Origin of the sequence: Salinicola salarius (assembly GCF_003206135.1) — a bacterium.
Taxonomy (GTDB): domain Bacteria; phylum Pseudomonadota; class Gammaproteobacteria; order Pseudomonadales; family Halomonadaceae; genus Salinicola; species Salinicola salarius.
Window position 1 is genome coordinate 1 of the sequence record NZ_PZJT01000001.1, and the last position, 115343, is coordinate 115343.

The 115343-nt window shown below is 63.4% G+C and carries 102 protein-coding genes (1 of these 102 running past the window's edge); 48 read left to right on the forward strand and 54 right to left on the reverse strand.

Features of this window, described 5'->3' with window-relative positions; genetic code table 11:
- The first annotated feature begins 292 nt into the window (after positions 1-292).
- Positions 293-1288 (forward strand): LLM class flavin-dependent oxidoreductase, encoded by a 996-nt coding sequence (locus tag DOM32_RS00005; protein WP_110630131.1) that lies wholly within the window; start codon positions 293-295, stop codon positions 1286-1288.
- Positions 1289-1699: 411 nt separating this feature from the next.
- Here the strand turns inward: DOM32_RS00005 and tal are convergent, their stop codons facing one another.
- The 7 genes from tal to DOM32_RS00040 all read right to left on the reverse strand — a co-directional run bounded on the left by tal (position 1700) and on the right by DOM32_RS00040 (position 10443).
- Complete coding sequence (gene tal / locus DOM32_RS00010; RefSeq protein ID WP_071229786.1) at positions 1700-2656, reverse strand: transaldolase; 957 nt, start codon at positions 2654-2656, stop codon at positions 1700-1702.
- 293 nt (positions 2657-2949) lie between these two features.
- Positions 2950-4437 carry a xylulokinase gene (xylB, locus tag DOM32_RS00015; RefSeq protein WP_110630133.1) on the reverse strand — a complete coding sequence of 496 codons (1488 nt, stop codon included), beginning with the start codon at positions 4435-4437 and terminating at the stop codon, positions 2950-2952.
- 84 nt (positions 4438-4521) lie between these two features.
- On the reverse strand, positions 4522-5997 hold the full coding sequence (locus tag DOM32_RS00020) for a mannitol dehydrogenase family protein (RefSeq protein ID WP_110630135.1): 1476 nt from the start codon (positions 5995-5997) through the stop codon (positions 4522-4524).
- A 61-nt stretch (positions 5998-6058) separates the two neighbouring features.
- Complete coding sequence (locus DOM32_RS00025; protein ID WP_110630137.1) at positions 6059-7180, reverse strand: ABC transporter ATP-binding protein; 1122 nt, start codon at positions 7178-7180, stop codon at positions 6059-6061.
- 45 nt (positions 7181-7225) lie between these two features.
- Positions 7226-8050: a carbohydrate ABC transporter permease gene (locus DOM32_RS00030; protein ID WP_087718443.1), complete on the reverse strand. Its 825-nt coding sequence runs from the start codon at positions 8048-8050 to the stop codon at positions 7226-7228.
- Positions 8047-8892 (reverse strand): carbohydrate ABC transporter permease, encoded by an 846-nt coding sequence (locus tag DOM32_RS00035; protein ID WP_071229887.1) that lies wholly within the window; start codon positions 8890-8892, stop codon positions 8047-8049. Before DOM32_RS00035 ends, DOM32_RS00030 begins: the two co-directional genes overlap by 4 nt.
- Before the next feature lie 231 nt (positions 8893-9123).
- The gene (locus tag DOM32_RS00040) at positions 9124-10443 is read right to left on the reverse strand and encodes an ABC transporter substrate-binding protein (RefSeq protein ID WP_071229791.1); all 1320 of its coding nucleotides are present in this window, start codon (positions 10441-10443) and stop codon (positions 9124-9126) included.
- Between the two features lie 475 nt (positions 10444-10918).
- Here DOM32_RS00040 and DOM32_RS00045 point away from each other — a divergent pair, with 475 nt between their 5' ends.
- On the forward strand, positions 10919-11908 hold the full coding sequence (locus tag DOM32_RS00045) for a LacI family DNA-binding transcriptional regulator (RefSeq protein ID WP_167400630.1): 990 nt from the start codon (positions 10919-10921) through the stop codon (positions 11906-11908).
- A gap of 61 nt (positions 11909-11969) precedes the next feature.
- Here the strand turns inward: DOM32_RS00045 and DOM32_RS00050 are convergent, their stop codons facing one another.
- From DOM32_RS00050 to DOM32_RS00060, 3 genes are all read right to left on the reverse strand, one after another.
- The gene (locus DOM32_RS00050; protein ID WP_083387114.1) at positions 11970-13451 is read right to left on the reverse strand and encodes an ATP-binding protein; all 1482 of its coding nucleotides are present in this window, start codon (positions 13449-13451) and stop codon (positions 11970-11972) included.
- Positions 13448-14119 (reverse strand): winged helix-turn-helix domain-containing protein, encoded by a 672-nt coding sequence (locus DOM32_RS00055; protein WP_071229792.1) that lies wholly within the window; start codon positions 14117-14119, stop codon positions 13448-13450. Before DOM32_RS00055 ends, DOM32_RS00050 begins: the two co-directional genes overlap by 4 nt.
- A gap of 103 nt (positions 14120-14222) precedes the next feature.
- A complete protein-coding gene (locus tag DOM32_RS00060; RefSeq protein ID WP_071229793.1) occupies positions 14223-14561 on the reverse strand; it encodes a PepSY domain-containing protein in 339 nt (112 codons plus the stop codon).
- Between the two features lie 218 nt (positions 14562-14779).
- On the opposite strand from DOM32_RS00060, the gene DOM32_RS00065 reads away from it, so the two are divergent.
- The 4 genes from DOM32_RS00065 to DOM32_RS00080 all read left to right on the forward strand — a co-directional run bounded on the left by DOM32_RS00065 (position 14780) and on the right by DOM32_RS00080 (position 19153).
- Positions 14780-15238, forward strand: a complete 459-nt coding sequence (locus tag DOM32_RS00065) for a PepSY domain-containing protein (RefSeq protein ID WP_071229794.1) — start codon at positions 14780-14782, stop codon at positions 15236-15238.
- Positions 15239-15420: 182 nt separating this feature from the next.
- The gene (locus tag DOM32_RS00070) at positions 15421-15780 is read left to right on the forward strand and encodes a hypothetical protein (protein ID WP_110630141.1); all 360 of its coding nucleotides are present in this window, start codon (positions 15421-15423) and stop codon (positions 15778-15780) included.
- Positions 15781-16108: 328 nt separating this feature from the next.
- Positions 16109-17404: a nitrate regulatory protein gene (locus DOM32_RS00075; protein WP_110630143.1), complete on the forward strand. Its 1296-nt coding sequence runs from the start codon at positions 16109-16111 to the stop codon at positions 17402-17404.
- 384 nt (positions 17405-17788) lie between these two features.
- On the forward strand, positions 17789-19153 hold the full coding sequence (locus DOM32_RS00080) for an MFS transporter (protein WP_110630145.1): 1365 nt from the start codon (positions 17789-17791) through the stop codon (positions 19151-19153).
- Between the two features lie 93 nt (positions 19154-19246).
- Here DOM32_RS00080 and DOM32_RS00085 read toward each other — a convergent pair whose 3' ends face one another.
- From DOM32_RS00085 to DOM32_RS00100, 4 genes are all read right to left on the reverse strand, one after another.
- Complete coding sequence (locus tag DOM32_RS00085; protein ID WP_110630147.1) at positions 19247-19714, reverse strand: GNAT family N-acetyltransferase; 468 nt, start codon at positions 19712-19714, stop codon at positions 19247-19249.
- Between the two features lie 86 nt (positions 19715-19800).
- On the reverse strand, positions 19801-20142 hold the full coding sequence (locus DOM32_RS00090; RefSeq protein ID WP_071229799.1) for a zinc ribbon domain-containing protein YjdM: 342 nt from the start codon (positions 20140-20142) through the stop codon (positions 19801-19803).
- Positions 20143-20203: 61 nt separating this feature from the next.
- Entirely contained in the window at positions 20204-21004 is an 801-nt protein-coding gene (gene cobA / locus DOM32_RS00095) for a uroporphyrinogen-III C-methyltransferase (protein ID WP_244179742.1), read from the reverse strand.
- A gap of 85 nt (positions 21005-21089) precedes the next feature.
- Positions 21090-23975, reverse strand: a complete 2886-nt coding sequence (locus DOM32_RS00100; protein WP_110630149.1) for a nitrate reductase — start codon at positions 23973-23975, stop codon at positions 21090-21092.
- Positions 23976-24777: 802 nt separating this feature from the next.
- Here DOM32_RS00100 and DOM32_RS00105 point away from each other — a divergent pair.
- From DOM32_RS00105 to DOM32_RS00115, 3 genes are read left to right on the forward strand one after another with little or no spacing between them, the layout of a single operon-like run.
- Positions 24778-26013 carry an NAD(P)/FAD-dependent oxidoreductase gene (locus DOM32_RS00105; RefSeq protein ID WP_244179743.1) on the forward strand — a complete coding sequence of 412 codons (1236 nt, stop codon included), beginning with the start codon at positions 24778-24780 and terminating at the stop codon, positions 26011-26013.
- Complete coding sequence (nirB, locus tag DOM32_RS00110) at positions 26010-28574, forward strand: nitrite reductase large subunit NirB (protein WP_110630153.1); 2565 nt, start codon at positions 26010-26012, stop codon at positions 28572-28574. The genes DOM32_RS00105 and nirB overlap by 4 nt, the downstream gene beginning before the upstream one ends.
- Complete coding sequence (locus tag DOM32_RS00115) at positions 28571-29062, forward strand: nitrite reductase small subunit NirD (protein WP_110630155.1); 492 nt, start codon at positions 28571-28573, stop codon at positions 29060-29062. Before nirB ends, DOM32_RS00115 begins: the two co-directional genes overlap by 4 nt.
- 188 nt (positions 29063-29250) lie before the next feature.
- Here DOM32_RS00115 and DOM32_RS00120 read toward each other — a convergent pair whose 3' ends face one another.
- Both DOM32_RS00120 and DOM32_RS00125 read right to left on the reverse strand, forming a co-directional pair.
- A complete protein-coding gene (locus DOM32_RS00120; RefSeq protein ID WP_071229803.1) occupies positions 29251-30072 on the reverse strand; it encodes an ion transporter in 822 nt (273 codons plus the stop codon).
- 180 nt (positions 30073-30252) lie between these two features.
- Positions 30253-30969 (reverse strand): DUF3581 family protein, encoded by a 717-nt coding sequence (locus DOM32_RS00125; RefSeq protein ID WP_110630157.1) that lies wholly within the window; start codon positions 30967-30969, stop codon positions 30253-30255.
- A 127-nt stretch (positions 30970-31096) separates the two neighbouring features.
- On the opposite strand from DOM32_RS00125, the gene DOM32_RS00130 reads away from it, so the two are divergent.
- Positions 31097-31609 carry a YchJ family protein gene (locus DOM32_RS00130; protein ID WP_110630159.1) on the forward strand — a complete coding sequence of 171 codons (513 nt, stop codon included), beginning with the start codon at positions 31097-31099 and terminating at the stop codon, positions 31607-31609.
- Between the two features lie 162 nt (positions 31610-31771).
- Positions 31772-33061 carry a mechanosensitive ion channel family protein gene (locus DOM32_RS00135; RefSeq protein ID WP_110630161.1) on the forward strand — a complete coding sequence of 430 codons (1290 nt, stop codon included), beginning with the start codon at positions 31772-31774 and terminating at the stop codon, positions 33059-33061.
- Between the two features lie 15 nt (positions 33062-33076).
- Here DOM32_RS00135 and pdxR read toward each other — a convergent pair whose 3' ends face one another.
- Positions 33077-34522 (reverse strand): MocR-like pyridoxine biosynthesis transcription factor PdxR, encoded by a 1446-nt coding sequence (gene pdxR / locus DOM32_RS00140; protein WP_110630455.1) that lies wholly within the window; start codon positions 34520-34522, stop codon positions 33077-33079.
- A gap of 155 nt (positions 34523-34677) precedes the next feature.
- Between pdxR and DOM32_RS00145 the strand changes: the two genes are divergently transcribed.
- The 6 genes from DOM32_RS00145 to trhO all read left to right on the forward strand — a co-directional run bounded on the left by DOM32_RS00145 (position 34678) and on the right by trhO (position 39084).
- Positions 34678-35124, forward strand: a complete 447-nt coding sequence (locus DOM32_RS00145; RefSeq protein ID WP_110630164.1) for a GNAT family N-acetyltransferase — start codon at positions 34678-34680, stop codon at positions 35122-35124.
- 4 nt (positions 35125-35128) lie between these two features.
- Positions 35129-35878 (forward strand): GNAT family N-acetyltransferase, encoded by a 750-nt coding sequence (locus DOM32_RS00150; protein WP_110630166.1) that lies wholly within the window; start codon positions 35129-35131, stop codon positions 35876-35878.
- Positions 35879-35880: 2 nt separating this feature from the next.
- Positions 35881-36516: an FMN-binding negative transcriptional regulator gene (locus DOM32_RS00155; RefSeq protein ID WP_110630168.1), complete on the forward strand. Its 636-nt coding sequence runs from the start codon at positions 35881-35883 to the stop codon at positions 36514-36516.
- Positions 36517-36529: 13 nt separating this feature from the next.
- The gene (locus DOM32_RS00160; RefSeq protein ID WP_087718411.1) at positions 36530-37000 is read left to right on the forward strand and encodes an OsmC family protein; all 471 of its coding nucleotides are present in this window, start codon (positions 36530-36532) and stop codon (positions 36998-37000) included.
- An 8-nt stretch (positions 37001-37008) separates the two neighbouring features.
- Positions 37009-37980 carry an ornithine cyclodeaminase family protein gene (locus DOM32_RS00165; protein ID WP_110630170.1) on the forward strand — a complete coding sequence of 324 codons (972 nt, stop codon included), beginning with the start codon at positions 37009-37011 and terminating at the stop codon, positions 37978-37980.
- Between the two features lie 153 nt (positions 37981-38133).
- Positions 38134-39084, forward strand: coding sequence for an oxygen-dependent tRNA uridine(34) hydroxylase TrhO (trhO, locus tag DOM32_RS00170; RefSeq protein WP_208625263.1), 951 nt, complete (start codon positions 38134-38136; stop codon positions 39082-39084).
- Positions 39085-39282: 198 nt separating this feature from the next.
- Here trhO and DOM32_RS00175 read toward each other — a convergent pair whose 3' ends face one another.
- Complete coding sequence (locus tag DOM32_RS00175) at positions 39283-39900, reverse strand: YrbL family protein (protein WP_071229814.1); 618 nt, start codon at positions 39898-39900, stop codon at positions 39283-39285.
- A gap of 68 nt (positions 39901-39968) precedes the next feature.
- On the reverse strand, positions 39969-42929 hold the full coding sequence (gene glnE / locus DOM32_RS00180) for a bifunctional [glutamate--ammonia ligase]-adenylyl-L-tyrosine phosphorylase/[glutamate--ammonia-ligase] adenylyltransferase (protein WP_110630172.1): 2961 nt from the start codon (positions 42927-42929) through the stop codon (positions 39969-39971).
- Between the two features lie 277 nt (positions 42930-43206).
- On the opposite strand from glnE, the gene DOM32_RS00185 reads away from it, so the two are divergent.
- From DOM32_RS00185 to DOM32_RS00200, 4 genes are all read left to right on the forward strand, one after another.
- Positions 43207-44187, forward strand: coding sequence for a Bug family tripartite tricarboxylate transporter substrate binding protein (locus DOM32_RS00185; protein WP_110630174.1), 981 nt, complete (start codon positions 43207-43209; stop codon positions 44185-44187).
- Between the two features lie 72 nt (positions 44188-44259).
- On the forward strand, positions 44260-44808 hold the full coding sequence (locus tag DOM32_RS00190) for a tripartite tricarboxylate transporter TctB family protein (RefSeq protein WP_157956986.1): 549 nt from the start codon (positions 44260-44262) through the stop codon (positions 44806-44808).
- Between the two features lie 2 nt (positions 44809-44810).
- Positions 44811-46337, forward strand: coding sequence for a tripartite tricarboxylate transporter permease (locus DOM32_RS00195; protein WP_110630176.1), 1527 nt, complete (start codon positions 44811-44813; stop codon positions 46335-46337).
- Between the two features lie 400 nt (positions 46338-46737).
- Positions 46738-49269 carry a glucose/quinate/shikimate family membrane-bound PQQ-dependent dehydrogenase gene (locus tag DOM32_RS00200; RefSeq protein ID WP_110630178.1) on the forward strand — a complete coding sequence of 844 codons (2532 nt, stop codon included), beginning with the start codon at positions 46738-46740 and terminating at the stop codon, positions 49267-49269.
- A gap of 121 nt (positions 49270-49390) precedes the next feature.
- On the opposite strand, the gene DOM32_RS00205 is transcribed toward DOM32_RS00200, so the two are convergent.
- The gene (locus DOM32_RS00205) at positions 49391-50701 is read right to left on the reverse strand and encodes a carbohydrate porin (protein WP_110630180.1); all 1311 of its coding nucleotides are present in this window, start codon (positions 50699-50701) and stop codon (positions 49391-49393) included.
- 340 nt (positions 50702-51041) lie between these two features.
- On the opposite strand from DOM32_RS00205, the gene katG reads away from it, so the two are divergent.
- The 3 genes from katG (at position 51042) to DOM32_RS00220 (ending at position 55701) form a co-directional block, all read left to right on the forward strand.
- Positions 51042-53222 carry a catalase/peroxidase HPI gene (katG, locus tag DOM32_RS00210; RefSeq protein WP_110630182.1) on the forward strand — a complete coding sequence of 727 codons (2181 nt, stop codon included), beginning with the start codon at positions 51042-51044 and terminating at the stop codon, positions 53220-53222.
- A gap of 266 nt (positions 53223-53488) precedes the next feature.
- Entirely contained in the window at positions 53489-54481 is a 993-nt protein-coding gene (locus tag DOM32_RS00215) for a GlxA family transcriptional regulator (protein WP_110630184.1), read from the forward strand.
- Positions 54478-55701 (forward strand): MFS transporter, encoded by a 1224-nt coding sequence (locus tag DOM32_RS00220; protein ID WP_110630186.1) that lies wholly within the window; start codon positions 54478-54480, stop codon positions 55699-55701. The genes DOM32_RS00215 and DOM32_RS00220 overlap by 4 nt, the downstream gene beginning before the upstream one ends.
- A gap of 15 nt (positions 55702-55716) precedes the next feature.
- On the opposite strand, the gene DOM32_RS00225 is transcribed toward DOM32_RS00220, so the two are convergent.
- Together DOM32_RS00225 and DOM32_RS00230 are read right to left on the reverse strand one after the other, a co-directional pair.
- Complete coding sequence (locus DOM32_RS00225) at positions 55717-57231, reverse strand: sodium:solute symporter family protein (RefSeq protein WP_110630188.1); 1515 nt, start codon at positions 57229-57231, stop codon at positions 55717-55719.
- Entirely contained in the window at positions 57228-57467 is a 240-nt protein-coding gene (locus DOM32_RS00230; protein WP_110630459.1) for a hypothetical protein, read from the reverse strand. Before DOM32_RS00230 ends, DOM32_RS00225 begins: the two co-directional genes overlap by 4 nt.
- A 280-nt stretch (positions 57468-57747) precedes the next feature.
- Between DOM32_RS00230 and nadC the strand changes: the two genes are divergently transcribed.
- From nadC to DOM32_RS00250, 4 genes are all read left to right on the forward strand, one after another.
- Positions 57748-58593, forward strand: a complete 846-nt coding sequence (gene nadC / locus DOM32_RS00235; RefSeq protein ID WP_110630190.1) for a carboxylating nicotinate-nucleotide diphosphorylase — start codon at positions 57748-57750, stop codon at positions 58591-58593.
- A 4-nt stretch (positions 58594-58597) separates the two neighbouring features.
- The gene (locus DOM32_RS00240; RefSeq protein WP_157956987.1) at positions 58598-59752 is read left to right on the forward strand and encodes an SIR2 family protein; all 1155 of its coding nucleotides are present in this window, start codon (positions 58598-58600) and stop codon (positions 59750-59752) included.
- A gap of 372 nt (positions 59753-60124) precedes the next feature.
- Positions 60125-61096: an XdhC family protein gene (locus DOM32_RS00245; protein ID WP_110630462.1), complete on the forward strand. Its 972-nt coding sequence runs from the start codon at positions 60125-60127 to the stop codon at positions 61094-61096.
- On the forward strand, positions 61086-61700 hold the full coding sequence (locus DOM32_RS00250) for a nucleotidyltransferase family protein (RefSeq protein WP_110630194.1): 615 nt from the start codon (positions 61086-61088) through the stop codon (positions 61698-61700). The genes DOM32_RS00245 and DOM32_RS00250 overlap by 11 nt, the downstream gene beginning before the upstream one ends.
- Positions 61701-61760: 60 nt before the next feature.
- Here DOM32_RS00250 and DOM32_RS00255 read toward each other — a convergent pair whose 3' ends face one another.
- Positions 61761-62138, reverse strand: coding sequence for a diacylglycerol kinase (locus DOM32_RS00255; protein WP_071229829.1), 378 nt, complete (start codon positions 62136-62138; stop codon positions 61761-61763).
- On the reverse strand, positions 62135-62290 hold the full coding sequence (locus DOM32_RS17650) for a hypothetical protein (protein ID WP_157956988.1): 156 nt from the start codon (positions 62288-62290) through the stop codon (positions 62135-62137). Before DOM32_RS17650 ends, DOM32_RS00255 begins: the two co-directional genes overlap by 4 nt.
- 116 nt (positions 62291-62406) lie before the next feature.
- On the opposite strand from DOM32_RS17650, the gene pip reads away from it, so the two are divergent.
- Positions 62407-63363 (forward strand): prolyl aminopeptidase, encoded by a 957-nt coding sequence (gene pip / locus DOM32_RS00260; protein ID WP_110630196.1) that lies wholly within the window; start codon positions 62407-62409, stop codon positions 63361-63363.
- A 40-nt stretch (positions 63364-63403) separates the two neighbouring features.
- Here pip and DOM32_RS00265 read toward each other — a convergent pair whose 3' ends face one another.
- The 7 genes from DOM32_RS00265 to DOM32_RS00295 form a co-directional block, all read right to left on the reverse strand.
- Entirely contained in the window at positions 63404-64594 is a 1191-nt protein-coding gene (locus DOM32_RS00265; RefSeq protein ID WP_208625264.1) for a M20 family metallopeptidase, read from the reverse strand.
- Positions 64582-66000 carry a M20 family metallopeptidase gene (locus DOM32_RS00270; RefSeq protein WP_110630198.1) on the reverse strand — a complete coding sequence of 473 codons (1419 nt, stop codon included), beginning with the start codon at positions 65998-66000 and terminating at the stop codon, positions 64582-64584. Before DOM32_RS00270 ends, DOM32_RS00265 begins: the two co-directional genes overlap by 13 nt.
- A 58-nt stretch (positions 66001-66058) precedes the next feature.
- Complete coding sequence (locus DOM32_RS00275; RefSeq protein WP_110630200.1) at positions 66059-67093, reverse strand: ABC transporter ATP-binding protein; 1035 nt, start codon at positions 67091-67093, stop codon at positions 66059-66061.
- Positions 67090-68094 (reverse strand): ABC transporter ATP-binding protein, encoded by a 1005-nt coding sequence (locus tag DOM32_RS00280; protein ID WP_110630466.1) that lies wholly within the window; start codon positions 68092-68094, stop codon positions 67090-67092. The genes DOM32_RS00275 and DOM32_RS00280 overlap by 4 nt, the downstream gene beginning before the upstream one ends.
- Positions 68095-68108: 14 nt before the next feature.
- Entirely contained in the window at positions 68109-69044 is a 936-nt protein-coding gene (locus tag DOM32_RS00285) for an ABC transporter permease (RefSeq protein WP_110630202.1), read from the reverse strand.
- Between the two features lie 10 nt (positions 69045-69054).
- Positions 69055-69972 (reverse strand): ABC transporter permease, encoded by a 918-nt coding sequence (locus DOM32_RS00290; protein WP_110630204.1) that lies wholly within the window; start codon positions 69970-69972, stop codon positions 69055-69057.
- Positions 69973-70049: 77 nt separating this feature from the next.
- Positions 70050-71570 (reverse strand): ABC transporter substrate-binding protein, encoded by a 1521-nt coding sequence (locus DOM32_RS00295; RefSeq protein WP_110630205.1) that lies wholly within the window; start codon positions 71568-71570, stop codon positions 70050-70052.
- A 248-nt stretch (positions 71571-71818) separates the two neighbouring features.
- Here DOM32_RS00295 and DOM32_RS00300 point away from each other — a divergent pair, with 248 nt between their 5' ends.
- Entirely contained in the window at positions 71819-72733 is a 915-nt protein-coding gene (locus DOM32_RS00300; RefSeq protein WP_110630207.1) for a LysR family transcriptional regulator, read from the forward strand.
- A gap of 6 nt (positions 72734-72739) precedes the next feature.
- On the opposite strand, the gene DOM32_RS00305 is transcribed toward DOM32_RS00300, so the two are convergent.
- The 3 genes from DOM32_RS00305 to DOM32_RS00315 all read right to left on the reverse strand — a co-directional run bounded on the left by DOM32_RS00305 (position 72740) and on the right by DOM32_RS00315 (position 74573).
- Positions 72740-72958 (reverse strand): SEC-C metal-binding domain-containing protein, encoded by a 219-nt coding sequence (locus DOM32_RS00305; RefSeq protein WP_110630468.1) that lies wholly within the window; start codon positions 72956-72958, stop codon positions 72740-72742.
- Positions 72959-73047: 89 nt separating this feature from the next.
- The gene (locus tag DOM32_RS00310) at positions 73048-73338 is read right to left on the reverse strand and encodes a cupin domain-containing protein (RefSeq protein WP_110630209.1); all 291 of its coding nucleotides are present in this window, start codon (positions 73336-73338) and stop codon (positions 73048-73050) included.
- 74 nt (positions 73339-73412) lie between these two features.
- Complete coding sequence (locus DOM32_RS00315) at positions 73413-74573, reverse strand: glycerophosphodiester phosphodiesterase (protein ID WP_208625265.1); 1161 nt, start codon at positions 74571-74573, stop codon at positions 73413-73415.
- A gap of 424 nt (positions 74574-74997) precedes the next feature.
- On the opposite strand from DOM32_RS00315, the gene DOM32_RS00320 reads away from it, so the two are divergent.
- Entirely contained in the window at positions 74998-76419 is a 1422-nt protein-coding gene (locus tag DOM32_RS00320) for a DEAD/DEAH box helicase (RefSeq protein WP_110630212.1), read from the forward strand.
- 95 nt (positions 76420-76514) lie between these two features.
- On the opposite strand, the gene DOM32_RS00325 is transcribed toward DOM32_RS00320, so the two are convergent.
- The 4 genes from DOM32_RS00325 to DOM32_RS00340 form a co-directional block, all read right to left on the reverse strand.
- On the reverse strand, positions 76515-77150 hold the full coding sequence (locus DOM32_RS00325) for a TPM domain-containing protein (protein ID WP_071229836.1): 636 nt from the start codon (positions 77148-77150) through the stop codon (positions 76515-76517).
- Positions 77151-77169: 19 nt separating this feature from the next.
- A complete protein-coding gene (locus tag DOM32_RS00330; RefSeq protein ID WP_110630214.1) occupies positions 77170-77982 on the reverse strand; it encodes a TPM domain-containing protein in 813 nt (270 codons plus the stop codon).
- On the reverse strand, positions 77982-78605 hold the full coding sequence (locus tag DOM32_RS00335) for a LemA family protein (protein ID WP_110630216.1): 624 nt from the start codon (positions 78603-78605) through the stop codon (positions 77982-77984). The genes DOM32_RS00330 and DOM32_RS00335 overlap by 1 nt, the downstream gene beginning before the upstream one ends.
- Positions 78606-78733: 128 nt before the next feature.
- Positions 78734-79201 carry an HIT family protein gene (locus DOM32_RS00340; protein ID WP_110630218.1) on the reverse strand — a complete coding sequence of 156 codons (468 nt, stop codon included), beginning with the start codon at positions 79199-79201 and terminating at the stop codon, positions 78734-78736.
- Positions 79202-79396: 195 nt separating this feature from the next.
- Here DOM32_RS00340 and DOM32_RS00345 point away from each other — a divergent pair, with 195 nt between their 5' ends.
- Positions 79397-79843 carry an Lrp/AsnC family transcriptional regulator gene (locus DOM32_RS00345; RefSeq protein ID WP_110630220.1) on the forward strand — a complete coding sequence of 149 codons (447 nt, stop codon included), beginning with the start codon at positions 79397-79399 and terminating at the stop codon, positions 79841-79843.
- A gap of 19 nt (positions 79844-79862) precedes the next feature.
- Here the strand turns inward: DOM32_RS00345 and DOM32_RS00350 are convergent, their stop codons facing one another.
- The 5 genes from DOM32_RS00350 to DOM32_RS17655 form a co-directional block, all read right to left on the reverse strand.
- On the reverse strand, positions 79863-81446 hold the full coding sequence (locus DOM32_RS00350; RefSeq protein WP_208625266.1) for a gamma-glutamyltransferase family protein: 1584 nt from the start codon (positions 81444-81446) through the stop codon (positions 79863-79865).
- Between the two features lie 69 nt (positions 81447-81515).
- Positions 81516-82838: a TRAP transporter large permease gene (locus tag DOM32_RS00355; protein ID WP_110630222.1), complete on the reverse strand. Its 1323-nt coding sequence runs from the start codon at positions 82836-82838 to the stop codon at positions 81516-81518.
- Complete coding sequence (locus tag DOM32_RS00360) at positions 82828-83400, reverse strand: TRAP transporter small permease subunit (RefSeq protein WP_110630224.1); 573 nt, start codon at positions 83398-83400, stop codon at positions 82828-82830. The genes DOM32_RS00355 and DOM32_RS00360 overlap by 11 nt, the downstream gene beginning before the upstream one ends.
- An 81-nt stretch (positions 83401-83481) precedes the next feature.
- Positions 83482-84573 (reverse strand): TRAP transporter substrate-binding protein, encoded by a 1092-nt coding sequence (locus DOM32_RS00365; RefSeq protein ID WP_110630226.1) that lies wholly within the window; start codon positions 84571-84573, stop codon positions 83482-83484.
- A 124-nt stretch (positions 84574-84697) separates the two neighbouring features.
- Positions 84698-84931 carry a hypothetical protein gene (locus tag DOM32_RS17655; protein ID WP_157956989.1) on the reverse strand — a complete coding sequence of 78 codons (234 nt, stop codon included), beginning with the start codon at positions 84929-84931 and terminating at the stop codon, positions 84698-84700.
- Between the two features lie 180 nt (positions 84932-85111).
- Here DOM32_RS17655 and DOM32_RS00370 point away from each other — a divergent pair, with 180 nt between their 5' ends.
- Positions 85112-85933 (forward strand): transporter substrate-binding domain-containing protein, encoded by an 822-nt coding sequence (locus DOM32_RS00370; protein WP_338095089.1) that lies wholly within the window; start codon positions 85112-85114, stop codon positions 85931-85933.
- A gap of 102 nt (positions 85934-86035) precedes the next feature.
- On the opposite strand, the gene DOM32_RS00375 is transcribed toward DOM32_RS00370, so the two are convergent.
- The 3 genes from DOM32_RS00375 to dbpA all read right to left on the reverse strand — a co-directional run bounded on the left by DOM32_RS00375 (position 86036) and on the right by dbpA (position 89547).
- A complete protein-coding gene (locus DOM32_RS00375; protein ID WP_110630228.1) occupies positions 86036-87043 on the reverse strand; it encodes a zinc-dependent alcohol dehydrogenase family protein in 1008 nt (335 codons plus the stop codon).
- Between the two features lie 165 nt (positions 87044-87208).
- The gene (locus DOM32_RS00380; RefSeq protein ID WP_071229840.1) at positions 87209-88069 is read right to left on the reverse strand and encodes a PA4780 family RIO1-like protein kinase; all 861 of its coding nucleotides are present in this window, start codon (positions 88067-88069) and stop codon (positions 87209-87211) included.
- 32 nt (positions 88070-88101) lie between these two features.
- On the reverse strand, positions 88102-89547 hold the full coding sequence (dbpA, locus tag DOM32_RS00385; RefSeq protein ID WP_110630476.1) for an ATP-dependent RNA helicase DbpA: 1446 nt from the start codon (positions 89545-89547) through the stop codon (positions 88102-88104).
- Positions 89548-89785: 238 nt separating this feature from the next.
- Here dbpA and DOM32_RS00390 point away from each other — a divergent pair, with 238 nt between their 5' ends.
- A complete protein-coding gene (locus tag DOM32_RS00390; RefSeq protein ID WP_110630230.1) occupies positions 89786-90514 on the forward strand; it encodes a YebC/PmpR family DNA-binding transcriptional regulator in 729 nt (242 codons plus the stop codon).
- 102 nt (positions 90515-90616) lie between these two features.
- On the opposite strand, the gene DOM32_RS00395 is transcribed toward DOM32_RS00390, so the two are convergent.
- Positions 90617-91204, reverse strand: coding sequence for a BPSL1445 family SYLF domain-containing lipoprotein (locus DOM32_RS00395; RefSeq protein WP_110630232.1), 588 nt, complete (start codon positions 91202-91204; stop codon positions 90617-90619).
- 281 nt (positions 91205-91485) lie between these two features.
- Between DOM32_RS00395 and DOM32_RS00400 the strand changes: the two genes are divergently transcribed.
- The 6 genes from DOM32_RS00400 (at position 91486) to DOM32_RS00425 (ending at position 97604) form a co-directional block, all read left to right on the forward strand.
- Positions 91486-91674: a DUF3008 family protein gene (locus DOM32_RS00400; RefSeq protein ID WP_071229844.1), complete on the forward strand. Its 189-nt coding sequence runs from the start codon at positions 91486-91488 to the stop codon at positions 91672-91674.
- A gap of 120 nt (positions 91675-91794) precedes the next feature.
- Positions 91795-92466: a phosphoribosyltransferase gene (locus DOM32_RS00405; protein WP_071229845.1), complete on the forward strand. Its 672-nt coding sequence runs from the start codon at positions 91795-91797 to the stop codon at positions 92464-92466.
- Between the two features lie 271 nt (positions 92467-92737).
- On the forward strand, positions 92738-93739 hold the full coding sequence (locus DOM32_RS00410; RefSeq protein ID WP_083387120.1) for an ABC transporter ATP-binding protein: 1002 nt from the start codon (positions 92738-92740) through the stop codon (positions 93737-93739).
- On the forward strand, positions 93736-94497 hold the full coding sequence (locus tag DOM32_RS00415; protein ID WP_071229846.1) for an ABC transporter permease: 762 nt from the start codon (positions 93736-93738) through the stop codon (positions 94495-94497). The genes DOM32_RS00410 and DOM32_RS00415 overlap by 4 nt, the downstream gene beginning before the upstream one ends.
- Positions 94498-94586: 89 nt before the next feature.
- Positions 94587-95621: a nucleoid-associated protein gene (locus DOM32_RS00420; RefSeq protein WP_110630234.1), complete on the forward strand. Its 1035-nt coding sequence runs from the start codon at positions 94587-94589 to the stop codon at positions 95619-95621.
- Positions 95622-95969: 348 nt separating this feature from the next.
- Positions 95970-97604, forward strand: a complete 1635-nt coding sequence (locus DOM32_RS00425) for a methyl-accepting chemotaxis protein (RefSeq protein ID WP_110630236.1) — start codon at positions 95970-95972, stop codon at positions 97602-97604.
- 84 nt (positions 97605-97688) lie between these two features.
- Here DOM32_RS00425 and DOM32_RS00430 read toward each other — a convergent pair whose 3' ends face one another.
- Positions 97689-99152: a catalase gene (locus tag DOM32_RS00430; protein WP_071229849.1), complete on the reverse strand. Its 1464-nt coding sequence runs from the start codon at positions 99150-99152 to the stop codon at positions 97689-97691.
- 626 nt (positions 99153-99778) lie between these two features.
- Here DOM32_RS00430 and DOM32_RS00435 point away from each other — a divergent pair.
- The 4 genes from DOM32_RS00435 to cyoD are packed head-to-tail and all read left to right on the forward strand — an operon-like array spanning position 99779 to position 103870.
- The gene (locus DOM32_RS00435) at positions 99779-100765 is read left to right on the forward strand and encodes a cytochrome ubiquinol oxidase subunit II family protein (RefSeq protein WP_110630238.1); all 987 of its coding nucleotides are present in this window, start codon (positions 99779-99781) and stop codon (positions 100763-100765) included.
- Positions 100762-102867: a cbb3-type cytochrome c oxidase subunit I gene (locus DOM32_RS00440; protein WP_244179745.1), complete on the forward strand. Its 2106-nt coding sequence runs from the start codon at positions 100762-100764 to the stop codon at positions 102865-102867. The genes DOM32_RS00435 and DOM32_RS00440 overlap by 4 nt, the downstream gene beginning before the upstream one ends.
- Entirely contained in the window at positions 102864-103526 is a 663-nt protein-coding gene (locus DOM32_RS00445; protein ID WP_110630240.1) for a cytochrome c oxidase subunit 3, read from the forward strand. Before DOM32_RS00440 ends, DOM32_RS00445 begins: the two co-directional genes overlap by 4 nt.
- Positions 103523-103870 carry a cytochrome o ubiquinol oxidase subunit IV gene (gene cyoD / locus DOM32_RS00450; RefSeq protein WP_071229853.1) on the forward strand — a complete coding sequence of 116 codons (348 nt, stop codon included), beginning with the start codon at positions 103523-103525 and terminating at the stop codon, positions 103868-103870. The genes DOM32_RS00445 and cyoD overlap by 4 nt, the downstream gene beginning before the upstream one ends.
- Positions 103871-103959: 89 nt before the next feature.
- On the opposite strand, the gene DOM32_RS00455 is transcribed toward cyoD, so the two are convergent.
- Positions 103960-104364 (reverse strand): transcriptional regulator, encoded by a 405-nt coding sequence (locus DOM32_RS00455; RefSeq protein WP_277354855.1) that lies wholly within the window; start codon positions 104362-104364, stop codon positions 103960-103962.
- 242 nt (positions 104365-104606) lie between these two features.
- Here DOM32_RS00455 and DOM32_RS00460 point away from each other — a divergent pair, with 242 nt between their 5' ends.
- Complete coding sequence (locus DOM32_RS00460; protein WP_167400632.1) at positions 104607-106358, forward strand: sensor domain-containing phosphodiesterase; 1752 nt, start codon at positions 104607-104609, stop codon at positions 106356-106358.
- A 20-nt stretch (positions 106359-106378) separates the two neighbouring features.
- Here DOM32_RS00460 and DOM32_RS00465 read toward each other — a convergent pair whose 3' ends face one another.
- From DOM32_RS00465 to yghU, 4 genes are all read right to left on the reverse strand, one after another.
- Positions 106379-107356: a putative RNA methyltransferase gene (locus tag DOM32_RS00465; protein WP_110630246.1), complete on the reverse strand. Its 978-nt coding sequence runs from the start codon at positions 107354-107356 to the stop codon at positions 106379-106381.
- Positions 107357-107438: 82 nt separating this feature from the next.
- Entirely contained in the window at positions 107439-108623 is a 1185-nt protein-coding gene (gene solA / locus DOM32_RS00470) for an N-methyl-L-tryptophan oxidase (RefSeq protein WP_110630248.1), read from the reverse strand.
- A gap of 99 nt (positions 108624-108722) precedes the next feature.
- The gene (locus DOM32_RS00475; RefSeq protein WP_110630250.1) at positions 108723-109979 is read right to left on the reverse strand and encodes a dicarboxylate/amino acid:cation symporter; all 1257 of its coding nucleotides are present in this window, start codon (positions 109977-109979) and stop codon (positions 108723-108725) included.
- Between the two features lie 143 nt (positions 109980-110122).
- Entirely contained in the window at positions 110123-110989 is an 867-nt protein-coding gene (yghU, locus tag DOM32_RS00480) for a glutathione-dependent disulfide-bond oxidoreductase (RefSeq protein WP_110630251.1), read from the reverse strand.
- A gap of 254 nt (positions 110990-111243) precedes the next feature.
- Here yghU and DOM32_RS00485 point away from each other — a divergent pair, with 254 nt between their 5' ends.
- Together DOM32_RS00485 and DOM32_RS00490 are read left to right on the forward strand one after the other, a co-directional pair.
- Positions 111244-111834 carry an NADPH-dependent FMN reductase gene (locus DOM32_RS00485; protein ID WP_110630253.1) on the forward strand — a complete coding sequence of 197 codons (591 nt, stop codon included), beginning with the start codon at positions 111244-111246 and terminating at the stop codon, positions 111832-111834.
- Positions 111835-112128: 294 nt separating this feature from the next.
- Complete coding sequence (locus DOM32_RS00490; RefSeq protein WP_110630480.1) at positions 112129-113355, forward strand: MFS transporter; 1227 nt, start codon at positions 112129-112131, stop codon at positions 113353-113355.
- A gap of 7 nt (positions 113356-113362) precedes the next feature.
- Here the strand turns inward: DOM32_RS00490 and DOM32_RS00495 are convergent, their stop codons facing one another.
- Positions 113363-114316 (reverse strand): LysR family transcriptional regulator, encoded by a 954-nt coding sequence (locus tag DOM32_RS00495; protein ID WP_071229861.1) that lies wholly within the window; start codon positions 114314-114316, stop codon positions 113363-113365.
- Between the two features lie 109 nt (positions 114317-114425).
- Here DOM32_RS00495 and DOM32_RS00500 point away from each other — a divergent pair, with 109 nt between their 5' ends.
- Positions 114426-115343: the 5' portion of an MFS transporter gene (locus DOM32_RS00500; protein ID WP_110630255.1), read on the forward strand. The gene runs 297 nt beyond the window's last position; the window shows 918 of its 1215 coding nt (coding positions 1-918); its start codon is at positions 114426-114428; its stop codon lies beyond the right edge, outside the window.

Below are 115343 nucleotides of genomic sequence, written 5' to 3' on the forward strand. Positions count from 1 at the left end.
TACCGAGAGATCACAGCTAGCTTCCTGGTCTACCTTTCAGCGTATTCGCCGGAAGATTATTCGATGATGGGTTATCGGCTCCAGCCCCGGCAGCGAGACGGCGCACGCCAGGCGCCGTCAGCCAATCCTGTCCCCTGCTGACATCGCCCGAAAGCGCTCTCTCGGGAAGATCGCGTCCGAGTGCCAAACAAAATCGATATCACATATCGGTTGCATTCACCTCGGACGCCCTCATGATGAGGATCATGAGGGCGCTAACGAGCGCCCGCCCATTTCTCCGACGAGAACGCTCATGTCACGACTTGCCGATATTCCTCTCTCGGTGCTGGATCTGGCACCGATCACGCGCGACGGCACACCGGCGGAGACTTTCCGCCACAGCGTCGACCTGGCCCAGCAGACCGAACGGCTGGGTTACAACCGCTACTGGCTGGCCGAGCACCACAACATCGACGGGATCGCCAGTGCGGCGACCAGCGTGCTGATCGGCCATATCGCGGGGGCCACCTCGACCATGCGCATCGGCAGCGGCGGGATCATGCTGCCCAACCACCCGCCGCTGGCGATCGCCGAGCAGTTCGGCACGCTGGCCACGCTCTACCCGGATCGCATCGACCTCGGCCTCGGCCGTGCGCCGGGCTCCGACGGCATCACCATGCAGGCGATGCGTCGCGACCCCCGCGCCGGCGTCAACGATTTCCCCGACCGTCTCGACGAACTCCGCCGCTACCTGGGCGACAGCGTGCCCGGCCAGCGGGTGCGGGCGATTCCGGGTGAAGGCACGCACGTGCCCATCTGGCTGCTCGGTTCCAGCGGCTACAGCGCCCAGCTCGCCGCCAGGCTCGGGCTCCCCTTCGCCTTTGCCGGCCAGTTCGCGCCGGGTTACATGATCGAAGCGCTGCATCTCTATCGCGAAGGCTTCCAGCCCGGCGTGCTCGACAAGCCCCACGCGATGATCGGCATTCCGCTGGTCGCGGCCGAGAGCGACGAGCGCGCGCGCTTCCTGGCTACCACGCAGCAGCAGAAGTTCCTCAACCTGATTCGCGGCAAGAGCACCCGCACCCAGCCGCCGGCGGAAAGACTCGACTGGTCGCCGCAGGAGCAGGCCATGGTCGCGCAGAATCTCGGCGCCGCCGTCATCGGTGGCCCGGAGCGCGTTCGCCAGCAACTGGACGAATTGCTCGAACGCACCGGCGCCGATGAGATCATGGTCAATACCGACTGCTACGATCACGCCGATCGGGTGAAGTCCTACGAGATTCTGGCGGATGTCTGGAAGAAGGCGTAATCGCATTACGCCGTGACTCGCTGCTTGAAAAATGCTCGACCAATTCCTCGTTGCAGAGGACGTCACTGGTCAGGGGGGGGGCGCGACGGCGTCTTCAAGACAGCGCTGGGCGGAGGGCGCCAAGCCGGGGCGCGCGACATGGATGTCGCGCGAGGCGCGTTAGGACATGGATGTCCGTACGCGCCGACCCGAAGCGCAGGCGCTTTCCGCTCAGGAATTCGCGGTCTTGCGACGCCAAAAGAGGGGGAGCGGCGAGGGGGCGAGCGTTAAGCCCCCTCGTCAATCAACGGTGAGAATCGCTGATTCGCGACCCAGTGCTGTCTTGAAGACGCCGTCGCGCCCCCTGCCTACCAACGAGAAACACCCAGCACATTGGCCGGGTGTTTCTGCATCAAGCTTGAAAGAAAAGACTTAGCCGAGACGCTTGGCCAGCAGACCTTCCAGCTTCTTCTGGTCGGCGGCGAAGGTGCGAATGCCTTCGGCCAGCTTTTCGGTCGCCATGGCGTCCTCATTGTGCTCCCAACGGAACTGCGCTTCACCGATCGGGTCGAGACGCTCGCTGCCGCTACCGGTATCGGTCACCTTGCGGGTCACTTCGCCTTCCGCCGAGGCGAGCTCCTCGAGCAGCGCCGGCGAGATGGTCAGGCGGTTGCAGCCTGCCAGTGCCAGGATCTGGTCGGTGTTGCGGAAGCTGGCGCCCATGACCACGGTGTCATAGCCGTAACGGCTGGCGTAGTCGCAAACGCCGCGAACGAACTTGACGCCCGGGTCCTCGTCCGGCGCGTAGGATTCGGTACCGGTCGCCTTCTTGTACCAGTCAGTGACGCGGCCGACGAACGGCGAGATCAGATAGACGCCGGCTTCGAAGCAGGCACGGGCCTGGGCATCGGAAAACAGCAGCGTCAGGTTGCAGTTGATGCCTTCCTTCTCCAGCTTCTCGGCGGCGCGGATGCCTTCCCAGGTCGAGGCCAGCTTGATCAGCACGCGATCCTTGGAGACGCCGCGCTTCTCGTAGAGATCGATCAGGTGATGAGCCTTGTCGATGCTCGCCTGCTCGTCGAACGAGAGCTTGGCGGCCACTTCGGTGGATACCCGGCCGGGCACCAGCTTGGTGATCTCGGTGCCGATGGCGACCGACAGGCGATCGACCGCCTCTTCGATGCGGGCATCGGGGTCGGAAATTTCCGACTTGACCGCGCTCAAGGTCTCTTCGATCAGATCCTGATAACCCTCGAGATCAAACGCCTTGAGAATCAGAGACGGGTTGGTAGTCGCATCGTGGGGCTGATAACGGCGAATGGCATCCAGATCGCCCGTATCGGCAACCACCATGGAAAGTTGCTTGAGAGAGTCGAGTTGCTGTGTCATGAGTCGCTCCATCGTCGTGGCGTGTGATTGCATCCCGTCGCAATCCTGATCCTGAAAGCATAACACCGATGCCCGGCTCTCGCCGTGACCCTTGCCGAGTTTCGGGCCATTCCTCATCGGCGGCATCCGATCCACCGTCACCAGGATCGGGAATCGCGATCTGCAAAGAGTCATGTCATCGAGGCATCATGGATTCTTTCGGAAAAGAACCTCGTGCCATGACTCATCGATGAGGAGGCGATGCCTTGATTTCAAGGCCCGACAGCCGCCACCGACTGCCGGAAGCCGAAGACTCAGGCGATACCGTGCTCGCGGCTCAGCGCATCGCGGTAACGCCGATAAATACCGTGATAGCTGGCCACGGTTTCCGGTTGGGGTCGGGTCAACGTGGACTCGTCCAGCTTGACCCAGTCCCGGCAGAGCGCGTCCAGTGCCACCTCGGACTCGCGATCGTCGCACCAGCGCGCCTGAATCGCGCCGCCGAAGGCCGCCGCCTCGGTCACTTCCGGGCAGACCACTTCGACATCGAGCACGTCGGCCACGATCTGGCGCCAGATCGGGCTTTTCGCGCCGCCGCCGACCAGACGTACCTGGGTGGCCTGGCTCGCCAGCGGGCCGAGCAGTTCGAGGCCATAGCGCAGCCCGAACGTCGCGCTCTCGACGGCGGCACGGCAGAGGTTTTCCGGCGTGGTGTTGAAGCTGGTCATGCCGCTCATGCTCGCCTGGGCCTGCGGCAGCGCCGGCACCCGCTCGCCGCTGAAGAACGGCAGCAGGGTGATGCCGCCCGCCCCCGGCTCGGCCTTGGCGACGGCACGATTGAAACCCTCGATATCGAGCCCGACCAGTTCCCGCAGCGTCGTCGTGGCCGAGGTCACGTTCATGGTGCAGATCAGCGGCAGCCAGCCATCGTGGCTGGCGCAGAAGTTCGCCACCATGGCGTTGTCCGGCACCACCGGATCCGGCGAATGGACGGCGATGGTGCCGGAGGTGCCCAGGCTGATCGTGACGCGGCCCGGCTCGATATTGCCGGTGCCGATGGCGCCCATCATGTTGTCGCCACCGCCACTGGAGACGAGCACGTCGTCGCCGAGGCCCAGCTCCCGCGCCAGCGCCGGGCGAACCGTGCCGACCGCCTGGCGGGAATCGATCAGCCTGGGCAGCACACTGTCAGCATCCAGCTCCGGGGCAATGAGTTCGAACACGTCGCGACGCCAGGTCCGCGTGCGCGTATCGAAGTAGCCGGTGCCGGAGGCATCACCCGGCTCGGCGACACGTTCCCCGGTCAGCCAGAAATTGAGGTAGTCGTGCGGCAGCAGCAGCGTGGCGATCCGCCGGTACGCCTGCGGATGCGTCTCGCGCAGCCAGGCGATCTTGGAAGCGGTATAGCCGGTCTGCAGCACCAGGCCCAGCTTGTCGATACAACCCTGCTCCCCGCCGAGCCGATCGATCAGCCGCTCGTTCCACTCCGCGGTTTCGGTATCGTTCCAGAGCTTGGCCGGATGCACCGGCACGCCATCGCCATCCAGCGCCACCATGCCGTGCTGCTGCCCCGAGATACCGATGGCACGGACCGCAGCCCCCTCCACGCCGGCGTTGCTCAACGCCTCGCCGAGCGCACCACGAAATGCCTCGGTCCACTCTTCGACACGCTGCTCCCGCCGGCCGTGGTCGCCCTGCTCCAGCCTGTGGGGACGAGAGGCTTCGCCAACGATGCGGCCGTCGCTTCCATCGACCACCACGACCTTGGTGCTCTGCGTGCCACAATCCACACCGATATACATCGCATCCATCCCTCGATCAGTTCAGATTCCAGCCCGGCGCCATGGCCGGCGTAAACGCCGACCTTACCCCGTCAGTCGCTGAGGTCAATTGGCGACGAGATGCTCGACGCAGGCACGCGCACCATCCCGGTACAGCCGTTCTAGCGCATCGAGGTAGGCCGTGCGGAAACGTTCGTCGTCGGCCAGATCGCCGAACAGCTGGCGATTCTCGATGAACGCGGTCGGCTCGTCGCGGTTGCGCTTGGCGATCGCCATCAACTCGTCCTTGAGCCGATCGACCACCACGATCGGCTCGCCCTGCTCGTCGACGCCTTCGGCATAACGAGCCCAGCTCGCCACGACCGCGGCGCTGCGATGGATTTCGCCGTCCTGCGCCAGCTGTTCCCGAATTACCGGCAGCAGCCACTTGGGGATGCGATCCGAACTCTCGGCGCATAGTCGCGCCAGGGTGTCCTTGATCTCCGGGTTGGCGAAGCGCGCGATCAGGGTGCGCTTGTAGTCGTCGAGGTCGACGCCCGGCACCGGCCGCAGGGTCGGCGTGCCCTCTCGATTCATGTAGTCGAGCAGGAAATCGACGAACAGCGGGTCCTGGCACACCTCGTGGGCGTAACGGTAGCCGGCCAGATAGCCGAAATAGGTCAGCGCCTGGTGGCTGGCGTTGAGCAGACGCAGCTTCATCAGCTCGTAGGGCATGACATCGTCGACCAGTTGCACGCCGACCTGATCGTAGGCGGGCCGGCCGCTGTTGAAGTGGTCTTCCAGCACCCACTGGGTGAAGGGTTCGCACACCACCGGCCAGCGGTCCTCGATACCGAAGCGTTGGTGGATCTCCTCGATGTCGGCATCGGTGGTCACCGGCGTGATGCGGTCGACCATCGAATTGGGGAAACGGACGTTGGCATCGATCCAGTCGCCCAGTTCCGCGTCCCGCGCCCTGGCGTAGGCCACGAACATCTTGTGGGCGACCTCGCCGTTGCCCTGGATGTTGTCGCAGGACATCACCGTGAACGGATCGATGCCCCGCTCACGCCGACGCGCCAGCGCCTCGGCGACGATGCCGAAGGTCGTCCTGGGCGCCTGTGGCGAGGCCAGGTCATGCTTGACGTCCTCGTTGCCGAGATCGAACTCGCCGGTGACGTGATGGAAGTTGTAGCCCCCTTCCGTCACCGTCAGCGAGACGATGCGAATCTTCGGGTCCGCCAGCAGCTCCAGCGTGCCCTCGATGTCGTCCGGCGCGTATCGGTAATCGATGATCGAGCCGATGACTCGCGCCTGATACTCCCCTTCGGGATGCTTGATCACCAGCGTGTAGAGGTGATCCTGCGCCGACAGCGCCGCCTGCATGCGCCGGTCGCCCGGCATGACGCCGACGCCGACGATGCCCCAGTCCAGCGCTTCGCCTCGATTCATCAGATCGTCGAGATACATCGCCTGGTGGGCGCGATGAAAGCCGCCGACGCCGAAGTGGACGATGCCCGGTGTGACCTGGCTACGATCGTAGGATGGCTTGGCGACGGCGCCATCGAGTTGATCGAGAACCGCCGAATTCAACGATGCCATAGGGTTTCTCCTGAAAAAGTCACTGCTCCGGGAAAGATACTGAGCACCACGTAATCGCTGGCTAGGCTTCGGCGGCTGCCGAAGGCTGTGATGTCGGCTCGCGGCCGATGGCCAGCTCGCTCTCGCTGTCGAACAGGTGCAGTTTGTCGCTGTCGCAAGTCAGTGTCAGCGTGTCGCCGATCTGGACTTTCTGATGGCCCGGCAACTGCGCGGTGACGGCATGTTCCCCCACGCTCAGTTGCACCATGGTCACTGCGCCCAGCGTCTCGACCACATCCACCATGCCCTCGACACGATTGGCACCGGACGCGTCGCCGATCCGCAGGTGTTCCGGACGAACGCCGACCCAGACGTCCTGCCTCTTTGCCGATGCCATGGCAGCACGATGGGCTTCGTCCAGCGTGAGCCGGTACCCCTCGCCGCTGACCACGCCGTCGGCATGCCCGGCACGCAGGAAGTTCATCGATGGATTGCCGATGAAACCGGCCACGAACCGGTTGGCCGGAAAATCATAGAGGTTGATCGGCGTATCGATCTGCTGGATTTTACCGTCCTTCATCACCACGATGCGCTCGCCCATGGTCATCGCCTCGACCTGGTCGTGGGTGACGTAGAACGTGGTCACGTTGAGTCGCTTGTGCAGCTTGACGATCTCGGCTCGCATGTCGACGCGCAGCTTCGCATCCAGGTTGGAGAGCGGCTCGTCCATCAGGAACACCTGCGGATTGCGCACGATCGCCCGCCCCAGCGCGACGCGCTGACGCTGGCCACCGGACAGCTCCCTCGGCTTGCGGTCGAGCAGATGTTCGATACCCAGCGTCTGCGCCGCTTCGTCGACCTTCTGCTTGATCTCCTCGGCCGGGCGCTTCTTCAGTTTCAGGCTGAAGGCCATGTTCTCGGCCACGCTCATGTGCGGATAGAGCGCGTAGCTCTGGAACACCATGGCGATATCGCGCTCTTTCGGCGGCACCTGACTGACATCCTTGCCGCCGATCAGGATCTCCCCTTCGGTATTGCGCTCGAGACCGGCGATCATGCGCATGGTGGTGGACTTGCCGCAGCCCGAAGGCCCCACCAGCACCACGAATTCACCGTCGCGCGTCACGAGGTTGAAATTGTCGACGGCGTTGTTGCCACTTGATCCGTACTGTTTGGCGACGTTCTTGAGTTCGACGATGGCCATGTCGTTAACCCTCTCGATGAAATTCGGTACCAGCACGATCGCCGGTCATTTGACGGCGCCGAAGGTCAGCCCTCTGACCATCTGGCGTTGCGTGAACCAGCCGAGCACGATGATCGGCGCGATCGCCAGCACCGAAGCGGCGGACATCTTGGCCCAGAACAGCCCTTCGGCGCTCTTGAACGAGGCGATGTAGACCGCCAGCGTTGCCGCGCTGTGGTCGGTCATGGTGATACTCCAGAACGACTCGTTCCACGCCAGAATCAGCGCCAGCAGCCCGGTCGAAGCCAGCCCCGGCAGCGCCAGCGGCAATACCACCTTGAACAGCGTCTGCATGATGCTGGCGCCGTCGATGTCGGCGGCTTCGACGATGTCCTTGGGAATGTCGCGGAAGTAGGAGTAGACCATCCACACGATGATCGGCAGGTTCATCGCGGTGAACAGAAGCGTCAGCCCCAGGGCGTTGTCCAGCAGTCCGACCGCGCTGTAGACCAGATAGATCGGAATCAGGACGCCGACCGCCGGAATGAACTTGGTCGAGACCATCCACACCAGCAGGAAGTCGGTGCGTTTGTTGGGATAGAAAGCCATGGCGTAGGCGGCCGGTACGGCCAGCGCCAGGCCAATGACGGTCGAGGCGACGGCGGTCAATGCGGAGTTCCAGGCGTAATGCCAGTAGCCGCTGCCCTGTGCCAGGGCCGTCTTGAAGCTCTCCAGCGTCGGCGAGAAGAAGAAGTTCGGCACCACCGTGAAGGCCTGCTGCTCGGTCTTGAACGCGGTCAGCAGCAGCCACAGGATCGGGAAGAAGATCAGCAGCGCCACGACCCACGCGAGCACGCCCATGGCAGTGTTGGCAAACCGTTGCGATTTCATCGTGCGGCTCCCGCGTTGAGGTTCCCGGCAATGAAGCGAATCAGCATGATGGCGAAGATGTTCGCCAGGACCACGGCGCCGATGGCGGCAGCCGACGCGATGCCGATGTCGTTCTGCTGGAACACGGTCTGGAAGATGTAGTACGGCAAGTTGGTGGTCGCGGTCCCGGGGCCACCGCTGGTGGTGGTGTAGATCTCGGCAAACGAGGTCAGGAAGAAGATGCTCTCCAGCATCACCACGACATAGAGCACCTGCCCCAGATGCGGGACCACGATATGGCGGAACTCCTGCCAGGCATTGGCGCCATCGAGCCTGGCCGCCTCGATCTGATCCTCGGGCAGCGACTGCAGGCCGGTCAGCAGCACCAGCAGTGCGAACGGCGTCCATTCCCAGGTGATCATGATGATCACCGACAGCATCGGATAGTGGGCGAGCCAGTCGACCGGCTCCAGCCCCAGTTGCCGCGCCACCCAGGCGAACAGCCCGTAGACCGGGTGGAACAGCATGTTCTTCCAGATCAGGCCGGTCACCACCGGCATCACGAAAAACGGCGCCACCGCCAGCGTGCGAGCCACGCCACGTCCGACGAAGGTGCGGTTGAACAGCAGCGCCAGCGCCAGACCCAGGCACACCGTGATGACCAGACTGGCCGCGACGATGATCAGGGTATTGGCCAACGACTTCCAGAACGTGGGGTCGCCCAGCAGAATCGCGAAATTGTTCAACCCGGCGAAGCCGTTGTACATCGGCATGATCAGGTTGTACTGCTGGAACGAGTAATAGATGGTCATCGCCAGCGGGACGAGCATCCAGATCAGCAGGAAGATGACCGCCGGCGCCATCAACAGTCGCGTGGTACGGGCGAAAGAGCGCGCCCCGGTAACCTCGGCAGAAGGCGTGGCGGTCGAGACGGTTCGAGAAATGGCTTTCATGCGTGATTCCCGTGGCTTTTGGATTGCGTGACGCAACCACTGGTCCGGCTAAACGATTTAGCTAAACAGTCCAGCTAAACGGTCCGACTTACGCAGCGACACCGCCGATCGGCCGACCGGCGGTGTCCACAGGCGAATCGCTTACTGCGGCTTGCCGGTCTGCTGCATGATGCGGTCGGTGAAGGTCTGCCCCTGCTGGAGCGCCTCTTCGACGCTGCTCTGACCGGAAAGCATCGCTGCCATCAGCTGACCGACACGGGTACCGATCGCCTGGAACTGCGGGATGGTGACGAACTGCACGCCGGTATACGGCACTTCCTGCGCGCTGGGATCGTTCGGGCTGGCGCTCTTGATCGCCGTTTCGACCAGCGGCGCGAACGGTGCTGCCTTGACGTACTCGTCGCTGGCGTAGGTGGATTGGCGCGTTCCCGGCGGCACCGCCAGCCAGCCCTTGTCATCCGCGACGGCCTGGATGTAGTCCTTGGAGGTCGCCCAGTCGACGAAGGTCTTCGCCGCTTCCTGATGCTTGGATGACTGCGGCACGGCCAACGCCCAGGTGAACAGCCAGTTGGAGCCCTTCTCGGTCGTCTCGTACGGCGCCTGAGCAAAACCCACGTTGTCCGCCACCTGGGACGTCTCCGGATCGCTGAGATAGCTGGCCGCCACGGTGGAGTCGACCCACATGCCGCACTGACCGTTGGCAAACAGCGTCTCGGACTCGGTGAAACCGTTGGAGGTCACGCCCGGCGGGCCATAGTTGTTGAGCAGGTCGACGTACGCGTTGGCCGCGTTCTTCCACTCGTCGCTGGTCAGTTGCGGATTCCAGTCCATGTCGAACCAGCGTCCACCGAAGCTGTTGATCATGGTGCCGAACAGCGCCATGTTCTGCCCCCAGCCCGGCAGGCCGCGCAGACAGATGCCGTAGACGCCATCCGAAGGAGAATGGATCTTGGAGGCGAACTCTTCGATCTGGGTCCAGGTCGGCTTGTCCGGCATTTCGATACCGGCCTTCTCGAACAGGTCCTTGCGGTAGTAGGTCACCGAGGACTCCGCATAGAACGGCAGCGCGTAGAGCGTGCCATCCACCGACAGCCCCTCTTTCACCGGCTTGAGCAGATCATCGACGTCATAGCTGGCAGGCAGGTTTTCCATCGGCGCCAGCCAATCGTTCTGCGCCCAGATCGGGGTCTCGTAGTTGCTGACGGTGACGACGTCGTACTGGCCCGCACCGCTGGCGATATCGGTAGTGACCTTCTGGCGGAGTTCGTTTTCCGGCAGCGTCACCCAGTTGACCTTGATGTCCGGGTGCGCCTCGTTGAACGCCGACATCATGCTCTGCATCGTCACCATGTCGGGATTGTTCACGGTGGCGACGGTGATCTCCGTGCTCTGCGCCATGGCGGCGGAGCAGGCACCCAGGCCCGCGATACCGATGCCTGAAACAAACAGGGCAAGTCTCATCTGGAATTCCTCTCGTAGCGCTCGTTATTGCTATGTTGTCGACGGCTATCGTTTTCGACTGCTGTCACGCCGAGTATCGGACGATCCCGCGGATACGATCGGACCTGATCTGTCCAGGCTGGCGTTAGTTGACGAAGATCGACCGTGCGTTTTTATTGATGCATGTTCAACGCCATGACATCAGCATCAAATCATAGCGTTAACACTGATTGACGCAAGTCATTTCATTTATACTAAAACCTTGATAATCAACTGCTTAAACCACATTAGACCAATGTTTAATGTCTCGACTAGACTTAAGTAGTACGGAAAAATCAGCTCTACAGTACGATTTCCATGATAGAAAATGACACGAAATGATATTGGATGATCATGGCGTATCAGCGGCTGGGCTGCTGACGCCTCAGCGCACGAAAGCCAGAGTCATCGCCTGGATTTCATGAAATCACGGGGTGTTATCAGGGAGATGAGGTCAATGCCTCGAACCACGCTCGCGGATATTGCCCGCCAGGCCGGGGTCAGCAAGATCACCGTTTCACGCACGTTTTCCTCGCCGGAAAAGGTTCATGCCGAAACGCGCGATCAGATATTGCGCATCGCTCGCGAGCTCAATTATGTGTCGCCGTCACAGACGACCCAGCGCGAGACCGCTGTCACGCGGACACTGGGCGTCGTCAATCCCAACATGAACAACCCCTTCTTCGGTCGAATGACCCGAGAGATCACGCTGGCGGCGAGAGCCCGTGGCTACACCGTGCTGGTCTTCGACTCCTATGAATCGGAGACGCTGGAAGCCGAGGCGATCGGCAAGCTGATCGAGTTCTCCGTCGATGCGGTCATCCTGTCGGTCATCTCGTCGGACATCGATTACCACCCGGCCTATCTGGATCGCCTCGAGGCGGCGGGAATCCCGGTCGTGCTGGTCGACCGCGAGCTCAAGGCGGCCCACTACGGCGGGGTCTACATCGACAACCTCGACTGCGGCTATCAGGCGGGCCGCTACTGTCTCGAGCAGGGTCTGGAAAAACTGCTTGCCGTATCGGGGCCGGCCGACTCGATGGTCTCGATCGGCCGCATGTCGGGTCTGCGGGAAGCAATCGGCAGCCGCCGGATCTCGCTCGACGTGGTGTACAGCGATTTCAGCTTCGAGCCCGCCTATCAGGCGCTGCGGGAGTATCTGCAGGAGCATCCGTGGCCGGAAGGAATCATCGGCGCCAACAACCAGATCACCATGGCGGTACTGAAACTCTGCCATGAGCAAGGGGTCGTACCGCAGCGGGACGTACAGCTGTTCAGCATCGATGACATCGAGCACAGCGACGTGTTCGGGCTGCATATCCCCTGCATTCATCACAATCTGCCGGAAATCGCGCAGCAGGCGCTGCAACTGGCACTGGCGGCGATTCAGTCACCGGAACAGCGCGGCTTCCGCACCGTGGTCCGTGGCCAGCTTCGCACCTGGTGATTCCGGGAGAGACGCAGCCGAATCACGGCATCGCGGCGGGCGAACATCGCGTGATCGGCGATCAGTCGGCTGCCGGCGGCTGGCTGGCCGTGTCGCCGATCCGCGCGGAAACCGGCGACGCCGGCAGCCAGACATCCGCCGCCAGCCCGCCCAGGGCGGCACGTTCCAGGCGCAGCGTGCCGCCATAGAGCATCATCAGGTCTTCGACGATCGCCAGCCCCAGCCCTGAACCCCCGGAGCCGGAACCAGAACCGCGGACATCCAGCCTGACGCCCCGGGCCAGGGCGGCTTCCCCCTGAGCGCGGGTCATTCCCGGGCCATCGTCCTCGATCCGCAGGCGCACGCCCTGCGATACCCGGGAAACCCTGAACGAAACCCGGCTGTCCGCCCAGCGCAACGCGTTTTCCAGCAGGTTCCCGGTGAGCTCCTGAATGTCCTGCGGGTCGATGCGCGCCGCCGCGTCCGGATCGATGTCGGTATCGAACTGTATGCCGCGCCGCTCGGCCAGCCTGGCCAGCCCCTTGACGACCGGCGCGATCGCGTCACCGATCGAGACACGCCCCGAGAACGCCACCCCGCCGGCTGCCGACGCGCGGGCCAGATGATGACGCACTGCATCGTCGATCCGGGCCAGTTCGGTATTGATGGGCTGGCGCTGGGCCTCGGGAAAACGTTCCGAGAGCGTCTTGAGCACGCTGACCGGCGTCTTCAGCGCATGCGCCAGGTTGCCGGCCGCCGCGCGCCCGCGCTCGATCAGGCGACGGTCGCGTTCGAGCACGCCGTTCATGGCCAGCGCCAGCTCCTTCAGTTCCACCGGCAGTTGCGTGTCCAGGCGCTCGATATCCCCTTCTTCCACAGCCCGCAGGTTGGCAGACATCCGCCGCAGTGGCGCGAGCCCCCAGCGCATCTGCAACGCCAACCCGGCCAGCAGCAGCACGCCGAACGTGGCCAGCGACACGATCAGCAGGCGCTCGAAGCGCTCGACTTCATGGTTGAGTTCCGCGGTCGACCCGGCCAGCGCCACGTGGATCGCATCCTGGCGCCCCGGCAAGTGCAGGTCACGTTCGATCATGCGCAGATCGTCATCGCGCGGGCCTTCGACCTCGTAGACGGCCAGGCCACTGTGATGCTCGGGAATCGGCAGGCGCTGGTCCCACAGCGAACGCGACGTCAGGGTGAGATCGCTACCGTCGCTCACCTGCCAGTACCAGCCGGAATAGACGCGGTCGAAGCGAGCGTCGCCCAGCGAACGGTTCAGCTGCAGGCGCTGGCCGATACTGTCGACCTGGATGCCGGCCAACAGCGCATTGAGCAGCGACTCGAGACGGGTATCGAAAGAGGCCGTCGCGGACTGCCGGAAGTTGTAGCTCAACCCGACGCCGGCCAGCGGAAGCAGCACGATGACCAGCAGCAGCGAGGCCACCAGCAGGCGCGCACCCAACGGCGCCAGCCGCAGCCGTTCTCCCCAGCGCGATACCCAGCGAGGTTGCCAGTGTCTCGGGACGCCTTTCGGACCTCGGCCTTGCGAGTTCTGGCCTTTCACGCCTCGGCCTCGAGATCCACCAGGCGATAGCCCTGCCCCCGAAGCGTCTCGATCCGGGCACGGCCAAACTTGCGCCGCAACCGGCTGATCTGGACATCGATGACATTGGAGTCGGGTTCGTGATCGCGGTTGTAGACGTGCTCGACCAGTTCGGCGCGGCTGACGATACGCGGCGAGGCATGCATCAGGTACGAAAGCAGACGGGACTCCTGCGCGGTCAACGTGATCGGTCGCCCGGCCAGCGAGACACTGCCCGAATGGGTATCCAGGGTCAGCTCCCCGATCCGGATCACCGGATGAGCGTGACCGTGGCTGCGGCGAACCAGCGCTCGCAACCGGAACAGCACCTCGGCGGTCTCGAACGGTTTGACGACGTAATCGTCGGCGCCGGCGGAGAAGCCGGCCGCCTTGTCGGACCAGCGCTCGCGGGCCGTCAGCACCAGCACCGGCAGATCGATCGCATCCTCGCGCCACTGGGAGAGCCAGCGCGTCCCATCACCGTCGGGCAGCCCGAGATCGAGGATGACCGCATCGTAGCGCTCGGTTCGTACCAGGAAGTCAGCCTCCTGCCCGGTGGTCGTCGATTCGATCAGCAGGCCGGCCTCGGCCAGCGCCGCTGCCAACGCCTCGGCCAGTGCCGCATCATCCTCGACCAGCAGTACCTTCATTACCGACTCCCTGATTCAAGACTCATCTTTCACTGCAACGATCGCCCCTGGCGGAGTTCGTCCATGTCAAAAAGCGGCTCCGGCCGCCAGTATCGACGACAGGCTAGGGCGATTTCTTCATCGCCGCGATATCCACCCCTTCGACACTCAGCAACTCGCCATTGGTGGCGTCGAACTCGAATTCGACGACCTGCCCCCGGGGGCCGATCATTTCCACTTCGTACTCGATCCGGTCGCCTTCCTGCTCCAGCTCGACCTCGAGGATCTGCCCCTCGTAGCGGGCTTCCAGCCAGTCCATGATCTCGCCGATGCCGACCAGATGGCCTTCCTTGACCTCCTTGTGGAGATCCCGCCAATTGTCGCCATCGGCACTCACGGGCACCAGTGCACCGCTCATCATCAGCGGCAGGGTCAGCAGCATAAGAAGGTTGCGAAATTTCATGTCACCAGTGTGCCGTAATAGCCATGAATCCGACATGAATACGTCAGCCCGTGGCACGCCATCGGCCGCCGGGCGTATCGCGGCGGTAGATGATGAACCCCGGATGAATATCTCTTTCAGTTCGCGTCAAGGTCCCCCCGAGTATAACGAGGGACATCGACAAGGCCGGTCCGTCGCGAAGAACGCGACTACCGATACCCAACTTCAGGAGATCGATCATGAAATACCGTCTGTGGATGTTGCCTGCCGTTGCACTGGGAAGCGGAATCAGCGTCAGCGCCTTGGCCGACGAGACGACGCTATCCTACAGTCAATTGAAGACGCTGCTCGATAAAGCCGAAAGCCATGGCTTCACCCATTACGAAAAGCTGGATGTGGATCGTGACGACAACCGGCTCGAGGTGGAGGGATGGCGCGACGACGGCTGGGAACTGGACGTCTCGATGGCGCTGGACGACGGTGCCTTGATGCGGGAAAGTCAGCGCCAGTCGAATATCCCGGACTGGAGCCTGACGGCCGAAGAGTTGCAGAACGCGTTGGCACAGGCCCAGAATCGCGGCATGCAACATTTCGCGGAACTCGAAGTCGACAGTGATGGTCGCATCGAGATAGAAGGCTACAACGCGCAGCAGAACGAACTCGATCTCGACCTGCATCGGGACGAGTTGAACAGATGATCACAACGCTGCCGCCCTCAGAGGGTGTTGACAAAAGGGCTGCACTCGACAATCCAGCGTTAAAATCGGCCTCAAATACTCATTTACTCCATGTAAACTCCGTGTTTTCGGCCAATTTTGCCTTGTCTTGCCTTCGTTCGCCTGTTTTGTAAACACCCTCTCAGCAATCGAGGAGAAAGTGGATGACCGATAACCGCCACGATACCGGCAACGCGGCCTGGCGTGCCGCGCAGCAATGGCGCGAGCGCGTTCAGCAGACTCGTCCCAGTCAGGGTGCCGGAGGCCTGCGCCTGTTGTTCACCTGGCTGCTCTTCGGCGTCATGCTGATCGTCGGCACCCTGCTCGGCCTGTTTTTCCTGATCGTCGGCTGGGCGATGCTGCCGTTTCTCCGCCATCGCATGAAAAAGCGCGCCGAACAGTTCCGCGCCTCTCGAGCGCAGTATGCCGGCGGCAGCGCCGATCCCGACGGCGGCAACCACTCGGCAGGGCGTTCCCAGCAAGTGCTCGATGGCGAATACGAGGTGCGCTCGAAAGACTCCTGAACACGCTACCGGCATCGCTTCCCTGCATCGATTCCCCGCGTCGGGGCTTGATCGTGCACGCTTTGATCGCGCGCTTTTCGATCACGCTCTCTTGCTTGCGCTCGACGCGCTCCGCCTTGCGCTCGACGCGCTCCGCTTCCCCTCGAACGCCTTCAGCGCCGCGCCTCGAGCGTGGCGCCTCATCGAGTCGGTCCCCGTCTCCACGTGCGCCGATCGGACGTACGCGGTAGAGTCATATTCGACGTTGGTCGAACTCTCCCCTCACGCCAACGTACGCTCTGCTCAAACGGTATCGACAATAACAAGTTGAGACGGGATGCGGTGACTCATGAATGCGACCGAACGGCTGCTGCGCGCAGCCAAATTATCGGAAATCGAGCAACTGTCCGGATTGGCGGAAACCGCTGCGGTGGTCGGCGATATCTGCCGTTTCGTCCACGCCCTGCAGCGGGAGCGTGGCGCCTCCACGATCTATCTCGGTTCCGCTGGCCGGCGTTTCACGCACCAGCGCCGGCAGCGCATCGCCGATAGCCAGTTGGCGGAAGCGACATTGCGCCAGCGCCTGGACGAGTGGGCTTCCTTCGACGACGCCAACCGCACGTCACGCCATCTCGCCAACGCACGCCTGCTGACCCGTATCGCGGCGGTGTGGCACGGCTTCGACTCGCTTCCGCCGATTCGCGACGACATCGAGGCGCAGCGCCTCACCGCTGACGATGCGGTGCGCCTGTTCAATCGGTTGATCAGCAACCTGTTGTCGGTCATCTTCGAGGCGGCGGATACCGCCAGCGACACCGAGATCACCCGCGTGCTGGTATGTCTGTTTCATTTCATCCAGGGCAAGGAGCTCGCCGGACAGGAACGGGCCTGTGGCGCCTTCGGCTTCACGCTCGGCGTGTTCGACGATGCGCACCGCCAGACGTTGCAGCAGTTGATAGATGCCCAACATCGCTGCTTCGAAACCTTCGGCGAATTCGCCAGCACCGAGCTGCTCTCGCACTGGCAGCAAGAGCTCGACCAGCCGATCCATCTGGCCATCGCTCAACTGCGCGATCTGGCCATCCAGGCCACCCCGCTGCCGAACGATCTCAATGATCCCGGGGAACAGTGGTACGCCATCATGACCCAGCGGATCGATGCCATGAAAGACATCGAGGATCGCCTGGTCGAGGAGTTGCAGCGCAGCTGTCGTGACCGGATTCATCAGGCCGAGCGCGAGATAGAGAACGGCGTCGGCTTGCGCGAAGCGCTCAATGGCGAGCTCTGGGCGGCACCGGTGAACCTGCTGCTGGAAGTGCCGGACGCAGAGCCGGCCTCGAGCCTGGGAGCTTTGACGGCCAGCACCATGGAGTCACGCTTCAGCCGTTCGCTGGTCGGCCTGGTGCAGACGCAACACGCAAGATTGCAGCAGATCAGCGACGAACTCGAGAGCACGCGCAAGACGCTGCGCGATCGCAAGCAGATCGACCGCGCCAAGGGGCTTTTGATGACCCATCAGCGCCTCTCCGAGGAAGAGGCCTACCGCCTGATGCGCAAGACCGCCATGGACCAGAGCAAGCCGTTGATCGAAGTGGCCCGAAACGTGATCGACCTCGTCGACATGCTGTCTCGAGAGCGTTCCTGAGCCCTCATCGTCTTTCCACGCCACCCGCTGGTGCACGCCTCCCACATGCTGCACCGTCGGGTCGCGATCCTGCCTGCTGTCATGGCGCATTGGTGCCTGCCCGCCTTCGACTTCACACCTTATCTACTTGAATCGACGCCTTTTCGAGGATTCTGGTACGGCTTCTGCTTGGATAGAGAAGTCCGGGCCAATGGCGGCCCGACAGGAGCCTGCTCCAACGGTTCCGAGCCAGACATTCGCTGAAGCACGGTCAAGGTCGACCGGCTGACGCAACGGACAACGGCGTCCATCGCTCTTCATGCACCGCATGACGAGAGATGGGCGCCGTTTTTTCATGCCCTCGGCACCGGCCGGTGTCGTCGCCACCATCGGAGAGTGATCTTCATGGACATCCGTCACAAAGCCAACAAGATACGTCTGTTCAGCTTTTCCACCCCTCAGATGCGAGCCTTCCATCTCTCCTGGTTCGCCTTCCACGTCTGCTTCTTCGGCTGGTTCGGCATCGCCCCGCTCATGGCCGTCGTCCGCGACGATCTCGGCCTGACCAAGACCCAGATCGGCAACACGATCATCGCTTCGGTCGCGATCACCATTCTCGTGCGCCTGGTCATCGGTCTGCTCTGTGATCGCATCGGCCCGCGCAAGGCCTACACCTGGCTGCTCTGCCTCGGGTCGCTGCCGGTGATGGCGATCGGCCTGGCGGACAGTTTCGAAACCTTTCTGCTGGCCCGCCTCGCCATCGGCGCGATCGGGGCCTCCTTCGTCATCACCCAGTATCACTCCACGATGATGTTCGCTCCCAACGTGGTCGGCACCGCCAACGCCACGACCGCCGGCTGGGGGAATCTCGGCGGCGGCACCACCCAGATCCTGATGCCGCTGGTGTTTTCCGGCGTGCTGATGCTGGGCGTCAGCGAAACGCTGGGCTGGCGGCTGGCGATGGTCGTGCCCGGTATCGTGCTGTTCCTGACCGGACTGGCCTATTACCGTTTTACCCAGGATGCACCCGATGGCAATTTCAGCGATCTGCGGACCCGCGGCGAACTGCCGCCAGCCACCCGTGAACACGGCGCCCTGCAAAGCTTCGCCGCCGCCGCCAAGGATATCCGCGTATGGGCGCTGTTCGTGGTCTACGCGGCCTGCTTCGGCGTCGAACTCACGATCAACAACATCGCTGCCATCTACTTCTTCGATACGTTCTCGCTCGACCTCGCCACGGCCGGGCTGATCGCTGGGCTGTTCGGGATGATGAACCTGTTCGCGCGCACCCTGGGCGGCATCTTCTCCGACCTGTTCGCCCGCAACGGCGGGCTCAAGGGACGGGTACGCTGGCTGTTCATCGCGCTACTGTGCGAGGGCATCGCGCTGACCGGCTTCGCCCAGATGCAGACCCTGGCCGTGGCGATCGGCATCATGCTGGTGTTCAGCCTGTTCGTGCAGATGGCGGAAGGTGCCACCTTCGGCGTCGTGCCGTTCATCAACAGGAAGGCGCTGGGTGCCGTCGCGGGGATCGTCGGTGCCGGTGGCAACGCGGGCGCCGTGGCAGCCGGTTTCCTGTTCCGCTCGGAATCCCTTTCCTATCAACAGGGTCTTTTCTATCTGGGGCTGACGGTCATCGCCGCCTCGCTGTTCGCCCTGGCGGTGCGCTTTTCTCCGGCGACGGAGGCCGAGGAGCACCAGGCCTATCATCAGGCCGACGGCAAGCGCAGCGTCGAGCGCGATGTCGAGCGGGAGGCCGTTGCCGGCTGAGCGACACCCCTTTTCGATGACGCTTTGTCATCACGCCCTTCTCCATCGCGTGTCCATGCGATCTTCGCCGCTGCCTTCGGGTAGCGGCTCTTTTCAGAGATTTCGGTACATCAGCGTGACGCGCTCGCCACGATAGGTCAGAGATTCGGAGGGCACCCAACCCAGCCGCGCGTAGAGCGCCATCTGGTCCGGTGTATAGAGATGAAGTCGTCGCCAACCCGCTGCCCGGGCCTCCGCTTCCACCGTCGCCACCAATGCCGAGGCGATACCGCGGCCGCGCCAGGCCGGCAGGACGAAAACGGAGGCGAGCCAAGGCCCCATGGCGGGCCGAATGCTCATGTCGCTGACTGTCAGGCTCGCGGTAGCTATCGGCTTTCCGGCGCTCATGGCCACGAATATCGAAGGCACGCCTTTGGCACCGCAGTCGTTGCGGGTTTCGTTCCGCCACTCCTCGAACGTCGTGCGCGGGTGAAGTCCGCCCCAGGCGTCGAAGGTCCAACGCGACACCGTTTCGATGCCGAGCGTGTCATCGCGATTCAACCGCGCGATCTTCCAAGCCATTGTGGTCCCCCGCCTGTGATGACGAATCCCGAGCCGGTCGACGGCGAAAAGAAGCCCGATGGATCCACCGAAGGCCTGACGTCGGTTCAGGCCTTCTTGACGAACTCGGATTTCAGCTTCATGGCGCCGACACCATCGACCTTGCAATCGATATCGTGATCGCCATCGACCAGGCGGATATTCTTGACCTTGGTCCCTACCTTGACGACCTGCGACGACCCCTTGATCTTCAGGTCCTTGATCACGGTGACGCTGTCACCATCGGCCAGCGGCGTGCCATGGGCGTCGGTCACGACGCTTGCATGCCCTTCGTCGGCCGCCGCTTCGGCTTCGGACCACTCATGGCCGCATTCGGGGCAGACGACAAGCTGGCTGTCAGCGTAGGTGTATTCGGACCCGCACTGCGGGCAAGGCGGTAACTGGCTCACGCGTAGACTCCTGGCGTTCGGAAAGCCGCGAAGTCTACGCCGCCCGCCTCGAACTGCCCAGTCAAACCGGGCGTTCGAGGCTCAAGAGCCGGTCAGCGGTAGAAGGGATCATCTCGACGACGCTGCCGACCACGATCAGGCACGGCGACGGCATCGGGTTGGCGGCAAGCGTTCGCGGCATGTCCGCCAACGTGCCCACCAGCGTCTGCTGCTGCGGCAGCGAGGCGTTGGCGATCAGCATGATGGGCCAGTCGGACGGCAGCCCGGCGCCGATCAACCCTTCGCAGATGGTCTCGACACGACTCAACCCCATGTAGAACACCAGCGTCTCGTCACGCCGGGCCAGCGCGTGCCAGTCGAGGGAGACATCGTCCCGGCACGCCTGCGCGGTAATGAAGCGAACCTGCTGGGCGTGAGCGCGGTCGGTCAGCGGCAGCCCCATGGCAGCAACGGCGCCGGACGCGGCGGTAATCCCGGGCACGATGTCGGGGGTGATGCCGGCCTCGGCCAGCGCTGCCAGCTCCTCGCCCATGCGCCCGAAGATTCCGGGATCGCCACCTTTCAGACGCACCACCCGCTTTCCTTCGGCGGCGAGCCGCACCAATAGCGTGCCGATCTCCGCCTGGGGCACGCTGTGGTTGCCACGCGCCTTGCCGACGTAGTAGCGCTCGCAGCCCCGGGGCAGCAAGGCTAGAATGTCGGGGCCGACGAGCCGGTCATAGACCACGGCGTGTGCGGCCTCGATTCGTCGCAGGGCTCGTACGGTCAGCAGATCCGCGGCGCCGGGCCCGGCGCCGACCAGCGAAACCCGGCCGGCATCGTCAGCCGAGTCGACGACGTTTCTCGTCGATCTCGTGGTCACGACTCGGTTTCGAGCGGCCTGATAGAGCCGAGCCATCCAGCCGGCCGTCTCCAGCCTCTTCCCGCGCGTATTGCCTTGAGTTGCATCATAGGCTGGCATCGGCCATCTCCTCTTGTGTCTCTTCTTCGAGCAGGGCTTTCAGCTCGGGTTGGCAGGAACCGCATTGGGTACCGCAGGCGAGGCGTGCACCCAGCGCCTCGACGCTGGTATCGCCGGCGCGGATGGCGGCAATGATCGAATTCTGGCCGACCTGATGACAGCTGCAGACGATCGGGCCGTCGCTGCGCGCGCCGCTGGCACAGCCGGCCAGGATGCGACGCCGCGTCTCTCGATCGAGCAACTGGTCGCCTTCGCTGGCGAAGCAGTCGTCCAGCCAGCGCAACGACGGCAGCCCCTCCGGTGGCCCGACCATCAACCACCAGCGCAGCCGGCCGTTATCGATACCGCTGGCGCGCAGGCGCCCGCGCGCTTCGTCGTGACTCCACTGCGAGACCGGCCCGGGCAGATGGGACTCGGCCCATGCCAGCCAGTCGCGTCCAGCGGCATCCGGTTGACCGCCAAGCTGCCAGCGCACGGAATGGTCGAGAGGAATCCGAGCCCAGTAGGCGTAGTCTTCGCGCCCACTCTCGATAGCGGGCGCAATCTCCGCCGCGATGTCGGCGGCGACGATCAATGTCGCTTCCCAGGAGATCGGCAGCGGACGAAGGCTGACTGCAGCCTGCTTCGATTCAGGCTGCCCGGAGATCGGATCGACGACCGCCGCCACCAGGCCATTGACCTTGGCCTGGCCGCTGAAGGCGTCGTTCCAGTGCATCGGCGCGAACAGCTCCCCCGGCCGCTGGGACTTGGCGATTCTGGCCCGGCCGCGATAGAGACCATCGCCCCCCGTCAGCTCGACCAGTTGCTGGTCGGCGACGCCGAGGCGTTCGGCATCCAGCGGGTGAATGTCGACGAAGGGCTCGCCGCGATGGTTCATCAGGCGGGAGGCCCGCGCCGTCCGCGTCATGGTATGCCACTGATCCCGTACCCGACCGGTGTTCAGGCGCAGCGGCCTTTCCCGGGTCAGTTCCTGGCGTACCGCCTGCGGACGAACCGGCAACAGCCAGGCACGGCCATCGGGCGTCGCGAAGCGGCCGTTCTCGAATAGCCTCGGCGTGCCCGCGGGGGCCGCGGCGGTCACCGGCCATTGAACCGGTGCCAGGCCGTCGTAGCCGGCACGGTCCAGCCCCGCCAGCCCCGAAATGTCGAACGGCCGCCAGGTGGCGCCGTCGCTTTCGCTACCCTCGCCTTCGACCGCGTTCTCGAAACCGGAGAGCCGGGCATGTTCGTCGAAGATCTCGAAGGGATCGACATAGGGAAATGCCTCGGCGAAGCCGAGACGTGCGGCGACCTGGGTCATGATCCACCAGTCGTGACGCGCCAAGCCAGGCGGCGGCAGTAATCCGCGCTGGCGGGAAATGCAGCGCTCGGAGTTGGTGACGGTGCCATCCTTTTCCGACCAGCCAGTGGCCGGCAGCACGATGTCCGCGACCTCCAGAATCTCGGCATTCGCCATGCAGTCGGAAACGATCACCAGCGGGCACGCCGCAAGAATGCGCTTGATGCGATTGGCTTCGGGCAGGCTGACCACCGGATTCGTCGCCATGATCCAGACCGCCCGGATCTCCCCTCGCTCGATGGCGTCGAACAGCTCGGTGGCCTTGAAACCCGGCGCACCGGGCAAGGTCGGCGTCAGCGTCTCGGTGCGCCAGAACCGGGTGACCCGATCGATGGCTCCCGGCGTGTGGTAGTCCATGTGCGCCGCGAGCTGGTTGGCCAGACCTCCGACCTCGCGCCCGCCCATGGCATTGGGCTGGCCGGTGATCGAAAACGGCCCTGCGCCCGGCAGCCCGATCTTGCCGCCCGCCAGGTGGCAGTTGATGATCGCCTGGCACTTGTCGGTGCCGCTGCTCGACTGGTTGATGCCCTGGGAATAGAGCGTCACCACGTGCAGTTGCGTGGCGAACCAGTAGAAGAAGGTCTCCAGCCGCTCGGCGTCGACATCGCAGTCGCGAGCGACCGCCTCGATGCCGACATCGTCTTCGCAGGCAGCCTGCATCGTCTCTTCGAAGCCTCGGGTATGGCGTTCGAGATAGATCCGGTCGACCCGGCCAGCGGCGTGCATCCAGGCCAGCAGTCCGTTGAACAGCCGGGCATCGCTGCCGGGCGCAATACCGAGATAGAGGTCGGCGATTTCGCAGCTGTCCGTCACCCGGGGGTCGATCACCACGATGCGCATCAGCGGGTTGCGCTGCTTGGCGGCCTTCAGCCGCTGATAGATCACCGGATGGTTCCAGGCCAGGTTGGAGCCGACCAGCACGACCAGTTCCGCGCACTCCAGATCCTCATAACAGCAAGGCACCGCGTCGGCGCCGAAAGATCGCTTGTAGGCGGCCACCGCCGAGGCCATGCACAGCCGCGAATTGGTATCGACATGAGGCGTCCCCAGGAAGCCCTTGAACAGCTTGTTGGCGACGTAATAATCCTCGGTCAGCAGCTGTCCGGAGAGATAGGCTGCCACCGACTCCCGGCCATGCTCGCGCTGCGTGGATGCCAGCCGCGACGCGACGCACTGCAGCGCCTCTTCCCAGCCCACCGCTTCGCCATCGACGACGGGATGCGACAGGCGCCCCCGCTCGCCCATCGTCTCGTGCAGCGCACTGCCCTTGACGCAGAGACGCCCCTGGTTGGCCGGGTGCGCGGGGTCCCCGGCGACATCGACCAGCGCACCGTCCTCGATCGTCGCGACAACGCCACAACCGACGCCGCAATACGGGCAGGTCGTGGTGCCCTTGTATGGCGGGCAGGTCGTGGTGCTATCTGGAGAGGATCTGGTGGCGGTGCGCTCGAAAGAGGAGCCGGTGCCGCCGAACGACTCGCGGGGCGTCGTCCGCCGAGGCTGTGGATCGGTCGTGCTGTACGGATTGGGCATGAACGCCTCCCTGAAACGCAAAGAGGCCTGACTTCACGCTGAACGTGAGGTCAGGCCTCTTTGCCTGCTGCCGCGTGATCCTGCCGGTATCCGCGGTGCGTTGTGATCATTGCCGGTGTTGCGTGCCGGAGCGTTGCTCGTTGCCGGCGTTGGCAACTGGCACGCCTGGATAAGGATCAGAGCAATAAGCAGACCACCGGCCGCTTTTTCCTTTTTTGACAACCTTCTGCAGCCGCGTCCACCCCGCGCCTCGCAGTCGAGAGACCCGGTCTCGGGGCGTTCATGCCAACCTTTGGTGCGAAAGCGCGCAACGCTGCACCGGCGTTGCGCAAGCCAGCGCCCATCCGCCCTCTTCCTGCCCGCTTTCGTCAGCGCTCCTTGCTACCAACCCACTGAATCGATTTGAAGATCGGTGAACTGGCATGGCCTTCGCTTGAGTTCCACCATCGGCGACCAATGGCGGTCGCGATCGCCAGGCCGGCGCTGCATCGAGGCAGCGTCGCGCCAGATAGCCATGGCACGCCCCGGTAGGCTGACGATGCCGCTTCATTCGTCGGCTCTCGGGCGTCGCATCGATATTCAGGCAAAGGCGCCTGATGCCGCGGAGTTCAATACTCCGTGTCATCAGGCGCCTTTTTGCGTTGCGCCGCCGTTTTCCAGGCATCTCTTCCGAACTCGGAAAACGGCTGCGCTTGAAAACGTCGCTTGACGGGGGATCAACATGAGCAGGACCGCCCTTTCTTCATTCAAAGCACCAGCCGATGCTCCATCCAGAACCCCAACCGATGCCGGGGAACACCTGGTGATCATCGGCAATGGCATGGCCGGACACCGGCTGCTGCAGGCGCTACAGGACCGCCCGACCCGGCCGACTCGCATCACCATGATCGGCGCGGAGGCTTCTCCGGCCTACAACCGGATCCTGCTGTCGCCGTGGCTGGCCGGCGAGATCGAACGCGACTCCCTCGATACCCGGCTGAGCGAGGAGATGTCCGCCGGCGTCGAGTGGCGGCTGGGCGAGCGCGTGGTGACGATCGACCGTATCCATCGACTTGTCCATACCGACCTCGGCGACCCGGTTCACTACGACCGTCTCGTCATTGCCACCGGTTCACGTCCCACGCTGCCGGCCATTCCCGGCATCGAGCTGGGTAACGTCGGCGGCTTTCGCAATCTCGACGATGTCGACTGGCTGATCGCCCGATCGCCGGGCAGCCGGGCGGTGGTCGTCGGTGGCGGGCTGCTGGGGCTGGAAGCGGCGGAAGGCCTGCGCAAGCGCGGCCTGGCGGTCACGCTTTTGCAGCGCGGCGATCGGCTGATGAACCGCCAGCTCGATGTCACCGCCGCCACCTGGTTGCGTGACACGCTCGAACGGCGCGGACTGACGATAGAGACCCATGCGAGCCTGGCCGGCTGTGACGCCGACGCCCAGGGCAACGTCCAGGCCGTGCGGCTGACCGACGGCCGCCGACTGGCCACCGACTGTGTGGTGATTGCCGCCGGCATCACGCCCAACGCCGAGCTCGGCCGCCTGGCCCGTCTCGATGTCGGCGCCGGCATCTGCGTCGATGCCAACTTGACCACCCGCGACCCTCGCATTCATGCCATCGGTGAATGCTGCGAATTCGATGGCACCACGGTGGGCCTGGTCGAGCCGATCTGGCAGCAGGTCGAGACCCTGGCGGATCTCCTCGGCGGCCAGACGCCGGCACCCTATATCGGCAGCGTCTGCGCCACGCGGCTGAAAGTCGCCGGCATCTCTCTCTACGCGTTCGGCCCCGTCGAGGCGGAACCCGACGACGACACCCTGACCTACGCCGACCCGGAAGGAGGCGACTATCGCCGCCTGCTGCTTCGCAACGACCGGCTGATCGGCGCCGTGCTCTACGGCGATACCGGCGATGGTCCGACGCTGTTTCAACTGTCCAGAGCCGGTGCGGATCTCGGCCACCATCGCGATCTGCTGCTGTTCGGCGCGAGCGATGTCGCGCAACGCCTGACCGAAGACACTCAACACTCACTGGAGGAAGCGGCATGACCTTCGAAGCCGACACCCCGACCCCGTCCCGCAAGCCTCGCCTGATCATGATCGGCAATGGCATGGTCGGCCACTACTGCCTGGAGCAGCTGGTCGAACGCCAGGCGCATCAGCACTACACCATCACCGTCTTCGGCGAGGAACGCCACCGCGCCTACGATCGCGTGCACCTGTCCGACTATTTCACCGGTAGCGATGCCGATGCCCTGGCCCTGGGCGAAGCGGACTTCTGCGCCAGACATGGCATCGACCTTCGCCTGGGAGAAACCGTCAGCGCCATCGACCGTGAAGCCCGCCTCGTCGTCACCGAACGTGGCAGCCACGCTTACGATCAGTTGATTCTGGCGACCGGCTCCTACCCCTTCGTGCCGCCGATTCCGGGTAACGACCGCCCCAACTGCTTCGTCTACCGTACTCTGGACGATCTCGATGCGATCCGCGCCGCGGCCGAAACGGCTTCCAGTGGCGTGGTCGTCGGTGGCGGCCTGCTGGGGCTGGAGGCCGCCAACGCCCTGCGCGGCCTGAATCTCGATACCGCCGTGGTGGAATTCGCGCCGCGCCTGATGCCCATGCAGGTCGACACCGAAGGCGGCGATCTGCTGCGCGAAAAGATCGAGCAGCTAGGGGTTCAGGTACTGACGGGCCGGGCCACCCAGCGTATCGAGGACGGCCTGGACCGCCATCACCGCATGGTCTTCCAGGATGAGAAAGTGTGGGAAACCGACCTGATCGTGTTCTCCGCCGGCATCCGCCCCCAGGATCGGCTGGCTCGGGATTGCGGGCTGGAGGTCGGCGAGCGCGGCGGCGTCGTGGTGGACGACAACTGCCGGACCAGCGATCCCGACATTCTGGCCATCGGCGAAGTGGCGCTATGGCAGGACAGCATCTTCGGCCTGGTGGGCCCCGGCTACCAGATGGCCAAGGCCGCCGTCGACACCCTGATCGGGGGCGAACTCACCTTCCAGGGTGCCGACATGAGCACCAAGCTGAAGCTGCTCGGCGTCGATGTCGGGTCGATCGGCGATGCACATGGCGACCGCACCCCCGGGGCGCGCATGTACCGCTATCTGGACCAGATCAAGCAGGAATACCGCAAGCTGGTGGTCTCCAGTGACGGCAAGAAGCTGGTCGGTGCCATGCTGGTCGGCGACAACAGCTACTACGATACCCTGTTGCAGTACTACAGCAACGGCCTGGAGCTCCCCAAGGACCCGGCCGCGCTGATCCTCCCCAGCACCGAAGGCGCGCCCACGCTGGGTGCCGATGCCCTGCCCGAGACGGCGACCATCTGCTCGTGTCACAACGTTTCCAAAGGGGCGGTCTGTCAGGCGGTCGAGGCCGGTTGCACGGATCTCGGCACGCTCAAGGCCGATACCAAGGCCAGCACCGGTTGCGGCGGCTGCACGGCACTGCTCAAGCAGGTGTTCGAACACGAGCTGGAAAGCCGTGGCGTCGAAGTCGACCGCAGCCTGTGCGAGCACTTCGCCTACACCCGCCAGGAGCTCTACGGCCTCATCCGGGTCGAAGGCATCCGAAGCTTCGAGGCGCTCCACGCGCGTCATGGCAAAGGCCGGATGGGCTGCGACATCTGCAAGCCGGCCGTCGCCTCGATTCTCGCCTCGTGCTGGAACTCGCCGATCACGAACCCCTCGCTGGTGCCGCTGCAGGACACCAACGATACCTTCATGGCCAACATGCAGAAGAACGGCACCTATTCGGTGGTTCCGCGCATTCCCGGTGGCGAGATCACCCCGGACAAGCTGATCGCCATCGGCGCGGTAGCCAAGAAGTACGATCTCTACACCAAGATTACCGGCGGCCAGCGTATCGATCTGTTCGGCGCCCAGTTGCATGAATTGCCGGACATCTGGAGCGAGCTGATCGCCGCCGGCTTCGAGACCGGCCACGCCTACGGCAAATCCACCCGCACGGTGAAGTCCTGCGTCGGCAACACCTGGTGCCGCTACGGCGTCCAGGACAGCGTCGCCATGGCACTGACCATCGAGAATCGCTACAAGGGCCTGCGTTCGCCGCACAAGCTGAAGTTCGCCGTCTCCGGTTGCACGCGGGAATGTGCCGAAGCCCAGAGCAAGGACGTCGGCGTGATCGCCACCGAGCACGGCTGGAATCTCTACGTCTGCGGCAATGGCGGCATGCGCCCGCGCCATGCGGAGCTGTTCGCCACCGATCTCGACGACACCGAGCTGCTGCGCATCATCGACCGGCTGCTGATGTTCTACATCCGCACCGCCGATCGACTTCAGCGCACCTCGGTATGGCGCGAGAACCTGGAAGGCGGACTCGACTATCTCAAGGCGGTGATTCTCGAGGACAGCCTGGGGCTGGGTGACGAGCTCGAAGCCCAGATGCAGCACGTGGTCGATCAGTACGAGTGTGAATGGGCCGGGGCGCTGAAGGATCCGGAAAAGCTCAAGCGCTTCCGCACTTTCGTCAACGACAAGCGCAGCGATCCCGACATCATCGCCGTCAGCGAGCGCGACCAGCCGAGACCTGCGCGCCCCGAAGAGATTGCCGCACTGGCAGTGGAGGTAACGTCATGAGCGAGCTCATCCTGGAAAACGAGGCAGCACGGTCTGCCTCTTCTTCACGCCCCGTTCGCCTGTGCAACCGGGCGGACCTGGTTGCCGGCTCCGGCATCGTCGCCTGGCATGAAGGGCATCAGATAGCGCTTTTCTATTTACCTTGTCGGCCCGGAGCCGCTGACGGGCTACCTGGTCGGCCCGGAGCCGCCGGTGAGTCGTTCAACCGGCCCGGAGCCGCCGGTGAGTCGTTCAACCGGCCCAAAGCCGCCGGTGAGCTTTACGCGGTAGACAACCGCGATCCGTTTTCCGGCGCCAACGTGATCGGCCGCGGCATCGTCGGCGATCTCGAGGGCGAGCTGGTGGTCGCCTCGCCTATCTACAAACAGCATTTTCGGCTGACGGATGGCCAGTGTCTCGAGGATGCCACGCGGCGCTTGCGTACCTGGTCCGTCGGGTGGGACGGCGACGACGTGGTGCTTCACATCCCCGTGGGGGCGGATTCGTGATGACGTAACTGGAAAACGATGCGCGAAATCAGGACAAAAAAAGCCCGCGCAAGAGGGGGGATGCGCGGGCGAGGCGGGGTGTTACTAGGAGACGCGACTCGAACGACTGCTAATCGAAGTATCTACATTCGATGGAAATTATATTAGCACCCTTATATTTCCCTGGCAATGCAATATCGTCATCGCGCTCATCGTTTCGCTTTATCGTCCTCTCGGTCACGATCCTCGTGCTCGCGCGTCTGGCGTTCGGCCAACTCCCGACGATGATCGCGCAGCTCCTGACGCAGCGATTCGATCTCGACCTGAAGCTCGCTCACCTGCTCGATCATGTGGCGCATCATGCGCCGGTTCGCCTTGTGCTGGCGGGATTCCGACTCTTCCTGATCTTCGACGAAAAGCGAGCTCACGTAAGCCGCGAAACTACCGAACAGCCCGACCCCGCAGACCATCAGCAACACGGCGACGATGCGCCCCAGCGTCGTGATCGGATAGTAATCCCCGTAACCGACCGTGGTGACGGTCACGATCGCCCACCACAATGCTTCTTCCGCCGTATTGATAGGGCTGTCCGGGTTGGGCGTTTCCACCATCAATACCGTCATCGCACCGAAGAACACCAGCAGCACGGTCGCTGTCGCCGCCGACGCCAACACGCCTTCGGCCCGGTTGCGAAACAGCAGTTGCCAGATCAACTCCAGCGACCGCAGCGCCCGGATCACGCGAATGACCTGAACGACACGGGCCAGGCGCGCAGCCTGGAACCATCCGGCAGGAATGCACGCCAGCAGATCCAGCCACCCCCAGCGCATGTAGTGCCATTTATTGGGCGCGCGGTAGAACCGCTGGCAGAAATCGATGAAGAAGAAAAAGCAGACGATGTAGTCCAGATAGCCGAATAACTGGAGGATATCGGTAGGCAGATCGAGGAAAAGCTCGGCCAGCATGGCTCCCAGCACGTAGAACGAGAGCGCCAGGATAAAAAACTGAAAAGGGGTGACATGTTCCTTCATGGCAAGTCCCGCTCACCTGTACGCCCCGATCCCGCCAGCCCTTTGGCCGCGACAGGATGAACGGCATTATCCGCAAATGGGCCGATGCGACGCGAATCGCCCGCTCAACGCCCGCCGAGTAATACACGCCCCCGAGGCAGCAGCGCACACGAGGCAGCAGCGCACACGAGTCGCGTGCGATCAGGCCGAACAGGGATTGGCCAGTTTCAGCTGGGTGAAATTGGTCACGAACGTATCCATCTTTTCCGCGTCGTAGTCCTGGAGACCACTGATGACCAGTTTCTTGGAGCCGATGCCCACGTCACGGCCATGGCAGCTCATGCGGAATTCGAGATGAGCCTCTCCACGCTTGCCCTTGACGTCCAGATTGGCGCCCGCGAAGTCCAGATCCAGATCACAGGGGTCGTGATCCTCGAGCGTGAACCCCATGCTGTCGTAGATCACCAGCGGGCGCTGGGGATTGAACATGACGCCCTTCTCTTCGAGCAGGGGCTTGAGGTAATGCGGAAAGTTGCGGCCCGAGAAGGCCACATAGCGACGGGTAAACGTCTCGACAGTGCCCGGGTCATGGATCGTCCAGCCGCTGCGCTTGACGTTCAGATACTGTTTGCCGCTCTGGTCGACGACGCTGACGGTGCCGGTCTCTTCCTCTTCGACGAAGCTCAACGAGACGCTGTCCCCCACCATTCCACAGAAGTGGAACGTCATCTGCTGAGACAGCCCGTAACGGGACAGCACCAGCGCGAACAACAGGTCGCCCGGCACGCAGAAACGCCGCGCACAGGGATCATGGATCGGGTTGTAATCTCCCGCGATCTGACGCGCAAACTGACTGGCCTGATCTGCGGTGATACAGATACGGTCCGCGTCGGTAGAATGGAACTCGTCGAGAAACATAAGTGGTCGACCCACGTATCGAATGACTTGGCGTTGGGATTCCAGGCGCCGCACTTTTACCACATGTTAGGGCAAATCGCAGCGCACCATTAACATTTAGAGACAAACGATAGCGTAGTTTACCCAAATGAATGTTCCAACCACAGCCTCCGAAGACATCGAGACTCGACCGTGCCCCTGCGGAAACGGCCTGCCCTACCGCCGCTGCTGCGGGATCTACCATCGCGGGGAAGCGCCCGCGCCAACGGCGGAAGCGCTCATGCGCTCACGCTACACCGCCTTTGCGCTGGGCGGGCTCGGCGACTATCTCGTCAGGACCTGGGAGGCCGATGCCATCGACCCGGCCCTGACGGCGGAGCAACTGGACCGCCAGGAACAACAATGGCTGCGGCTCGAGATTCTCGATGCCCACGAGAACGGCGCCAAGGCAACGGTCGAGTTCAAGGCACACTGCCGCCCGTTCGGTGCAGGGCCAGCGGTAACGCCGCAAGTGCTTCACGAGCGTTCGCGCTTTCGCCGACGCCAGGGCTTGTGGCGTTACATCGACGGCATCATCGACCCGCCTCCCGCCGCCGCCTCGCGTAACGCGCCCTGCCCCTGCGGCAGCGGCAAGAAGGCCAAGCGCTGCTGCCTGCGCTGAACCGATCGCAAGCACGCCGAATCGAGTCACCTTGTGGAATATGCCCCTTCGCCCCGCTACGCTTTTAGCGAATCGACGCGCCGGATACTCATCGACACACTAGGCTCGATCTCTGTTGCAGCGTCGAAACGCTTCGATTTCCGGACATGAAAAAGCAGGTGCATGAATATTTCCGATAGCGCCACGAATCTTATCTCCCGCTTCCAGACCGAACTCGGCCAGTGGCTCCATATCCCGGGTTGGATCGTGCTGCCTGCGCTGATACTGCTGATCGCGGTCATCGTCGACATCGCCCTGCACTTCGTTCTCAACCGGATGGAGCGACGCCTGCGCAATTCGCCGCGGCGCTGGGACGACCCCATCCTTCACGGACTGCGTCTTCCCTTGCGCTGGTGGGTCTGGGTCACCGCGCTGATGGTCGGTCTCGGCGTGATCGGCAACCATTTCGAGATCGAGCGGCTGAACATCGTACTGTCCCGGGTCGGGGCATTGATTACGCTGTTTCTGGTCGCCTGGGGCGGCATCCGGCTTTTCCGACGGCTGGAGCAGCGCCTGGTCTTTCCGCCGGGCAACTGCCATGCCAAGCCGGTCGATCCCACCTCGGCATCAGCCCTGACCAAGATCGTCGGCGCCATCCTGATCGTCACGCTGATATTGATCGGACTACAGATCCTGGGCGTATCGATGTCGAGCATTCTGGCCATGGGCGGCTTCGGTGGCCTGGTCATCGGCTTCGCCGCGCGGGATGTCATTGCCAATTTTTTCGGTGGCATGGTGGTCCATCTGGACAAGCCCTTCGTGGTCGGCGACTGGATCCGCTCGCCCGAGCGCCAGATCGAGGGCATCGTCGAGGATATCGGCTGGCGCCTCACTACCGTCCGAACCTTCGCCGGGCCACCGCTCTACGTGCCCAACGCCTGGTTCAGCCAGATCTCCGTGGAGACCCCCACCCGGATGGTCAGTCGCCGTCTGTGGGAAACCATCAGCCTCCGCTACCAGGATATCGGCGCCGTCGAGAACGTCGCCCGGGATATTCGCAACCTGCTGCTGGAGCACGAGGAGATCAATCAGGACGAACTGATCACGGTCAACTTCTCCACCTACGGCCAGTACTCGCTGGATATCATCGTCTACGCCTTCACCCACGAGACGGATTGGCAGCGTTTCCACGAGATCAAGCAGGACATCCTGTTGAAGATCCGTGACATCATCGACTCCCACGGCGCGGAGCTGGCCATTCCGGCATCCCGGGTCTATTTCCCCGAGGGCATTCGCCACCAGGAACCAGAACGCGACCACCCTGATGACGAGGAACGAGACGCCACGTCACGCAGCGACCGCGACACTGCCTCGTCGAGGACCGAGCGCCGTTCGTCCGATGACCAACGCCGCCATTCGAATTCGGGTCCCCGTCAGACGGAAGACCCGCAGGACGACGACGGCGACGCCTGAATCGGCCGCCCGCGCTCAGGGCCCGTGGCGGATGCGCAACTGGCACCAGCTATCGCTCAGCCAGCGTCCTGCCGACGCGATCTCGGTTTCGGTGGCGCCGGCGTAGCCCAGCACCAGACCTGGCCGGCCGGGCGGCTGCAGGAAATAGCGCGATAGCGGCGACAGCAGAATCCCGGCCTCCTGCCCCCGCGAGACCAGCTCGGTCTCCAGCTCGAAACTGTCCAGCTCGGCAACCAGATGCATCCCCGCCTGCCCCGCCGAGAGCACCAGCCCGCGCGCGACCGCCGGGGCCAGTGCTCGTCGCAACTGCGCCTGACGCTGGCGATAGAGCCCACGCATTTTCGCGACGTGCCTCACGAAATGCCCCTCGGCAATGAACGTTGCCACCGCGGCCTGCGCCACGTACTGCCCTTCCCGGTGAAGCCGGGCATTGGCTCGCTTGAAGGCATCGACCAGCGCTTCCGGCAGCACCAGATAGCCGAGCCGCAATCCCGGATAGAGCACCTTGCTGAAGGTGCCGACGTAGATGACCGGGGCATCGTCGACGAGCCCCTGCAGCGACGCGATCGGCGCGCTGGCGTAGCGAAACTCGCTGTCGTAATCGTCCTCGATGATCCAGGCACCATGACGCCGAGCCGCATCCAGCAGCGCCATCCGGCGCGGCAAGGTCATCGTCACGCCACTGGGATATTGGTGCGAGGGCGTGACATAGATCAGCCGCGGCGGTGGCGTCACCCGCGGCACGCGCTCCACGTTCGCCCCTTCCTCGTCGACGGCCAGCGGCACGGTATCCAGACCGGCCGCCACGAAGCAGGACTGCGCCCCGCCGTAGCCCGGCTCTTCCACCCACACGGCCTCACCGGCATCGGCCAGCAACCGGGCGATCAGCTCGAAGCCCTGCTGGGCGCCCTGGGTGATCAGGATCTGCCCGGGCCGGCAACGCACCGAACGCGATAACTGCAGATAGTCGCAAAGCGCTTCTCGCAATGCCGGGACACCGCCCTGATGCTGGTAGTCGTGCCATTCGAGCGGCGCCCGCTGGCGATGGCGGCGCAACAACCGCTGCCAGCGTTCACGGGGGAACCGGTCCAGTGCGGGCACGCCCGGCGCGAAGGCCGTATAGCGATCGCTCAGCACACCGCTGAAATCGAGAATGCGCCGGCCCCGAGCGGAAAGCGACGGCGCCGCAATACCGGATGCCGATACCGCCGCCGTCAGGGCTTCCGGTCGCCACTCGGCGACGAAGACACCCGCGCCTCGGCGAGTCTCCACGAATCCTTCGGCCGCGAGCCGGTCGATGGCGCCCAGCACGGTATTGCGGCCCAGCCCGAGCTCGTGAGCCAGCTGTCGCGAGGAAGGTAGCGCCGTGCCGGCACCAAGCTTGCCCTCCTGAATCCAGTCTCTCAGCGACTGATAGAGCCGCTGGGTCAAGGTCGCCGCTGATGGCAACGCGAGTTGCATGGTCAGCGCTTCGACGATCCACAGCCGGTGGTCCTGAGATGGCGGCACTGGTTCCCTCACTATTGCCTCAACTGGCCCTTATCGAAGAACCAGCATGAGGCCAAACTGGCTTCACGTCACGCTTGTCACCCCGTTCGCTCGCCAGGGAGCCCGCGATGCCTACCATTCGTGCCGCCACCCCCAAGGACATCGACAGCCTCGTTGTACTGATCGATGGCTACCGCCAGTTCTATCGACAACCCAGCGACCTGGAAGGCGCTCGGCATTTCCTGGCCCGACGCTTCGAACGGGACGATGCGCATCTGCTGATCGCGCTGGATGAGAGCGACGCGGCGATCGGCTTCGTGCAGCTGTTTCCGGTCCCCGCCACGACCGAGCTCGCCATGCGCTGGATTCTCAATGATCTCTTCGTCTCCCCCCAAGCCCGTCGTCAGGGTATCGGCAGCGAGCTGCTAAAGGCTGCCAGACAACTCGCACAGGATCACGGCGTTCCCAAGCTGATGCTGCGCACCCAAGTCGACAACGTTACCGCCCAGTCCCGCTACCAGGCGCTTGGCTGGCAACGCGACGAGGCGTTTTATACCTATCTATTGAGCGTGTGATGCCATGAGCCCGTTCATCAACGAATATGGCCAGCCCGTCGGCCCGGTTATCGATGGCTGGCAGCCGCCGCCGGCACCTCGGGCCGAAATCCTGGAGGGCCGTTTCTGCCGCCTCGAGCCGCTGGACGTCTCGGCTCACGCACCCACGCTCTGGCGAGCCTGGCAGCCGTCGGATCCCGATATCGCCGACGATCATGACGGCAAGGCACGCTGGACCTATCTAGGCGGACGCGGATTCGACGACGAAGCGGGTTGTCGACGCTGGCTCAAGACGATGACCGCAAGCGACGATCCGCATTGTTACGCCATCATCGATCCGGCAGACGACCAGGCCGTCGGCATGGCGACCTATCTACGCATCGTGCCGGTCGACGGCAGCATCGAGATCGGGCATCTGAATTTCTCGCCGCGCATGGCGCGCACGCCAATCTCCAGCGAGGCGCTGATGCTGCTGATCCGTCATGTCTTCGAACTCGGTTACCGCCGGGTGGAGTGGAAATGCGATGCGCTGAACGCACCATCGCGGCGCGCCGCCGAGCGCCTGGGCTTTCGCTTCGAGGGGATTTTTCGTCAGCATCGGGTGGTCAATGGCCGCAACCGCGACACCGCCTGGTTTTCGATTCTCGATGGCGAGTGGCCGGCGATCCGCGAGTGCCATCGTCGCTGGCTGGCACCGGACAACTTCGATGCTGGCGGCCGCCAACGCCAATCGCTTTCGACGATGACGGCCGAACTGACAAAACCGGGACATTGAACATGTACCAGCCAAATCAGTTCCGCCTCGATGATCCGGGCGCCTTGAAGCAGGCCATCGATCAGGCGCCGTTTGCCACGCTGGTCACGCAGAGCGAGAAAGGTGAGCTCAACGCCGACCATCTCCCGTTGCTGTTCGAAGCTGCCGACGGCGGGTCATCGCCGGGTACGCTTCGCGGGCATATCGCACGCGCCAATCCGTTGGCCTCGGCCTGTGTGGATCGTCAGGCTCTGGCGATCTTCCATGGTCCGCAGGCGTATATCACGCCGAGCTGGTATCCGGCCAAGCGCGAACACGGCAAGGTCGTGCCGACCTGGAACTATCAGGTGGTGCATGCCCACTGTCAGCTGCGGCTGATCGACGATCCGGACTGGCTGAAAGCGCTCGTCACGGAACTGACCAACCGTTTCGAGCGGGATCGTGAAACGCCCTGGGCGGTCAATGACGCGCCAGCGGGCTTCATCGACAGGATGTGCCGAGCCATTATCGGCATAGAGCTGACGATCGAGCGACTGGAAGGCAAGCGCAAAGCGAGTCAGCACAAACCGATGGAAGAGCGCGAGGCGATTCTGCGAGGACTGCGCGACGAGTCCGGTTACGATGACGCAGACTCGCTCTGCTTGAGCGGAATCGACTAGAGGAGGAACAGCCATGTCCGAATATTCCGCCTGCGTCCACTGGCAGCGACACCCCGACGAAACCTTCACCGACAACCGTTACAGCCGCGGCCATGAGTGGTGCTTCGATGGGGGTGTCAACGTACCGGCATCGTCATCGCCCCACGTGGTTCCGCTGCCCTACTCCATCGAGTCCCATGTCGATCCCGAGGAGGCATTCGTCGCCTCGCTGGCCAGCTGTCACATGCTGGTGTTCCTGAGTATCGCCGCCAAACGACGCTTTGCCGTGGACCGTTACGAAGACCAGGCCGTCGGCATAATGGAAAAGAATCCTGAAGGAAGACTCTCAATTACGCGAGTGACGCTGCGGCCGGCCGTGACGTTTTCTGGCGAGCGTCGGCCGACACGCGAGCAGCTCGAAACGATGCATCACCAGGCCCATCGCGACTGCTTCATCGCCAATTCGGTCAAGACCGATGTCGTGACAGAGATCGTCGACCCCTGAGAGACCCCATGACTCGACTCATCACCTATACCGAAGCACGCAACAGGCTCTCCTGGGCCGGCGCCTTGGAGGCCCTGCGCCAAGGCCATCGCACCGCCCGGCCGGAAATCGGCGATACCTTCCTGGGGCCGGCCGACAAGACGCTGCTCAACCGTTCGTGCTTCATTCCCGGCCTCGGCTACGGCGCCAAGGCGGTCACCGTGTTCGACGGCAACGCCGCCCGCGGGCTGGATACCGTGCAGGGCGCGATGCTCTACTTCTTGCCCGACGACGGTCAGTTGAAAGCGATCATCGAGAGCCGGCTGGTCACCGAGATCAAGACGGCCAGCGATTCGTTGCTGGGCGCGCTCCTGCTGGCGCGACCGGACAGTCGTCATCTGCTGGTCTGCGGCGCAGGAACGGTCGCGGCGAGCCTGATCGATGCCTACACCGCGCTCTTCCCCGATCTGGCGCGTATCAGCGTCTGGAACCGCACCCACGACAAAGCCGTGGCGCTGGCCGAGCGCTGTGTCAGGCGCGGCCTGAACGTCACCGCCGTAACCGATCTGGAAGCGACCGCCCGCTCGGCGGACATCATCTCCAGCGCCACCATGGCGCGTACGCCGTTGATACTGGGGAAGTGGATACAGCCCGGCACGCATGTCGACCTCATCGGTGCGTTCAAGTCCGACATGCGCGAGGCGGACGACGAACTGCTGCAAACCGGCCGGCTGTTCGTCGATAGCCGGGAGACCACGATCCACCACATCGGCGAGCTGAAGATTCCCATTGCCGCAGGAGCCATTGCCGAAAGCGACGTGATCGCGGATTTCTACGATCTGCTGGCTGGCGATTCTCGCGATGACGATGCTCGCGATAGCGGTTGTCACGGAAAACAACCGGGTCGAACCCGCGACAGCGATATCACGGTATTCAAAAATGGCGGCGGCGCGCATCTCGACCTGATGATCGCGCGCTATATCGCCGAAACCGTTCAGTAACGCAGGACGACGCTCGGCGCCGTTCGCGCTGCGGCAGTCGGTCACTGGACGCTCGCGCTCAGCGGCGTAAAATGCGCGACGTTCATCGGGGCATCGGCAGCCTCTTATCTCACCCGGTCCGCCCTTTGCGAGGGCGACAACCAGGAGTCCTGCATGTCAATCAGCGATCAACCGATCGTCGTCGCGGCGTTGTACCAGTTCGTCACCCTCGATGATTTCGAAGCCCTGCGCGAGCCTCTGCTCGACGAAATGAAGCGTCTCGACGTCAAGGGCACTCTGCTGCTCGCCAATGAAGGCATCAACGGCACCGTTTCCGGCACGCGCGCAAGCATCGATGCCCTGCTCGGGTGGCTCAAGCGCGATACCCGCTTCGCCGCACTCGAGCACAAGGAGTCCTACTGCGAGGAACATCCGTTCTATCGCACCAAGGTCAAGCTCAAGCGCGAGATCGTCACCATGGGCGTGCCGGATATCGACCCCAACCGGCGCGTCGGCACCTACGTCGAGCCGGAGCAGTGGAACGCGTTGATCGACGACCCGGAAGTGCTGGTGATCGACACCCGCAACGACTACGAAGTGGCGATCGGCAGTTTCGAGGGCGCCATCGACCCCAGGACCAAGTCGTTCCGCGAGTTCCCCGATTACGTCAAGCAGCACTACGATCCCGCCCGGCACAAGAAGGTGGCGATGTTCTGTACCGGCGGCATTCGCTGCGAGAAGGCCTCGAGCTTCATGCTCAACGAAGGGTTCGAGGAGGTCTTCCACCTCAAGGGCGGCATCCTGAGCTATCTGGAAAAGGTCCCCGAGACCGAAACCCGCTGGCGCGGTGACTGCTTCGTGTTCGACAACCGGGTCACCGTTCGTCATGACTTGAGCGAGGGCGCCTACGAGCAGTGCCACGCCTGCCGCATGCCGATCTCGGTCGAAGACCAGGCGTCGGAGCAGTATTCGCCGGGCATCAGTTGCCCCCACTGCTGGGATTCGCTACCGGAGAAGACCCGCGCCAGCGCCCGCGAGCGCCAGAAACAGATCGAACTGGCCCGAGCCCGCAACGAGCCGCATCCGATCGGCCGCAACCCGCGCGAGACCACCACGGAGCATTGATCGGCTCCGCCAACGAAAACGGCCNNGAGGCCGTTTTCGTTTATCGATGGGCTTTTGTCGATGGGCTTTCGTCGCAGGCCTTCCATCGACGCCTGCTCTTCCATCGACGCCTGCTCTTCTATCAATGTCTGCTCTTCTATCAATGTCTGCTCTTCTATCGATGTCTGCTCTTCTATCGATGTCTGCTGCATCGCGGGCTCATTGCACGCTACGCAGCAGTTCCTCTCTTTCCGCTTCCGGCAGCAGCCCGGAGGCCGTCAGCTTGGTGAAGAACCGCTTCATGCGGCGATCGATCTTCTGACGCGCAAACCACGGCCAGATATTGGCCAGCGGCATGAAATCGGGGTTGGAAACGCCATCGATCAGCCACAACCGCTGAGTGCCGTCTGCCAGACGCTGACAGACGATATTGCGGTCGTTGATGTCGGACGGCACGATCCAGTTGTCGCGCAGGTAAAGATAAAGCCGCTGCAGCTCGTCGGAGAAGGCCTGGGTCTCGAGCCAGGCCGTCTCGTCTCGCTGACGGTATTGCCGAATGGTGGAAGAGACCTGGCCATCGGCATCGCTGATCAAGTCGAAGACCAGACCCTCGCCCTGGTCCGTCGCCACCGTCCCGTAGTACGCCGGCACATGGCGCCAATCGACCATGCCGCGGCGCAACAGGTTCTCGAAGTAGACCTTCTCGCGCTCGTTCTGCTGGCTACCGCGCTCGGGAAAGCGCGGCACCTTGATACAGCATCCGGGGCGTTCCGGATGCCGGAAGATGGCCCGATCGTTGCCGTGGGCAATTTCGTTGGCAGAAACAAGTCGATACATTGCGGGCCACTCCGAGCCGCCATTGAGACGTCATGCCTCTATAATGATAACTTAATCAAACGCTGTTCTCATTGATCGTTCGCCTCGCGTTCGGCGGCCGGTTCCATCCAGCGTCGCCACAGCGCCAGGATATGCTCGCGGTGATCGGCGAATGCCTCGGCAGATACCAGACTGCCCCGCTTGGCCAGCGCCGCGCGGTGGCTCGCATCGCGATAGGCGAGATACGCCGCCTGCAGTTTCCGCGCATCCTGTTCGGGGAGCTTGCCGCTCTCGGCCAGCGCATCCATCAGCCGCATGTTGTCGGTGACCTCGAGCAGTGCCGGCGTCCGGGCCGACAGCGCCAGCACCGCATACTGGTTCATGAACTCGATATCCACCAGACCGCCGGCATCCTGCTTGAGATGGAACTGGCCGGCCTCGCGCGCCTCGCCGCCGCTGCCGAGATGCTCGCGCATCTTCAGGCGCATCTTGACGACTTCGTGGCGGAGCTCGCCGCAGTCGCGCTCCCGCGCCAGCACTTCCCGGCGAACGGCCTCGAAGCGTTCCTTCAATACGTCGTCGCCCGCCACGGCACGCGCGCGCACCAGCGCCTGGTGCTCCCAGATCCAGGCCTCGTTGCGCTGGTACTCGGCAAAGGCGTCCAGCGACGACACCAGCAATCCGGCGTTCCCCGAGGGGCGCAGGCGCATGTCGACTTCGTAGAGCGTGCCGCTGGGTGTGGTCGCGGTGAGCAGATGAATGACGCGCTGCCCCAACCGGGTGAAGAACACCAGATTGTCGATCGACTTGGCGCCGTCGGTCACGCCCCGAGGCGCGGCATCATAGAGGAATACCAGATCGAGATCGGAGCCGTACCCCAGCTCGATGCCGCCCAGCTTGCCGTAGCCGACGATCAGAAAGGCCGCCTGACCGGCCGAGTCTCTGGCGCTGGGGTGCCCGTATCGGGCCGTCAGCGAGTGCCACGCCATCTGCAGCACGCTATCCAGCACCACCTCGGCTATCGCGGTCAGATAGTCGCTGACCTTCATCAGCACGCGCCCGCCGGCAATGTCGGAAGCGGCAACGCGCAACACCTGGGTCTGCTTGAAGACCCGCATCGCTTCCAGCCAGTTCTCCTCGTCGTCCTCGGGAATCCGCGCCAGGGTCTGGCGCAGCTCGTCCGCGAGGCGCTGCTTGTCGGCGGGTGAATAGAGCGTCGCGGGGGTCAGCAGTTCGTCGAGCAGAATGGGGTGACGCGCCAGCTGTTCGGCGATCCAGGGGCTGGCCGCGCACAGCCGGATCAGCGACGGTAGAACCTGCGGGTTCTCGCGCAGCAGCGAAAGATAGGCAGTGCGTCGCAATACCGCTTCGATCAGCGGCAGTACCCGCTCCAGGGCGGTCGTGGGCGCCTCGCTCTCGGCCGCGGCCTCCAGCAGCATCGGCATGACGGCCTCGAGGCGCTCGTAGCCGATACGCTGCATCGACTGCACGCCGCGGGAGTCGCGAAAGGTCTTCAGTCGTCGCAGCGCCTCGGGCAGCTCGTAGCCCGCCGCCGCCATTACCCGCTCGGCTTCGGCATCGTCCATCTCGCCCTGCCACAGCTGTCGCCAGGCAGTGTCATCCCGGGGCGAGTCGTCGAATGCCGGCGACTCGTCGTCCGGATCGGCGACCACGGCATCGAAATGGCGTCGAACCCGCTCGCGGCAGGCCGAAAGCGCATCTTTCAAGGCAGCCCAGTCCGGCAGTCGCATCGCCATCGCCAACCTCGCCTGGTTCTCGGTGTCGTCGGGCAGCTGCTGCGTCTGACGATCCTGCTGCGCCTGCAGTGCGTGCTCCAGATCCCGCAGGAAGACGTAATCCTCGCGCAGCTCGTCGACCACCGGCTGCGGCAGCAGTTCGAGCGTGACCAGACGCGCCATGGCCTCCCGCAGCGAGGTGACCTGAAGCTCGGTATCCCGGCCGCCGCGGATCAGCTGGAACGCCTGGACCACGAATTCGACCTCGCGGATCCCGCCGCGCCCCAGCTTGATGTTGTCGTCCCGCCCCAGCCGCTTGACCTCGCGGTGGATCATCGCCTTCATCTCGCGCAGCGATTCGATCGCGCCGAAATCCAGATACTTGCGATAGATGAAGGGCCTGAGTTCATCGAGCAGTTCATGCCCGGCGTCGAGATCGCCCGCGACCGGGCGCGCCTTGAGCATGGCGTAACGCTCCCACTCGCGTCCCTGATCCTGATAATAGCTGGTGAAGGTGTTGAAACTGCCGACCAGCGGCCCGCCGTCGCCCAACGGTCGCAGGCGCATGTCGACCCGGAAGACGAAGCCGTCGGCGGTGATCGCGTCCAGCGCGGCGATCAGCTTCTGCCCCAGTTTGGTGAAGTACTGTTGATGATCGTACTCGCGCTCGCCGCCCCGGGTCGTGCCTTTCTCCGGAAACGCGAAAATCAGATCGATATCCGAGGAGAGATTGAGCTCGCCAGCGCCGAGCTTACCCATTCCCAGCACGATCAGACGCTGAGGCGAGCCGTCACGGCGCGGTGCAGGGCTGCCCCAGCGGGGGGCGAGATGCGTCTCGAGCCAGTCAAGCGCGCCTTCGAGGCAGACCTCGGCAAGTTCCGAGACCTTGGCGGCGGTCTGCCACATCTCGGCGCCGTTGAGATCCCGCCACACGATGCCGAGCATCCGCGCCTGACGAAAACGGCGTAGCGCCCTGTGGAGCGACGCCTCGTCGTCCGCGTCTGCCAGCGCCTGGTGCAGCACGTCTTCGATCTGCGCCCGATTCGGCGCCGCCTCGAGCTCGCCACTGTCGATCAGGCCGGGAAGCAGCGCCGGTCGCGTCACCAGCGCGTCCAGCGCGAAGTCGGACAGCAGGACCAGCCGGGCGAGCTCGCGCCGACGCGCATCGCTCAGGGAGAGCCAGGCGTCGGTGACGACCGGATCGGCACTGGCGGCATCCAGCCCTTCGTCGAGGCGCTGTCTGGCCTCGACCCAAGCCCCCGCAAGCATGGCGGGACTATCGATCTCGGCGAACCAGGATTCGGGTAACGGCATCGGGTGCTCCAGACGGCTGTTGGCGGGGTCTTCACTGGATGAATGACCCCGCCAGCATAGCGAAAGCCCCGCGTCGGGCCAAAGCGATGCAGATCGCGCCCGCGCCTGAGTCGCAGATTATCGATGATGTCACACCAAGGTTGTATTACATCGTACGAATAAAGCAGCTACAAAGGCACAAGCCAATTCGTCGGGTCCAGGAAGCGTTAGCTCGAACGAGAGAACGCTGGCCCGTGGATCTCACTCTAGAACTGCACCATCAAGCAAGGGATACGCCATGAAGCTCAAGAAGACACTCCTCGGCATCGCCTGCCTCGCATCGTTGGCCGCCGGCGCCGCCCAGGCCGATTTCCCGAACCGGGATATCCGCGTGATCGTGCCGGCAGCCGCCGGCGGCGGTACCGATGCCATCGTCCGCAAGGTTTCCAATATCGCCGAAGAGTCGCTGCCCGTCTCGATGTATGTCGAGAACGTGGAAGGCGGCATGACGGCAACCGGCCTGCTCCAGTTGATGAAGGCGCGTCCGGATGGGCAGACCGTCGCCGCGATCACCTACGACAGCATCATCACGATCCCGTGGAAGAACATGCTGCCGGGATTCAACATGGACAAGATGCGCATGATCGCCCGCATCACCAGCGAAGCCGACGCGATCACCGTGCCGGAAAACTCCCCCTACCAGACGCTGGATGACCTGATCGCCGCCGCCAAGAAAGAACCTGGCAGCATTCGCATTGGCATTCAGAACATGGGCGCCAGGACCCACCTGACGCTGCTGCAGCTCCAGGATCTCACCGGCGCCGAGTTCAAGATCGTCTCCTACGACAACAGCGCGGCGTCGCAGAAGGAAGCGCTGCTCAATGGCGAGGTCGACGCCGTGGTGACCAGCCTCGGCGACCTGGCGCCGCTGATCGAATCCGGTCAGGCTCGCGGCCTGGTCGAGTTCTCCGACACCCAGAACGAAGGCTTCCCCAACGTGCCGCCGGTCACCGAGACCGATACCGGCCTGGACCTGCAGATGGGCAGCTTCATCGTCATGGTGGCACCGGCGCGTACCCCGGACGATGTGATCGAGAAGCTGGAAGCCACCTACCACAAGGCTTACGAGAGCGACGAGTTCCAGCAGTGGCTGAAGAAGATCGGCGTCACGCCCGCCTGGCTGGGCGCCGACGACGTGACCGAATGGGCGAACGACACCCAGCAGCAGCTCTTCGACACCATGGATGAACTGGTCGACAAGGGCGTGCTGGAGAAATAAGTCTCCGATCATTCTCATCCACGCTGCGCCATGCCCCTCGCATGGCGCCTTGTCGTCTATACAGGTGCCTTCATGACATCTAAACCCTCATCTCGACAGTCGACCCAGCGCTCGAGTCTGGGCGGTGAGTTTTTCGTGCCGGCGGCGCTGGCGCTCATCACCCTCGTCTACCTGATCTCGGCGATCCAGCTCGGTCCGCCAATGAAGGGCGGCAACATGACCGCATCCTTCTTTCCCATCGCCACCGCCATCCTCATGCTGATCGCGCTGGCCTGCGCCATGGTTCATGCGCTGCGCGGCAAGGCCAAGGCGCCCGAGGAAGAGGCCGCCGCCAACGCCGAGAGCAGCGACGATGCCCCGCGCCGCAGGCAGTATGTCGGCCTCTCCCTCGGCGCGATCGGCGTCGTCGTGCTGACGGCGGGATACCTGCTGGCGTTCGATCTGATCGGCTATTTCGTCGCCACTTTCGTCTACGTGCTGCTGCTGACCGGCCTGTTCAGTGGCGGCTTCCGGGAGAAATGGCTGACCAAGCTGATCGCCGCCATCGTCATTACCGTCGCCGGCTACCTGCTGTTCGAGGTCGTCTTCCAGGTCCGCCTGCCCACGCTCTGGAGTCAATGATCATGGATTCGATTTCCGGTCTGCTGGGCGGTTTCGCCGCCCTCGCCAATCCTGAAACCCTGCTCTACATGATCGGCGGTTTTCTGATCGGCACCTTCTTCGGCGCGGTGCCGGGCCTGACCTCGGTGCTGGCCATCGCCCTGCTGCTGCCGCTCACCTACAGCCTCGACGTGACCACGGCGCTGGTCGCCTGCGCCAGCATCTTCATGGCAGGCATGTGCAGCGGCAGCATCACCGCCACGACCATCAACATTCCCGGTGCGCCGTCGTCGATGATGACCGCGCTGGAAGGCTACCCGATGCAGCAGCGCGGCGAAGGCGCCAAGGCGCTCGGTCACGCCGCACTGGGCTCGATGATCGGCGGTTCGCTGGGCGCGCTGCTGCTGATGGTCATGGCGCCGCTGGCGGCCGACGTCGCCCTGCTGATCCGCACGCCGGGCAAGTTCTCGCTGATCGCCTTTGCACTGATCGTGATCATCATTTCCCAGCGTGGGTCGATCACCAAGGGCATGATCGCCACGCTGTTCGGCGTCATGATCGCCACCATCGGCATCGACGTGGTGCAGCCGCTGGCCCGCTTCACCTTCGGCACCAGCGTGCTGGTCCAGGGCATCGACATGATGCCGTTGATCATCGGCACCTTCGCCATCAGTGAACTGCTGATCCAGGCCGATAGTCGCAGCAGCCGAACCGTCGATCCCAGCATGATCCAGGCGGCCAAGGTGCGCCGTCGCGATTTCATTCCGCCGCTGTCGGAAGTTCGGGAAATCGGCGTGATGCGCTACCTGAAGAGCGCGGTCATCGGCTACGCGGTGGGTATCCTGCCCGGCGCCGGCGGCTCCATGGCGGCTTTCGTCTCCTATGCGGAGTCGATGCGCTCCTCGAAGCACCCCGAGCGTTACGGCAAGGGCAATCCGGAAGGCATCGCGGCGGCGGAATGCGCCAACAACTCGATGTGCGGCGGCGCCTTCGTGCCGATGCTGACGTTCGGCATCCCCGGCGATCCAACCACCGCGATCGTGCTCGGCGTGCTGGTCATCAACGGTCTGCAGCCCGGCCCGCAGTTCATGACCCAGCAGCTCGATCTGATCGCGCCGATGTTCGCCTCGCTGTTCGTCAGTGCGCTGATCCTGATTCCGCTGACGCTCTACCTGCTCGGCCCCTACTTCCTCAAGATCGTGTCGATTCGCCGCGACGTGCTCTACTCGAGCATCGCCATCGTCGCGCTGGTGGGCAGCTACGTGGCGACCTACTCCACGTTCCAGATGGCGCTGGCGCTGGTGTTCGGCGTGCTGGCCTACTTCCTGCGCAAGCAGAAGTATCCCACCGTCTGCCTGCTGCTGGGCTTCGTGCTCGGCCCGAGCCTGGAGGAGTATTGCCGTCGCGCGCTCTCCATCAATGACGGCAACCCGTCGATCTTCTTCACCAGCCCGGATAGCCTGTTCTTCATCGCCCTGACGGTGGTGTTCTTCTACTTCATGGTGATCCGCAAGCCCAAGGACCGCGGACTAGGGACGCGACCGGCGTAACGTCGACCTCCCCATCGAGCCGGCTCCTCTTGCCGGCTTCCCTGACCAGCTCGCGCCAACCGGCATAGCGCCGCCATCGTTCATCACGATGGCGGCGCTTTGGCATGCGCGCCTCCGCTCGTTTTCATCGAGGCTCACGACCATCCAGGGCCGTAAAAAAAGTCGTAAAAAAACCACTTTTCCAGCTTCGCCGGCTAGCGGTGACCCTCATTCCGGATGCTTCGTTGCCGCCAACAGCCTTGATTCTCACCGACCGGCTGCTCTCGGGCAGGCAGGAATAACTTTAGCCTGTTAATTACATGGTGTATTTTTACATCCCGCTACATTGCGGTATTAGACTTTAGCCGCATTCGATCTCCGATTTCGGCCTTGCCTACTCGATCCTTCAAGGGAGACATTCATGAAAACGCGCGGGGCGTTGAGCAAGACACGCCTGTTGCCCAGCCTGGTCGGCCTGATCCTGGTCCTGCTGGGCCTTGCGATGCTGATTGGCGGCATCAAACTGAGCCAGCTTGGCGGCTCCTGGTACTACCTGATCGCCGGTGTCGGCGTCGGTCTCAGCGGGTTGCTGCTGATCGCCGCCAGACGCGCCGCGATCTGGCTTTTCGCCATCTTCCTGCTGGCCTCCACGATCTGGTCGCTCCAGGAAGTCGGCCTGGACTGGTGGCAACTGGTCCCCCGTCTGGCGCTATGGTTCGTGCTCGGCATCGTGCTGTTGCTGCCCTGGGTTCGCCGTCCGCTGGGCGTCACGCGCATGAAAAGTGCCAGCGCCGCAGCACTCTCGATTGCCGTCATCCTCGCCGGCCTGACCGCCATCGTCAGCCAGTTCACCAACCCGCATGACATCGAAGGGACGATCGTCCGTGACGCGTCCGGCCCGAACGATGCCGTGGCCAATGCCATGAACGGCGACTGGCCCTCCTACGGCGGCACCGAACGTGGTCAGCGCTACTCGCCCCTCGACCAGATCACCCCAGAAAACGTCGGCAAGCTGGAAGAAGTCTGGCGCTATCGCACCGGCGACATCCCTGGCCCCAACGATCCGTCGGAAACCACCGCCGAGAACACCCCGCTCAAGGTCAACGGCAAGCTGTACGTATGTACGCCGCACAGCCAGGTGATCGCCCTCGATCCGGACAGCGGCAAGGAGCTGTGGCGTTTCGATCCCAAGCTGAGTACCCAGAATGCCGACAGCTTCAATGGCTGGGCGCACATGACCTGTCGTGGCGTCGCCTACTACGAAGATGACGGAGCGGCTGCCGAACCGGCCTATGCCAGCGCCGAGGTCGGCACCGGCCTCGCCCCGACCGCCAGCGATGGCACCGCGAATGGCGACGCCGCGCCCGTCACCGAGGAAGGCAAGCAGCAAGCCGCCGATCAGGCTCCCGCGTCCGGCGTCGCCGCCGACCTGGCCGATGCCTGCCCGCGCCGCCTGTTCCTGCCCACCGCCGACACGCGCCTGATCGCGCTGAATGCCGACACTGGCGAAATGTGCCCCGGCTTCGGCGATAACGGCTCCATCGACCTGACCCGGAACATCGGCAGCTTCACCGCTGGCGGCTACTATTCCACCTCTCCGCCCTCCGTGGCCCATGGTCTGGTGATCATCGGCGGCCACGTGACCGACAACGAGTCCACCAACGAGCCTTCCGGCGTGATTCGCGCCTACGATGCCAAGGATGGCCACCTGGTCTGGAACTGGGATAGCGGCAACCCGGACGACACCACGCCGATCGGCCCCGACGAGACCTATACCCGCAACTCGCCCAACATGTGGTCGGTGATGAGCGTCGACAGCGACCTCGGCATGATCTACCTGCCGATGGGCAACCAGATGCCGGACCAGTGGGGCGGCAACCGCACGCCGGAAGCCGAGAAGTACAGCGCCGGCGTCACCGCGCTGGATATCGATACCGGCCAGGTCCGCTGGACCTATCAGTTCACCCATCATGACCTGTGGGACATGGACGTCGGCGGCCAGCCGTCGCTGGTCGACATCCAGACCGACGAAGGCGTCAAGCCCGCGCTGATGGCCTCCACCAAGCAGGGCAGCATCTACGTGCTCGACCGCCGCACCGGCGAGGCTATCGTCCCGATCCACGAGATCGACGCGCCGCAGGGCGCCGTGGAAGGCGACCACACGGCAGCAACCCAGCCGCACTCCGAGCTGAGCTTCTCGCCGGACACGCTCCACGGCAAGGACATGTGGGGCGTGACGCCGCTGGACCAGATGCTGTGCCGCATCCAGTTCCAGTCATTGCGCTATGAAGGCATGTTCACGCCGCCCTCGCTGCAGGGTTCGCTGGTCTATCCGGGCAACTTCGGCGTGTTCGACTGGGGCGGCATCGCGGTCGACCCCGAGCGCCAGATCGCCTTTGCCAGCCCGGCCTACATGGCGTTCACCTCCCAGCTGGTGCCGCGCGAACAGGCCGATGGCGGCGAGCGGATCAGCGAAACCGAAGGCGTTCAGCCCAATGCAGGCGCGCCCTACGGCGTGATCATGGGCGCGTTTCTGTCCAGGCTCGGGCTGCCTTGCCAGGCACCGCCCTGGGGTTACGTGGCGGGTGTCGACCTGAGCAATCATCAGACCGTCTGGCAGCACAAGAACGGTACGGTCCGCGATAGCGCTCCGGTGCCGATGCCGCTGCCGATGGGCGTGCCCGCCCTGGGCGGACCGATCATGACCGGTGGCGGCGTGGCCTTCCTCAGCGGCACGCTGGACCAGTACCTGCGCGCCTATGACGTCACCAACGGCGAGGAGCTGTGGAAAGGCCGGCTACCGGCAGGCGGCCAGACCACGCCGATGACCTACGAAGGCAAGGACGGCCGCCAATACGTGCTGGTCATGGCCGGTGGTCACGGCTCGCTGGGCACCAAACAAGGCGACTATGTCGTCGCCTATGCGCTGCCCGAAGGCGACGATTCGAACTGATCTCAGCGAAGCGTCACCCATGAAAACGGCTGCCCTCGGGCAGCCGTTTTTCGTTGCGCCGACGGGCTCGTCACGCGCTGAACATCGCGAACCGCGTCGGCAGGCTGGAAGCTCGCCTTGATCAGAAGCTCGCCTTGATCGTCGTACCCGCCACCCAGGCATTGTCCACCGAATCCACTGCCGACGGATTGACCACGTACTGCAGGTTGGGCCGCAGCGTCAGGTAGCCGGTCAGATTGAAGCTGTAGTAGACCTCGGCGTCGTACTCGTGCCCTTGGCGCGGCAGCGGCGAGAGCGAACCGCTCGGCGTGGCGTTGTGATAGTCGACGAAGTCGTTGACATCGTCGTTGACGTGCAGATACGCAAGACCGATGCCGGCATCGTCCTGCGGACGCGCGTCGAACGGCCCTTCGTAGGTTGCGCCGATCGAGACATAACGATCGATACCCGCCGTATCGCCATGGTTGGTGTTGCCCATGCTGAACAGCGTCAGCCCGCGATCCGGGCTGCCATCGCGTGTCGTCACCTGCTGCTGGACCACGTAGTAGAGCCCGGTGTTGGTATCGCTGGTGCGATCCGCCGGGCCGTCGCCATAGGCGCGGTTGTCGACGTTCTGGGTATAGAACCCGAGCTTGTAGGCGCCGGCCATGCCGTTCAGCGTCGGGGTATAACCCAGTTCCACCGGGAACAGCGTCCCCTCGGTGCCGCTGGTGCGCAGGTCGAAGCCGTTATCGTTTTCCAGGTTGCTGTCGTTGATGTTGAACGCGCCGACCTGGGCGTACCATTCGGGCGTGATATTGGCGCGGATCACCGCTGCCCATTGGGCGATCGGCCAGTTGTAGATGTTGTTGCCCCAGTTGCCGGGCTGCGCGCCACCGAAGGCCAGGTTCTGGAAATTGCTATCGATGGTGGCGAAGTCATCGCCGAACGGGATTCGGCCCAGCTTGACCGCCAGGGCATCGTCGAAGAAGCGCTGGCGATACCAGAACTGCGTCAGCCGCGTCACCGGCCCGCGCCCTTGCACTTCCTGCACCGAGGAGCCGCCGACCGTCGCGTCCGGATCGCTCATCCGGTCGTTGACGCTATGCCCGTTACGGTTGGTGACGGTGACCTGAAATTCCGCATCCGGAATGCCCAGCAGACGATCCAGATCGAAGTTGGCACCGACCGCGAACTGGTCCGCGTATTTGCTCACGTGGCTGTCGCGGTAGCCGCCATCGAGAATCGTCGCCGCTTCGCCCACGTAGTCGAAATCGAAGGATACGCCGGCCTCTTCCAGCGCGGTGCGCTCGCCGCCCCAATCTCCCAGCATGTAGGGGGAATCCGGAGAAAAAGCCGAATACGCCTGCGCGGAACCCATCACCCCAAGACTGCCCAAGAGAATCGCCGACGCGCCGCCGATTCTGATAACCCGTGATGTGGCATCTGCCATGGCCTGGCCTCCAAAAAAATATAATTAGCACGTTATTAATGCGCAGAGAATGATAATCCTAATCCTCACGCATCGATAGCCGATAAGCCCTGAAGACGGACAGAAACGACTAAAGAATGAGCCAGGAAACCGCCAGCCTCACGACGATGAAGGCCTGCTAGAAATAGCAATTTACTATCGTTTTTTTCTTATCATTTAATTTCTATAATAAAAGCTTGCCCAGTAGTCTCTGTTTCAGCCCTGGCGCCATCGAGTCGGCCGACTGGCCTTGAACGAAGGCTCGCAGACCGTGACGCCAGGGAACGCCCGGATTGACGAGACGAACAGGTGAGATAAGAGAATGTCGCACGAAACCGAATCCAGATGCCCCTTCGGCCACTCCGGAACGACCGTATCCGAGGGCGCCAAGACGCATGTCGCCGGTGGTGGCACCGTCAATGCCGACTGGTGGCCCAATCAGCTTCGCGTTGACCTGCTGAACCAGCATTCCGAGCGCTCCAACCCGCTGGATAGCGATTTCGACTACCGCGAAGCCTTCCAGCAGCTCGACTACGCGGCGCTGAAAGCCGATCTGGAGAAGACGCTGACCGAGTCGCAGGCCTGGTGGCCGGCCGACTGGGGTACCTATATCGGCCTGTTCATTCGTATGGCCTGGCACAGTGCGGGCACCTACCGTCTCGCCGACGGTCGCGGTGGCGCCGGTCGCGGCCAGCAGCGCTTCGCCCCGCTCAACAGCTGGCCGGACAACGTCAGCCTGGACAAGGCGCGCCGTCTGCTGTGGCCGGTCAAGCGCAAGTATGGCCAGAACATCTCCTGGGCCGACCTGATCGTCCTCGCCGGCAACGTGGCGCTGGAGTCTTCCGGCTTCCGCACCTTCGGCTTCGCCGGTGGGCGTGAAGACGTCTGGGAACCCGACATGGACGTCAACTGGGGCGACGAGAAGACCTGGCTCGAACACCGCGACCCGACCACGCTGGCCGACCAGCCGCTCGGCGCCACCGAGATGGGCCTGATCTACGTCAACCCGGAAGGCCCCAACGCCAGCGGCGACCCGCTCTCCGCCGCCCCGGCCATTCGCGCAACCTTCGGCAACATGGCCATGGACGACGAAGAGATCGTCGCGCTGATCGCCGGCGGCCATACCCTGGGCAAGACCCACGGTGCCGGCCCCGCCGAAGCGATCGGTGCCGATCCGGAAGCCGCGTCGATCGAGTCGCAGGGGCTCGGCTGGGCCAACGCCCACGGCAGCGGCGTGGGTGCCGATGCCACCGTCTCCGGCCTTGAAGTCATCTGGACCCAGACGCCGACGCGCTGGAGCATCCACTTCTTCGAGAACCTGTTCAAATACGAGTGGGAACAGGTGCGCAGCCCGGCCGGCGCCATCCAGTGGCAAGCCAAGGACGCCGAGGCGTCGATCCCCGACCCGTTCGATCCGTCGAAGATGCGCAAGCCGACGATGCTCACCACGGATCTGACGCTGCGCTTCGATCCGGAGTTCGAGAAGATTTCCCGGCGCTTCCTCGAGGACCCGCAGGCCTTCGACGACGCCTTCGCCCGCGCCTGGTTCAAGCTGACCCATCGCGACATGGGGCCGAAGGCCCGTTACCTCGGCCCCGAAGTGCCGCAGGAAGACCTGGTCTGGCAGGACCCGCTGCCCGCACCGACGCACCAGCCGAGCTTGGATGACATCGCCGAGATCAAGACGCAGATCGCCGACTCGGGTCTCTCGGTCTCGCAACTGGTGGCGACCGCCTGGGCTTCGGCTTCGACCTTCCGCGGCGGCGACAAGCGCGGGGGCACCAACGGCGCCCGGCTGGCGCTGGCACCGCAGAAGGACTGGGAGGTCAACCGGATCGCCAGCCAGACACTGCCGACGCTCCAGCGCATCCAGGAGACATCCGGCAAGGCGTCACTGGCGGACGTGATCGTGCTGGCGGGCAGCGTCGGCATCGAACAGGCCGCCAGGGCGGCAGGCGTGGAGATCGAGGTGCCGTTCGCGCCGGGCCGTGTCGACGCCACCCAGGAGCAGACCGATGTCGCCTCCTTCGCGGTGATGGAGCCGCGGGCAGACGGCTTCCGCAACTACAAGCGCGGCCGGCAGGGCGCGCCCACCGAGTCGCTGCTGGTCGACAAGGCGCAGCAGCTGACCCTGACCGCCCCGGAGATGACCGTACTGGTCGGCGGCCTTCGCGTTCTCGGCGCCAACTACGACGGCTCCGATGTCGGCGTGCTGACCGACAACGTCGGCGTGCTCAGCAACGACTTCTTCGTCAACCTGCTGGACATGAACACCGTCTGGACGCCTGCGGATGCAGAGTCCGAGCGGTTCGAGGGACGTTCGCGCGACAGCGACGCGGTCAAGTACACCGCAACGCGCAACGATCTGATCTTCGGCTCGCACTCTGTCCTGCGCGCCCTGGCCGAGGTCTACGCCAGCGACGACGCCAGACAGAAGTTCGTCGAGGACTTCGTGGCAGCCTGGACCAAGGTGATGAACCTGGATCGTTTCGATCTCGCCTGATCGCCACGTATCCAGCCAGCCATACGCCGCCGGAGGCCACTCCGGCGGCGTTTTCGTTGGCGCCCTTCCCCCCCAATGCCGCGACCCTTCCGCTCCGTTCCTTTCCCCTGCCTTCCAGCTTGCCGCTTCGGCTCCCTCGCCCCGGCTTGCCGCCGGCTCCGCATCATTCGAATGCCGACGCATGATGACGGTTTCGGTGGGGTCCGCGTCCTTGCCGACATGACGCCACTCTCGCAGACTAGCCTCCAGACTCCGAGGACGATCCCATGTCGCATACCATCGATCTCTTCATCTATCCGAACTGCCAACTGCTGGATGCCAGCGGGCCCTGGCAGGTCTTCGCCAGCGCCAACACGTTGCTGGGGCGGCCGCACTACGAACTGCGCCTGAACGCCATCGCGCCCGGCGAGATCCGCACCAATGGCGGCATGACACTGGTGGCGACTCACGCGCTGGGCGGTCGGTCGGCCGACACATCACCCGGCGACACACTGCTCGTGGCCGGCGGTCACGGCGTACACGATCTCGACGACGAGGTCATCCAGACGCTGGCCCGGCGGGCGGCCGCCACGCCGCGTGTCGGCTCGATCTGTACCGGCGCCTTTGCGCTGGCCCGCGCCGGGCTGCTCGATGGCCGCTGCGTCACGACGCACTGGCGCCAGGCCGAACGGCTGGCGCGGGAGTTCCCCGAGGTCGATGTCGCCGCCGACGCGCTCTACCGGGAAAGCGGCGGGATCTATACCAGTGCCGGCGTCACCGCGGGCATGGACCTGGCGCTGGCACTCGTCGCCCAGGACCATGACCACCGTCTCGCCGGAGAAGTCGCCCGCGAACTGGTGATGTTTCTGCATCGACCCGGCGATCAGGCGCAGTTCAGCGAAGGGCTGCGTTGCCAGCTCGCCAGTCACGGCAGGCTGAGGAGGCTGATCGACCGGGTGCTGAACGACCCGCTGGCGGACTGGAACAGCGAACGTCTGGCCGAAGCGATCGCCGTCACTCCGCGCCATTTCCAGCGGCTGTTTCGCCAGCAGTTGCAGATGACGCCGATCGAGTTCCTGACCCGTCTGCGACTCGAATCGGCCCGTCGCCTGCTGGCAGAGAGCGACGCCTCGCTGACGCAAATTGCCGAGCACTGCCGTGTCGGCGGGGCCGAGCAGCTACGCCGCCAGTTCCAACGCCGCTATGGCCTGGCACCCAGCGCCTATCGCGCCCGGTTCGGCCGCGCCCCATCCAACGTCGAAACGCGAGATGCCTCATGACGACGACCGTTTCCCGGCGCCTGCCGCTCGCCGTCTGGGGCCTGGCGCTATGTCAGGCCCTGCTGGTCAGCGGCAACATCCTGCTCATCGCCGTTTCGCCGCTAATCGGTGATCGGCTCGCCGGCAGCGCCGACTGGAGTACGCTGCCCGTTGCCGCCCAGTTGCTCGGTCTGACGGCAGCGACCCTGCCGTCCGGCTGGCTGACCGCCAGACTGGGGCGCAAGCGAACCTTCGTCATTGCCAACGGCGTCGGGCTCGTCGGTATCGCTATCTGCATGCTGGCGCTGAGGCTTTCCGCGTTCCCGCTGTTCAATCTTGGCACCTTCGCCATCGGCATGAGCATCGGCGCCGGCATGCTGTACCGCTTTGCTGCCATCGATGCGGCCGGCCCCGTCCAGCGCGATCGCGCGCTCAGCCTGGTAATGGCCGGCGGCGTCATCGCGGCCTTCCTCGGCCCCTGGCTGGCGCGGACTTCACAGCACGGCTTCGAGACACCTTTTCTGGGCTGCTTCGTCGGCCTGGCCGTGCTCTACGTATCGGCACTGCTGTTGCTGACACGGCTCGACCTGCCCTCCCCTCACGCTACCGCCACCGCCGCCGACCCGGCCACGCCTCGCCGACCCGGCGTTCTGCTACGTCAGCCACGGCTGCTGGCAGCTATCGCCATCGCCACCTTGAGCTACGCCACCATGAACCTGGCGATGACCGCGACACCACTGGCCATGTCCCACGCCGGACACGACTTCGGCGACGTCACCAACGTCATTCAGTGGCATATCCTGGCGATGTTCGCGCCCTCGTTCGTCACCGGTGATCTGACCCGGCGCTTCGGGCATCAGCGCATGATCGCTCTGGGTTCGCTGAGTCTGCTCGCCAGCCTGCTTTGCACGCTGTTGCCCGCGTCATTCTGGACCTTCGCCCTCGGCCTCTTCCTGCTTGGGCTGGGCTGGAACTTCACCTTCCTGCCCGCCAGCGCCTGGCTGACCACCACCTACCAGCCCGGCGAGGCGCCCCGCGTCCAGGCCATCAACGACTGCGCCGTCTTCTCGCTGACGACGCTCTCCGCGCTGCTGGCCGGCCCACTGAATGCTTGGCTCGGCTGGCAGACGCTCAACATGACGTTGATCCCGCTGGTCGCGGCGATGTGGGTCGTCCTGTTGGTGCTGTCAAAAGCGGGTAACGAAAAAGCCCAGCGAATCGCTGGGCTGGATGTCGAATGAGAAGCCGGCGAGGGCTCAGGAAACGTCGGCGGAGCGTGCCGCAGGATCGGCAGCCCGAACCGACTGATCAGTGCCAGCGGTGCGCATGAACGCTTCGGCCAGCTCGCGTTTCGGCCGGGTCAGCAGGCTCGTCCCGACGAACAGCAGCACCGAGACCGGTAGCGCCCAGATGCCCGGCGGCAGTCCCAGCGGTTTGGCGCCACTCACGTAGAGCGCAATGACGACCAGGCCACCGATGACGATGCTCGCCAGCGCACCGGCCGCCGTCCCGCGCTTCCAGTAGAAGGCGCCGATGATCGCCGGCACGATGACGACCAGGCCGGTGGAAGCCGCGACCGAAAGCACCGCGATCAGGCTGAGCTGCAGCTCAGCGAACAGGAAGGCAAGAATGGCAACGATCGGCAGTACCCATTTGCCCACCTTGAGCTGCTTCGCCTCGCTGGCGCCGGTCGCCATATTGGCGTAGACATCCCGCGACAGCATCGAGGAGAGCGTCAGCATGATCGAATCGATGGTCGACACCGCCGCGGCGAGAATCCCCACCATCACGATCACGCCCAGCACCGGCGGCACGTGCTCGGAGGCCAGCAGCGTCGGCGTCGCCAGATCGGACTTGGCCAGATCGGGGAACGCCACCAGCGCCGAGAAGCCCCACAGCACCGACACCACGGTGTAGATGAAGCCGAAGATCAGAAAGCCGATCAGCATCTGGCGCATCGACCGGAGCGACGCCGGCATGAACAGCCGCTGACTCACCTGAGGGTTGGAAAGGCTGAAGAAGAACCACGGAATCGTCAGCCCCAGAAACGTCGTGAAGCTGAACAGCCCCGGCCCGGGCACGGCGAGAGAGGCCGGATGCTCCGTGGCGAGCGTCTCGAACAGCGCCGAGAAGCCGCCCAGCGAGTGCACCACCAGCAGCGCGACCAGCGTCGAAGCCACGATCATGAACAGCGCCTGCAGCGAGTCCGTCCACATCACCGAACGGATCCCGGCAATATAGGAGAACAGGATCGCCAGGATCGTCGCCACCACCACGCCGGTGGTGAACGAGATCGCCCCGCCGCTCATCCCCGCCAGCAGATAGCCGACGCCGGCCAGTTGCACCGCCGCGTAGGGAATCAGGAACAGGCAGCTCGCCGCCGCGGTCGCCACGGCGACCTTCTTGTCAGCGTAGCGATGACCCAGCATTTCGCTGGGGGTGACATAACCGAAGCGCTTGCCCACTGTCCAGAACTTGGGCCCGAAGATCGCCACCAGCGACACGCCGGCGAAATAGACGATCTCGAAGCCGAATGCCCCGACGCCGCCGGCGTAGGTCAACCCCGCCAGCCCCACCATCATGAAGGCGCTGTAGGTCGTCGCGCTGTAGCTCAACGCCGAGACGAAACCGTTCATCTGCCGGTTGCCGAGAAAGTAGCCGGACATGTCGACGCCGGCCCCGTTGGTCGTCCTGCCGCGCGAGAGAAAGGCAACGCCCAGGCCCGCGATCAGGTAGACGATGACCGCACTCCAGATCAGTCCGGTCGTCATGGTCGCTTCTCCCCGCCAGCGGAAAGCTCGTCTGCCCGAGACGCCGTGGCTCCAGGCGCCTCATCCCGGAAGGAGCGCGTGATCATGACATTGGCGACGATGACCAGCACCCCGACGACGCACCAGAACAGAAAGCTGCCGTACCAGGCCTGGACCTGGCCGAGCAGGCCATACGGCACGACGTAACATGAAAGGACCAGTATCCAGACGCCCCATATCCAGCGCCGAGCGCTCATTGGCGATTCCCCTGCTATGTTTTTAGATGACATGTTTCTGGAAAACGACTTCCTGAAAGCGACTTCCCGGAACGTTTCTGCGAATTCCCGGACGTTTTGCTCTTGGCGGCGCACACGCGCGCTGCAGCGCCCATGATAACGCGATAGTCTCGGGGACGATGAAACCGCAATGGAATTTTCGATGACCGCAACGCATCTTTCTTCGAACGCCTCGCCCGTTTCGACCGTCTCTAACGCCGCGAACGTATCGAACACCTCAATCGTCTGGCAGATGGATCCCATGGCACTCGACGCGCGCCTGCGCGACTTCCTGCAGGAGGACATCGGCCATGTAGATCTGACCGCCACCCTGATGGTCGATGAAGCCATGACAGGCCGGTTCGAGATGCGCGCGAGAGAGCCGATGACCATCGCCGGGCTCGCTGTCGCGGCACGCGTCTTCTCGCTCTACGACGCCGGTATCGATATCGAACGCCTGGCGGCAGACGGCCAGACGGTGCCTGAGGGTGCCGTGCTGATGCGACTGCAGGGCCCGGCCCGCAGCCTGCTGACCGTGGAGCGTACGGCGCTGAACCTGATCCAGCATCTGTCCGGCATCGCCACGCTCACCGCCCGGTACGTCGAGCGGATTGCCGGGACCGGCGCGCAACTGGTCGATACCCGCAAGACCACCCCCGGCCTGCGCGCGCTGGAAAAACACGCCGTGGCCTGCGGCGGCGGCCGCAACCACCGTCTCGGTCTGGACAGCGGGGTGATGCTGAAAGACAACCACATCGCGGTCTGCGGTGGCATTGCCGAAGCCGTGGCACGGGCCAGATCCCGGGTGCCGGTGCTGACGCGCATCGAGGTGGAGTGCGACCGGCTGGATCAGGTGGAAGAAGCGCTAGCGGCCGGCGCGGACGTGATCATGCTCGACAACATGCCGGTCGAGACGATGCGCCGGGCGGTCGAACTGGTGGACGGCCGTGTGCCGCTGGAAGCCTCCGGCGGCGTGCGCCTGGAGACGATTCGCGATATCGCCGAAACCGGCGTCGATTTCATCTCGGTCGGTCGTATCACCCAGTCGGCACCGGCAGTCGACATCGGCCTCGATGATGTGGATGCCCCGTCGATGCAGGCGAGTTGATTCGATGTCCTCCACCGACATCAACAATGCCGCCACGGTCGAGGCGTTCGAAACACTGATGACCGGGCTGCTGGATCAGGACTTCGACCTGCGCAAGCCGCCCGTGGTCACCTTCTGGTGTGGAGCCGGGTTCTCCAAGGCGTGGGACCCGCGCTCGCCCACGGACGGCGAGCTGTTCGCCATCGATCTCGATGACATCCGCGACTTCCCCAACCTCCAGCACGTGATGCACGTCATCGGCTGGGAGGACTACCGCCATCTGGACTTCGAGCGCTTCAAGAACCTGCGCTACGTCCTCGACATGCAGGTGCGCTATCCCGATATCCGCAATCGCTATTTCGACGATCAGAACCTGCGCCTGAGCATCCATGAACTGCGCACCCTGGTCATGCGCCGCTTCAGCGCCGCCTGCGACATCCACAACGTCGATGACGACACGCTACGCTTCACCTCGCCCTACGATAGCGAAGGCCAGCGCGCGATCATGCAGTTCTTCGCCTCGCTGGAGGATCGTGCCGGTCGGGCCGGCCTCGACGAGAACTGGCCGCTCTATCACTTCCTGACTACCAATTACGACTTCACCATCGAGACCATTCTCGAGCATGTCTATCGCCAGCAGGCGCCGGTATTCGGAAGGCTCTATCGCGGCATCACGCCGCAGCGCATCTGCGGCGGCTCGATCTGGGAGCACCTGCCGCGAACCGTCGACCGCAACGTGATCAAGATCAACGGCGGGTTCGAGATCCTGCCTACGACACAGGGATTCGACTTCGAATACCGACGCCGCAGCGATGCGGAGATTCGTCAGGAGCCGCCCTTGCTGATCCTGCCCTCTCAGGTTCAGGATTACGACGAGCCCTACTTCCATCAGGTGTTTCCCAAGGCGGTGCGCCTGCTGCGGGAAACCGACGTGCTGGTGATCGTCGGCTACAGCATGCCGCAGGAGGACTCGCTGGTGCGCTTCATCCTCCGCCAGCTGGCCGAAAGCCCCAACGACGCCAAAGGCAAGCACGTGTTCGTCATCGACACCAAGAACCACGTCACCATCAAGTCACGTCTCGAAGAGATGTTCTTCTACCTTCCGCGCACCGGCTGGCCGCGCGAGCACTACTACAGCGGGCGCTTCGAGGACTTCTGCAAGCAGCTGGCCCGGCACTGACATCATCGGCTGTCATGCCCGGTCGACGATCGCTTATCCTAGGGTCTGTTGACGTTTCAGCGCGAACCGCGTTGCTGAGCCAAATGGCGCCAGGCCAGGCGCGGGATGCAGAGAAGGGTGGTTTCCTTTTCCAATCCCGCAACGCCGCATGGCGCCATTTGCCGCGCAACCCGAAGGGCCGGGCCAGTTTTTGCACGGTGCTGCGTTATTCGTCGTTCATTTGGAACGACCAAACTACGCTCCTCACGCCTTGCCCCGCACAAAAACTGGCTCCGGCGCGGCCGTGCATGAAACGTCAACAGACCCTAGAGACCACGACGCCCCCGGCCCGTTATGGACGACGCGGCATTCCCGCATAACAACGGATGCAACATGCAACATCTCGATCTACAGGTTCTCGATACCGCCCTCGAATGGGCCAATGCCGGCGAGACGATCTGGCTCTGCAGCGTGCTGGCGACGTTCGGCTCCTCGCCGCGCGAGCCCGGCTCGATGCTGGTCGCGAAAGCCGATGGCAGCCATGTCGGCTCGCTCTCCGGGGGATGCATCGAGGAGGACTTTCTCGGCAGGATCGCCGAGGGGCATTTCGGCGATGCGCTGTCGGTGGTTCGCTACGGTGAAGGGGCCGACGAATCTCCCCAGGTTTCGCTACCCTGCGGCGGCATTCTGGACGTGCTGGTGGAGCGCCTGACGCCGGATGCCGCCACACTGACGCATCTGGAAGTGCTGCACGCCACGCTGCTGGGCCAACGTTCGCTGGTACGCCGGATCGACCTGGAAAGCGGTCGCAAACGCTTCGTCGAGGCCGGCGAAAACGGCCCGCGGGTCGAGCGCGACGGCCAGATCGTCCAGCTTCGCGTCGGCCCGGCCCTGCGCCTGATCATCGCCGGCATCTCGCCGGTATCGCACTTCTGTGCCGAATTCGCCCGCGCGCTGGGGTTCGAAGTGATCGTCTGCGACCCGAGAGAAGAGGTCCGCCGCGATTTTGGGGTCGAAGGCGTCGAGGTGCAGGCGGTGCTGCCGTCGCTGTTCATCGGCTCCGGCGCCACTCACGCCGCCACCGCCATCGTCGCCCTGACCCACGATCCCCGCATCGATGACCTCGCGATGATCGAAGCCGTGCGCACGCCAGCGTTCTACATCGGCGTGATGGGGTCGAAGCGCACCTCCGAGAAGCGTGCCGAGCGCCTGAAGCGCTCCGGCGGCCTGGATGACGAAGCCATCTCGCGGATTCACATGCCGATCGGGCTCAATCTCGACAGCAAGACCCCCGCCGAGATCGCCCTCGCCGTGGTCGCCGACATTCTGCGCGTGCGTCGCGGCAAGTCACGCCATGAGCTGTGAGTTTCGTGGCAAGGAGCAGACGCCCGATATCGTCGCGCTGGTCATGGCCGCTGGCGTCTCCCGCCGGTTCGGCAGCGACAAGCGCCGGGCCAGGCTGGATGACGGGCGAACCCTGCTGGAGACGACGCTGGCGACCGTCTCGCAGGTCTATCCGCGATGCTGGCTGATCACCCGTCCGGAGGATGACTTGGGCGAAGCCCTGGCGGGCTACGAGGATATCCACCGCATGGCGGCCCCGCATGCCGGCCACGGGCTGGGAGGCAGTCTCGGCGACGCGTTTCGAGAGTTGATCTCACAGCAAGACAGCGCTGTCGCCGCCGCCGTGGTTCTGGCCGATATGCCGTGGCTGAACGCCGCCACCTGTGCACGACTCAACCCGCACGCCGGCCCGGGACGCATTGTCATGCCACGCCATCAAGAAAAACGTGGCCATCCGGTGCTGTTCGGGCGTGATCTGTGGCCAGCGCTGGCCGAACTGAAGGAAGGGGAAGGCGCCAGGGGCGTCGTGCAGGCGAATCGCCAAGCCGTTCACGCCATCGACGTCGACGATGACGGCATCTGGCGGGACATCGATAGCCCACGGGATCTGGAGGCGCCGGTTTGAGTCGAGCCAGAAGGTGTCGATTGGTATCGAACTCGCGGGGCGGACGGTGGGCCTGGGAATTCAGCCGAAGAACTTGTCCCAGGCCAACAATCCCCAGGTCACCGCCGCCATGCCCAGCGCCAGCATCACCGCCGCGGACCCGATGTCCTTGGCTCGCCCCGAGAGCTCATGATGTTCGGGGCCGATTCGATCGACTACCGTCTCCACCGCACTGTTGAGCAGCTCGACGATCAACACGAAGACGCAGCTGCCGACCAGTACCAGCCATTCGACGGGATTCTCGCCGATCCACCAAGCCAACGGCACCAGAATGACGCAGAGCGCTACCTCCTGACGAAAGGCGGCCTCGTTGCGAAAGGCGGCAACCAGCCCCTTCAACGAGTAGCCCGTGGAGTGAAACAGGTGGCGAAAACCGGTATCGCCGGAACGTGATTTCATGGACTCTCTGATTCGACCGCGCTGGCGATCGCCCCCTCGGCAACGAAACGATAGCTCGGCACCGATCTCGGCGCGCCGAAGCCAATTGAATGGCGACGATAGTAGCAGAGCCGCATGATGACATCACCGGCCTCGCATCGAGTCGGCGCCATGCCTGGCCCCTGCCCCACGCGGCCTTTATGCTGGTTTCTTGTCAATGCAACGTTTTTGTCAGCGCGACGCTTTTTGTCAGTGCAATGACAGCGTCCCGTTTCCAACAAGGTCAACCATGTCTGAATCCAATCCGCTCTATCCGCCTATCGAACCTCACGCCCACGGTCATCTGGATACCGGCGACGACCATCAGGTCTACTGGGAGCGCTGCGGCAACCCGGACGGCAAGCCGGTGGTCTTTCTCCACGGCGGCCCCGGCGGCGGCTGCAAACCGATCCATCGCCAGCTGTTCGACCCAGCCCGCTACGACATCCTGCTGTTCGATCAGCGCGGCTGCGGCCGCTCGACGCCGCACGCCAGTCTCGACGACAACACCACCTGGCATCTGATCGAGGATATGGAACGCCTGCGCGAGATGATCGGTGCCGAACGGTGGCAGGTCTTCGGCGGGTCCTGGGGCTCGACGCTGGCCCTCGCTTACGCCGAGCGACACCCCGAGCGTGTCAGCGAACTCGTGTTGCGCGGCATCTTCACCATGCGCCAGCAGGAGCTCGACTGGTTCTACAAGCACGGCGCGCGCAACATGTTCCCCGAAAAATGGGAGCGGCTGGTGGAAATCCTCCCCGAGGAACAGCGCGACGATATCATTCCCGCCTTTCACGAACTGCTCAAAGGCGATGATATCGAGCGCCAGCTCGAAGCCGCCCGGCGCTGGAGCGTCTGGGAAGGCGAGACTTCGAAGCTGATTCCCGTCGACGCCACCGCCTCGCATGCCGTCGATCATTTCGCCCTGGCCTTTGCGCGGATCGAGAACCACTACTTCATCAACAAGGGCTTCTTCGAATTCGACGACCAGCTGTTACGCCAAGCCGATCGTCTCGCCGGCATTCCCGGGGTGATCGTTCACGGCCGCTACGACATGGTCTGCCCGCTTCAGAACGCCTGGGATCTGTCGAAGGTCTGGCCCGACGCGACGCTCGAGATCATCGAGGCCGCCGGCCACGCGTTCAGCGAACCCGAAACTCTGGCCGCCCTGATACGGGCGACCGACCGCTTCGCCGATCGCCGCTGAACCGCCATCCGCCGGTTTCCGTAGGCTGTCCCGGCGCGTCTCAGCGTGATGCGTCGGCGGCGAGATCCAGAATCGTCGCGGCCACCGCCTGCGCCCGCGGCACGAAGGTATCCAGACGGCAATACTCGTCGTCGGTATGCATCTTGGCGCCGACCGGGCCGGTGCCGCAGAGCGTGGGAATGCCCAGGCTCGCCGTGGTGCCGGCGTCCGAACAGCCGCCGGTGAACTCGCCCTCGACGCTGAATCCGAGCTTCTCGGCCTGCGCCCGGTAACGCGCGAACAGCGCCTCGCTCATGGCGGGCTCCATCGGCAGGAAGCCGGAGGTCTGACGAATCGTCGCCTGCGTTCCGGGGACTTCTTCCTCGGCGATGATCGCCTCGATCGCCGCCAGCAGCTCGACGCGCTGCTGGTTGGTGACGAAGCGCGTATCCAGCTGCGCCGTGGCCCGAGGCGCCACGGTGTTGCGCGAGACGCCGCCCTCGATCAGGCCGACATTGGTGGTCACGCCGCTGTCGTAGTCGGTCAGCGCATGCAGCTTTACGATCTTGCGCGCTAGCGCCTCGATGGCACTGGCACCGTCGGCGTGGCTGACGCCAGAGTGTGCAGCCACACCGGTCACTTCGATCTGGAAGGCGGCACCGCCCTTGCGCCCGGTCACCACGTTGCCGCTGATCCTGCCGGGTTCGGCATTGAGCACGGCTCGCGCCCCGCTGGCCGCTTCTCGAATGAACGCCGTGCCGTCGCGAGAGCCGATCTCCTCGTCCGCGGTGAACAGCGCCCGCACCGGGAACGGCAGCGGTGCCAGCCGCTTGAGCGCCCGCAGCACGAAGATGTTCAGCACCAGACCTGCCTTCATGTCGGCGACGCCGGGGCCATAGCCGATATCGCCCTCTCGAGTGAAACCGCGTTCGGCCACCGTGCCGGTGGGAAACACCGTATCCCGGTGCCCCATCATCAGCACATGGCCGGCGCTGGCGTCGCTGCCATCGCCTTCCAGCCGCGCCTCGAGAATATCGCCGGACTCCGGACGCGGCGTGCGCGTCACGGCAATCCCGTCGGCCTCCAGCCACTCGGCGATGACATCCGCCACCGCATCGGTGCCGGCCTTGTCGTAACTGTTGGAGTCGATATCGACAAGCGTCTTCAGGCCCTCGATCATCTCCGCCTGCTGGCTGGCGAGCCAGTCGCAGGCCGTGTTCATCATCGTTTCCGCGTCGGTCAGCGATGCCATTGCTCGCGCTCCTTCACTATGTCTCGGCCCTGTTCGGCCAGATCCCACCATAACCCGGCCATGATACCCAGGCCTTCCCGCACGATGCTCGCCAGCGCGTGCTCGTCGGGCGCGTGCTGGGAACAGGCGGGATAGGAGTGCGGCACCCACAGCGTCGGCAGGCCGAGCGTCTCGGCAAAGATATCATTGGGAAGCGAGCCGCCCAGGTTGGGCAGCAGCGTCGGTGTCTTGCCGCTGGATTCCCGCATCGATGCCAGCGCCCAGCTCACCCACGGGTCCGTCGGATCGAGCCGCGTCGCGTTCATCTGCGACATGCGCGCGCTGCTGACCTCGATATCCTCGAAGCCGTGGGCGTCGAGATGCTGGCGCAGATGATCGAGGAAGCGTTCACGGTCGCTGCCGACGACGAAGCGCAGTTGGCAGTGTGCGTAGGCCTCCCCGGGAATGGCGTTGACCGGCGCGTCCGGGTTGCCGGCCTTGATCGCCAGCAGCTCCAGGGTGTTCCAGGCGAACAGCCGTTCCGGCGGCAACAGGCCCGGCTCGCCCCAGTTCGGGTCGACCGTCGGGTCGCCAGGTGTTGCGCCGACCTCCAGGGAGGCAACGGCCTCCTTCACGGCAGTCGGTATGGCCGGCGGTCGCAGGCCGTCGATCAGGATCCTGCCGTGGGCGTCGACCAGCGTCGACCAGGCGTTGGCGAGCCGCGTCGCCGGATTGGAGAGCACACCGCCCCAGTTGCCGGAGTGGTGAGCACCGTCGCGGGCACGCAGGCGCAGGTCGAAATTGAACGAGCCGCGGGAGCCGAGGAACAGCGTCGGCGAGTCCGCCGACAGGCGCGGGCCGTCGGAAGCGATGAACAGATCCGCCGCCAAGCGATCACGATGGGCTTCGCAGACCGCCTTCAAACCTGGCGAGCCGGTCTCCTCCCCCATTTCAAGGATCAACTTGACGTTGTAACCCAACGTGCCACCGCGCGCGGCGATGACGCTCGCAAGTGCGGCGAAATTGAGCGTGTGCTGGCCCTTGTTGTCGGCGGTGCCGCGGCCGTACCAGCGCTCGCCTTCGATCACGACCCGCCACGGCGAAAGCCCCTCGCGCCACTGGTCGTCGTAACCCCGCACCACATCACCGTGGCCGTAGGTCAGCAGCGTCAGCGCCGCCTCGGCTTCGATTCGCTCGGCCAGCAGGAACGGCCCGAAGCCGTCGACCGGGTTGTCGACGATCTCCCAGGTGAACCCCAGCTTCTCGATATCGGGAATCACGAAATCGGTCAGATAGCGCCGCAGCTCGTCGTCGCGCCCGGCTTCCTGGCTTTCGCTGCGTACCGCGACGCGGGCCTCGAGCTGGCGCAGGAAGTCGCCGCTGTCGAAGGCTTGCCAGGCGTGTTGCAGCGCTTGTGAACGCGCCATGAATTTCTCCTCGTTGACTAGGAACAATCATTGAACTGGCGATAGCCGTGGGAGCGGTTCAAGCCAGATGGCAGGCCACCCGGGCGTTATCGCTCCGGATATCTTCCAGCCGTGGCCGTTGCTGCCGGCAGGCCGCCTGCGCCTTGGGGCAACGCGGATGGAAGGCGCAACCGGCGGGCGGATCGCTCGGGTCCGGCGTGGCGTCGCCTAGCCCGATATCCGGCACGCCCATCCCCGGCTCTGGGGTCAGTGCGGAATCCAGCAGCGCCCGGGTATAAGGGTGACGTGGCGAGCCGAAGATCTGCTCCCGCGTGCCCTCCTCGACAATGCGGCCCAGATACATCACCGCGACCCGGTCGACCAGATGCTCGACCACGGCTAGATCGTGGCTGATGAATAGATAGGTCAGCCCGAATTCAGCCTTGAGATCGAGCAGCAGATTGAGGATCTGCGCCTGGACCGAGACGTCCAGCGCGGAGGTCGGCTCGTCGCAGATCACGATGTCCGGACGCATGATCAGTGCACGGGCGATGGCCACACGCTGGCGTTGACCGCCGGAAAGCTGCCCGGGGAACTGCTCGGCGGCGCGCCGGGGCAGACCCACCACATCCAAGGTTTCGGCGATACGCGCCCTCTGCTCGCGGGGCGTGCCAATGCCGTGCACCCGCAGCGGCAACCCGACTATCTGGGCGATTCGCTTACGCGGATTGAGCGAAGAGTACGGATCCTGGAAGATCGGCTGGATGTGACGGGCCAGTGCCTTCTGATCGGCATCCCGTACCGGCCTGCCATCGACCAGCACGTCGCCGTCGCTCGGCGTCGTCAGCCCCAGCAGCATCTTGGCCAGTGTGCTCTTGCCGCAACCCGACTCGCCTACGAGCCCCATGACTTGGCCTCGCGGGATCCGCAGCGAAACATCGCTGACCGCACCGAGCGTGCGTCCGCGCTTGAACAGGCCACCACCCAGCGTGAAGGTTTTCGAAAGTCCGCAAATTTCCAGCGCGGGGGTAGCGGCGCGGGATGCTGAAGCGGAGTCCGACGTCGACGGCAACTGGCGTGGTTCGGCGACCTCGATGATGGGTTGTGCGTTCATGAAATCGTCTCCGGTTGAGGCGGTGCCGATACCGGCCGGTCGGCATAGTGACAGCGGGCGCGATGATCTCCGGACAAGGACATCAACGGTGGGGTCCGCTCACAGATCGGCTGCGCCTGCGGGCAACGATTGCGAAAGGCGCATCCCTCGACATGCCCCACCAGACTGGGTACGACACCCGGGATCGCCTGTAACCGGCTCCCAGGTGGTGTCTTGCCCGGCGCGGGAATGCAGCTCAACAGTCCACGCGTGTAGGGATGGCCGGGGTTGGCATAGAGTGTCGGCGTCGGCGCGGATTCGATCACCTCGCCGGCATACATCACCGCGACCCGATCGGCAATGCGTGCCACGACACCCAGGTCGTGGGTAATGAAGATCACCGCAGTGCCAAACTCCTGCTGTAACTCTCGCAAAAGCCGCAGGATCTGTGCCTGTATCGTCACGTCGAGCGCGGTGGTCGGCTCGTCGGCGATGATCAGGTCGGGCTCGCACATCAGCGCCATGGCAATCATCACGCGCTGACGCAGCCCGCCGGAGAGCTGATGCGGATACTGGTCCAAACGATCCCTGGCGGCACTGATGCCGACGCGCTCCAGCAGATAGATCGCCCGCTCGCGCGCCTCCTGCCGGCTGACGCCGCGATGACGAATCAGCCCTTCGCAGAGCTGGTTGCCCAGGGTGTAGGCAGGGTTGAGCGCGGTCATCGGCTCCTGGAAGATCATCGACATTCGCGCCCCGCGCAGATCACTGCGGCGACGCTCGGAAAGCGTGGTCAGGTCGATGCCGTCGAACTGGAGGCGATCGGCCTTGAGCCTGGCCTTGCGAGGCAGCAACCCCATCAGGGCCAGCGAAGTCATCGACTTGCCGCAGCCGGACTCCCCCACCAGACAGAGCATCTCGCCACGCTCGACATGAAAATCGATCCCGCGCACGGCGTGCAGCGTCCCTGCTTCGACCGGCAGATCGACGCGCAGGTTTTTTACTTCGAGTAGGTTGTTCACCTCAAGTCGCGACATCAGTTGCGCCCTCCCGGTGCATTGAGATCCCGCAGCCCATCGCCGAGCAAATTGATCGCCAATACCAGCACGAACAGCGCAATACCGGGAATCGCGATGACCCAAGGTTGGAAGAACATGTAGGCCTTGCCCTCGGCGACCATAAGCCCCCAGGACGGCAGCGGCGGCTGGACGCCCATGCCGAGAAACGACAGCGTCGCCTCGAGCAGGATCGCGTGAGCCATTTCCAGGGTCATCACCACGATCAGGGAGCCGGCGATGTTGGGCAGCACTTCGCGCAGCAGGATATAGGGCAGCGAACAGCCCAGCGTACGTGCCGCGTAGACATATTCGGCATCGCGCATCTGTTGAGTGACCGAGCGCGAGACGACCGCAAAGCGATCCCACAGCAACAGCCCCAGCAGCACGATCACCGTGGTCAGCGAGCCGCCGGTTAGCGAGGCCAGCGCGAGCGCCACCAGCACCACCGGCATTGCCAGTCGCGTGGTGATGACGTAACTGATGACCGCATCCACGCGGCCACCGAAATAGCCGGCCAGCACGCCCAGCGTGGTGCCGATGACGCCAGAGATCAGCGCGACCACCAGCCCGATGGTCAGCGAAATGCGGGTGCCGAAGAGCAGCCGGCTCAAGGTGTCGCGGCCCAGTTTGTCGGTGCCCAGTACATGCTCCCAAGATCCCTTGTCATGCCAGACCGGCGGCACCATGCGATTGGCGATGTCCTGGTGATACGGATCATGCGGCGCCAGCAACGGTGCGAAGATGGCGATCAGAATCGCCAGCCCGACCACGATCAGGCCGATCGCCAGCCCACGATGGCCGAACAGCCGACGGGTCACTCGGGACCAGGCCGGTGGCTGCAGCGGAATTTCGCCGAGGCCGGTGCCAGGCGTCGAGGCTGAAGAAGCGGTTGGCGAAACGCTCGAAGTCGTCATGTCGTTCTCCTCAGCGGGTGCGAATGCGGGGGTCGAGCGCCGCATTGGCGACGTCCGCCAGCAGCGTCAGCACGATGTAGAACAGCGCGATGATCAGCACGACGGCCTGCACTACGGGATAGTCGTTGCGCGAGATGGCGTCCCAGGCCAGTTGCCCCAGGCCGTTGAGCGAGAAGACCGATTCGATGACCACCGAACCACCGAGCATGAAGCCGAGCTCGACGGCGGCCAGCGCAACCACCGGGATGATCGCGTTGCGCAGCGCGTGCTTGAAGATCACCGATCCGGTGCGCAGCCCCTTGGCTCTTGCCGTACGGATATAGTCGGACTCGAGTACCTCGAGCATGCCGGTACGCGTCAGTCGCATCATCGCTGGCGTGGCGTAGTAGCCCAGCGCGATCGCCGGAAGAACGAAATGCTGCCAGCCGTCGCTGCCCGCCGCCGGTAGCCACTGTAACGTCACCGCGAAAACCACGATCAGTGTCAGGCCGAACCAGAAGCTCGGCATCGCCTGCCCGACCACCGCGAACAGCAGCGCCAGCCGATCGATCCAGGTATCACGTTTGAGCGCCGCCAGCACACCCAGCGGAATCGAGATGCTTATCGCCAGCGCCAGCGCCAGCCCACCCAGTGTCAACGTGATCGGCATGCGATCCACAATCAGATCGACCACCGTGCTCTGGTAGTAGTAGGAGCGGCCGAAGTCGAAGGTCAACGCACCACCCAACCAATCCAGGTACTGGTTGACGATGGGCCGATCGAGCCCGTAATCCGTGCGGATCTGTTCGACCTGTTCGGCGGTTGCCTCGGGTCCGGCGATCGATGTCGCCAGGTCGCCGGATAGATGCAGCAGCATGAAACTGACGATCGAAATGGTCAGCGCCACGCTCATCGCGATCAGAATCCGGCGGACGATGAAAGTGCCCATGAAACCTCCTCACGCCGCACGGCCTCGTCTCATGAAGTACAGGGCCGCACAGGTTGATTTGCGGATATCGGAAAGCGTTACTTCCAACTGGCCTCGGCAAAGCGCGGCAGCTCATCCGGATAGGGCGTGAAATTCAGATCGGCGGTATAGGCGTAGTAGGTGGAGTAGGAGAATAGCGGCGCCCAGTAGGCCTGCTCCGAGATCCGCTGGAGCGCCTTGCGATAATTCTCCTTGCGCACCTCGGGGTCGACGGACGTATCGCCGGTGTGCAGCCACTGCTGGACCTGCTCGTCCTGCCAGTGGTCGTCGGCACCGCCGCCAAAGTAGACACTGGCGAAAGCCGAAACGTCGTTGACCGAGTAGGAGCCCCAGGTCTTGAACGACATGTCGGTCTTTCCGCTGCGCTGCTGCTCGAGCAGAGCCGGCGAGGTCATGAAGCGCAGATTGACGTCGATGCCGATGTCACGCAGGTCGCCGATCATCGCCTCGGCGTAGTCCCGCTCGCGATAGGCGTATAGGTTCAACTCGAAACCATCGCCGTAGCCGGCGTCCGCCAGCAGTTGGCGCGCCTTATCCGGATCATAATCGTACTCGACCACATCCTGGGTCTCGCAGCCGAACTGGGCAGGAAAACAGGGCGCATAGAGCGGGCGACTGCCGCCCCGCACCAGATTGTCAGCCATGCCCTGCCGATTGATCGCATGATTGATCGCTTGGCGCACTTCGAGGTGACTTAGCGGCGAGTTCTCGCGTTTGGTGGCATCGAAGGAGATGTATCCGACACGCATGGTCTCGCCGCTATCCACGGTCAAGTTTGGCATGCCCTGCATCTGCTCGGCCTGATCCGCCGGCACGCGCCAGATCCAGTCGACCTGACCGGTCATCAACTGCGCCACGCGGGAGTCCTGATCGGGAATCACCTTGAACTCGAGCTTGCCGATGTGCGGCTTGCCGATTGGGCTGTCGGCAAAGTAGTCCTCGTTGCGGGTGAGCTTGACGCCCTCGCCGGGCGTCACTTCAGTGATCCGATAGGGGCCGGTACCGATCGGCTTCTTGCTGAAACCTTCGAGACCGACCTCCTGGAAGTACTGGTCCGGGAAAACCGGAAGCGGCCCGGAAAGATACTCCAGTGCCGCCGGGAAAGGCCCGTTGAGATGGAAGCGAACATGGGTGTCGTCGATCTTCTCGACACTCTTGATCCAGTCGGTGTTCTGCCGCGTGACCACCTTCGAGTCGGGCGACACCACATAGTTGAAGGTGAAAACGACATCATCGGCATTGAACGGCTCGCCGTTCTGGAACTTGACCCCTTGGCGCAGCGTCATCTCCAGCGTGGTGTCATCGACCCACTGCCAATCGGTAGCGAGCATCGGCTCGTAGTCGTTGGTCTCGGGGTTGCGGTAGACCAGCGTATCCCACGCCAGGTGCGAGATGATGACCCCTTCCCGCAGATTGTTGTGATACGGACTGATGTTCTCGGGTTCGCTGTCGGAAGCGTAGACCAGCGTGTCGTTGGCCTTGTTGGCCAGCGCAGGCAGCGACAGGCAGCACAGCGCCGTGCCGGCCACGATATGGCGAAGCGTCAAGTTAGAGCGCATATCAACCTCGTTCTTGTGTTGTTGGACGAGAGTCTGTTATCGGACGAGAGCCCGGCGTATCACCGGCAGCGTCTTTTCCAGCGGCCCTGTCGTTGTGTTGTTGAACCGCCTTCGGGTCGACGCCTTTTCACTTGAAGCTATCGAACGCCTACCCATGCCACAAGTACAATGTTTAGAAACAACCATTGCCATTTCGGCAAACTTTAATAAAAACAATGGGGAGCATTTCATGTCCGGTATTCGTGGAGATGAATAGCCGCGCGCTGCAGGAAACCGCACTGCGCTATTTCCTGACGGTGGTCAAAAGCGGTTCGATCAGCGAGGCCTCGGTTCGACTCAATGTCGCCGCCTCGGCGATCAGCCGGCAGATCGCACGTCTCGAACACGAGCTCGGTACCCAGCTGTTCGAACGGCGCGCCAGAGGCATGGTGCCGAGCGCCGCCGGGGAACTGCTGGCCGCACATGCCAGGCGAATGCAACTGGAAACCGAGCGTGTGTCCAGCGAAATTCAGGCCCTGCAGGGGCTCGAACGCGGCACAGTGCGCCTGGCCTGTTCGGAAGGGTTCGCAGTCGATTTCATCCCGCTGACAATCATCGAGTTTCGACGCCGCTATCAGGGCATCCAGTTTCGACTCAGCGTAAGTTCGCCGGCCGAAGTGACGCGCAAGGTGCGCGAGGGAGAAGCGGATATCGGTTTGACCTTCAGTCTGGCGCCGGAGCGCGACATCCAAGTGGCGTCACGCCAGCGTTCGCGCATTCAGGCACTGATGGCCCACGACCATCCGCTGGCCGGTCGACGACAGGTGACACTGGCGCAACTGCAGCCGCATCCAGTCGCCCTGCCGCCGCCGGAAACGACGTTACGCCAGCTGTTCGATATCTGCTGTAGCCAGCAGAATCTGATCTTCGAATCGACCTTCACCAGCAACTACACCGAGGCGCTGGTGAATTTCGCCATGCTGGGTGGCGGCATTGCACTGGCCGGCGAAATCTCGATTCGGCATCGGCTTCTGCATGACCGATTGGTGGCGGTGCCGATTCGCGATGCTGGCATGGATGCCCGCCACGTGGAGTTGCAGACACTGGCCAACCGTACCCTGCCGGCAGCGACCGAGGCATTTCTCGAACATCTCAAGGAGATGATGGAAACCGGCAAGCCGTGATGACCTTCAACCGGCGTGGCACTTCTTGAATTTCCTGCCGCTGCCGCATGGGCAAGGGTCGTTGCGGCCCACGTCCTTGAAGGCGTTGCGCACCGGGGCTTGCGGTTCGTGGTGGTGATGCTGGCAGTGCGGGCCATGAACGTGGCCGGAGGCGCCGTGGTCGTGGCTATGGTCGTGGCTGTGATCGTGCTGACAGTCCGGGCCGTGAACGTGTGATTGAGTCATCTGGCGATACCGTAACGAAGGGAGGATAACCGGGGCGCGATTATCCTCCACGGATCGCGGTGGCGCCATCGTCTTGCAGCCCGCGTGCGCTACTTGAGCTCGATCTCGACGAACACGAATTCGCTATCGTTGGCGTTGACCACGTTATGTTCGGCGCCCTTGTCCCGATAGTAGGAAACTCCTGCTTCCAGCACCGAAAACGTGTGGCCATCCAGCGTCTCGAGCTCGAGCTTGCCGGTGCTCTGGGGCACCACGACATAGTCGTGCTCATGCGCATGCCAGCCGGTTTCGGCACCCGGAGGGAAACGCCACTCGGTGACTGTGACTCGGTCATTGTCGACCTGTACGGTAGACTTGGCCTGTGGCCGCGAGGAGTTCATGATTCCAATCCTTCAATCGATAAATAGAGGTGTTCGGCGCCGACGCTACACCGGCACACGCTGCAAAAACTGGCTCAGTAGCCGTAACGCTTCAGAATGGCGTCCTGATCCTGAGACGGCTGGCCGTAGAATTCCAGCAGCTGCTCCGGCCGGTTGGTGAAGAAGCCGTCGACGCCGCGCTGCCGATAACGCTCGAAGTCTGCCGGCTCGTCCACCGTGTAGAGATGCACCAGCATGCCATCGTCATGGGCCATGCCGATCATCCACGGCTCGGCCAGGTCCATGTAGCTGAACTGGCTGCTGAACGCGCCGTCATGCTCGGATTGCACCGCCGAAGGTCCGATACCGATGGCACCATGATCCTTGGCGAAATCGAGCCAGGATCGATATGCCTCGGGTGACGCGACCTGCTGGCGCGCATAATAGTCGGCGGTGCTCTCGCCGTCGCCCTGCGGCCTGCCCGGTGCGGCCTCGATGCCGCCCTCGCCCAGCCACAGCAGCAGCACGCGCGGCACCTGCGGCATGGCCTCTCCCAGCGCCTGCAGGCTGGCCTTCGAGAAGGTCTGCATCACCACGCGGCCCGGAGTATCGCCAACCCTGACGGCGCCCTGTTCGGCGGCAGGTCGAGATTTCGCTGCCTTGCCGAGCCAGCCCCGCGCCTCGAGCTTGTCACGCAGGTCCTGTTCGATCCCCGGGAACTGCTCGGGCACCTTGGTCTCGATATAGAACCCGGGATGATTCCGACCGCCTTCGGCGATGTCGATCACCTCGTCCAGCGTCAGGATCTCGAGACCCGAATAACTGTCACGGGCCCGATCCGGATAGGCGGCATTGAACCAGCTGCCGGCGTCGAGCCGCTTGAGTTCGTCCAGCGTGAAACTCGACACCGGCGCATCGGCCCGGTCAGGGAACACCTCGGCGACGTTGGTGTTGCGACCCAGCGAGTTGTCGTGAACGGCCACCAGCACGCCATCCTGGGTGCGCTGCAGATCCAGCTCCAGATAGTCGACGCCCAGATCCCGTGCCAGCAGGTAGGCCGGTCGGGTCGACTCCGGTGCCTGGTAGGAGGCGCCGCGGTGGGCGATCACCGCGTCACAGGGGATCGGAATCTTGGTGCACAGCGTCGAGCCCTGGGGTTCGCCATCACCGGCGGTATCGGCGGCCTGGGCCACGCCGATCGGCAGCATCAGGCTGACACCACAGGCCAGTAGCCAGTGACGTGTCGCAGTGGTCATCGCTATCTCCTTCGTTCGTTATCGAGCCTTCCAACCGGATCCGACGCCGACGCTACCCGATCCACGCCAGCACGATCGTGGCACCAGCATAGCCAGCGCCGGGCGCAGTGACATCCCGCCACCGCCCCAGTCAGTCCTTACTTCGCCTGGAGCCCTTATCGTTGGTGCCGAGCCATTTCCCCTTCCGGGCCAGGCGAGTCGCCGGATCAATTCTCGATAGTCGCGGCTCCGGGATGGCGGCGGGGGCAGACATGCGTTAAGCTGCGTTCCCATTGCCGTTACCTGTCTGACCGTCGTCACGCGAAGCTGAAAGAGTTGACGACCCTCCTATTTGCCGCCTCCAGGCGCATCAGCCAGCACTGGCATTCCCCGGTAGAGCGTAGCCGCTTCGCTTCGCCATTCGCCGCGACCTAGAGAATACCGAATGAGTTTTGCCTCACTGGGCCTTAGTGCCCCGTTGCTGAAAGCCGTTGCCGAACAGGGCTACGACACCCCTTCCCCGATTCAGTCACAGGCGATTCCCGCCGTCCTCGAGGGAAGAGACGTCATGGCAGCCGCACAGACCGGCACCGGCAAGACGGCAGGTTTCACCCTGCCGATTCTTCACCGCCTGTCTCAAGGTGAGCGCCCCCAGGGCGGCTCACAGATCCCGGTACGCGCCCTGATCCTGACCCCGACCCGTGAACTCGCCGCTCAGGTGGGCGAAAGCGTGGCGACCTATGGCAAGCACCTGCCGCTCAAGAGCGCCGTGGTCTTCGGCGGGGTCAAGATCAACCCGCAGATCGCCACCCTGCGCCAGGGCGTCGACATCCTCGTCGCCACGCCGGGCCGCCTGCTCGATCTCCATCAGCAGAAAGTGGTTCGCTTCGATAAGCTCGAAGTCCTCGTGCTCGATGAAGCGGATCGCATGCTCGACATGGGCTTCATCCACGACATCCGCAAGATTCTGGCCGTGCTGCCCAAGCAGCGTCAGAATCTGCTGTTCTCGGCGACCTTCTCCAACGATATCCGCAATCTCGCCAAGGGCCTGGTCAACGATCCGGTCGAGCTGTCGGTCACGCCGCGCAACGCCGCGGCGGCGACAGTGAAGCAGTGGGTCCATCCGGTGGACAAGAGCCGCAAGCCGGCGCTGCTGTCGCACCTGATCCAGACGCATCAGTGGCAGCAGGTGCTGGTCTTCACCCGTACCAAGCATGGTGCCAACCGTCTGACCAAGTATCTGGAAGGCCAGGGTATCGAGGCGGCGGCGATTCACGGCAACAAGAGCCAGAATGCGCGTACCAAGGCGCTGGCCGACTTCAAGAGCGGCAGCGTCCGCGCCCTGATCGCGACCGATATTGCGGCCCGCGGACTGGACATCGACCAGCTGCCGCAGGTGGTCAACTTCGAGCTGCCCAACGTGGCGGAAGACTACGTCCACCGTATCGGCCGTACCGGCCGCGCCGGCGCCAGCGGTCAGGCCGTCTCGCTGGTGAGCCTGGACGAGAAGAAGGAACTGGCCGGCATCGAGCGTCTGATCAGCCAGCGCCTGAACAGCGAAGCGGTGGAAGGTTTCGAACCGACACCCGGCGGCGGCCCCAAGGTCGACGACAACGAGGGCCGTCAGCCACGCGGTGGCCAGCGTCGCGGTAATGGTGGCGGTCGCGGCAACAACGTGGGCGGACGCGGCAACGGCGGTGGTCGTGGCTCATCCTCGGGCCAGCGCAGCGGCGCCAGTGGCAATCGCAGTGAAGGCAACCGGGGCGACAGCGGCAACCGCAATGGCGACGCGCCTGCACGTCGTCGGCGGCGTTCGCAGGGTGGCCAACGCCGCAGTGGCGGCGGCACGCCCAACGGCAACGTCTGACCCGCGACGTCCGACTCGGCATCAACGACAACGCCACCGTCATCGACGGTGGCGTTGTCGTATCCGGATGCCGGCCCCGTGCCGGCGCGGGAAGCCTAGTCGAGCACGACCAGCCGATTGGGCAGCTCGTTACGCTCGTGGGTCGCCGGCACATGAGCCTTCAGCAGGTCGCCACAGCTCTCGATACAGTCGAGAAAGCCTTGCAGCGTCTCGCCGGCTTTGACACGGGCAGTGAACGCTTCGACGATCGACTGCCAGCTGTCGTCGCTCAACTGGGCCGAGATCCCGCGATCGACGATGATCTCCACGTAGCGCTCGGCTTCCGAGACGAAGATCAGCATGCCGGTACCGGCGTCGGTATGGTGCAGGTTCTGCTCCAGGAACTGGCGCCTGGCCAGGTTGGAAGCGCGCCAGAAGCGCACATGGCGCGGAATCAGCCGCGTGAGTATCGACGGCAACCGAAACACCACCGCCAGCACGATGAAGACCAGCCACTGCACCAGCAGCAGATACCAGGCGCTGACGCCGTCCAGCCAACCCAGCCAGTTGGCGATGACGCTCAGCGCACCCGGCACGATGAGCGCCGTCAGCCCGGCCCACAGTAGCGGGATGTAGGTGTAATCATCGGCCTGGCGTGCCAGGACAGTAACGACTTCGGCATCGGTGTCGCGCTCGATCCGCGTGATCGCGTCGCCGACCTGCCGCTGTTCGCTTTCGTTCAATAAAGACATGCTGTCGTTATCCTGTCGTCTACCAGCCACCGGAGGCACCGCCGCCGCCGAAACCGCCGCCACCGCCACCGAAGCCCCCACCGCCGAAGCCGCCGGAACCTCCGAAACCGCCACCCATTCCACTACCCAACGCACCGCCGAGCAGGAAACCGCCCAAACCGCCACGGCGCCGGCGACGTTTGCCGCCACGACCACCACCGCCGCCGCCACTACGAACGATCAGCATGACGATCATGAACAGCGCAAAGAACCAGAAACCTGCACCGCCGATATGGCGTGACGCTTGCCGATCGGGCTGTTGCTGCGGCGCCGCTTCCGCCATGGGATCGCCACCCAGCACCTTGACCATCGCTTCGGCCCCGCGGGTAATGCCGCCGGCGAAGTCGCCCTCGCGGAATGCGGGCGTGATGATCTGGTTGATGATCATCGAAGACTGGGCGTCGGTCAGCCGGCCTTCGAGGCCGTAGCCGACCTCGATGCGAACGGCGCGCTCGTCCACCGCCACGATCAGCAGCGCGCCGTTGTCCTCGCTCTCCTGGCCGATACCCCAGTGTCGCCCGAGCTGGTAGCCGTAATCCTCGATGGCTTCACCCTGCAGATCCGGCAGCGTGACTACCACCACTTGCTCGGAGGTCGCCTCTTCGTGGGCCGCCAGCATATCGGTCAGTTGCGACTGGGTAGCGGGGTCGAGCAGCTCGGCATTGTCGACGACCCGGCCGGTAAGCTCGGGGAAATCCGGCGCCGCCTGGGCGACCAGCGCAAAGGCCAGTAGCCACAGGCCAAGCATCAGCGATGCAGCGCACTTGTACGATTGTCGAACCGGCCAGCGCATCAGAACTCCACCTTGGGCGCCTGATCGGCATTCTCCGTGGTGGCTTCGAAGTTCTCGCGAATCGGCATGTCGCTGTAGAGCACGCTATGCCAGATCTTGCCGGGGAAGGTGCGGATCTCGGTGTTGTACGCCTCGACCGCCTGAATGAAATCCCGTCGCGCCACGGCGATCCGGTTCTCGGTCCCTTCCAGTTGCGACTGCAGCGCCAGGAAGTTCTGGTTCGACTTCAGTTCCGGGTAACGCTCGGAAACCGCCATCAGCCGGCTCAGCGCACCGGTCAACTGGCCCTGGGCCTGCTGGAACTGCTGCATTTTCTGAGGATCGTTCAGCGTATCGGCGTCGACCTGGATCGAGGTCGCCTTCGCTCGCGCTTCGGTCACGGCGGTCAGCGTTTCCCGTTCCTGGCTGGCGAAGCCCTTCACCGTCTCCACCAGGTTGGGCACCAGATCCGCGCGGCGCTGATACTGGTTCTCGACCTGGGACCAGGCCGATTTCACCTTCTCGTCCAGGGTCGGGATATTGTTGATGCCGCAGCCGGAGAGCGACAGCATCACTGCCAGCAGCAGCATCCACCGCCACGGCTGGCGAGCGGCGACGGACAAGGCGGTCACAGGTGTCTGCATGAAAGGTTCCCGATTGGAGAAGATTGGAAATCGAAGCCACGAGAGTACCCGAATGCGCGGGGGCCCAAGCGGCGATAACGCCAAGTTACAGGTTGGCCGGCGCCATGGGAAGACGATTCCCCCGCGGCTCAGCCCGCGTCGCCAGTGGCCCGGATCCGGGCGGCAAGCGCTGCCAGCCCTGCATCGTCCGCACGCCGATAGTCATGGGAGGAGAGATAGCCTTCGTAGACATCGAAGTACTTGTCGACCCTGGACTCGATCGGTTTGAACGCGGCGTCGCCCCCCGTGCCATGCATGGGGAACAGCTTGGCGTGCAGGTGGTCGACGCCGTAGCCCTCGAAGAACATGCCGCAGCGGGCCACGCCCTCCAGCGCCCGATCCAGGCGCCTGGCCACCTGCTTGGTGGCGACGATCAACTGCCGCAGGACCTCGTCATCGCGGTCGAAAGCGTAGCTGGGGTGGTGCGCCTTGGGGATCACCACCGAAAAGCCCTCGGTATTGGGGAAGATGGAGAGAAAAGCCAGGTGCGATTCGTCTTCCCAGATACGGTGGGCCGGCGCACGACCGGCGACGATGTCGCAAAAGATGCAACTCATGAAGGCCCCTCTCTTGGCATCGATGGCCAGCCGATGGATAGCCGGGCAATGGCATGGCCCTCTAATTAGTCATGACCCATGGGGCGACGTCAATGCGGGTTACCGTGCGAGCGGAAGGAGCAGCCAGGGCTATCCGAAAGTCGTGAGCGAGCGTATGTTGAGGCAGTTCCATCCGATGCCCGATCCCTGCCGACCATGAACAAACTCGACAACGCCCTGCTCAACCTGCTGCTCAAGGATGGCCGCATGTCCTACGCGGACATGGCCCGCGAGCTCGACATTTCACGGGCCCATGCTCGCGATCGGGTGCAGTTGCTGGTGGAAAGCGGTGTCATCGAACAGTTCACCGCCGTGGTCAATCCGTCGAAGCTCGGCAAGATCATCTCGACCTTCGTCGATCTGAAGGTCGCGCCTTACGCCATCGAGGCGATGGCAGCCGAACTGGCGGAGTGCCACGAGGTCATCAACCTCTACATCATGAGCGATCTTCGCAGTCTCCATATGCACACGCTGACGGACAGCCAGGAGACCTTCGACCGTTTCGCCCGCAAACATATCCTGGGCCGCCAGGAGGTCATCTCGGTGAACTGCACCACGCTGATGTCCCGCGTCAAACACGGACGCGGTGGCGCCAAGATCTGAGTTCTGCAGGGGCGCGCCATCAATCGCTTTCGACACTGCCGTCGCTGCGCGGATCCGCACCGCCCTCCAGGCGCCCGTCGGCATGGCGAGTGATGCCGCCAGCATGTCCCATGGTGTCACTGTAGGCGTCGATGACATCCACCTGATGGCCGGCCTGGCGTAAGGCCGCGATCAGCGTCGGATCGAAGCGCGACTCCAGCTTGAGTGACGTCGTGCCCTCCCCCCAGGTTCTCCCCAGCAACCAGCGCGGCGCATCGACGGCCTGCTGCAGCGGCTGACCGTAGACCACGTGCCGCGTGAAGACCGCCGACTGGGTCTGCGGCTGTCCTTCACCGCCCATGGTGCCGTAGACCATGGTCCGGCCGTCGTTGAGCCGCGCCAGGGCCGGATTCAGCGTGTGAAACGGCTTGCGTCCGGGCACCAGCGCCTGACGCGCGCGCGGGTCGAGCGAAAAGCCGATCCCCCGGTTTTGCCACAACACCCCGGTGGACGGTAACACCACGCCGGAGCCGAACTCCCAGAAGGTACTCTGAATAAAACTCACCGCTCGCCCTTCCCGATCAATGCATCCCATCCAGATCGTATCACCGGGTTCGCCCTCGTACGGCCAGGCCAGCGCACGGGCCGGATCGATCCGCGCCACCAACCGGTCCAGGGTGGCGTCCGCCAGCAGGTCGAGTGGATCGATATCCATCCAGCGCGGATCGGTCACATGCCGATCTCGTACCAGGAACGCCTGCTTGGTGGACTCGACGAGCGCGTGAACGTAATCGAAACCCTCGGCTTCAGCGATTTTCAGGCGCTCGAAGAGCCCCAGGATCATCAGTGACGAGACGCCTTGCGTGGGCGGCGGCAGATTCCACACCTGCCCCTGCTTGAGCGCCAGCGACAGAGGTGTAACCGCCCGCGGCACGTAGCCAACGAGATCGGCCCGGCGCAGTGGACTACCGAACCTTTCAAGCTCCTCGCCCATGGCCGCGCCCAGTTCGCCCCGATAGAAATCACCCAGGCCGGCACTTGCCAGCCGCTCGAAAGTCGATGCCAGGGTCGGTTGTCGAAACGTCTCGCCCTGACGCGGCGCTTTACCATCGCTAAGCAGATGGCTGGCAAACCCGGGAACGTCTGCCAGCTCACCGAGCTTGGCCGCCGTCAGTGCCGCCTGCCCCTGTGTCACGGGGACCCCCTGACGCGCATGGGCGATCGCCGCCTCGAACAACCGTGACAGCGGCAACGAGCCCCACCAGCGGCGCGAATGCTCGAGGGCCATCTCCCATCCCCCCACCGTTCCCGCTGTGGTCAAGGCGGCCAGCGGGCCGCGGGCGGGAATGCCTGCATGCCCGGCGTAATAATCCGTATCCGCCAACTGCGCGGCGGCGCCACAGGCCTCGATTGCGACCGGCGTCTTGCCGGGCTCAGAGATGAGCCAGAAGCCATCGCCACCGATCGAGTTCATATGCGGATAAACGGTGGCGATGGTCGATGCCGCCGCCACCATTGCCTCGATGGCATTGCCGCCCTCACGCAGGATATCCCGACCGGCCTGAGCAGCCAGATAGTGAGGCGCGACGACCATGCCACGACTGGGCTTGGCATTACTCTGCATGGATCGCGAAGCTCCCTGTATTCAAAATATTGACTGAAACGCCGGCCACTGGGCACCCGCACTGGAGGATCACCAGCCGATCGCCTTGGGCAGCCAGGTGACCAGCGCAGGCATCAGGCATAGCAGCGCCAACGTCAGGAACTGGATGCCGATGTACGGCAGCACGCCGACATAGATATCCCGCGTGGAGATTTCTGGTGGCGCTACCCCCTTGAGGTAGAACAGCGACCATCCGAACGGCGGGGTCAGAAACGAGGTCTGCAGGTTCATCGCCACCAGGATGCAGAGCCAGGCGAGATCGACCCCCTGGGCCTGAAAATAGGGCAACAACAACGGCATCACGATGTAGGAGATCTCGATCCAGTCGAGAAAGAACCCCAGCAGAAAGACCAGTACCATCATGAACAGAATGCCGCCCCACACCCCACCGGGCAGGAACGCGAACAGCGAATCGATCAGTCGATCGCCGCCCAGCCCCCGGAACGCCAAACTGAAAACCTGCGCAGCGATCAGCACGAACAGCGTCATGCCGGTGATCTTGAAGGTCGAGATGACGGTTTCGCTCATCACTTTCCGCGTCAATCGACCGGTGCAGGCCACCAGAACGATGGCACCGATCGCGCCGACTGATGCCGCCTCCGTTGGCGCCGCCACCCCCCCGATGATCGACCCTAGCACCAGTACGATCAGCACCAGCGGTGGCGCGACCACCTTGGCCAGTTCGATCATCAACGTGCGCTTGTCGACCGTCGCACGTTCAGCGGCATCGATCGGCGGCATCGTGTGCGGCTTCAGCTTGGCCATGATCACCAGATAGATCACGTATAGCCCGGACAACAGCAGTCCCGGGATCAAGGCGCCCGCGAACAGCGTGCCGACGGACTCGCCAGAGATGTCCGCGAGCACGATCAGCACCAGACTGGGTGGAATGATCTGGCCGAGGGTGCCGGCCGCGCAGATCGTGCCGCAGGCCAGGGCCTTGTTGTACTGACGTGCCAGCAGCGTCGGCAGGCTGATCAACCCGACGGTGACGACGGTAGCCGCCACGATGCCGGTGGAAGCCCCCATCAGCACGCCGACGATGATGATGGCAACCGTCATTCCGCCCGGACGCGCACCGGCGACATGGCCGATGACATCGAGCATGCGCTCGGCCAGCCGTGACTTTTCCAACATCACGCCCATGAACACGAACAGCGGAATGGCGAGCAAGGTGTAGTTGGTGACGACCCCATAGACACGCAGGGGCAGGAGCCCGAACAGCGAGGTCCCGAAGCCGAACACCCCGAACACGATACCGCTGGCGGCCAAGGCAAACGGTACCGGGATGCCGATCAACAACAAGGCAAAGAGCGCCAGCACCATGCCGACGGCCATCATTTCAAGCCCCATCACGCACCTCCGGCGAGTGTCCCGCCATCAGCGTGATCAGGTCGAGCAGGCCCCGCACGATGCCCTGCCATGCCACCAGGGCGAAGCCGAGCGGCACGAAGGCCTTGATCACGTAGCGAGCCGGTAGCCCACCAGGATCGGGAGATCCCTCATTCAACGACCAGGACTGATAGACAAAATCCAGGCACATCCAGGCCAGGAACAGCATGCTCGGCACGACGATCAACAGCGAGATGATGATGTCCAGAACCTGCCGGGCACGTGGGCTGTAGTACTGATAGAAAATGTCGACCCGTACGTGCTCGTTCTGCTGGAAGGTGTAAGAGGCGCTGATCATCGCGATGACCGCCAATAGATGCCATTGCAGCTCCTGCTCGGCCACGGACCCCACGTGCCAGACGTAGCGGAACAGCACATCGCCTGCCACCATCAGCACCAGCGCTAGCGTCAGCCATGCCGTGGCGCGACCCAGCCGCTCCATGCCGCGATCCAGACCGTGCAGGCAACGGACCAAGCCGAGCACGAACGGCTGGCTCTCGCGATCGGTTTCCATCGTAGTCATGATGTCAATATCCTCTGGACAACGAGAGAGAGTCCCGGCCAACTCTCGGCCAGAGACTCGCCAAAACGGAGGGTGCCCGGCTCAAAGATCGAGATTGAGAACGACCTTTTCGCTGACATCCAGCCAGGATTTCGCCGTTTTCATGAAGTCGAAATAGGCGGTATTGACCTTGGCGACCACGGGGTCCTTGGCGGCCTCTGCCGACAGGGTATCCATGGTCACTTCACGCAGTCTGGGCAATACGCCATCGGGTAGCTGGCGTACCGTCACGCCCTGATTCTGGGTCAGGTCATTGAGCGCCTCGGAGTTGTTGGCATTGCACCAAGCGAAGCTGATTTCGTTGCAGGCAGCCGCGCAGTTCCGCACGACGACCTTGAGGTCGTCCGGTAGCTGCTCCCAGGCGGTGGCATTGATCAGCAGTTCCGACACGTTGGAGGGCTCGTGCCAACCAGGGGTGTAATAGTTGCTGGCGGCGTTCTGCAGACCCAACTGCCGATCGAGATAGGGGCCGACGAATTCAGCGGCATCGATGACACCACGCTCCAGTGCCGGGAAGATCTCACCACCGGGCAACACCTTGACATTGACGCCCAACTGCTCGTAGACCTTTGCCGACAGGCCCGCGATGCGCATGCGCAACCCTTTGAAGCTGTCGATGTTCTCGAGCGGCTCCTTGAACCAGCCGGTCATCTGCATGCCGGTATTGCCGACCGGCAACGCCTTGAGCCCGAAGTCGGCATAGACTTCGTCCCACAGTGCCTGCCCGCCGCCGTGGTAAAGCCAGGCGTTGACCATCATGACGTCCATGCCAAAGGGGACGGCGGTGAAATATTGCGCGGCGAAAGAGCGCCCCGACCAGAAGAACGAGTTCCCCCAGTTCATCTGCACGGTGCCACTGCGTACCGCATCGAAACCGCCCAACGCCGGCACCAGCTCACCGGCCGGGAAGAAGTCGATCTTCATTCGGCCACCGGATGCCGCTTCGACCCGCTTGGCAAAATCGCTGGCCGATCCCGGCCCGGTGGAATAGAAAGGCGCTCCGGCAGGATAGGCGCCGGTCATGCGCCAGTGAAATTGCTGCGCATCTGCGCCGCGCGCAATCATCGGGGCCCCGGCCAGGCCCACTAGAGCTCCGGCACCCGTCTTGATGAAATCCCGTCTTTTGTAGGTCATTGCACTGTGCTCTCCGCCGAATGGTTGCTCGCGTTATGCTCATTACGTCCTGACAACCCTTCGCAAGCGCCGTGCCAACATCCTACAGAAAACGCCCAAACCACTGATTTATAAAAATAGTTTGTTATCCTTTCGCATCGCCAACCAGCGCCGCTCCGCTTTTGGCTACGCACCACGCTAGCGCCAGGGTTCGAGGCACGAAATGGACAATCGGCGAAAGAAACGACGTCCCGCTTTCGTATGTCAGAATCCAAGAACGCTTCACGTAAAAATCCGCTTGGTCGGCAACTCGAATCGGTAGCATTTGTAAAGCGGGCATCAAAATGATCAGCACTCTCCATTTCAGTGCAGTTTTCACACGCACTATCCATCGGTGGACCACCACCCACCATGCGCCCTTGGGCCCAGCACTGGTCATTCACTATCGGCCGCGTCACCATGTTGGCGACGGCACCATGAACCCCGGGGCGCCGTTGTCGGTAAATCGCCAACAAGCAAAAAGGGCCCTCAGAAGCCCATCGACAAAGGATTTTTCCGCGTGACACAACGTTTCAACGCTCGCTTTATCCGCCCCTTCGCGGTAATGGCCCTTGGCCTGGGTCTGGCTGCCGGTGCGCATGCCGCGGCACCGCAGCACGTACGCATTGCGGTCGACGTGCCCTACCCGCCATTCGAGTATCACAACGCCGCTGGCGAGCTGGAAGGCTTCGAGATCGATCTGGGCAATATCCTCTGCGAGCGTGCCAAGCTCGACTGCGAGTGGGTCGTTCAGGGCTGGGACGGCATCATCCCCGGGCTGCTCTCGCGCAAGTACGACGCCATCATGTCATCGATGCGCATCACGCCGGCGCGCGAACGCCAGGTGCTGTTCACCAGGCCATACGCCATGTCGCCGAAGGTCTGGGTGGCGCGGCGCGGCAGCGATATCTCCCTCGATGATCCGGCCTCGCTGAAGGGGCTATCGGTGGGCGTGCAGCGAGGCACCACGCAGGATAGCTACATCACCCAGCAGTACGCCGATACGCTGGATATCCAGCGCTACGCCACGGCGGCGGATGTCGCGCTGGATCTGGAGTCGCAGCGGCTCGATCTGGCTTTCCTCAACTATCCGGTCGCGCTGGACTCGCTGGAGATCGGCAACCCCGACAGCCAGTTCGTTCAGGTCGGCCCGCGGATCGACCGCCCGGAATCGATCTTCGGCAAAGGCAACGCGATTGCGGTTCGCCCCCGCGACAAGGAACTGGCCGAAGTCTTCAATCAGGCGCTGGACAGTGTCTACGCCGACGGCACGTTCGAAGACCTGATGCACCAGTACTTCGATTACGATCTGCGCCCCGCCTCTCGCAAGTCGGATACCTGATACCGAGACGATAAAAAGCGCCCCCGAGACGATAAAAAGCGCCGCCGGGATAGCCCGGCGGCGCTGTCGTTCTGGCGCTTCGTATCTCTTCCTGCCAAGCGCTTAAAACTCCAGACAGATCTTGCCGAAGTGCTTGCCGGACTCCTGATGACGGAAGGCATCGGCAATCCGGTCCAGCGAGAACGAGCAGTCGATGACCGGCTTGAGGCCGGTGACCTCGAGCGCGCGGATCATCTCGACCTGGTGGCGGTGGCTGCCGACGATCAGGCCCTGCAGCCGCGCCTGCTTCGCCATCAGCCTGGAGGTGGGAATATCCCCGCCGCGACCGGTCAGCACGCCGATCAGCGAGATATGCCCGGCAATGGCCACGGCATCGATGGACTGCGGCAACGTGCCCGGGCCGCCGACTTCGATGACGTGATCGGCACCGCGCCCGTCAGTCAATTGCTGGACCTTCTTGCCCCACTCCGGCTCTTCGCGGTAGTTGATCGTATGATCGGCGCCCAGTGCCTTCAGGCGGGCGATCTTGTCTTCGGAAGACGAGGTGGAGATGACGGTCGCGCCCATCGCCTTGGCAAGCTGCAGCGCAAAGATCGAGACGCCTCCGGTCCCCAGCGTTAGCACGGTGTCCCCCGCCTTGAGCCCGCCGTCGACGACCAGCGCACGCCAGGCCGTCAGCCCCGCCGTGGTCAGCGTGGCGGCTTCGGCATGGGAGTAGCCTTCGGGGGCGCGAGTGAACCACTGGGCGGGCCGCACCACTTGCTCGCGGGCGTAGCCGTCGACGCCGTCGCCCGGCACCGTCTTGAAGTCGGCCACCCGCGCCGGCCCTTCGAGCCAGTGCGGGAAAAAGGTGGAGACGACACGATCGCCGGCCGCGAACTCCGTGACACCCTTGCCCACGGCCTCGACGACACCCGCGCCATCGGCCATGGGGATTCGCCCTTCTTCGGTCGGAGATTTGCCGCTGACGACGATATAGTCATGAAAGTTGAGCGAGCTGGCGTGGAGACGGACCCGGATCTCTCCCGGCCCCGGCTCGCCGGGGCCTTCGACCTCGTGAAGCTTGAGTTGATCCAGGCCACCGGGGGATTTGAGATTGACGACTTGCATGAAACACTCCTTGAACGAAACGACCTCGATGGATCGCTTTGATGGTAACGAGAGTGTAGACGCTCTCCTCCTGCGGCGATCAAGCTCTGTCGGCGATCAAGCCCTTTCGGCGATGCCGCTGCCCGTTGCCGGCACCCCATTGCAGATTGCGGAGCACGGGTCGCGTCACCAGTTCTCTTCGTCGTCGTCCCGTTCCCGCGCCTGTCGCTCCGCCGCTTCCTCGCGCGCATCGTCGATCACCTGCATGACATCGCTGACGTCGACGAGCGTGGTATCCGCCGTGAAGCGTCCCGTCAGGCGGACTTCGGGATGGAGCTCGCCGGCCTCGTAGAGCGCCCAGATCTCCTTGCCGTAGTCGGTCTTCAACAGCGCCGGGGCGAAACGGCCGAAATAGCCGCGCAAGTTGTCGACGTCGCGTACCAGCATCCACGGCGCGTTGTTGTTGCCGGCCGCATCCACCGCCTGGGGCAGATCGATGATTACCGGCCCGTCGGCGCCGACCAGGATATTGAACTCCGACAGGTCGCCGTGAATCAGGCCGGCGCTGAGCATCCGGACGACCTCGCCGATGAGACGCTGGTGATAGTCGAGCGCCAGCTCCGGCGTCAATTCGACGTCGTCGAGGCGCGGCGCCACGTCGCCCTCGGCATCGACGATCATCTCCATCAGCAGCACACCGTCGACGAAGCCATGCGGGGTCGGCACCCGTACACCCGCCTCGGCGAGGCGATAGAGCGCGTCGACTTCCGCGTTCAGCCACGCCGACTCCTGCTCGCGCTGGCCATAGCGCGTCTTCTTCGACATCGCCCGCGCCCGGCGGCTGTTACGTACCTTGCGCCCTTCCTGGTAGGCCACCGCCTGCTTGAAGCTGCGCTGTCTGGCCTCCTTGAACACCTTGGCGCAGCGCAGCTCCTCCCCGCAGCGAACGACGAAAACCTGGGCCTCCTTGCCACTCATCAGTTGACTGACGACCTCGTCCACCAGGCCATCCTCGACCAACGGCTGCAATCGCTTGGGTACTTTCATGCTTTCGCTATCCTCACAGGTTCCTGCTGGCCTCAGCGTCCAATTCGGCGCACCCGGCAGCTGCGCCCTTTCAATTTACCCGCACTCAACGTCGCCAGCGCCTGCTTGACGATTTCGCGCTCGACCGCGACATAGGCGCTGCGATCGAGCACCTTGATCTTGCCGACCTGATCGCCATCGATGGCATCGTCGCCGTTGGTCAAGGCCCCCAGCACGTCCCCCGGGCGGATCTTCTGCTTCTTGCCGGCGTCGATCTGCAGTGTCGCCATGCGTGGCTGAAAGGGCGGCTGCGCGGCGCTGGCACGACCGGGCAGCGGCTCCACGGGCAGGCTCTCGCCCAGAAATTCTTCGAGGCGTTCGAGCCGATAGGCTTCCTTCTCGGTCAGCAGCGTGCAGGCAACGCCGCGTGCGCCGGCGCGACCGGTCCGCCCGATACGGTGCACGTGAACTTCGAGTTCGCGGGCGATCTGGTAGTTGAAGACCGCATCCAGCGCATCGATGTCCAGTCCGCGCGCGGCCACGTCGGTGGCGACGAGAACCGACAGGCTCTTGTTGGCGAAGCGGATCAGGGTCTGGTCGCGATCGCGCTGCTCGAGATCGCCGTGGAGCGCCTCGGCGCTGAATCCCATGGCGACCAGCTCGTCCGCCACCGCCTGGGTCTCGCGCTTGGTGTTGCAGAACACCACGCTAGATTCCGGCCGGTAGTGCAGCAACAGCTGGCGCAGGGCCGCGAGACGGGCCGGCTCGTCGGCGACCTGGTGGAAATGCTGGCGAATGCTCTGCTCGTCGTGGGTGGAGGCCACTTCCACCGCCACCGGTTCGCGCAGCATGCGCTCGGCGACCGGGCGCACGCTGTCTCCGTAGGTGGCGCTGAACAGCAGCGTCTGGCGTGTCGTCGGCGTGGCCGCGACGATGACGTCCAGCGCGGCCTGGAAGCCCATGTCGAGCATGCGGTCGGCCTCGTCCAGCACCAGCACGGCGAGCGAGGACAGATCCAGCGACCCCTTGCGCAGATGCTCTTCGATGCGGCCCGGCGTGCCGACGACGACGTGCGCGCCGTGGGAGAGCGAGTTCAACTGCGGGCCCAGCGGTGCGCCGCCGCAGAGCGAGAGTATCTTGACGTTGGCCAGCATGCGGGCCAACCGACGCAGCTCCTCGGCGACCTGATCGGCCAGCTCACGGGTCGGGCACAGCACCAGGGCCTGAACCTGGAACCGCGAGACCTCGAGCGCCGACAGCAGGCCGAGCCCGAAAGCCGCGGTCTTGCCCGAACCGGTCTTGCCCTGGCCGATCACGTCCCTGCCACGCAGGATCGGCGGCAGGCTGGCGGCCTGGATCGGCGTCATCGCCAGATAGCCCAGCGATTCCAGATTATCCAGAAGCGCCGGCACCAGCGGCAGCGAAGAGAACGCCTCGGAGTGACCAGCCTCGGCGTGGCTGGTTTCGGCCTGGGGGTAGCTGGTTTCGGGATGGTGGATCTCGGACACGGCAAACGCTCCTGGTCGAGAAGAAGGGATCGATACAATCAACCGGCGGACGTCTCGGGTCTCACCATGTCATGTTCGGGCGCGGCAGAATACCAGAGCGCGCGGTGATTGACGCCGTCTCGTCCCCCGGGGCAGGCGATCCGGGCAAGAAAGGCCAAATAAACCTGCAACATCAGCGCAATGTTGCGTAAAATCTCGCCCGTCGTTGACAACCTGATAGGTAGTGACAATGGGTAGGGCCTTCCAGAACCGCAAGGAATCCATGGCCAAAACGGCCGATGCCAAGACCAAGGTCTACAGCAAGTATGGCCGCGAAATCTATGTCTGCGCCAAGTCCGGTGGTACCGACCCTTCCGGCAACCTGACGCTTCGCGGGCTGATCGAAAAGGCGAAGAAGGATCAGGTGCCCTCGCACGTGATTGAAAAGGCCCTCGACAAGGCCAAGGGCAGCGGGGGCGAAGATTTCTCGCCGGCGCGCTACGAAGGCTTCGGTCCCGGCAACTGCATGGTCATCGTCGAGTGCCTGACCGACAACCCGAACCGGACCTTCGGCGACGTTCGTGGCTGCTTCACCAAGACCAAGAGCAAGATCGGCACGCAAGGCACGGTCAGCCACATGTTCGACCACTGCGCGATCTTCGCTTTCGCCGGCGAAGACGAGGAAGCGGTGCTCGAAGCGCTGATGGAAGCCGATGTCGACGTTACCGACATCGAGAACGAGGAGGGCCGCATCACGGTCTTCGCTCCGCACACCGAGTACGCCAAGGCGAAGCAGGCGTTGATCGATACTTTCGGCGAGATCGAGTTCGAAGCCGACGAGATCCAGTTTCTGCCGCAGACCCACACGCCGCTGGAAGGCGACGATGTGGCGATGTTCGAGAAGTTCATCGACCTGCTGAATGATCTCGACGACGTGCAGAACGTCTATCACAACGCCGAATTGCCCCAGAACGCCTGACGCGATCGCTTCGAGATCTGCTCGGTCATCAACGAGAAACCCACCTCGCGGTGGGTTTCTTGCGTTCGGGCCGGTGAATCCGGCGTCAAGGGGCGAACCGCTTCAAGGGCTGGCCTTGGAAATCTTGGCGCCGTTCAACGACACCCCGCCCTGAATACCCTGGTTGTTCATCACGAACGCGACGGCTTCCTGATTGGCGGTGTCGTTGGTGATCTGGCCGTTGGCGCCGATGTCCGCGACCGCGACGCCGGCACTGGCGCCGATGGACCAGCCGTTGTCGCTACGTACCCGATTGAGCGCTTTTTCCGTCATCAGCATGTAGATGACCGCCTGCGACTGCGCGCCGGCCTGAAAGCCGATCGAACCGCTGGTCGTGGTGTAGTAGCCCGCCTTGGCGCCGTCGACCAACAGCGATCCATCACCGTGGCTGGCGCCAACGATGAAACTGGCGCCCAGTACGCCCGGAAAGACCAGCACGCCTTCCGCACGGTCGGCCAACGCCCGGGAAGCCGGCACCGATCGATAGAGCCGATCAAGCGTCTGCTGTACGTCCTGATCCAGCTGCTCCCGCTGCGACATTCGGCTTTCGCGATCGGAGGAAGTCGTCGTGGTGCAGGCGCCAAGCCCGCCGGCCAGCAACACACCAGCCATGATGCTCAAGGCAATTCGACGCCAGAGGATATGCGACATGCGTGGTTCTCCTGAATGAGTCATTTCGTTGACGTTGCCGTTTCGTCGTGTGTCTTGTGAATATCGTTTGCTCTATTAGGTATAGCCCAGCCTGGCGATTTCTGCGGCTTCCTGGCGTTGCGCTCGAGCGGGAAGGCCCAGACGCCGATTAATGGCGATTAAGGAACGCCACCATTCGTGGCCCACAGACTTGGGCAAGGGTTATCCGACGCTCTACGCTAGCGAATAGGCGGTTCAACGCCAACGCATAGCCAAAGGTGCCGATACGAAGGAGACAGCTCATGCCAGCCAAGTCCGAATCCCAGCAAATGGCCGCTGGTGCCGCACTCGCTGCCAAACGTGGCGAGAAGAAGGCCAGCGAACTCAAGGGTGCATCGAAGTCGATGTACGATTCGATGGATGAAAAGGAACTCGAGAAGATGGCATCGGCCTCTCGCAAGGACAAACCCAAGCACAATCACAAATCCTGAATCTCGAACATTGCGGATAGCGAGCTTCGCGGTTCGCTTACCGAGGTGCCGCGCGGCCCGTGGTCGCACCTAGCTATGGTCGCACCAAGCCAAGGCCCTCATGGATTCAGGAGACGGCCGATGCGTCATTCTTTCACCGTCATCCCACGCTTCGCCGATCGCCGCGATGCCGGGCGTCAATTGGCCGAGCAGTTGATCGATGCGCCAAGAGCGGATCTCGTACTGGCGCTACCGCGCGGCGGTGTTCCCGTCGCCTTCGAAATTGCCCGAGCGCTGGACCTGCCGCTGGACCTGATCATGGTGCGCAAGATCGGGGCACCGGGCCGCCCGGAGTTCGGTATCGGTGCGGTCGTGGATGGCGATCCTCCCCAGCTGTATCTCAATGCCGAACTGGTCGAGATGGCCGGCGCATCGGATTCCTATCTCGCGGACGAGAAAGCGCGTCAGTTGAAGACGATCGAAAGCCGCCGGACCCGCTACCTGGGCGACCGCCCCGCCGTCGATGTCGCCGGACGCACAGTGATCGTCGTCGACGATGGCATCGCCACGGGAGGCACCGCCCGGGCCGCGCTGGAGGCGATGCACAAGCAGGGCGCCAGGCATGTCACGTTGGCGGTGCCGGTTGCCTCGAGAGAGGCGCTGGAACAGCTTCGCGACTGGGCCGATGAGATCGTCTGCCTCTCGGCACCGATCGATTTCAGCGCCGTTGGCAGCCATTACGAGGACTTCGACCAGACCACCGACGAAGAGGTGATCGAGCTGCTGGCACAGGCCAAGGCCCCCGAGCCGTGACCTCCGGACAGACTACAGGCGCCTGAAGCTCGACCGGACACAGCATGAACCACGACGTTTCCCGATCTCGTCCCGCCGTGACCTGTTCCCCCGTTTCTTTCCGCCAGTTCGTTCAGTCCTGCCAGTTCATTCAGCCCACTCATCACATGCGACGCACCCATGCCGCCGTTCGATCCGGCGCGTTTTCTCTCCGTGGCCGATGATGACTCCAGACGAGCCCGCTTTTCGCCTACAATAACGGCCCCTAACGCCGTCACGAAGCAGGGTTTGCATGAGTCACGAGACGCCCATAGCCCCGGAACCCACGCCACGCACCGAGACGCCTGCCGCGCGCCCTTCCCCGGTGATCGCCATCAGCGGCCTTTCCAAGCGTTACGATTCCGGCTTCTCGGCGCTGAAGCAGATCGACCTGGAGATCCAGCGCGGCGAGATCTTCGCCCTGCTCGGCCCCAATGGCGCCGGCAAGACGACCCTGATCAGCATCATCTGCGGGCTGGTCAACGCTACCGGCGGTAGCGTGACGGTCGACGGTCACGACAGTGTCACCGACTATCGTGCCGCGCGGGCCAAGATCGGCCTGGTGCCGCAGGAACTGACCAGCGATGCCTTCGAGACCGTGTGGAACACGGTGCGCTTCAGTCGCGGGCTGTTCGGCAAGGCCCCCAACGACACTCATATCGAGCGCGTGCTCAAGGCGCTGTCGCTATGGGACAAGCGCAAGAACAAGCTGATTACGCTCTCCGGCGGCATGAAGCGCCGCGTGCTGATTGCCAAGGCGTTGGCCCACGAGCCGGAAATCCTGTTCCTCGACGAGCCCACCGCCGGTGTCGATGTCGAGCTTCGGCGTGACATGTGGGAGGTGGTCAGGGAGCTTCGCAATAGCGGCGTGACCATCATCCTGACCACGCACTACATCGAGGAAGCCGAGGAGATGGCCGACCGCATCGGCGTCATCAATGGCGGCGAGATCGTGCTGGTACGGGAAAAGGCGACCCTGATGCGGCAACTCGGCAGCAAGCAGTTGACGCTGCACCTGCAGACGCCGCTGGCCAGCGTGCCGCCGGCGCTGGCCCACTACCCGCTGACCTTGGCGGAGAACGGCAACGTGCTGGTCTACACCTACGACGCCAGTGAGGCCGGTGACAGCGACCATGTCAGCATCAGTGCGCTGATCAACGAGATCGAGGCCGCCGGGATTCGCTTCAAGGATCTGCATACCAAGCAAAGTTCGCTGGAAGATATCTTCGTCAACCTGGTCAGAGAGCGCCAATGAACCTGCAAGCCGTCCGCTCCATCTATTTCTTCGAAATGGCCCGCGCCGGGCGCACGCTGCTGCAGAGCCTGATCTCGCCGGTCATTTCGACATCGCTCTACTTCGTCGTTTTCGGCGCCGCCATCGGTTCGCGCATTCAGGAGGTCGAAGGGGTCAGCTACGGCGCCTTCATCGTGCCCGGTCTGATCATGCTGATGCTGCTCACGCAGAGCGTGTCGAACGCCTCGTTCGGGATCTTCTTTCCCAAGTTCACCGGCACCATCTATGAAGTGCTGTCGGCGCCGATCTCGTACTTCGAGATCGTGCTCGGCTATGTCGGCGCCGCCGCGTCGAAGTCCGCGATTCTCGGGCTGGTGATTCTCGGCACGGCGAACTTCTTCGTCGATCTGCATATACAGCACCCCTTCATGATGCTGCTTTTTCTCCTGCTGACCGCGATCACCTTCAGCCTGCTCGGCTTCATCATCGGCATCTGGGCGGACAGCTTCGAGAAGCTGCAGCTGGTGCCGCTGCTGATCATCACGCCGTTGACGTTCCTCGGCGGCAGTTTCTATGCCATCGACATGCTGCCGCCGTTCTGGCAGGCGGTGACCCTGGCCAACCCGGTGGTCTACCTGGTCAGCGGCTTTCGCTGGAGCTTCTACGGCATCAGCGATGTCAGCGTGGTCGCCAGCCTGGTCATGATCGGCGTGTTCCTGGCGGTCAGCCTGGCCGTGATCAGCTGGATCTTCCGCACCGGCTACCGCCTACGTCCCTGAAACGAAGACCCCAACCCGAACACGCTGTCGTCTTTTTTCGCGGGCCGTCGATCGGACGCCCTGCCCTTTTACGCTTCACGAGTCACGTCATGCCGATACTGCAAGCCTGCGCCCATCGCATCGATAAACAGAGCGACGAACAGCCCGCCACGCTGACCTGCGGCGAGGCGATGACCGACACGGCAATCGCGGACTCGCTGCTCGCGAACTTCAATTCGAGCTTTCACGGCAAGCCCAAGGCGTGGGGGCACTTCAGCGAAGCCGGCGTGGAGGGAGACAGCGAAGACAGCGAAGCGGCGCCTGCGTCATCGTCACGCTTCGCCTTCGAGCTCGAGCGCTATCGCAGCGGGGAAATCGACTTTACCGACTTTACCCGCCAGACCACCGAAAGCCTGATGCCGTTGCTCGATGCGCATCTTTCGATCGGCGGCCACTGGTGGTTCGTGCACTCCCGTCAGGGCGAGGCGGAAACTCTGACGCTGGCCATGCTCCATCAGCGTGACGGCTACGGGTTCGATGACGATCTCAACCTCGTTGCCGTCCAGCAGCTCAATCTTGGCCAGTTGATGCTGGCCGCACGGATCGACCTGACCCAGTGGCAGCGCGGGCAGTCGCGCCAGTACATCACCTACGTGCAGGATCGGGGCAACAAGAAGCTGGTCGAAGCGTTCCGGGAGTGGCTGGGCTGCCAGGAAGGCGTCAATGCCGGTGCCGAGACCCGCACCCTGCTCAAGGCGTTCAGCGATTATGTCGAAAGCGAGGACCTGCCCGAAGAGGCCAGCCGGGAGAAGACCGAAGCGCTGATCGACTACGCCAACGGCCAGGCCAAGCGCGGCGAGCCGATCACGCTGGACGAACTGTCGGAACTGGTCGACGAGCAGCAACCCAAGGCGTTCTACGACTATATCCGCAATCAGGACTACGGCCTCGCCGCCGAGATTCCGCCGGACAAGCGTACCCTGCAGCAGTTCAAGCGCTTTGCCGGCCGCGCCAGCGGCGTCTCGATCAGCTTCGATTCGCACCTGCTCGGCAACAGCATCGAATACGATGACGAGCGCGACCGCCTGATCATCAAGCAGGTCCCCGGGCAGTTGAAGGATCAGATCAAGCAGCGCAAGGGCTGACGCCAGGGCATACCTCTCGTTCCTGCCGCGTTGCCGATCTCCGCTCGGCCGACGCCGGCATCGTCGATATCGCAGAGGAGGGTATCAACCCTCCTCCCGGGCGGGTTTTGGCGGGGCGCCAATCCCTCCGCTCTCGTCAGGATTCAGAAGCGAGCCATCGCAACCTCCCCTTCCGACCCTCATGCAATGACGATTTTTTGCAGCCGGCAAAAAAAAGCCTGAATATCAAGCACCTAAACCTATCTCGCGCCGCGCCGATAACTATATTGGCACGCCAATCTATCCGTAAGAGAAGACACTCGTCCAACAGAAAAAAGTAATTAAAAAAATTCGGGCGAGGTGAACTGAATGTCAAAACTTGGGAAAAGCGTCAAAGCCAGGCTGGTGATAGCCCTAGGACTCATGATTGCGTTGCTGATCGGCATCGGGGGCCAAGGCGTACTCAATAATCAGCATACGCAGCAGTCCATACAGACCATCGTCGAGAAGAATCTGCAGGCGATGATCTATCTCGCGACAGTGAGATCCACCTTTGGCGACAATCGCGCGATCTATGCAGAGGTCGGTACCAAGACGTTGACCGCCGAACAGCGGCAGAACGTGAAGGCGAACCGCCAACGCATCGACGAGGCCTGGCAGAGCTACTATCCAGCACTGGTCACCAGCGACGCGGAACGGGAAGCAGCCAAGAGCTACCTCCGTGCCGCACAGTCTCTGCGCGAACTGCTGGATAGTGAACAGGCCACGAAAGCCGCAATCAATCAGCGCTATGAAGAAGTCTACGATGCCGTGACGTCTCTGTATCGAATGGCGCGCCAGGTAACGCTGGATAACTATGATCGGAGCGTCACCAATTACGAAACCAATCTGAATATCGTCATCGCCGTCATCGCCATCGGTCTGCTGGTGGCCATCCTCATTGGCTGGTGGCTGAGCCGCGGTATTCTCCGCCCTCTAAAAGAGGCCACGGATTTTTCCGAATCGTTGGCCAAGGGCGATCTCGGCGTGCGTCTCAGCGTCAAATATCACGATGAATTCGGCCGCTTGCTGGATGCCATGGCCGAGATGCGAAATAGACTTTCCAGCGTCATCAGCGAAGTCGCCCGGAACGCGCGAAGCGTGGAATCGATCTCCGCGGAGTTGGCGGCCGGCAATGAAAATCTCAGTCAGCGCACCCAGGAGCAGGCCGCCAGTCTGCAGGAAACCGCTGCCGCCCTGGAGCAGATTACCCATACCGTCACCCAGAATGCCGACAACGCGGCGCAGGCCGACAACCTCGCCAGCGATGTGAGCACCCAGGCCAAGAAAGGGGGCGAAGTGGTCAGTGAAGCGATCAGCGCCATGCAGGAGATCGATAGCTCCAGCCAGAAGATCTCCAACATCATCGGCATGATCGACGAGATCGCCTTCCAGACCAATCTTCTGGCGCTCAACGCTTCCGTCGAGGCGGCCCGCGCTGGCGAGCAAGGACGAGGTTTCGCGGTCGTGGCCCAGGAAGTGCGCCAGTTGGCGAGTCGCAGCGCCGATGCCGCCGGCGAGATCAAGCAGCTGGTGTCGGAGAGCGCACAGCGCGTCGCACGCGGATCGGAACTGGTCAATCGCTCCGGCGAGACGCTGGCCAATATCGTCAATAACGTGGCAAAGGTGACGGATCTGGTCTCGGAAATCGCCGTGGCCAGCCGTGAGCAGTCGACGGGTATTCAGCAGATCAACCTGGCGGTCGGCGAGATGGATAGCGTCACCCAGCAGAACGCGTCGCTGGTCGAGGAATCCACCAACGTGACCGAAGGCTTGCAGACCCAGGCCGAGCAGTTGGCCCGCGAGATCGCTTTCTTCCACGGCTACCCGGAGATTGCCGCCACGGCAAATCATCGTCCGCCTCTCGCATCCGCCGCTTCTCCGGCACTGGCTCGTTCTGCTCGTCCTGCCAAAAGGACGTCGACGGAGCCAAAGGAAGAGATAGAAGAGTGGACCAGTTTCTGACGGGGCCATGTCATGACGAGGCCCCGTTCACCAAGGGTGAACGGGGCCTCTTTACATACCCGGACCCATATCGTCAGGCCATTATCACTTCCCGCGGTTGGCCTTGACGCCTTCCTCGATACGACGGCCGATGGTCTCGTCGATGTTGCGCCAGTACTCGAACACGCGCGAGAGTACCGGCTCTTCGACACCGTTGGAAACGTGGCCGACGACGTTGCTGACCAGGCGGTCTCGGGCCGCGTCGTCCATCACCTTGTTGATCAGGTCGTTGGCCTGGCTGAAATCGTCGTCCGCCGGACGCAGCGTGTAGGCCGTGCGGACGAATTCGCCATCCGCCGACCAGACCGCGTCTTCCGGATAACGGGCGGAATCGGCCTTGGGCCCGCCCTTGCTGTTGGGCGCATAGACCGGATCGCTGGCATTTCGCATGCGCATCGCGCCGCCCTTGCCATAGCTGTTGACCGGCGACTTGGGCGTATTGACCGGGATGTGCTTGTAGTTCACCCCGAGACGTGCGCGGTGCGCATCGGCATAGGAGATGGAGCGTGCCAGCAGCATCTTGTCCGGAGAGAGTCCCGTACCGGGAACCATGTTGTTGGGTTCGAAGGCCGCCTGCTCGATCTGGGCATGGAAATCTTCCGGGTTGCGATCCAGCGTCATCTTGCCGACTTCCATCAGCGGATAGTCGCTGTGCGGCCAGACCTTGGTCAGGTCGAACGGGTTGAGACGATAAGTCTTGGCATCCTCGAACGGCATGATCTGCACGTGTAGCGTCCAGGTCGGATAGTCGCCCCGCTTGATCGCGTTGAACAGGTCGCGGCGGTGGTAGTCGGCATCGCTACCGGCCATCTGGTCCGCCTGCTCCTGGGTCATGCACTTGATGCCCTGGTCGGTCTTGAAATGATACTTGACCCAGAAGCGCTCGCCCTCGGCGTTGACCCACATGTAGGTATGGCTGGAGTAGCCATTCATGTGACGCCAGGTGGCAGGCACACCACGATCGCCCATCAGCCAGGTCACCTGGTGGGCCGTTTCCGGCGCCAGAGTCCAGAAGTCCCACTGCATGTCGTGATCGCGCAGGCCATTGTCGGCACGACGCTTCTGGGAATGGATGAAGTGCTGGAACTTCATCGGATCGCGAACGAAGAAGACGGGGGTATTGTTACCCACCATGTCGAAGTTGCCTTCCTCGGTATAGAACTTGAGCGCGAAGCCGCGCGGGTCGCGCCAGGTATCCGGGCTGCCGGATTCACCGGCAACGGTCGAGAAGCGCGCGACCATCTCGGTCTTCTTGCCCGGCTGCAGGAATTTCGCCTTGGTATACCGGCTGACGTCATGCGTCACTTCGAAATGGCCGAAAGCACCGCCGCCCTTGGCGTGAGGCTGACGATCCGGAATCATTTCGCGGTTGAATGCCGCCATCTGCTCCATCAGATAATGATCGTGAAGCACGATCGGGCCATCAGGGCCGACGGAAAGCGCATTCTCTTCGCTCGCTACCGGAATACCGGCCTCTGTCGTCGTCGGTTTGCGATTGTCGCTAGTCACAGGCTATCTCCGTTATCTTCATCACGCGGCATTCATTGCCACGCTAATCGTGTATCTGGCGATTCGCACTGCCGATTCTATCGGTCGCTTGGCCCTTGGTTTGGCGCATCGCCTCTACCTTCGACTCCCCTGCGCGGAACCTCTATCGTCGAAGCATCACAACACAGGTTAATGTCAGGTATAAATAGTGATTGCTGTTCTGTCCACCAGGCCAATCGGCCCGATCGCCCCATCGTCGCGTCAAGACCTCGCGTGAATTTATCCGGAAGCCTCGCCTTCCCGTCGCAAAGGCCCGGCTCTGTTGACGCTGACGATAGTCAATAGCTAATCGGCTCTATCCACCGATAGGCAGAGAAAATCAAAACGATGGAGAAATTCCATCATCAAGAAGCATACGACGTTCTTGATACCGCTCCTGAAGCCATTAAATCGCTTTCTCCACCCTATAAATCGATCTAATCCACCGCATGGCTAAATTACATCAATGCCGGGACCGTAAATCGTTTCTATAGTTAAGGTTCGTCACACCATTCACCAAGCATTACGGCGCATTCACGGAGCATGGCGTGAAAGGAATCATCGACTCGTTCGTCCCTCTCGGTCGAGGTGGGACAATACTCTTCGTCATGGCATTGCTCTCGGGTTGTAGCCATTCTCTGCCGGGATTCATGAACCCTCAGGGGCCGATCGCCGAGGCACAGAAGCACCATTTCTGGTTCGTGGTGTTCGTCACATTGATCGTGGTATTACCGGTGATCATCCAGACCCCGATCATCCTCTGGCGCTACCGTTACCGCGGCAATGCGGTCTATCGACCGCATTGGGCCATGTCGCGCTGGCTGGATATCGCCATGTGGGGCGTGCCGTTCGTGGTCGTCATCGTGCTGGCCGTCGTGCTCTGGCGAGAAACCCATCAGCTCGATCCCTACCGCCCGCTCGATTCCGACAAGCAGCCATTGCAGGTTCAAGTGGTGGGTTTCGACTGGAAGTGGCTTTTCATCTATCCCGAACAAGGCATTGCCAGCATGGGTCAACTGGTATTGCCAGTAGATCGCCCTATCGCGTTTCAACTGACGTCGGCCACCGTGCTGCAGTCATTTTTCATCCCGGCGCTCGGCAGCCAGATCGACGTCATGAACCGCATGGTCACGAAGCTTCATCTTCAAGCCGACAATACGGGGCGCTTCCAGGGCAAGAACATGCAGTACAACGGCAGTGGATTTCATCGTCAGCGCTTCATGACCCAAGTCGTCGACGATGCGCAATTCGATGATTTCGTCGCTCATGCTCGACGCGACGGCTATCGGCTCGACCGGCAACGCTTCAACCAATTGAACGAAAAAAGCGATGCCACCGATTTCGCCGGCATGCTGGGAATCGAGAACTATCAGCATGGCGATCTCATGGCATTTTCGCCCATTCCGTCGCGACTCTTCGACGCCATCGCCCACCACGCACCGATCGACTGGACGTCACTGACGACATCGCCACCCCAAAATCGCAAAATCATGGACGAACGGATGCCACCCTCGAACGCTACCCCCGCGCCCCCTGATGCCGAGGAAAACACTCACGATGAAGCTGACGACAACGGCGGGGAGAAGGCAACGTGAGCGATATCTGGAACTTTGTCTTCGGTCGCCTGGGCTGGGATGCCCTGCCCTTCTGGGAGGCCGTTCGCGACCCGACGACCTTCAATATCATCAACGGCATCATTGCCGGCGGAGCCGCTGGAATGGTCGTGCTGGGCGTGCTCGGCGCCGTGATCCTGGTGACCTGGCTGGGCAAGTGGAAATATCTGTGGTCGGAATGGCTGACCAGTCCGGACCACAAGAAAATCGGGATCATGTTCATCGTCATCGCCATGGTCATGCTCTCCCGCGCGATAATCGAAGCGGCATTCATGCGCGCGCAGCAGGCAGTCGGGCTGGACGGGGGCTTTCTGTCGCCCGAACACTTCGGCGAGTTCTTCACGACTCACGGCACGATCATGATCTTCTTCATGGCGATGCCGTTCCTGACCGGCATCATCAATTACGTCATGCCGCTGCAGATCGGCGCCCGCGATCTGTCGTTTCCGGTCATGAATCAGATCAGCCTTGGCCTTACCGCAGCGGGCGCGGCGATCGTGATGATTTCACTGGTGCTGGCGCCATTCTCCACCGGCGGCTGGAGTGGCTATCCCCCTTATACGGAACTGTCCTACAGCCCTGATGCCGGGGTCGACTACTGGATTTGGGCGGTGACGCTATCCACGCTCTCCTCGACGCTGACCGGCATCAATTTCGCGGTGACGATCTATAAAAAGCGCGCGCCCGGCATGAAGCTATTTCGTATGCCGCTGTTTACCTGGACCGCGCTGAGCACCGCCATCCTGATGATCTTCGGCATGCCGCCGCTGACGGTCGCCACCGCCCTGCTGGCACTGGATCGCTATCTCGATTTTCACATGTTCACCAGTGATCTGGGTGGCAACATGATGAACTACATCAATCTTTTCTGGGCCTTCGGTCATCCCGAAGTCTATATTCTGATTCTGACGCCATTCGGTATCTATTCCGAGGTATTTTCGACTTTTTCAGGAAAACGACTCTACGGCTATACCCTGCTCGTGATCGCAACCATATGTATCGCCTTCCTCTCGTTTACCGTCTGGCTCCACCATTTCTTCACCATGGGGCAGAGCGCCGCCATCAATGCCGTCTTCGGCATCGCGACGATGCTGATCGGCATCCCGACCGGTGTAAAAGTGTACGACTGGATGCTGACCATGTATCGCGGGCGAGTCAGGCTATCGGCTCCCATGATCTACGCCGTCGGATTCATCATGCTGTTCGTGATCGGCGGTTTGACCGGGATCATCCTCGCCACCCCGAGCGTCGATTATCAAGTGCACAACTCGCTGTTCCTGATCGCTCACTTTCACAACATGCTGATTCCCGGAACGCTCTTCGGCATGCTGGCGGCTACCAATTTCTGGTTCCCCAAGGCCTTCGGCTTCCGCCTGGAAAAACGCTGGGGACGACGTGCCGCCTACTGTTGGGTCATCGGTTTCATGCTGGCGTTCTTCCCGCTTTATGCGCTCGGCGTACTGGGCATGCCGCGCCGCTCGCTGACCTTCTTCGAGCCCGCGTACCTGCCCTGGACCATTGCCGCCGGTTGCGGCGCGATCGTCATTCTCTTTGCCATGCTGTTCCTGCTGATCCAGCTCTGGGTGAGCGTCCGAGACCGCCATCATAACAACGTCTTTGTCGGCGATCCGTGGGATGGACGGAGCCTCGAATGGGCGACCAGTTCACCACCGCCGGAATACAACTTCCCGGTCATCCCCGAAGTGTTCAGCCGCGACGCCTTCATGGCCGAAAAAGAGCAAGGCAAGGCGTATCAGATACCGGACGAGTTCCCCGATATCGAAATGCCCGCCAACAGCGCCATGGGCGTGATCATCGCGGTGACCGGTACGGCGATGGCGTTTGGTCTGACCTGGTACATGTGGTGGCTGGTGATTCTCGCGGCGATGGTCACGCTGGTCGCCATCATTGCACGCGGCTACGTGCGCAAGACCACGCGCACCATACCCTGCGACGAAGTTCGCCGCACGCACCTGGCCTGGATCGAATGCGTGCGCCGAACGACGCCGGTCGACCGTTCGAAAGAGCAGACGAGGGAAAACCGGGGGCTCCCCGTGCCGCCCGTGGAAGGAGCCGTTCAATGACGACGATCACGAAGCCAAACGACGGCCACGCCAATCGGACGCCGCACCGCGTGCATCATCCCGGCCTCAATCTCGGGCCAGCCCATCAAGAGAGCGAGGATACTCGCGAAGAGATGGTGTTCGGATTCTGGGTGTTCATGATGAGCGACCTGATTATCTTCGGCCTGCTCTTCGCGACCTACGTCACCATGCTAGGCGGTACTGCCGGAGGCCCCGGCCCCAGTGACTTGTTCGAACTCAAGAGCGCCTTCATCGAAACGATGTTGCTGCTGACCAGCAGCTTCACGTTCGGCATGGCATCGCTGGCGCTGAAATATCGCAGCGACCGGAAAGTCCTCGTCATCTGGCTACTGGTGACGCTGCTGCTGGGCCTCGGGTTTCTCGCCCATGAACTCCACGACTTCCACAAGATGTTTACCGAAGGCGGCGTGCCCAGCCGAAGCGGCTTCCTCTCGGCGTTCTTTTCGCTGGTGCCCTTGCATGGCCTTCACGTCATCGGGGCCTGTATCTGGTTGATTGCCCTGCTCGGCCAGATTGCCGTGCATGGGCTCGACCCACCCACCAAGACCGGCCTGATGCGGCTGGCCATTCTCTGGCACTTTCTGGACGTGGTCTGGATCGGCATCTTTTCGCTGGTGTATCTGGGAGGCATCGTATGAGCCATCGCCAACTTTCCGAGCAGGAAGCGCGTGAGAAATCCAGCGAGTTGCGCAGCTATCTCTGGGGGTTCGGGCTGGCACTGATCCTGACGCTGATTCCGTTCGGCCTGGCGGCCTATACGCAGATGGCAGCAGGAACGCTCTATCTCGTCATTGCCGGCTGCGCCGTGATCCAGATCGTGGTGCACTTCCGCTTCTTCCTGCACATTACGCTGGCCAGGAACAAGCGTGAGGATCTGCAGTTGATCCTGTTTACCGTCCTGATCCTGGCCATCATGGTTGGCGGTACGCTGTGGATTCTATTCAATCTCTACTATCGGATGATGCCCGATATGTTGCCCTGACCCGATGGATCGATCGTGGCCAGGCCGTCCGCGGCGACGATCGATCCCGGCCCGGCTTCCCGTAGCGCGGCGCCAGCCACTGATGGGTATCAGCTCGACTCCTGTGAACCGCCTGGCTGCAGATCGTTTGCCCTGGCGAACGCCAGAATCACTTGCCGCAAGACCTGACGCTGCTCCTCTGGCAGATTGCGGTAGATCCGCAGCACCTCGTCTTCCTCCCCGTTGACGGGTACGACCCAGGTCGCCTGCATGGGGGCGTGAGCCTGCGAAGCCTGTTCACCGTAACGCAAGACCTGCGGCTCGATGCTCAACCATTTCGCCAGTACCTGCAGCTTGTCCTGCGAGGGTATCGAGTCGCCTCGCAACCACCGACGGACCGCCTGGAAAGTGATCGGCGATCCCCAGTAGCGCAAGTTGAACTCACGCTCCAGCACTGAAGGCCGCGGTTCATACCCAGCGGCGGTAAGCGCCGCCTTGAGGCGCAACGCGAACATCCTTTTTTCATCCATGGATTGAATTTGAACTATTTGTTCAATTTCCGTTGAACCATAGTTCAAATTTGTATTGAATTATTAATTCAACCCCCTATCGAATTTTGGAGTCGATAGTAGCCGTTGGGTCGCAGTCTCACTAGAAAATGCTCGTTGAATGCCACAGGGATGGGGCGAGGTAAAAGGCTTTGATGAGGTGCCACGCCGTGAACCTGGATTGCTACGAAACATGGCGCCAAGACGTCATGGACCAAACAAGACAAATCGACGCACTGACCGAAGAACGGCTCGACCGGGTACGCTGGATCGCCAGGCAGCATTACAAGGTAACGGATGCCTGTTTCACCCTGGTGGGTAGCGATCAGCAATGGTGCAGGAACAGCGACGGGTCGGTATCGACCGATATCCCGAATGCCCTGTCGCCCAACCATCACACCCTGCGCCACAACGAACTTTTCGTCATCGAGGATGCCTCGCTTCATCCCGAGTTCGCCAGCCATCCCCAGGTCGTCGGATCGCCCCATTGGCGCTTCTATGCCGGCGTGCCCGTGCGCGACATCGAGGGATCCTGCATAGGTACGCTCTGTCTCCTGCATACGTCGCCGATTCCGGCTCGGACGCTGGATTTCGAGATGCTTCATGTCCTTGCCCACCAGATCGAGGACGAGATCGGCCGTTACCTGCTGACCCAACGTCCGCCAGGGCTGACGCCCGATCAGATCGACACCCTGACCGGCCTGCCCGATCGGGGTCTGCTCCAGAAGCTGATGAAAGAAGAGCTGGCACTTGCCAGGCAATCCCAGGGCAACCTTTCGGTCTGTCTGATCAATCTGGACGGGTTCAAGAGCATCAACGAATCGCACGGCAACGCCGCCGGTAACGCCGTGCTGCAGGTCATCGCCGAACGCCTGCGCGATGCCGTGCGTCGCAAGGACGTGGTGACGTATCTGGGAGGGGACGAATTCGCCATCATTCTGCGCGACGTGCTGAAGCCAGCGATCAGTCAACGCATTCTCGATCAGATCCGTATGCCCGTCCAGACAGAGGAGCACGTTCATAGCCTTACCGCCAGCATGGGCATTACCTGCTACCCCGATGACGAAGCGGATGCGGACGCGTTGCTACACCATGCCTACCAGGCCATGTACTCGGCCAAGGAGTCGGGCAAGAACGGGTACTGCTATTTCGATCTCAAACTTCATCACTTTCGTCGCGAGCGCCTGGCCACCGCCCGCAAGGTCCGTCTGGCGCTGTCGCAGCAACAGCTGGAACTCTTCTATCAACCGAAGATCGACTACCATTTCGACACGGTGACGGCATTCGAAGGGTTGCTGCGCTGGCGCCTGCCCTCGGGCAAGATTCTGCCGCCGGGCTGCTTTCTCCCGCAGATAGAGCACACCTGGCTCGACATCGAGATAGGCAAATACGTCATCGACAAGGCAGTGACGGCTATCGAAGAGATCATGCGGCGTGGCCTGCCCTATTCGGTCAGTGTCAACGTCAACCCATCCAGTTTTCTGGATAGCGGCTTTGTCGACCATTTGCACCGCACCCTCTCGCACCACGATAGGAATTTCGTGGAGCGGCTCACGCTGGAAATCCTGGAAAGCACCTCGCCGCAGGAAGACATGGAAGCCATTGCCGCCAATATCCAGACTTGCCTCCGGCTCGGCCTGCAGCTATCGCTGGATGATTTCGGCACCGGTCAATCGTCGCTGAGTTACCTACGCACCTTCCCCACCCAGAAGGTCAAGATCGACCGCTCCTTCGTGATGGGAATGCTCGACAACCCCGAGGACGAAGCCATTGTCGCGGCGATCATCGGTCTGTCGAAGAGCTTCAATCGGCAGTCCATTGCGGAGGGGGTAGAGAATGGCTCGATCGAGGCGCATCTCAAGGATCTCGGCTGCGACATAGGGCAGGGCTTCTACTACAGCCCCGCCCTACCTTTCGACGAGGCTCTTCAATGGGCGGAGAATTACCAACGGCGACACTGAACCACTCCTGAATGGCCGGATCAGGTGTGCGCAGAATCGACTCCCGACGGTGTGGTCTCCCGGCTACCAGCCCCTCGCGCGAACCGCGTCAAGCGCACATCGACGGTCACGGTAAGCGCTTCCAGCGCCTCCGCCCTGGCCCGGCCTTCGGCACTGACGCGGTAGAGGTGCGGCGTCATCGCCAACAAATCGGCAATGGCCTGCGGCTCCTCCAGCGCCAACGAATAACGGATCGTCTCCACGTCTTGCTGCACCAGCCCCTCGGGCACCGTTGCCGATCGCTCGCGCTCCGGTTTCAGGCTGGGGTAGATGATCTCGCGCAACTCGCGAAGATGGTCCGGCCCGGCATCGGCCTGGATCAGCACCCCACCCGGCTCGAGCACGCGAACGAATTCCGGATAGACCGGGAAGCCGAACAGACACAGCACGCAGTCCAGCGAACCATCCTGTATCGGCAGATTGGCGTTGCTGCCCACCACCCAACTGGCACGCTCTTCTCGCCCATGTGTCGAAACTTGTCGACCGGCTGCGTTTTCCAGCGTCTCGGCGTCTTTGTCCTGCCTGGCAGCAGACAATATCGCTCGCTCTTGCTTGGCAGCAGACAGCACCGCCCACTTGGAGATATCCAGGCCCAACAGCGACAAGACGGCATCGGGGGCGCTCGCCGCCAGCCGACGCAGGTAATACCCCTCGCCGCAGCCGGCATCCAGGCAGCGAAACGCGTCGCCGGCGGGTCGTTCCGCCAGGGCAAGACGCGATACCGCCTCGGCGAGGGGCTGGTAATGGCCCGCATTCAGAAAGCGCTGGCGTGCCGCCACCATCGCCTTGCTGTCCCCCGGATCGCGGGAACGCTTGTGCTGGACGGGCAGCAGGTGTGTATAGCCCTGCCGCGCGATATCGAAACTGTGACCGGCCGCGCAGCGCCACGTCTGGCCCTGGCGATGCAGCGGGTCCCCGTCCAGCGGACAGGCCAGCGCGGAAAAAGGAATGAAGGACATGGTGCCACCACTTGCTCGTGAAGCCCGCCAGTGTACGCGAAATCCATCATCGCTCGAGGCCTCGGCGCTTCAGAACGAACGACTACGACAGCGGGCCCTGGCTGTCGCGCCCCGATAGCCTGCTCATCCCGAACCCTGCCAGCTCCGGCGCAGCGCGACCGCTCGTCAGCCATCGGCCCAGCGACTCCCCCATGGCGCTGGCGAACTTGAAGCCGTGGCCGGAGAAGCCGCCGGCGACGATCAGGCCGGGGAGCAGCTCATCGATCAGAAAATGCTCGTCCGGGGTGCGGATATATTGGCAGACAGCGCCATGACGCAACGTACCGACGCCCGGCAGATAGCGGTCGATCACCTGCTGGAGCTCGGCGATATCCTCCGGATATTCGCCAAACGGCGCCATCGGCTCGCCCGGCGCCAGAACCTGGCCGCTGTCGTGGCGGCCGATCTTGAACCCGGCACCCTCGATGTCCGGGAAGCCATAGTAGATGCCGAGCTCGTCGTCGGTCAGGCTGAAGCCGGGGAAGCGCTCCGGCGCATAGCGTTCGTCGGCCTCGAACCAGGCGAACGTCTTGCGCACCCGCGTCAGTGGCAGTTCGATCCCGAGCTCGGCCAAAAGCGGCGCTACGTGCTGCCCCGCGGAGACCAGCAATCTGTCGGCGCTGAATCGCCGCCCGTCAGCACAGGTCGCCGCATAACCGCCCTGCTCCAGAGGTTCCAGGCGCACGACACGAGCGCCCGACGTCAGCGTCACGTTGGCACTTCGTTCGACTCGCTGCCGCCAGCACTCGATGATCCGCTCGACCCGCAGCACACCGGCGCGCGACTCGAAACCGCCACGCATCGAGGTATCGAGTTGCCATCCCGGCCAGCGCTCGGATGCCGCCGAGCCATCCATGCCCTCCAGCGGCAGACCGTACTGCCGCGCACTGGCTTCGACCTGCTGGATGAACGGCGCCGAAGCCGGGCCGAGATTGAGCACGCCGGTGGGCAGAAACAACGATTCGCCCGTTTCCCGTTCGAGCTCGCGCCAGCGCTCCAGCGCACGCAGAGCCAGCGAGACATAGCCGCCGCCCTCGCCGTAGGCCAGGCGAATCAACCGGGTTTCACCGTGATGCGCCCCCTGATCGTGGGGCGGGCGATGAGCATCGAGCACCCTCGCCACGTGCTGGCCACCGGTGCCGGAATGGGCGGCCAGGTAATCCGCCGCCGCCAGCCCCATGCTGCCGCCACCGATGATCAGATAGTTCGTGTGTGTCTCGGAATACATTCCATAATCTCTGCAATCGGCCCTTGAAATCGGTCTCTACAATCGGACCTGTAACCGGTTCCTGAAATCGAGCCCTGCGACCCGTCTCTGCAACCGATATCAGGCCGACGAGCCTTCGCCCGGTTGCGACGCTGTCCGCTCGGCTTCGCCCTCGCTCCGGGCAATCACGGCGGTTCCCGTCAGGTCGCCGGTGACGTTGAGCGCGGTACAGCCCATGCCGACCAGCGCGTCGATCGAGGTCAGCAGCGCCACGGTTTCGATCGGCAGCCCGACCTGAGCGAAGACCGTCGCGATCATCACGATACCGGCACCGGGCACGCCCGCCGTGCCGATGGAGGTCAATGTGCCGATCAGCACGATTTCGACCATGGTCATGAAATCCAGCGGCATGCCGACCACGTTGGCCGCGAATACCGCCGAGATCGCGATCCGGATTGCCGCGCCGTCCATGTTGATCGTCGCGCCGAGCGGCAGGCTGAAGCCGTAAAGACTCCGAGAAATACCCAACCGCTGTGCCGCGTTCAGCGTCAGCGGCAACGTGCCGGTACTGCTCTGGGTCGCGAAGGCCGTTGCCATCGGCGTGCGCGCCTCACGGAAGAACGCCTTCAAGCGCACCCCGAACGCCTTCATCAATACGCAATAGAGAACCAGATGCATGGCCAGCGCGAGATAGAGCACGATCACCATGGTGCCCAACGACAGAATGGTATCCATGCCCTGTCTGGCCACGGTTCCCGCGACGATGGCGAACACCCCGATGGGCACGTACTGCAGCACGCCCGCCATCACCTTCATGGTCACCGCGTTCAAGCCTTCGATGACGCCGTAGAGCTTCTCGCCCAGCTCGCCCTGGCCCTCGCTGTGGCGCATCTTCAGCAGCGCGATGCCGAACACGAAAGCGGTAAAGATGATCCCCAGCAGGTTGGGTTCGGCGAGCGCGCCGACGATATTGTCCGGTACGATGCTCAACAGCACGCTGACGAGGCCCGGGTTTTCCGGCACGTCGACACTGGCGCCGTCGTCCAGCGTCATGCCGCTGCCCGGCGAGAACAGCGACGCCACCGCCAGCCCGACCACGATCGCCATGGCCGAGGTCGCCACGTAATAACCAAACACCTTGCCACCGATGCGTCCCATGCGGCCGAGATCGGCCTGATTGATGCCCACGATCAAGGTGAACAGCACGATCGGCACGATCAGAAACTGCAGCAATCGCAGCAGCAGATCGCCGAACGGCGCCAGCCAGCCCGCGACCGTCTCACCACCGATCAATCCGACCACCACGCCGAGAACCAGCGCGATGGTCACGCGCAGGATTAGCGAAGCGTCGAGGTAGCCTCGAAATAGCGTTTTCATGGATATGCCCTATCGCAAACAGTAGGCGTCATGGCTCTGCCGGATCTTCTCTTCATGACCAAAGATAAAGCTCATGACCAAAGCTAAAGCCTAACGCAAAAAGCCCGGCACGTAGCCGGGCTCCGGGCGGCAAATGCGCGATATCAGCCGCCGATCTTGTCCTGCGTTCGTGTTTCGAAGTCGCTGGCGTCGTGGCGTTCGTGAAGCTGGGTTTCCGGCTCGCCGAAGGTGCGGTTGACCATGCGGCCACGCTGCACGGCCGGGCGGGCGTCGATCTCCCTGGCCCAGCGCTGGACGTTCTCGTAGCTTTCCACGTCCAGGAACTCCGCGGCATCGTACAGCCGTCCCAGCACCAGTTGCCCATACCAGGACCAGGTGGCGATGTCGGCGATGGTGTACTCGTCGCCCGCCAGGTAGCGTGATTCGGCCAGCCGCCGGTCGAGCACGTCGAGCTGCCGCTTGGCTTCCATGGTGAAGCGATCGATGGCGTATTCGATCTTCTCCGGCGCATACGCATAGAAGTGGCCGAAGCCGCCCCCCAGATACGGTGCGCTGCCCATCTGCCAGAACAGCCAGTTCATGGTCTCGACCCGCTTGGCCGGATCGGTCGGCAGGAAGGCCCCGAACTTCTCGGCCAGATGCAGCAGGATCGAGCCGGACTCGAACACGCGAACCGGCTTGTCGCCGCTGTAATCCATCAGCGCCGGAATCTTGGAATTCGGGTTGACCTCGACGAAGCCGCTGCCGAACTGATCGCCGTCGCCGATATTGATCAGCCAGGCGTCGTACTCGGCGTCCTTGCCCAGCGCCAGCAGCTCCTCGAACATGACCCCGGCCTTGACCCCGTTGGGCGTGGCCAGCGAGTAGAGCTGGAACGGATGCTTGCCGACCGGCAGCGCCTTGTCGTGGGTCGGCCCGGCGACAGGACGGTTGATGCTGGCGAACTTTCCGCCGCTCTCCTTATTGGGCGTCCAGACTTTCGGCGGAACGTACTCGTTTTGCTGGCTCATGAAGTTTTCCTCTCGATGAAGACTCGGCACCGTATGACGAAAAAACGCATGGCGAGTCGTAAGGGTTACCAGGGAAGGTAGCGTGTTAAGGATTATCTTGCGACCCCTCGAGCAAAAACCAACCTCTCGGCCGCTGTCATCCGATTCCGCCGAAGGCGATGTCCGGATGCAGCCACCATCGCTCGCCGACTTTTCATTCAGAGCCTAATCTGACGGAATCCGTCAATGCCGTTGTCTGCTTCAAGGAGCTTCCCATGACCGATCGCATCCTGGTGTTCTACGGTTCCTACCGATCCGACCGCGCCGGTATCCGGCTCGCCGACTATGCGGTGCGTACGCTCGCTGCCCGCGGCATCGACGCCGAACTGATCGATGCCAGGGCAATCGATCTTCCCATGCTGGATCGCATGTACAAGGAGTATCCCGAGGGCGAGGCGCCGGAGGCGATGGAAGCCCTGGCCGGCAAGATCCGCGAGGCGGACGGCTTCGTCTTCGTCACCGGCGAATACAACTGGGGCATGCAACCGGGGCTCAAGAACCTGACCGACCACTTCCTGGAAGAGTGGTTCTGGCGGCCGGCCGGGATCGTCAGCTACTCCGCCGGCCGCCTCGGTGGCGCCCACGCCAACATGGCCTGGCGCGGCACGCTGGCCGAAATGGGCATGGTGGTGATCTCCAGCACGGTCGCCGTCGGGCAGATCGGCAAGACGCTGGATGAAAGTGGCACGCCTCTCGGCGATGCCGGTGCCTCCTTCGAGCGTGCTTTCGGCCGGTTTGCCGACGACCTGGCCTGGTGGACCGAGTCGGGCAAACGCCAGCGTGAGCATCGCGCACCGCCCTTCTAGAGCCGTCCTTCTCGCCCTCCTCGCAGGTCGACGCGCTACACTAGAGAACAGCTCTCGCCCGTGACGGCGGGCGACACCGGCCAGGGACCCCGGCCGGCTTCGGCTTCATGGACAAGGAACCTTCGAACTTCGCATGACGACGATTTTTCCCACAACGCCTGTCTTCGCAACGACAATCTCGACAATGACTGTCTTTACAACGACGGTCTCGACAACGACTGTCTTCACGACGACGGTCTCGATAACGACCTTGCCCACGATAGTCGTGCCCCGCCGCGGGCCATGCCGCGCGTCATGAGCGATACCCGCCTCTTCCGCTCGCTGCGACTCTACAACTATCGGGTCTGGGCCATCGGCGCGCTGGTCTCCAATATCGGCACCTGGATGCAGCGCGTCGCCCAGGACTGGCTGGTGTTGACCATTCTCACCGACCACAATGCCAGCGCCGTGGGCATCACCATGGCGCTGCAGTTCGGCCCGCAGCTGGTGCTGTTGCCGTTCACCGGCTACGCGGCGGATCGCTTCGACCGCCGCCGGCTGATCATGCTGACCCAGGCGCTGCTGGGCCTGCTGGCGCTGGGGCTCGGCCTGGTCACGGTGACCGGCGTGGTGACGCTGTGGCAGGTCTATGCGTTCGCGCTCGGACTCGGCTGCGTGACTGCCTTCGACGGCCCCGCCCGCCAGGTGTTCGTCAACGATCTGGTCGGCGAGCGCTATCTCGCCAATGCCGTCGCCCTCAACTCGACCTCGTTCAACAGCGCGCGGATGATCGGCCCGGCGGTAGCCGGCGTGCTGATCGCCGCCATCGGCACCGGCTGGGTATTTCTCGTCAACGCGGTCTCCTTCGCGGCAGTGCTCGGTTCGCTGTTCCTGCTGAGGACCGATCAGCTCTATACGTCGCTCAGGTCGGGCCGGCGCGCCGGCGGCCTTCTGGAAGGCTTTCGCTACGTGTGGAGACGCCCCGATCTGAAAGCGATGATGGTCATGCTGTTTCTGATCGGCACCTTCGGTTTCAACTTCCCGATCTACATTTCCACCATGTCGGTCACCGTCTTTCACGGCGGCGCCGACCAGTATGGCCTTCTGACCTCGGCACTGGCGGTCGGCTCGGTGGGCGGCGCGCTCATGGCCGCCCGTCGCGAACGACCCAACCTGCCGCTGCTGGCGGTATCGACGCTCGCCTTCGGCGTCTTCTGCACGCTGGCCGGCGTCGCGCCCAACGTCATCGTGTTCGCCGCGATGCTGACGATGACCGGGTTCTCGGCGCTGACCTTCAACACGGCGTCCAACGCGCTGATGCAGTTGACCACCGATCCCGCCATGCGCGGCCGCGTGATGGCGCTGCGCATGGCGGTGATCATGGGAGGCACACCGCTCGGCGCCCCGATCGTCGGCTGGCTGGCCGACCATGCCGGGCCGCGCTGGGCGATGATGGTGGCCGCCGCCTCCGGCCTGATCGCGGCGGCCGTGGCCACAAGGCTGATCCTGCACGAAAGGCGGCGTCAGGCATCCACCGGCTAGCGGTACTTCACCGGGCGGCGGGCGGGCTCTCCCGGCGCATCGTCATGCCCGACATGCCGGGGGCCTGCTCGCGCATCAGCTCGATGAAGCGACGCAGGCGCGGCGGGTAGTCCTCGGCGTAGGGATAGACCAGATAGACCGGCAGCGGCGACGGATACCAGCTCGGCACCAGCTGGACCAGACGCTTCTCTTCCAGATCGTCGGCAACCCGCCAGGCCGAGACGATGGCGGCGCCGAAGCCCGAAACCGCGAGCCGACGGATGGCTGCCAGATTGTCGGTACTTACCCGCGGGGTTATGGCGAAGTGCTGTTCGCGACCGTCGACGGCGTGCGTCAGCGAGACGCGATCGCGGTAGAAGGTGCGCAGCGCCAGCCAGGGTAGCGAAGCCACGGCATCGATATCGTCGATCTCGATCCCGGCGACGACCTCCGGCGCGGCCACCACGATACGCGGCACCTCCGCTACGGGCACGGCGACGACCGCCGGGTCCTCTACCTTGCCGACACGAATCACGCAGTCGATACCTTCGGCGATGAAGTCCGGATAGCGATCGTGCAGCAGCCACTCGACACTGACCTCCGGGCAGTCTCGAAGATAGGATTCCAGCAGTTCCAGCAGCTGCTCCTGGCCGAAGGCATGCGGCACCAGCACCCGCAGCCTGCCGCGCGGTGTCTCGGTCAACCCCTGGAGATCCTGTGCCATCGAGTCCCAGCGCTCGCACACGCCCTGGGCATGGCGAAAGCAGCGCTCGCCGTCATCGGTCAGGCTGAGACGATGGGTCGAGCGTTGCACCAGCCGCAGCCCCAGCATGCTCTCCAGCGCCTTGAGTCGCCGGCTGACGGTGGGCTGGCTCACGTCCAGGCGCTGGGCGGCGGCGGACAGACTGCCGGTTTCGACGATACGCATGAAGGTCTGCAACAGTTCGAGGCGATCGGCGGAGCCAAAGCGGGCGTCATCCATGGCGTGTCATTCATCCTGTGCATAGGCGTTGTGCGAATCACGCTACTACACGCGATGGTCATACACCATCAGAATGCACGACATCCCAAAACCGCATCAGGAACTCGTCATGAACCGCGCTTCGAACGCGACGGCGCCGCCCGCCCTCCCCCGCCGGCTGATACTACTGCTGGCGACCAGCGCCGGGCTCAGCGTCGCCTCGCTCTACTACGTGCAACCGCTGCTCGGCATTCTGGCGGCGGATATCGACATCGATGCCCGCACGGCCGGCCTGATCCCGACGCTGACCCAGCTCGGCTACGCGCTGGGCATTCTGCTGCTGATCCCGCTGGGCGACCGGGTGGATCGCCGCCGTCTGATCGTGATCAAGGCCATTCTGCTGGCCCTGGCACTGCTGGCGACCGCGCTGGCGCCGTCGATCGCCACCCTGCTGGTCGCGAGCCTCGCCGTCGGCCTGACCGCGACCATCGCGCAAGACATCGTGCCCGCCGCCGCCGTGCTGGCCGCCGATCGCGAGCGCGGCAAGGTCGTCGGCACCGTCATGACCGGCCTGCTGCTGGGCATTCTGCTGTCGCGTGTCGTCAGCGGCCTGGTCGCCGAAGCGTTCGGCTGGCGCGCCATGTTCCTCATCGCCATGGGGCTGATCATGCTCATCAGCGTGGCGCTGTGGCGCGGCCTGCCCCGGTTCGAACCGACCTCGCGGCTCAGCTATCGCGCCCTGCTGGCGACGCTGTACCACCTGTGGCGCGATCAGCCGGAACTGCGCCGCGCCGCCACGGCGCAGGCGCTGCTCTCGGTCGCCTTCAGCGCCTTCTGGTCGACCCTTTCGATCCACCTGCTCGAGAGTTACCAGCTCGGAAGCGCGGTCTCCGGCGCGTTCGGGCTGGCCGGTGCCGCCGGTGCACTTGCCGCTCCGCTCGCCGGTCGCATGGCCGATCGCAGCGGTCCGCATCAGGTCACCCGCATCGGCAGCGCGATCGTGGTGCTCTCCTTCCTGGCGATGGCGGCCGAGCCCTGGCTGCCCGCG

What these genes read in the sequence shown, in the direction of transcription:
- DOM32_RS00005 (WP_110630131.1), top strand. Translation starts at nt 293, where the DNA reads ATGTCACGACTTGCCGATATTCCTCTCTCGGTGCTGGATCTGGCACCG.
- tal (WP_071229786.1), bottom strand. Translation starts at nt 2,656, where the DNA reads ATGACACAGCAACTCGACTCTCTCAAGCAACTTTCCATGGTGGTTGCC.
- xylB (WP_110630133.1), bottom strand. Translation starts at nt 4,437, where the DNA reads ATGTATATCGGTGTGGATTGTGGCACGCAGAGCACCAAGGTCGTGGTG.
- DOM32_RS00020 (WP_110630135.1), bottom strand. Translation starts at nt 5,997, where the DNA reads ATGGCATCGTTGAATTCGGCGGTTCTCGATCAACTCGATGGCGCCGTC.
- DOM32_RS00025 (WP_110630137.1), bottom strand. Translation starts at nt 7,180, where the DNA reads ATGGCCATCGTCGAACTCAAGAACGTCGCCAAACAGTACGGATCAAGT.
- DOM32_RS00030 (WP_087718443.1), bottom strand. Translation starts at nt 8,050, where the DNA reads ATGAAATCGCAACGGTTTGCCAACACTGCCATGGGCGTGCTCGCGTGG.
- DOM32_RS00035 (WP_071229887.1), bottom strand. Translation starts at nt 8,892, where the DNA reads ATGGCGCCGGCGGTCATCTTCCTGCTGATCTGGATGCTCGTCCCGCTG.
- DOM32_RS00040 (WP_071229791.1), bottom strand. Translation starts at nt 10,443, where the DNA reads ATGAGACTTGCCCTGTTTGTTTCAGGCATCGGTATCGCGGGCCTGGGT.
- DOM32_RS00045 (WP_167400630.1), top strand. Translation starts at nt 10,919, where the DNA reads ATGCCTCGAACCACGCTCGCGGATATTGCCCGCCAGGCCGGGGTCAGC.
- DOM32_RS00055 (WP_071229792.1), bottom strand. Translation starts at nt 14,119, where the DNA reads ATGAAGGTACTGCTGGTCGAGGATGATGCGGCACTGGCCGAGGCGTTG.
- DOM32_RS00060 (WP_071229793.1), bottom strand. Translation starts at nt 14,561, where the DNA reads ATGAAATTTCGCAACCTTCTTATGCTGCTGACCCTGCCGCTGATGATG.
- DOM32_RS00065 (WP_071229794.1), top strand. Translation starts at nt 14,780, where the DNA reads ATGAAATACCGTCTGTGGATGTTGCCTGCCGTTGCACTGGGAAGCGGA.
- DOM32_RS00070 (WP_110630141.1), top strand. Translation starts at nt 15,421, where the DNA reads ATGACCGATAACCGCCACGATACCGGCAACGCGGCCTGGCGTGCCGCG.
- DOM32_RS00075 (WP_110630143.1), top strand. Translation starts at nt 16,109, where the DNA reads ATGAATGCGACCGAACGGCTGCTGCGCGCAGCCAAATTATCGGAAATC.
- DOM32_RS00080 (WP_110630145.1), top strand. Translation starts at nt 17,789, where the DNA reads ATGGACATCCGTCACAAAGCCAACAAGATACGTCTGTTCAGCTTTTCC.
- DOM32_RS00085 (WP_110630147.1), bottom strand. Translation starts at nt 19,714, where the DNA reads ATGGCTTGGAAGATCGCGCGGTTGAATCGCGATGACACGCTCGGCATC.
- DOM32_RS00100 (WP_110630149.1), bottom strand. Translation starts at nt 23,975, where the DNA reads ATGCCCAATCCGTACAGCACGACCGATCCACAGCCTCGGCGGACGACG.
- nirB (WP_110630153.1), top strand. Translation starts at nt 26,010, where the DNA reads ATGACCTTCGAAGCCGACACCCCGACCCCGTCCCGCAAGCCTCGCCTG.
- DOM32_RS00115 (WP_110630155.1), top strand. Translation starts at nt 28,571, where the DNA reads ATGAGCGAGCTCATCCTGGAAAACGAGGCAGCACGGTCTGCCTCTTCT.
- DOM32_RS00120 (WP_071229803.1), bottom strand. Translation starts at nt 30,072, where the DNA reads ATGAAGGAACATGTCACCCCTTTTCAGTTTTTTATCCTGGCGCTCTCG.
- DOM32_RS00125 (WP_110630157.1), bottom strand. Translation starts at nt 30,969, where the DNA reads ATGTTTCTCGACGAGTTCCATTCTACCGACGCGGACCGTATCTGTATC.
- DOM32_RS00130 (WP_110630159.1), top strand. Translation starts at nt 31,097, where the DNA reads ATGAATGTTCCAACCACAGCCTCCGAAGACATCGAGACTCGACCGTGC.
- DOM32_RS00135 (WP_110630161.1), top strand. Translation starts at nt 31,772, where the DNA reads ATGAATATTTCCGATAGCGCCACGAATCTTATCTCCCGCTTCCAGACC.
- pdxR (WP_110630455.1), bottom strand. Translation starts at nt 34,522, where the DNA reads ATGCAACTCGCGTTGCCATCAGCGGCGACCTTGACCCAGCGGCTCTAT.
- DOM32_RS00145 (WP_110630164.1), top strand. Translation starts at nt 34,678, where the DNA reads ATGCCTACCATTCGTGCCGCCACCCCCAAGGACATCGACAGCCTCGTT.
- DOM32_RS00150 (WP_110630166.1), top strand. Translation starts at nt 35,129, where the DNA reads ATGAGCCCGTTCATCAACGAATATGGCCAGCCCGTCGGCCCGGTTATC.
- DOM32_RS00155 (WP_110630168.1), top strand. Translation starts at nt 35,881, where the DNA reads ATGTACCAGCCAAATCAGTTCCGCCTCGATGATCCGGGCGCCTTGAAG.
- DOM32_RS00160 (WP_087718411.1), top strand. Translation starts at nt 36,530, where the DNA reads ATGTCCGAATATTCCGCCTGCGTCCACTGGCAGCGACACCCCGACGAA.
- DOM32_RS00165 (WP_110630170.1), top strand. Translation starts at nt 37,009, where the DNA reads ATGACTCGACTCATCACCTATACCGAAGCACGCAACAGGCTCTCCTGG.
- trhO (WP_208625263.1), top strand. Translation starts at nt 38,134, where the DNA reads ATGTCAATCAGCGATCAACCGATCGTCGTCGCGGCGTTGTACCAGTTC.
- DOM32_RS00175 (WP_071229814.1), bottom strand. Translation starts at nt 39,900, where the DNA reads ATGTATCGACTTGTTTCTGCCAACGAAATTGCCCACGGCAACGATCGG.
- glnE (WP_110630172.1), bottom strand. Translation starts at nt 42,929, where the DNA reads ATGCCGTTACCCGAATCCTGGTTCGCCGAGATCGATAGTCCCGCCATG.
- DOM32_RS00185 (WP_110630174.1), top strand. Translation starts at nt 43,207, where the DNA reads ATGAAGCTCAAGAAGACACTCCTCGGCATCGCCTGCCTCGCATCGTTG.
- DOM32_RS00190 (WP_157956986.1), top strand. Translation starts at nt 44,260, where the DNA reads ATGACATCTAAACCCTCATCTCGACAGTCGACCCAGCGCTCGAGTCTG.
- DOM32_RS00195 (WP_110630176.1), top strand. Translation starts at nt 44,811, where the DNA reads ATGGATTCGATTTCCGGTCTGCTGGGCGGTTTCGCCGCCCTCGCCAAT.
- DOM32_RS00200 (WP_110630178.1), top strand. Translation starts at nt 46,738, where the DNA reads ATGAAAACGCGCGGGGCGTTGAGCAAGACACGCCTGTTGCCCAGCCTG.
- DOM32_RS00205 (WP_110630180.1), bottom strand. Translation starts at nt 50,701, where the DNA reads ATGGCAGATGCCACATCACGGGTTATCAGAATCGGCGGCGCGTCGGCG.
- katG (WP_110630182.1), top strand. Translation starts at nt 51,042, where the DNA reads ATGTCGCACGAAACCGAATCCAGATGCCCCTTCGGCCACTCCGGAACG.
- DOM32_RS00215 (WP_110630184.1), top strand. Translation starts at nt 53,489, where the DNA reads ATGTCGCATACCATCGATCTCTTCATCTATCCGAACTGCCAACTGCTG.
- DOM32_RS00220 (WP_110630186.1), top strand. Translation starts at nt 54,478, where the DNA reads ATGACGACGACCGTTTCCCGGCGCCTGCCGCTCGCCGTCTGGGGCCTG.
- DOM32_RS00225 (WP_110630188.1), bottom strand. Translation starts at nt 57,231, where the DNA reads ATGACGACCGGACTGATCTGGAGTGCGGTCATCGTCTACCTGATCGCG.
- DOM32_RS00230 (WP_110630459.1), bottom strand. Translation starts at nt 57,467, where the DNA reads ATGAGCGCTCGGCGCTGGATATGGGGCGTCTGGATACTGGTCCTTTCA.
- nadC (WP_110630190.1), top strand. Translation starts at nt 57,748, where the DNA reads ATGGCACTCGACGCGCGCCTGCGCGACTTCCTGCAGGAGGACATCGGC.
- DOM32_RS00240 (WP_157956987.1), top strand. Translation starts at nt 58,598, where the DNA reads ATGTCCTCCACCGACATCAACAATGCCGCCACGGTCGAGGCGTTCGAA.
- DOM32_RS00245 (WP_110630462.1), top strand. Translation starts at nt 60,125, where the DNA reads ATGCAACATCTCGATCTACAGGTTCTCGATACCGCCCTCGAATGGGCC.
- DOM32_RS00250 (WP_110630194.1), top strand. Translation starts at nt 61,086, where the DNA reads ATGAGCTGTGAGTTTCGTGGCAAGGAGCAGACGCCCGATATCGTCGCG.
- DOM32_RS00255 (WP_071229829.1), bottom strand. Translation starts at nt 62,138, where the DNA reads ATGAAATCACGTTCCGGCGATACCGGTTTTCGCCACCTGTTTCACTCC.
- DOM32_RS17650 (WP_157956988.1), bottom strand. Translation starts at nt 62,290, where the DNA reads ATGGCGCCGACTCGATGCGAGGCCGGTGATGTCATCATGCGGCTCTGC.
- pip (WP_110630196.1), top strand. Translation starts at nt 62,407, where the DNA reads ATGTCTGAATCCAATCCGCTCTATCCGCCTATCGAACCTCACGCCCAC.
- DOM32_RS00265 (WP_208625264.1), bottom strand. Translation starts at nt 64,594, where the DNA reads ATGGCATCGCTGACCGACGCGGAAACGATGATGAACACGGCCTGCGAC.
- DOM32_RS00270 (WP_110630198.1), bottom strand. Translation starts at nt 66,000, where the DNA reads ATGGCGCGTTCACAAGCGCTGCAACACGCCTGGCAAGCCTTCGACAGC.
- DOM32_RS00275 (WP_110630200.1), bottom strand. Translation starts at nt 67,093, where the DNA reads ATGAACGCACAACCCATCATCGAGGTCGCCGAACCACGCCAGTTGCCG.
- DOM32_RS00285 (WP_110630202.1), bottom strand. Translation starts at nt 69,044, where the DNA reads ATGACGACTTCGAGCGTTTCGCCAACCGCTTCTTCAGCCTCGACGCCT.
- DOM32_RS00290 (WP_110630204.1), bottom strand. Translation starts at nt 69,972, where the DNA reads ATGGGCACTTTCATCGTCCGCCGGATTCTGATCGCGATGAGCGTGGCG.
- DOM32_RS00295 (WP_110630205.1), bottom strand. Translation starts at nt 71,570, where the DNA reads ATGCGCTCTAACTTGACGCTTCGCCATATCGTGGCCGGCACGGCGCTG.
- DOM32_RS00300 (WP_110630207.1), top strand. Translation starts at nt 71,819, where the DNA reads ATGAATAGCCGCGCGCTGCAGGAAACCGCACTGCGCTATTTCCTGACG.
- DOM32_RS00305 (WP_110630468.1), bottom strand. Translation starts at nt 72,958, where the DNA reads ATGACTCAATCACACGTTCACGGCCCGGACTGTCAGCACGATCACAGC.
- DOM32_RS00310 (WP_110630209.1), bottom strand. Translation starts at nt 73,338, where the DNA reads ATGAACTCCTCGCGGCCACAGGCCAAGTCTACCGTACAGGTCGACAAT.
- DOM32_RS00315 (WP_208625265.1), bottom strand. Translation starts at nt 74,573, where the DNA reads ATGACCACTGCGACACGTCACTGGCTACTGGCCTGTGGTGTCAGCCTG.
- DOM32_RS00320 (WP_110630212.1), top strand. Translation starts at nt 74,998, where the DNA reads ATGAGTTTTGCCTCACTGGGCCTTAGTGCCCCGTTGCTGAAAGCCGTT.
- DOM32_RS00325 (WP_071229836.1), bottom strand. Translation starts at nt 77,150, where the DNA reads ATGTCTTTATTGAACGAAAGCGAACAGCGGCAGGTCGGCGACGCGATC.
- DOM32_RS00330 (WP_110630214.1), bottom strand. Translation starts at nt 77,982, where the DNA reads ATGCGCTGGCCGGTTCGACAATCGTACAAGTGCGCTGCATCGCTGATG.
- DOM32_RS00335 (WP_110630216.1), bottom strand. Translation starts at nt 78,605, where the DNA reads ATGCAGACACCTGTGACCGCCTTGTCCGTCGCCGCTCGCCAGCCGTGG.
- DOM32_RS00340 (WP_110630218.1), bottom strand. Translation starts at nt 79,201, where the DNA reads ATGAGTTGCATCTTTTGCGACATCGTCGCCGGTCGTGCGCCGGCCCAC.
- DOM32_RS00345 (WP_110630220.1), top strand. Translation starts at nt 79,397, where the DNA reads ATGAACAAACTCGACAACGCCCTGCTCAACCTGCTGCTCAAGGATGGC.
- DOM32_RS00350 (WP_208625266.1), bottom strand. Translation starts at nt 81,446, where the DNA reads ATGCAGAGTAATGCCAAGCCCAGTCGTGGCATGGTCGTCGCGCCTCAC.
- DOM32_RS00355 (WP_110630222.1), bottom strand. Translation starts at nt 82,838, where the DNA reads ATGGGGCTTGAAATGATGGCCGTCGGCATGGTGCTGGCGCTCTTTGCC.
- DOM32_RS00360 (WP_110630224.1), bottom strand. Translation starts at nt 83,400, where the DNA reads ATGACTACGATGGAAACCGATCGCGAGAGCCAGCCGTTCGTGCTCGGC.
- DOM32_RS00365 (WP_110630226.1), bottom strand. Translation starts at nt 84,573, where the DNA reads ATGACCTACAAAAGACGGGATTTCATCAAGACGGGTGCCGGAGCTCTA.
- DOM32_RS00375 (WP_110630228.1), bottom strand. Translation starts at nt 87,043, where the DNA reads ATGCAAGTCGTCAATCTCAAATCCCCCGGTGGCCTGGATCAACTCAAG.
- DOM32_RS00380 (WP_071229840.1), bottom strand. Translation starts at nt 88,069, where the DNA reads ATGAAAGTACCCAAGCGATTGCAGCCGTTGGTCGAGGATGGCCTGGTG.
- DOM32_RS00390 (WP_110630230.1), top strand. Translation starts at nt 89,786, where the DNA reads ATGGGTAGGGCCTTCCAGAACCGCAAGGAATCCATGGCCAAAACGGCC.
- DOM32_RS00395 (WP_110630232.1), bottom strand. Translation starts at nt 91,204, where the DNA reads ATGTCGCATATCCTCTGGCGTCGAATTGCCTTGAGCATCATGGCTGGT.
- DOM32_RS00400 (WP_071229844.1), top strand. Translation starts at nt 91,486, where the DNA reads ATGCCAGCCAAGTCCGAATCCCAGCAAATGGCCGCTGGTGCCGCACTC.
- DOM32_RS00405 (WP_071229845.1), top strand. Translation starts at nt 91,795, where the DNA reads ATGCGTCATTCTTTCACCGTCATCCCACGCTTCGCCGATCGCCGCGAT.
- DOM32_RS00410 (WP_083387120.1), top strand. Translation starts at nt 92,738, where the DNA reads ATGAGTCACGAGACGCCCATAGCCCCGGAACCCACGCCACGCACCGAG.
- DOM32_RS00415 (WP_071229846.1), top strand. Translation starts at nt 93,736, where the DNA reads ATGAACCTGCAAGCCGTCCGCTCCATCTATTTCTTCGAAATGGCCCGC.
- DOM32_RS00420 (WP_110630234.1), top strand. Translation starts at nt 94,587, where the DNA reads ATGCCGATACTGCAAGCCTGCGCCCATCGCATCGATAAACAGAGCGAC.
- DOM32_RS00425 (WP_110630236.1), top strand. Translation starts at nt 95,970, where the DNA reads ATGTCAAAACTTGGGAAAAGCGTCAAAGCCAGGCTGGTGATAGCCCTA.
- DOM32_RS00435 (WP_110630238.1), top strand. Translation starts at nt 99,779, where the DNA reads ATGGCATTGCTCTCGGGTTGTAGCCATTCTCTGCCGGGATTCATGAAC.
- DOM32_RS00445 (WP_110630240.1), top strand. Translation starts at nt 102,864, where the DNA reads ATGACGACGATCACGAAGCCAAACGACGGCCACGCCAATCGGACGCCG.
- cyoD (WP_071229853.1), top strand. Translation starts at nt 103,523, where the DNA reads ATGAGCCATCGCCAACTTTCCGAGCAGGAAGCGCGTGAGAAATCCAGC.
- DOM32_RS00455 (WP_277354855.1), bottom strand. Translation starts at nt 104,364, where the DNA reads ATGTTCGCGTTGCGCCTCAAGGCGGCGCTTACCGCCGCTGGGTATGAA.
- DOM32_RS00460 (WP_167400632.1), top strand. Translation starts at nt 104,607, where the DNA reads ATGGACCAAACAAGACAAATCGACGCACTGACCGAAGAACGGCTCGAC.
- DOM32_RS00465 (WP_110630246.1), bottom strand. Translation starts at nt 107,356, where the DNA reads ATGTCCTTCATTCCTTTTTCCGCGCTGGCCTGTCCGCTGGACGGGGAC.
- solA (WP_110630248.1), bottom strand. Translation starts at nt 108,623, where the DNA reads ATGTATTCCGAGACACACACGAACTATCTGATCATCGGTGGCGGCAGC.
- DOM32_RS00475 (WP_110630250.1), bottom strand. Translation starts at nt 109,979, where the DNA reads ATGAAAACGCTATTTCGAGGCTACCTCGACGCTTCGCTAATCCTGCGC.
- yghU (WP_110630251.1), bottom strand. Translation starts at nt 110,989, where the DNA reads ATGAGCCAGCAAAACGAGTACGTTCCGCCGAAAGTCTGGACGCCCAAT.
- DOM32_RS00485 (WP_110630253.1), top strand. Translation starts at nt 111,244, where the DNA reads ATGACCGATCGCATCCTGGTGTTCTACGGTTCCTACCGATCCGACCGC.
- DOM32_RS00490 (WP_110630480.1), top strand. Translation starts at nt 112,129, where the DNA reads ATGAGCGATACCCGCCTCTTCCGCTCGCTGCGACTCTACAACTATCGG.
- DOM32_RS00495 (WP_071229861.1), bottom strand. Translation starts at nt 114,316, where the DNA reads ATGGATGACGCCCGCTTTGGCTCCGCCGATCGCCTCGAACTGTTGCAG.